This window comes from Cyclobacterium sp. 10D3-21 (assembly GCF_055809755.1).
Genome location: NZ_CM147924.1, coordinates 1,960,829 through 2,076,171, shown reverse-complemented (window position 1 = coordinate 2,076,171; position 115,343 = coordinate 1,960,829). Strand labels below are relative to the sequence as shown.

81 protein-coding genes (2 of these 81 running past the window's edge) are annotated in these 115,343 nt (G+C 39.1%); 37 read left to right on the top strand and 44 right to left on the bottom strand.

Features of this window, described 5'->3' with window-relative positions; translation table 11 throughout:
* The 5 genes from AC0L7T_RS08450 to AC0L7T_RS08430 all read right to left on the bottom strand — a co-directional run.
* On the bottom strand, positions 1 to 101 hold the 5' portion of the coding sequence (locus AC0L7T_RS08450) for a PIG-L deacetylase family protein (protein WP_473342114.1). It extends 667 nt beyond the left edge of the window; 101 of the gene's 768 nt are visible here — the first part of the coding sequence; its start codon is at positions 99 to 101; its stop codon lies beyond the left edge, outside the window.
* 3 nt (positions 102 to 104) lie between these two features.
* A complete protein-coding gene (locus tag AC0L7T_RS08445; RefSeq protein ID WP_473342113.1) occupies positions 105 to 1,127 on the bottom strand; it encodes a Gfo/Idh/MocA family protein in 1,023 nt (340 codons plus the stop codon).
* 37 nt (positions 1,128 to 1,164) lie between these two features.
* Positions 1,165 to 2,184 carry a Gfo/Idh/MocA family protein gene (locus tag AC0L7T_RS08440; protein ID WP_473342111.1) on the bottom strand — a complete coding sequence of 340 codons (1,020 nt, stop codon included), beginning with the start codon at positions 2,182 to 2,184 and terminating at the stop codon, positions 1,165 to 1,167.
* A 155-nt stretch (positions 2,185 to 2,339) separates the two neighbouring features.
* Positions 2,340 to 3,971 (bottom strand): RagB/SusD family nutrient uptake outer membrane protein, encoded by a 1,632-nt coding sequence (locus tag AC0L7T_RS08435; RefSeq protein ID WP_473342109.1) that lies wholly within the window; start codon positions 3,969 to 3,971, stop codon positions 2,340 to 2,342.
* 17 nt (positions 3,972 to 3,988) lie between these two features.
* Positions 3,989 to 7,111, bottom strand: coding sequence for a SusC/RagA family TonB-linked outer membrane protein (locus AC0L7T_RS08430; RefSeq protein WP_473342108.1), 3,123 nt, complete (start codon positions 7,109 to 7,111; stop codon positions 3,989 to 3,991).
* A gap of 977 nt (positions 7,112 to 8,088) precedes the next feature.
* Here AC0L7T_RS08430 and AC0L7T_RS08425 point away from each other — a divergent pair.
* On the top strand, positions 8,089 to 8,967 hold the full coding sequence (locus tag AC0L7T_RS08425) for an AraC family transcriptional regulator (protein ID WP_473342107.1): 879 nt from the start codon (positions 8,089 to 8,091) through the stop codon (positions 8,965 to 8,967).
* A gap of 374 nt (positions 8,968 to 9,341) precedes the next feature.
* On the opposite strand, the gene AC0L7T_RS08420 is transcribed toward AC0L7T_RS08425, so the two are convergent.
* From AC0L7T_RS08420 to AC0L7T_RS08385, 8 genes are all read right to left on the bottom strand, one after another.
* A complete protein-coding gene (locus AC0L7T_RS08420; RefSeq protein ID WP_473342106.1) occupies positions 9,342 to 10,028 on the bottom strand; it encodes a DapH/DapD/GlmU-related protein in 687 nt (228 codons plus the stop codon).
* Between the two features lie 82 nt (positions 10,029 to 10,110).
* Complete coding sequence (locus AC0L7T_RS08415) at positions 10,111 to 11,679, bottom strand: hypothetical protein (RefSeq protein WP_473342105.1); 1,569 nt, start codon at positions 11,677 to 11,679, stop codon at positions 10,111 to 10,113.
* Positions 11,680 to 11,715: 36 nt separating this feature from the next.
* Entirely contained in the window at positions 11,716 to 12,381 is a 666-nt protein-coding gene (locus tag AC0L7T_RS08410) for a fibrobacter succinogenes major paralogous domain-containing protein (RefSeq protein WP_473342104.1), read from the bottom strand.
* Between the two features lie 62 nt (positions 12,382 to 12,443).
* Positions 12,444 to 13,904 carry a hypothetical protein gene (locus AC0L7T_RS08405; protein WP_473342103.1) on the bottom strand — a complete coding sequence of 487 codons (1,461 nt, stop codon included), beginning with the start codon at positions 13,902 to 13,904 and terminating at the stop codon, positions 12,444 to 12,446.
* Positions 13,905 to 13,993: 89 nt separating this feature from the next.
* Complete coding sequence (locus AC0L7T_RS08400) at positions 13,994 to 15,469, bottom strand: glycoside hydrolase family protein (RefSeq protein ID WP_473342102.1); 1,476 nt, start codon at positions 15,467 to 15,469, stop codon at positions 13,994 to 13,996.
* A gap of 94 nt (positions 15,470 to 15,563) precedes the next feature.
* Positions 15,564 to 17,042 carry a RagB/SusD family nutrient uptake outer membrane protein gene (locus AC0L7T_RS08395; RefSeq protein WP_473342101.1) on the bottom strand — a complete coding sequence of 493 codons (1,479 nt, stop codon included), beginning with the start codon at positions 17,040 to 17,042 and terminating at the stop codon, positions 15,564 to 15,566.
* Between the two features lie 26 nt (positions 17,043 to 17,068).
* On the bottom strand, positions 17,069 to 20,287 hold the full coding sequence (locus AC0L7T_RS08390) for a SusC/RagA family TonB-linked outer membrane protein (protein ID WP_473342100.1): 3,219 nt from the start codon (positions 20,285 to 20,287) through the stop codon (positions 17,069 to 17,071).
* 173 nt (positions 20,288 to 20,460) lie between these two features.
* Positions 20,461 to 22,011, bottom strand: coding sequence for a sulfatase family protein (locus tag AC0L7T_RS08385; protein ID WP_473342099.1), 1,551 nt, complete (start codon positions 22,009 to 22,011; stop codon positions 20,461 to 20,463).
* Between the two features lie 831 nt (positions 22,012 to 22,842).
* On the opposite strand from AC0L7T_RS08385, the gene AC0L7T_RS08380 reads away from it, so the two are divergent.
* Positions 22,843 to 23,760 carry a DUF5996 family protein gene (locus AC0L7T_RS08380; protein WP_473342098.1) on the top strand — a complete coding sequence of 306 codons (918 nt, stop codon included), beginning with the start codon at positions 22,843 to 22,845 and terminating at the stop codon, positions 23,758 to 23,760.
* Between the two features lie 786 nt (positions 23,761 to 24,546).
* On the opposite strand, the gene AC0L7T_RS08375 is transcribed toward AC0L7T_RS08380, so the two are convergent.
* The 5 genes from AC0L7T_RS08375 to AC0L7T_RS08355 form a co-directional block, all read right to left on the bottom strand.
* Positions 24,547 to 25,692: an acyltransferase family protein gene (locus AC0L7T_RS08375; protein WP_473342097.1), complete on the bottom strand. Its 1,146-nt coding sequence runs from the start codon at positions 25,690 to 25,692 to the stop codon at positions 24,547 to 24,549.
* A gap of 4 nt (positions 25,693 to 25,696) precedes the next feature.
* Complete coding sequence (locus tag AC0L7T_RS08370) at positions 25,697 to 26,818, bottom strand: family 20 glycosylhydrolase (protein ID WP_473342095.1); 1,122 nt, start codon at positions 26,816 to 26,818, stop codon at positions 25,697 to 25,699.
* A gap of 383 nt (positions 26,819 to 27,201) precedes the next feature.
* Entirely contained in the window at positions 27,202 to 27,714 is a 513-nt protein-coding gene (locus AC0L7T_RS08365; RefSeq protein ID WP_473342094.1) for a cupin domain-containing protein, read from the bottom strand.
* Positions 27,715 to 27,789: 75 nt separating this feature from the next.
* Entirely contained in the window at positions 27,790 to 28,644 is an 855-nt protein-coding gene (locus AC0L7T_RS08360; protein ID WP_473342093.1) for an ROK family protein, read from the bottom strand.
* Positions 28,645 to 28,660: 16 nt separating this feature from the next.
* A complete protein-coding gene (locus AC0L7T_RS08355) occupies positions 28,661 to 30,199 on the bottom strand; it encodes a tetratricopeptide repeat protein (protein WP_473342092.1) in 1,539 nt (512 codons plus the stop codon).
* 69 nt (positions 30,200 to 30,268) lie between these two features.
* On the opposite strand from AC0L7T_RS08355, the gene AC0L7T_RS08350 reads away from it, so the two are divergent.
* Positions 30,269 to 30,487, top strand: coding sequence for a PspC family transcriptional regulator (locus AC0L7T_RS08350; protein ID WP_339922718.1), 219 nt, complete (start codon positions 30,269 to 30,271; stop codon positions 30,485 to 30,487).
* Here the strand turns inward: AC0L7T_RS08350 and AC0L7T_RS08345 are convergent.
* The 3 genes from AC0L7T_RS08345 to hisS all read right to left on the bottom strand — a co-directional run bounded on the left by AC0L7T_RS08345 (position 30,484) and on the right by hisS (position 33,344).
* Positions 30,484 to 31,494: a glycosyltransferase family 2 protein gene (locus AC0L7T_RS08345; RefSeq protein WP_473342091.1), complete on the bottom strand. Its 1,011-nt coding sequence runs from the start codon at positions 31,492 to 31,494 to the stop codon at positions 30,484 to 30,486. The two genes, AC0L7T_RS08350 and AC0L7T_RS08345, sit on opposite strands and share 4 nt — an antisense overlap.
* Positions 31,494 to 31,826, bottom strand: a complete 333-nt coding sequence (locus tag AC0L7T_RS08340) for a YbaB/EbfC family nucleoid-associated protein (protein WP_473342090.1) — start codon at positions 31,824 to 31,826, stop codon at positions 31,494 to 31,496. Before AC0L7T_RS08340 ends, AC0L7T_RS08345 begins: the two co-directional genes overlap by 1 nt.
* Before the next feature lie 147 nt (positions 31,827 to 31,973).
* Complete coding sequence (gene hisS, locus AC0L7T_RS08335) at positions 31,974 to 33,344, bottom strand: histidine--tRNA ligase (RefSeq protein WP_473342089.1); 1,371 nt, start codon at positions 33,342 to 33,344, stop codon at positions 31,974 to 31,976.
* Positions 33,345 to 33,511: 167 nt separating this feature from the next.
* Between hisS and AC0L7T_RS08330 the strand changes: the two genes are divergently transcribed.
* Positions 33,512 to 33,661 (top strand): hypothetical protein, encoded by a 150-nt coding sequence (locus AC0L7T_RS08330; protein ID WP_170235696.1) that lies wholly within the window; start codon positions 33,512 to 33,514, stop codon positions 33,659 to 33,661.
* A gap of 33 nt (positions 33,662 to 33,694) precedes the next feature.
* Here the strand turns inward: AC0L7T_RS08330 and AC0L7T_RS08325 are convergent, their stop codons facing one another.
* The gene (locus tag AC0L7T_RS08325) at positions 33,695 to 34,195 is read right to left on the bottom strand and encodes a metallophosphoesterase family protein (protein WP_473342088.1); all 501 of its coding nucleotides are present in this window, start codon (positions 34,193 to 34,195) and stop codon (positions 33,695 to 33,697) included.
* A 438-nt stretch (positions 34,196 to 34,633) separates the two neighbouring features.
* Between AC0L7T_RS08325 and AC0L7T_RS08320 the strand changes: the two genes are divergently transcribed.
* Entirely contained in the window at positions 34,634 to 35,617 is a 984-nt protein-coding gene (locus AC0L7T_RS08320) for a pyruvate dehydrogenase complex E1 component subunit beta (RefSeq protein WP_473342087.1), read from the top strand.
* A gap of 169 nt (positions 35,618 to 35,786) precedes the next feature.
* On the opposite strand, the gene ffh is transcribed toward AC0L7T_RS08320, so the two are convergent.
* Positions 35,787 to 37,124: a signal recognition particle protein gene (gene ffh, locus AC0L7T_RS08315; protein ID WP_473342086.1), complete on the bottom strand. Its 1,338-nt coding sequence runs from the start codon at positions 37,122 to 37,124 to the stop codon at positions 35,787 to 35,789.
* Between the two features lie 286 nt (positions 37,125 to 37,410).
* Between ffh and AC0L7T_RS08310 the strand changes: the two genes are divergently transcribed.
* The 6 genes from AC0L7T_RS08310 (at position 37,411) to AC0L7T_RS08285 (ending at position 46,295) form a co-directional block, all read left to right on the top strand.
* On the top strand, positions 37,411 to 37,905 hold the full coding sequence (locus AC0L7T_RS08310; protein ID WP_473342085.1) for a DUF6508 domain-containing protein: 495 nt from the start codon (positions 37,411 to 37,413) through the stop codon (positions 37,903 to 37,905).
* A 481-nt stretch (positions 37,906 to 38,386) separates the two neighbouring features.
* The gene (locus AC0L7T_RS08305; RefSeq protein ID WP_473342084.1) at positions 38,387 to 42,748 is read left to right on the top strand and encodes a T9SS type B sorting domain-containing protein; all 4,362 of its coding nucleotides are present in this window, start codon (positions 38,387 to 38,389) and stop codon (positions 42,746 to 42,748) included.
* Between the two features lie 3 nt (positions 42,749 to 42,751).
* On the top strand, positions 42,752 to 43,726 hold the full coding sequence (locus tag AC0L7T_RS08300) for a PorP/SprF family type IX secretion system membrane protein (RefSeq protein WP_473342083.1): 975 nt from the start codon (positions 42,752 to 42,754) through the stop codon (positions 43,724 to 43,726).
* Positions 43,727 to 44,204: 478 nt separating this feature from the next.
* Complete coding sequence (locus tag AC0L7T_RS08295; RefSeq protein WP_473342082.1) at positions 44,205 to 44,996, top strand: glycerophosphodiester phosphodiesterase; 792 nt, start codon at positions 44,205 to 44,207, stop codon at positions 44,994 to 44,996.
* Between the two features lie 214 nt (positions 44,997 to 45,210).
* On the top strand, positions 45,211 to 45,654 hold the full coding sequence (locus AC0L7T_RS08290) for an RNA polymerase sigma factor (protein ID WP_473342080.1): 444 nt from the start codon (positions 45,211 to 45,213) through the stop codon (positions 45,652 to 45,654).
* A gap of 119 nt (positions 45,655 to 45,773) precedes the next feature.
* The gene (locus AC0L7T_RS08285) at positions 45,774 to 46,295 is read left to right on the top strand and encodes a hypothetical protein (protein ID WP_473342079.1); all 522 of its coding nucleotides are present in this window, start codon (positions 45,774 to 45,776) and stop codon (positions 46,293 to 46,295) included.
* Positions 46,296 to 46,394: 99 nt separating this feature from the next.
* On the opposite strand, the gene AC0L7T_RS08280 is transcribed toward AC0L7T_RS08285, so the two are convergent.
* On the bottom strand, positions 46,395 to 46,715 hold the full coding sequence (locus tag AC0L7T_RS08280) for a hypothetical protein (protein WP_473342078.1): 321 nt from the start codon (positions 46,713 to 46,715) through the stop codon (positions 46,395 to 46,397).
* A gap of 423 nt (positions 46,716 to 47,138) precedes the next feature.
* Between AC0L7T_RS08280 and AC0L7T_RS08275 the strand changes: the two genes are divergently transcribed.
* From AC0L7T_RS08275 to AC0L7T_RS08255, 5 genes are all read left to right on the top strand, one after another.
* The gene (locus AC0L7T_RS08275; protein ID WP_473342076.1) at positions 47,139 to 47,828 is read left to right on the top strand and encodes a Rossmann-fold NAD(P)-binding domain-containing protein; all 690 of its coding nucleotides are present in this window, start codon (positions 47,139 to 47,141) and stop codon (positions 47,826 to 47,828) included.
* Positions 47,829 to 48,372: 544 nt separating this feature from the next.
* Positions 48,373 to 50,814, top strand: a complete 2,442-nt coding sequence (locus AC0L7T_RS08270; RefSeq protein WP_473342075.1) for a YfhO family protein — start codon at positions 48,373 to 48,375, stop codon at positions 50,812 to 50,814.
* Positions 50,815 to 50,816: 2 nt separating this feature from the next.
* Positions 50,817 to 51,530: a class I SAM-dependent methyltransferase gene (locus AC0L7T_RS08265; protein ID WP_473342074.1), complete on the top strand. Its 714-nt coding sequence runs from the start codon at positions 50,817 to 50,819 to the stop codon at positions 51,528 to 51,530.
* Positions 51,531 to 51,548: 18 nt separating this feature from the next.
* Positions 51,549 to 52,571: a glycosyltransferase family 4 protein gene (locus AC0L7T_RS08260; RefSeq protein ID WP_473342073.1), complete on the top strand. Its 1,023-nt coding sequence runs from the start codon at positions 51,549 to 51,551 to the stop codon at positions 52,569 to 52,571.
* 70 nt (positions 52,572 to 52,641) lie between these two features.
* Complete coding sequence (locus AC0L7T_RS08255) at positions 52,642 to 54,132, top strand: lipopolysaccharide biosynthesis protein (RefSeq protein WP_473342072.1); 1,491 nt, start codon at positions 52,642 to 52,644, stop codon at positions 54,130 to 54,132.
* An 88-nt stretch (positions 54,133 to 54,220) separates the two neighbouring features.
* Here AC0L7T_RS08255 and AC0L7T_RS08250 read toward each other — a convergent pair whose 3' ends face one another.
* Positions 54,221 to 55,507, bottom strand: coding sequence for a glycosyltransferase (locus AC0L7T_RS08250; RefSeq protein WP_473342071.1), 1,287 nt, complete (start codon positions 55,505 to 55,507; stop codon positions 54,221 to 54,223).
* Positions 55,508 to 55,564: 57 nt separating this feature from the next.
* On the bottom strand, positions 55,565 to 57,031 hold the full coding sequence (locus AC0L7T_RS08245; RefSeq protein ID WP_473342070.1) for an NADP-dependent isocitrate dehydrogenase: 1,467 nt from the start codon (positions 57,029 to 57,031) through the stop codon (positions 55,565 to 55,567).
* Positions 57,032 to 57,443: 412 nt separating this feature from the next.
* On the opposite strand from AC0L7T_RS08245, the gene AC0L7T_RS08240 reads away from it, so the two are divergent.
* The 17 genes from AC0L7T_RS08240 (at position 57,444) to AC0L7T_RS08160 (ending at position 80,580) form a co-directional block, all read left to right on the top strand.
* The gene (locus AC0L7T_RS08240; RefSeq protein ID WP_473342069.1) at positions 57,444 to 58,229 is read left to right on the top strand and encodes an enoyl-CoA hydratase/isomerase family protein; all 786 of its coding nucleotides are present in this window, start codon (positions 57,444 to 57,446) and stop codon (positions 58,227 to 58,229) included.
* A gap of 12 nt (positions 58,230 to 58,241) precedes the next feature.
* Positions 58,242 to 59,759: a lipopolysaccharide biosynthesis protein gene (locus tag AC0L7T_RS08235; protein ID WP_473342067.1), complete on the top strand. Its 1,518-nt coding sequence runs from the start codon at positions 58,242 to 58,244 to the stop codon at positions 59,757 to 59,759.
* Between the two features lies 1 nt (position 59,760).
* A complete protein-coding gene (dut, locus tag AC0L7T_RS08230) occupies positions 59,761 to 60,174 on the top strand; it encodes a dUTP diphosphatase (RefSeq protein ID WP_473342066.1) in 414 nt (137 codons plus the stop codon).
* A 284-nt stretch (positions 60,175 to 60,458) separates the two neighbouring features.
* Positions 60,459 to 62,150 carry a tetratricopeptide repeat protein gene (locus AC0L7T_RS08225; RefSeq protein ID WP_473342065.1) on the top strand — a complete coding sequence of 564 codons (1,692 nt, stop codon included), beginning with the start codon at positions 60,459 to 60,461 and terminating at the stop codon, positions 62,148 to 62,150.
* Positions 62,143 to 62,886, top strand: coding sequence for a lipoprotein insertase outer membrane protein LolB1 (gene lolB1, locus AC0L7T_RS08220; RefSeq protein ID WP_473342064.1), 744 nt, complete (start codon positions 62,143 to 62,145; stop codon positions 62,884 to 62,886). The genes AC0L7T_RS08225 and lolB1 overlap by 8 nt, the downstream gene beginning before the upstream one ends.
* Before the next feature lie 40 nt (positions 62,887 to 62,926).
* A complete protein-coding gene (locus AC0L7T_RS08215) occupies positions 62,927 to 64,141 on the top strand; it encodes a murein hydrolase activator EnvC family protein (RefSeq protein WP_473342063.1) in 1,215 nt (404 codons plus the stop codon).
* 114 nt (positions 64,142 to 64,255) lie between these two features.
* Positions 64,256 to 64,465: a Sec-independent protein translocase subunit TatA/TatB gene (locus AC0L7T_RS08210; RefSeq protein WP_020888834.1), complete on the top strand. Its 210-nt coding sequence runs from the start codon at positions 64,256 to 64,258 to the stop codon at positions 64,463 to 64,465.
* Between the two features lie 4 nt (positions 64,466 to 64,469).
* A complete protein-coding gene (gene gatA, locus AC0L7T_RS08205) occupies positions 64,470 to 65,903 on the top strand; it encodes an Asp-tRNA(Asn)/Glu-tRNA(Gln) amidotransferase subunit GatA (RefSeq protein ID WP_473342062.1) in 1,434 nt (477 codons plus the stop codon).
* A 3-nt stretch (positions 65,904 to 65,906) separates the two neighbouring features.
* Positions 65,907 to 67,298, top strand: coding sequence for a lytic transglycosylase domain-containing protein (locus tag AC0L7T_RS08200; RefSeq protein WP_473342061.1), 1,392 nt, complete (start codon positions 65,907 to 65,909; stop codon positions 67,296 to 67,298).
* A gap of 82 nt (positions 67,299 to 67,380) precedes the next feature.
* Complete coding sequence (locus tag AC0L7T_RS08195) at positions 67,381 to 68,469, top strand: DUF4837 family protein (RefSeq protein ID WP_473342060.1); 1,089 nt, start codon at positions 67,381 to 67,383, stop codon at positions 68,467 to 68,469.
* A gap of 36 nt (positions 68,470 to 68,505) precedes the next feature.
* Complete coding sequence (locus AC0L7T_RS08190; protein WP_473342059.1) at positions 68,506 to 70,770, top strand: NADP-dependent malic enzyme; 2,265 nt, start codon at positions 68,506 to 68,508, stop codon at positions 70,768 to 70,770.
* Positions 70,767 to 71,369, top strand: a complete 603-nt coding sequence (gene ruvA, locus AC0L7T_RS08185; RefSeq protein WP_473342058.1) for a Holliday junction branch migration protein RuvA — start codon at positions 70,767 to 70,769, stop codon at positions 71,367 to 71,369. Before AC0L7T_RS08190 ends, ruvA begins: the two co-directional genes overlap by 4 nt.
* A gap of 101 nt (positions 71,370 to 71,470) precedes the next feature.
* The gene (gene sov, locus AC0L7T_RS08180) at positions 71,471 to 78,559 is read left to right on the top strand and encodes a T9SS outer membrane translocon Sov/SprA (protein WP_473342057.1); all 7,089 of its coding nucleotides are present in this window, start codon (positions 71,471 to 71,473) and stop codon (positions 78,557 to 78,559) included.
* Positions 78,560 to 78,611: 52 nt separating this feature from the next.
* The gene (gcvH, locus tag AC0L7T_RS08175; RefSeq protein WP_473342056.1) at positions 78,612 to 78,989 is read left to right on the top strand and encodes a glycine cleavage system protein GcvH; all 378 of its coding nucleotides are present in this window, start codon (positions 78,612 to 78,614) and stop codon (positions 78,987 to 78,989) included.
* 6 nt (positions 78,990 to 78,995) lie between these two features.
* Complete coding sequence (locus tag AC0L7T_RS08170) at positions 78,996 to 79,376, top strand: VanZ family protein (protein ID WP_473342055.1); 381 nt, start codon at positions 78,996 to 78,998, stop codon at positions 79,374 to 79,376.
* Positions 79,377 to 79,451: 75 nt separating this feature from the next.
* Positions 79,452 to 80,126: an energy transducer TonB gene (locus AC0L7T_RS08165; protein WP_473342054.1), complete on the top strand. Its 675-nt coding sequence runs from the start codon at positions 79,452 to 79,454 to the stop codon at positions 80,124 to 80,126.
* 91 nt (positions 80,127 to 80,217) lie between these two features.
* Entirely contained in the window at positions 80,218 to 80,580 is a 363-nt protein-coding gene (locus AC0L7T_RS08160; protein ID WP_473342053.1) for a DUF2237 family protein, read from the top strand.
* Positions 80,581 to 80,729: 149 nt separating this feature from the next.
* Here the strand turns inward: AC0L7T_RS08160 and AC0L7T_RS08155 are convergent, their stop codons facing one another.
* The 5 genes from AC0L7T_RS08155 to AC0L7T_RS08135 form a co-directional block, all read right to left on the bottom strand.
* Positions 80,730 to 81,158, bottom strand: a complete 429-nt coding sequence (locus AC0L7T_RS08155) for an NUDIX domain-containing protein (protein WP_473342052.1) — start codon at positions 81,156 to 81,158, stop codon at positions 80,730 to 80,732.
* A 231-nt stretch (positions 81,159 to 81,389) separates the two neighbouring features.
* Positions 81,390 to 83,270, bottom strand: coding sequence for a 6-phosphogluconolactonase (locus tag AC0L7T_RS08150; protein ID WP_473342051.1), 1,881 nt, complete (start codon positions 83,268 to 83,270; stop codon positions 81,390 to 81,392).
* Positions 83,271 to 83,280: 10 nt separating this feature from the next.
* Positions 83,281 to 84,747 carry a sodium:solute symporter family protein gene (locus tag AC0L7T_RS08145; protein ID WP_473342050.1) on the bottom strand — a complete coding sequence of 489 codons (1,467 nt, stop codon included), beginning with the start codon at positions 84,745 to 84,747 and terminating at the stop codon, positions 83,281 to 83,283.
* Positions 84,748 to 84,966: 219 nt separating this feature from the next.
* Positions 84,967 to 86,160 carry a Gfo/Idh/MocA family protein gene (locus AC0L7T_RS08140; RefSeq protein ID WP_473342049.1) on the bottom strand — a complete coding sequence of 398 codons (1,194 nt, stop codon included), beginning with the start codon at positions 86,158 to 86,160 and terminating at the stop codon, positions 84,967 to 84,969.
* Positions 86,161 to 86,434: 274 nt separating this feature from the next.
* Positions 86,435 to 87,787 carry a Gfo/Idh/MocA family protein gene (locus tag AC0L7T_RS08135; protein ID WP_473342048.1) on the bottom strand — a complete coding sequence of 451 codons (1,353 nt, stop codon included), beginning with the start codon at positions 87,785 to 87,787 and terminating at the stop codon, positions 86,435 to 86,437.
* Positions 87,788 to 88,536: 749 nt separating this feature from the next.
* Here AC0L7T_RS08135 and AC0L7T_RS08130 point away from each other — a divergent pair.
* The 4 genes from AC0L7T_RS08130 (at position 88,537) to AC0L7T_RS08115 (ending at position 93,740) form a co-directional block, all read left to right on the top strand.
* Positions 88,537 to 89,541, top strand: a complete 1,005-nt coding sequence (locus AC0L7T_RS08130; protein ID WP_473342047.1) for a Gfo/Idh/MocA family oxidoreductase — start codon at positions 88,537 to 88,539, stop codon at positions 89,539 to 89,541.
* 358 nt (positions 89,542 to 89,899) lie between these two features.
* Complete coding sequence (locus tag AC0L7T_RS08125) at positions 89,900 to 90,955, top strand: substrate-binding domain-containing protein (RefSeq protein ID WP_473342046.1); 1,056 nt, start codon at positions 89,900 to 89,902, stop codon at positions 90,953 to 90,955.
* An 826-nt stretch (positions 90,956 to 91,781) separates the two neighbouring features.
* Positions 91,782 to 92,657 (top strand): carbon-nitrogen hydrolase, encoded by an 876-nt coding sequence (locus tag AC0L7T_RS08120; RefSeq protein ID WP_473342045.1) that lies wholly within the window; start codon positions 91,782 to 91,784, stop codon positions 92,655 to 92,657.
* 6 nt (positions 92,658 to 92,663) lie between these two features.
* On the top strand, positions 92,664 to 93,740 hold the full coding sequence (locus AC0L7T_RS08115) for an agmatine deiminase family protein (RefSeq protein ID WP_473342044.1): 1,077 nt from the start codon (positions 92,664 to 92,666) through the stop codon (positions 93,738 to 93,740).
* Between the two features lie 353 nt (positions 93,741 to 94,093).
* On the opposite strand, the gene AC0L7T_RS08110 is transcribed toward AC0L7T_RS08115, so the two are convergent.
* The 13 genes from AC0L7T_RS08110 to AC0L7T_RS08050 all read right to left on the bottom strand — a co-directional run.
* Entirely contained in the window at positions 94,094 to 96,733 is a 2,640-nt protein-coding gene (locus AC0L7T_RS08110) for a PAS domain S-box protein (protein ID WP_473342043.1), read from the bottom strand.
* Between the two features lie 326 nt (positions 96,734 to 97,059).
* Positions 97,060 to 97,620, bottom strand: coding sequence for a DsrE family protein (locus AC0L7T_RS08105; RefSeq protein WP_473342042.1), 561 nt, complete (start codon positions 97,618 to 97,620; stop codon positions 97,060 to 97,062).
* Between the two features lie 305 nt (positions 97,621 to 97,925).
* On the bottom strand, positions 97,926 to 98,417 hold the full coding sequence (locus tag AC0L7T_RS08100; protein WP_473342041.1) for a CIA30 family protein: 492 nt from the start codon (positions 98,415 to 98,417) through the stop codon (positions 97,926 to 97,928).
* Positions 98,418 to 99,200: 783 nt separating this feature from the next.
* On the bottom strand, positions 99,201 to 100,442 hold the full coding sequence (locus tag AC0L7T_RS08095) for a polysaccharide deacetylase family protein (protein WP_473342040.1): 1,242 nt from the start codon (positions 100,440 to 100,442) through the stop codon (positions 99,201 to 99,203).
* 15 nt (positions 100,443 to 100,457) lie between these two features.
* Positions 100,458 to 101,813, bottom strand: a complete 1,356-nt coding sequence (locus AC0L7T_RS08090; RefSeq protein WP_473342039.1) for a neutral/alkaline non-lysosomal ceramidase N-terminal domain-containing protein — start codon at positions 101,811 to 101,813, stop codon at positions 100,458 to 100,460.
* Positions 101,813 to 103,192, bottom strand: coding sequence for a hypothetical protein (locus tag AC0L7T_RS08085; RefSeq protein WP_473342038.1), 1,380 nt, complete (start codon positions 103,190 to 103,192; stop codon positions 101,813 to 101,815). Before AC0L7T_RS08085 ends, AC0L7T_RS08090 begins: the two co-directional genes overlap by 1 nt.
* 133 nt (positions 103,193 to 103,325) lie before the next feature.
* Positions 103,326 to 106,349, bottom strand: a complete 3,024-nt coding sequence (locus AC0L7T_RS08080) for a PVC-type heme-binding CxxCH protein (RefSeq protein WP_473342037.1) — start codon at positions 106,347 to 106,349, stop codon at positions 103,326 to 103,328.
* 47 nt (positions 106,350 to 106,396) lie between these two features.
* Complete coding sequence (locus tag AC0L7T_RS08075) at positions 106,397 to 107,980, bottom strand: SusD/RagB family nutrient-binding outer membrane lipoprotein (protein WP_473342036.1); 1,584 nt, start codon at positions 107,978 to 107,980, stop codon at positions 106,397 to 106,399.
* A gap of 62 nt (positions 107,981 to 108,042) precedes the next feature.
* Positions 108,043 to 111,393 (bottom strand): SusC/RagA family TonB-linked outer membrane protein, encoded by a 3,351-nt coding sequence (locus AC0L7T_RS08070; RefSeq protein WP_473342035.1) that lies wholly within the window; start codon positions 111,391 to 111,393, stop codon positions 108,043 to 108,045.
* 145 nt (positions 111,394 to 111,538) lie between these two features.
* The gene (locus tag AC0L7T_RS08065; RefSeq protein ID WP_473342034.1) at positions 111,539 to 112,531 is read right to left on the bottom strand and encodes a FecR family protein; all 993 of its coding nucleotides are present in this window, start codon (positions 112,529 to 112,531) and stop codon (positions 111,539 to 111,541) included.
* 285 nt (positions 112,532 to 112,816) lie between these two features.
* A complete protein-coding gene (locus AC0L7T_RS08060) occupies positions 112,817 to 113,449 on the bottom strand; it encodes an RNA polymerase sigma factor (protein ID WP_473342033.1) in 633 nt (210 codons plus the stop codon).
* A 297-nt stretch (positions 113,450 to 113,746) separates the two neighbouring features.
* Positions 113,747 to 113,881, bottom strand: a complete 135-nt coding sequence (locus AC0L7T_RS08055; protein ID WP_473342031.1) for a hypothetical protein — start codon at positions 113,879 to 113,881, stop codon at positions 113,747 to 113,749.
* A gap of 9 nt (positions 113,882 to 113,890) precedes the next feature.
* On the bottom strand, positions 113,891 to 115,343 hold the 3' portion of the coding sequence (locus AC0L7T_RS08050) for a sodium:solute symporter family transporter (protein WP_473342030.1). 122 nt of this gene lie beyond the right edge of the window; only the last 1,453 of its 1,575 coding nucleotides appear in the window; its start codon lies off the right edge, out of view — the gene reads right to left on this strand; the stop codon is at positions 113,891 to 113,893.

Sequence of the window (115,343 nt, the reverse complement as noted above, 5' to 3'; positions counted from 1 at the left end):
TGGATTTCATATCCCGCATTTTTTAACAATACCAATGTACCAGCCATCATAAACTCAATATCATCAGGATGCGCTGCAATTGCCATAGCTATTTTATCCATCAATTATAGCTTTACACTTTTCCCAGTAGCGGCAGATTTGTCAGCAGCAAAAATGACTTCATGTGTTTTCATGGCCTCTTTCAATCCTGTTAAAGGCATGTCTGTCCCATTATTTATGGATTGGAAAAAGGAATCAAACTGCAATTGATAAGGATGGTCAGCCACATCGCCAGAATCCAACATTTTCATGGACAGTTCACTCCACCTTGTTTTATCCGACTTTAGTTTATTCGAGTGAAATTTATTGTCTAAAATAGACCCTTCACTTCCAAACAAATGGGTATGGAAATAGTAAGGCTGCAAACAATCTACACTTGCTGCACACTTGGCAATTTTTCCACTATTGAATTTCAGAATGGTTACACTGGTTGTGGTATATTCGTAAGGTTTGAAAATCTCGCTTTTGGTTTTGGTATCATAACTGGTAACCTCTTCAACATCAGAACCCATAAACATTAGAAGGGAATCCAAAGCGTGACATCCTGCTGTTAGCAAAGAGCTTCCTCCACCGGTTTTCTTCGCATTCCATTCAAATTGTCCGTACCAGGGACCTATACCATGCAGGTAATCAATTTCCCCATAATGGATGTCTCCGATCAATCCCTGATCTACTACTTCTTTTGTGGAAATAAACTGGTTGGACCACCTGCATTCAAAGCAAATACAAAATTTCACATCTGCAGCTTTCACCGCTTTTTCAATTTCCTTGCAATCGTCCCAGGACAAAGCCATTGGTTTTTCCAAAATGATATGTTTACCCGCCTTTGCTGCGGCCAATGCATGTTCAGTATGTTGATAGGTGTAACTACATATGGAAACCGCATCAATACTGCTGTCCTTCAACATTTCGTCAAGGTCAGTATAAGACTTAATGTCTGTTCCCCAGGTTTTGCTTAATTCGGCATCGTCATGTTTTCTGGATGAAAAAATAGCAGAAACCTGAGCGAATTCTCCAGCGTTTATCGCATTTATGTGTGCTGTAGCTACCCAACCGTATCCAATAATTCCAACATTCAATTTTTTCATAATTACCTCTTTATTAAATAGTTAAAAGTTCAATTGATTATTTTAAAGCCTTTTGTAATATTTTGTCCAGGGATTTTTTTTTTCCTCCTTTGTTTTTACTTTCCTGAGCCGCTTCCATAAAAGCATAGATTTCAAAGGTTTCTTCTGCTGATACAGGAGCTTTATTTTGAAGGAAAAATTCAACTACTTTGACAACCAGGGATCGATAACCTGTAAATGAACCAAGATCCACAATTTCTTTTTCCTTGAACACCGTACCTCCAAAATCTCGTTTCCCTTCTCTGATGCCTCTAAAAACACCAACCCTGCCATCTTTCCAGTATCCAATTACCAGGTCTTCGGCATCTGAATGTTGCACTTGCTGTACTTCCACACAACCTGGTCCCATTACGGTGAATAAATATTCAATGCCATGAATCCCATACCAAAACAAGTCTGTATGACTCTTTTCCAAAGCCGCAGGACTAAAAGTATGGGCACTTATCACCTCAGAAGGGTTGATGCTCTGAGCGCTTTCCATGTACCGTAATGCTGAGGAGGAAAAAATGGGCACACCATATTTCTCTGCCTCTTTGTAGATGTCCACCACTCCTTGTAAATCCTCTGCAACAGGCTTGTCTACAAATACAGGTTTTCCTGCTTTCAGCGCTGGGAGAACTTCCTTCATATGAGGTCTGCCGTCATTGGTCTCTATCATCACCACGTCCACCATCTCAATTAATTGATCCATGGAATCAACCATGGCAACCCCCATCTCCTCCACATCTTTTTGATAACTGCTAAGTTGTTCTGGAGTGAAGTCAACATCGGGGTTTCCAGGTGGGTGGTACAATGCCACCATTTTACAACCAAAAAGGTCTTTCTTTTTATTTGGGTCGTTTAGTATTTTTGAAAATGCCGCACTATGGACCGATAAGCCTACCAGACCTACCTTTAAGTCTTCCCTTGGAAGGTTTTTGGCTATAGAAAATAAGGGCTGCCCCAATAAGCTTAACCCAACTCCCCCAAAGGATAGCTTTTTAACAAAATTCCTGCGTACTATTTTATTTTCGACCATTTACTCTATTGATTAAATATTACTTCTTTCAGTTCCTGTCTTTAAAATCACCCCCATTGGGAGACGATAAAACCTATTCCATTTTTTTGAAACAAGATCTATGACTCGTCTCCCGCATGTTAGTGGTTTGCTACCTTTATTCAGTACACACAGAATTAATAACCTGGGTTTTGCTCCAATGCCGAATTGATATCAATTTCTGATAAAGGAATTGGAATCAATTCCATGTCTTCTGTTATGCTTCCTGTTTTATCAATTACTTTATAATGACCGCTCATAGGGCCAGACGTTTCCACAGAGTAATCCGTGTAATTGGCAGGGTCATCGGTCAATTTCATACCATAGAATTGTCGGTTCATCACTTCTTCATATATCCCCCACCTACGGATATCCATGTACCTGATTGTTCGTTCGATACAGAACTCAACCCTTCTTTCTCTCCGCAAAATTTCTGTAAGCATTGCAGGGTCAGTTTCTGTAACCATGGGCATCATTACAGCCGCTCTTCCTCTAACCTGGTTAATCGTCAAATCAAGAAGGTCTTGATCAATTTGGTCACCATTTTCAATTTTAGCCTCTAAATAGCTCAACAGCACTTCTGCGTACCTCAACAAAATGATATCGTCTCCTGAATTTCCAAAATCACCTGCATAATCTTCAGTAACATATTTCTTCCACCCATAGCCAGTGGCACCTGGCAAAGCTGCAATGTTGTTGGAAGCCCTATCTGGATGAGCTAAAAACAGCCTTCCTCTAAATTCGGTGTATTCTGGAAGAAAAATACTGGCATAAAGCCTTGGATCCCTGTTGTCAAATGGGTTTTCGGGATCGTACAATGGCGAATCTTCTATAGGAAGACCATCATTCATTAAAAACGCATCTACCATGTCCTGATAGGGATTGACTTCTGAATATCCCCCGTAAAATTCTGGGTGGTGGTTTCTTTGGTTGTGTGTGTTCCCATAAAGACCAGCAATACAATTGGTAGACAGGATAATCTCGCTACTCCCCTCACCTGCTTCTTCAAAAATCGTCTTATACCTGGGGTCTATTTCATGCACCTGCAGCCCAATAATGGCTTCATAAACAGCAATTGCCTCAGCCCATTTTTCATCAATCATCAACAATCTTCCTTTGATACCCAATGAGGCAGCTTTAACTATTCTGCCTTTTTCATTCTCTGGCCTGCTGGCAGGAAGATCTACAGCCGCTGCGGTAAGTTCCTGTATGGCGAAATTCACCACTTCAGTCTTTGAATTTCGGGTTTGCGTATTGGCTTCTTCAATGGTCATTACATTGGTGATCAACGGAACACCTCCGTAAAGCAGTGACATATAGAAATATTCGTAAGCCCTTAAAAATTTAACTTCTGCAATCCACTCAGCCTTTAGTGTCTGATCCATTTCTACCCGCTCAATGTTCTCGAGGAAATAATTGGCTTTGAAGATGGTCCTGTACGCCCTTTGCCAAATGGCCAAAACCACTTGCGTATCAGCCGCTCTTAAGTAGCCACTGTAAATGTTCCCAACAGAACCAAATTTATAGCTGGAGTCATCTGTTGCACTAGATAGAATCAGTAATTCATTTGTATAGGAGTTATTGCCTACATTACTACCATTATAAACACCAGTGAGCGCAAGCATGGCATCACTTTGACTGTTCCAGAAGGACCCTTCTGACAACTGAACCAAGGGTTGTTCATCCAACCAATCCTGGCAACCGGTTTGACCCATCAAGATCAGAATAGACAAAACACTAACTAAGCCTAATTTTTTATATGTTTTCATAATCTGAATATCTTTTATTAAAACCTAACATTTACACCCACCACATAAGACCTGATAAGCGGATAAAACCAATCCGCTCCTCCTGTTTGCATTTCAGGATCCCAACCTTTGTAAAATTTGGTGATCGTGAAAAGGTTTTCACCGGTGACGTACAAGCGCACATTGTCCAGGAAGGTATCTCCAATAAGGCCCTCTGGTAGCGTATAGCCGAGTTGCACGTTTTTCAACCTTACGAATGTGGCATCCCGGTTCCAGAAATCAACTGGATTGGAATTGTAGAAACCAGAAGCGGTAGCGATGATTGTTGGGTAAGCCGCATTGGGATCAGGATTTTCAGGTGTCCATCGGTTTTCATAAAAGTCCCTTTGCACATTACTATTGTTCTCTAATGGAAAGAAGAATTGACCAAGCGTTACAAAAGCATCCCTACCTCCTTCACCTTGAAACATAATGTTAAAGTCAAAATTCTTGTAATCCCCATTCAGTATAAGGGCATAGGTACTAAGTGGCAAAGGCTTGCCTATCACACTTCTGTCATAGGTGGAATTCACCACACCATCTGGAACCCCTTCAGGTCCACTGATGTCCATGTACTTGATTCCTCCAGGAATGGCCAGGTTTGAAAAGGGCTGGGTAGCATAACTCGCAACATCCGCTTCACTTACAAATAGACCATCACTCATAAATCCATACCTGCTCCCGATCGGTTGACCTAAAAACAAGCCTCTGGAGATATCTCTTTCAAGGTTGGCAATTTCCAATACCTGATTCTTTACAACCGAGAAAATAGCCGATGCACCGAAGTTGAATTCTCCAATGGAATTCCTGTAGCTAAGGTCAAAATCCCAACCTTTGTTTTCCACTTTCGCTGCATTGGATTCAGATGGCGTAGCTCCTAACAATCTGGAAACTGACACCGGGTAAAGGATATCGTTTGTGATTTTTACAAAATACTCACCTGAAAAGGATAGTCTGTTCTCAAATAGGGCCAAATCAACCCCTATATTGGTCATGGTGGTTGTCTCCCAGGTGATTTGCTTGTTGGCAATCGTCGTCACAGCACCTCCAGCAGAAAGCGAACCGCCAAATGGATAATTCTGTCCTAAAGCAATAAGGTCCTGATAAGGGTAGTTGGCAATGGATTGGTTACCCAATTTCCCCCAAGAACCTCTGACCTTGAAATCTGCAACCCATGGAAATGCATCCTGAAAAAAGCCTTCTTGTGCTAACCTCCAACCTGCAGAAAAGGATGGAAATAAACCCCATCTACTTTCCTCTGGGAATCTGGAAGAACCATCGTAACGGAAATTTGCTTCCAATAAATATTTGTCCTGGAAGTCATAATTTAGCCTTCCAAAATAGGAAGAAAGGGTATTCCTTGATGCTCCTCCATTATTGGTTGCACGAACGGTTGCTCCTGCATCGATTTCATAAATTTCATTGTTTGGAAAATCATCTCTGAAAGCTCCCAGGTATTTTGAGCTATAAGCTTGAGCAGATCGTCCCAAAAGCACCTGAAAAGAGTGATCATCAATATCCTTATTGTACTCTAGAAACGCTTGAAGCGTCAAAGCTGAACTTTGGTACCATCCTGTCCTTAAACTGTTTCTTTGAATTGCATAAGTAGAAGTGATAGGATAGGTCGAAATAAAAGTTTTACTTTCAGTAAGCCCTTGGGTGTAACCTGCCTGACCTGTAATTTTAAGGTCCTTTGTGATTTGGTAGATCATACTACCATTGGTATAGATATTGGATTCCTCCCCAGACACAAAGGATTGGCTGTTTAAATCTGCTTCTGGATGAGAGGTCTCATTTCGGCCATACAAACCATCAGCTGTAAAGCCTGGTATGGCATTTGAATTCCTCATGGCCCCAGCAATGATATTCCCTATACCTCCATTGCCATAAGGAGCGGATGGTTCATTGGAACTGGTTTTATTTCCGGCCAATTTGACACTGATGCTTAATTTATCACTTAGCTTACTATCCAGGTTAAGGCGCAAATTAACCCGATCAGCATTGTTCTTTTGGATGATACCCTGTTGGTCATAATAGCCTAAAGAGAACATGTATTGCGTTTCAGCAGTACCTCCACTTACGGATAAGTCATGCTTGGTTTCAGTACCTTGACCTGATCCAAATAAATGCCCAATATGATCAAAATTGGGATAATCAGGATTGTTTCCAGACCTAAACAACTCAATTTCATCATCCGTATACCTCCTTTGCTGGCCTAAATTCAGGTTGTTTTCATTGACCGCCAATCCATATTCCCATGAATTCAACATCTCGGGAATCATTGTAGGAGTTTGGCTGCTTACATAAGCATTGTACCTAAATACAGGTGTTCCTGACTTTCCTTTTTTGGTTTCTATAAGGATTACTCCATTTGCTGCCTTCGAACCAAAAATAGCGGCGGATGCGGCATCCTTAAGCACAGAAATGCTTTCAATATCATTGGGATCTACATCATCCAGGGAAGATTCTATCATGTCCACAAGTACCAAAGGACTATTGCCTGCAGAACTAAAAGTCCCCTGTCCCCTTATTAACAAAGAGGCACTGTTTTTACCGGGATTACCCGAACTTTGACGTACAGAGATCCCACTCATCTGTCCTTGTAAGGCAAGGGAGGATTTGGGTACCGATCTTTTCTCCAATGCTTCATTGGTCACTGTAGAAACAGATCCGGTTAAATTCACTTTTTTCTTGGTACCATAACCTACCACCACCACTTCTTCCAATCCCTTAAGGTCTTCGACTAAAGCAATGTCAATAAGGCTTCTTCCCATAATGGGCACTTCCTGGGTAATAAACCCAATAGAAGAAAAAATCAGGACTTCTGATCCATCCGGGACGTTAAGCTTGTAATTGCCCTCGACATCCGTGACAGTTCCACTAGAGGTCCCTTTAATCAAGATATTTACGCCTGGTAATCCAATTCCATCCGTTTGGGAAGTTACTTTCCCTGTTATATTAATGGCTTGTTTAGCAACATTAATGTCCACCTTATACCTATTCATTAAGGGAGCTCCTATCCCATAGGCAAATCCAGAACCAGTGAAAACAACCGGTGCGAAGATCCCCAGGAACAAGAAACTTAATAATCTGGTAAGTGGTCTGTAAATTAATTTTTTCATACTTTCGTGGTTGTAGATTAAACTTAGTTTTTCTGCATTTCCTATTCATCTTAAGATTGCAAATCGATACAAATGAGTAGGATCATTAATTGGCCGGAGATCATCCCCATGATCTTCGGCTTTTTATTTATTATTTTATTATCTGTAGCATTGACAATATCTATTGGAGCTACGATAATATTCTTACCAAATTTAATTATTCCCTTCCCGACAATCCTATACTTTTTCCTAGATCTAAGATACTATCTTATAGAATGGCCACATTTTAATGTTTATGACAAAAAATATCCCTTAACCAATCCGATGTTGCCGTTCTATAATTATTACAGTAATACATGTTCTTTTTGCGTTTTTTAGTACTAATGAGATTTTATACAAGGGAATAGGGCGGTATCAAATTTCCTTCATTTAATATTTGAAGCAGGCTGACTGGCTATTAAGAAAAGGATTACCATTTTTGGTTGGTATCTGACAGTGTAATTCTTACTGGAAGCAACTTAATCCCAAGGGGGATCGACTTTTGGGAAATCAAAAAGGTAATCTTACAATTTTTCCTTACGCTACTAAGCAATGTTAAACCTGTTTAGACAAAAAAGAAATGATTTATCTGATAGTCTTTTACTACTGTAAATCAGAATTTCCTTTTTCACAACTCCAATGAAAATATCTTTTATAATCAGCGATATAAGCTGGACAGGAATCAAAAACTTCCATTTATTCTATAATTTGCTGCTTTTCGATCTAAGCAACTGCAAAAAGATCTAAAAGCGCCAAAAAACTCCATCTTTCCATTTTTACTTATTTATGCCATAATCTTTTAGCCTATTTTATTCTCCTAACGAAAGCAAGAAAGGATTAAAAAAATAAGAAGGAGTATTAATATTTTTTATAATTATGGTGCTATATTTAAGCAGATAAGCCCATCCCTTTTATTTATTCATACTTTAAATTATATTATTAAACAAAAGGAGGAACTTATGAAATCGATCGAAGTAAGACTGCCAAAGGATTTCGATAAATCTTTTATAGTATTTAAAGAAAAAGGGCAATATTTCCCTTGCCCCTGGCATTATCACCCTGAATACGAGTTGGTTTTTGTACTCAAAAGTCAAGGTAGAAGAATGGTAGGTGACCATATTGGATACTTTAATGAAGGTGACCTGGTTTGTATGGGCCCCAACCTACCCCATGTTTGGATTAATGAATCCAGATTCGTAAATGGGCTGGCCTGCTATGATGCCGAGGCTATTGTAATCCATTTTCAGAAGGATTTTTTAGGGGAAAATTTTCTTAATATTCCAGAGATGGAAACTTTGAAGAATTTCTTCCGGCTTACCAAAAGGGGATTGGCATTTCATGGAAAAACCAAAGAACAAATTAATGCCTTAATGAAAGACATGGTTCATATGAATGGTATCCAACGCTTGTCCAGTTTACTTTCTATTTTTGACATATTTTCCCAAACCCAGGAATATGAATTACTTGCCAGCGTGGGTTATTTAAATCAGATTGAACCTCATAGTTCAGACAGACTGGACAAAATAAAAACTTATATTCATGAAAATTTCGACAAAGACATCACATTACCTGAAGTGGCTTCGCTTGCAAATATGGCAGTAACCACTTTTTGTAATTTTTTCAAAGAGAAGTACCGAATTACCTTTGTTGAATACTTGCACATGGTGCGGCTGGGACATGCTTGCAAAATGCTTTCCGAAACAGATAGGTACATTGTAGAAGTTGCCTATGAAAGTGGTTTTAATAGTCTGGCAAATTTTAACAGGCAGTTTAAGAAATATAAAAAAATGACCCCCACCGATTTTCGAAAGATAGTCAACACACAAGAGGTGGCATAGCTGGAATTATGAAAATGGGGGTCTGTGGTCAAGAAACTGATCAAACAGAGTAAGGAGGTAGTTGTAAGGGTGGGCTAGAAAATGTCAAATTAAAAAGGCTACTTTGTCATAAAGACCTACAGGCATTCCCCAGCCAGCAGAAGCTTCCTGTTTATCTAGTTTAGAAAGAATGCCAGTCTCCAGAGGTTTTGCCCATTAATTAAACATCTATAAATAGCTATAACTCTTGCCTAAAATCATTAGGAGATGATTGGCTCAGCTACATCTTTTACACCGTTACTTGCTAAAGGTATTGCCTGAATTTCAACTTCTATGAGCCCAATCAAAATTTCTAATATAAAATAATAGGCTAAAATAAATTTATAAACATTTTATTATCCTGGTGTTTTTCCGAAATATTCTTCTTCCTCCCAGGTACCATCATCACCTGTATTATCCCAAAGATCAAGCCCTGTAAAGATTTGCCTAGGATCATTTCTTTTACCATATTTTTCTGGAAGTGGTTTGAATTTAGCAGGTACGCCATAGGCCAAAGAATTTGGCGGAATATCATTTAAAACCGTACTGCCTGCCCCAATGAAAACATTGTCTCCAATATTTATCCCCGGACCTAATGTTACTCCCCCACCTATAATTACATTGTTGCCTATTTTAGTTTCGGCTACAAGTGGCTCCCTCATAGGGAATTTGGCATTCAAAATATTTACTCCTGGACCAATAAATACCATTTCTCCAATTGTCGTCCTACTTGGAATATATACATTTGCCATAATTTTAACCCCCTTCCCAATTACAATTTTCCCCTCTAAAATACAGCCATGTAATATAACCACCCTGTCTCCAATATCACATTCTGCCCGAATGGTAACATTATGTCCACAGGTAAACCGGTCACCTATTTTTGTGTCTGCATAGATTACCGTACCACTATGTATTCTTGCCCGCTCCCCGAGAACAGCTACTTTTCGCCAACCTTTGTAGACATATCCTAACATTACATTAGGTGAAACTTCACTATCTCCCCCAATCACACAATTTCTCATTTCTGAAATATTTTCCATGGTATTTTTGCCTATTTTTTATTTCGCAATCCGTTTAAATTTATAGCAGTTGCTCCAGTAGCATCAATTTATCATGATTATGTCATCTGGCAAATTCAGCTAATTTTAGGATTGCTACATCTGCACAGGCATCTCCTGCTGGTTCCTTATATGGTGGAATAAATTCTCTTGCTACATACAGCTTATGTGGTAATTGATCTTTTTTATCCTTCCAATCCACAAAGGATCCAAAACTTCCTCTATACCTATAATTCCCGGACATATATTCTCTATCGTCAACACCGGAGGCATCAGGAATATACCCAAAAGAACCATCCGTGTATCCACAGGTAAGAACAAATGGAAGCTGAGAATTGGCCTTAATTTTCAATCCCGTTTCCACAAATGCTTCATAAGGCATTCCTACAAAGCCTACATCCCCAAACCTTGCTACGACAATATCAATTGGCAAATAATCGGGTATATTAACTAAGTTATAAGTCTCATGTTGCTCGAGAGCCCAGACGTACCATGGCCTTACCAATTCAACCAGCCTGGCCCGGTAAGGCGGGGTCAATGCTTTTGGAAAGTTCATACCTATGCATTCCAAAGTGTTTTCATCGCCCTCATTCCCACGCTTGATAAAATCATCCATTTCCATCAAATCCTTTTTCAAACTTTTTTCATCCGGTAATTCAGATAAAGGGATTTTCACCTGTTCTCTGCTCCATTCAAAACCCATTCTTTTTGATGGACTTAAGGATTTAGCTGCAATGATAAAAGATTCCCCCAGATTCTCCCCTAGCTGCCTTGCCTGTTCTATGGTTCCCGTCAACATATGCTTGCCATTAATATTACCCCCACAGCCCTGAACAAATGCAACAGGAACTCCCCCTAAATGTCTGGATAGAATTTCAGAAGCTTCCTGTGGAAACTGACCATAACTAATCATTTTTTCAGGGCTATAAGCAGCAACAGGGTGACCTGTAAAGAAAGATATTGCTGCAACAGGTTTGGCTTCTTCATCCTTGAATACAACAACACCTGCATCTGGATCAATTAGACCATGGTAGCCCTCTCCCTTTAAATTGATTCTATCTTCTTCCCTCATAAAATAAGTAGTACCATCTATGCGAACTCCCTTTCTGTTATAGGTAATCCTGTTTTCCTCTGCGACACCCCACTCCACTGATACTGGAGTAAGCCGGCTAGAAATTTCATCCGCCGCCTTGGAAAATTCACGCATAAACTCCCTTCCCAGCTCCCAGGAAAGAAAATCAGAACTACCCTTTTCCGGCATATCCACCTCCCTGACGTCAGGAAAGGGAATGGTATGATTGTGAGAAGAATTGGTAACAATAGCCTCAACAGGGATACCCAGTTTTTTTGACAGTTCATTTACACAAAAATCATGAAGGGCTCCTCTTTCAATTCCTAGTGGGGAGGTAAAAAGACAAAGTTTATTGTCCCCCTGACGGAAAAAAAGAAGGGTGTTTTTTAAGTCGCCATGAACTTCTTCAATTTTATTGCCTGTTCTTGAATGCCCACTAGGTGTTCCTACCTTTGGCTGTATAGAGAAGGTATAGGCAGCTATTTCCAATTTTTCTACCTGAGCCATACCATTTGTAGAATAAATAATTAATAGTAAGAAAATAAAATTTAGCCTAATCATATGTTTTTTTATTTACCTATATAATTTAATAATTACTTAATCTTTTAAGATGCGAACATAGAGTCCTGCTGTTTTAACAAAACTTACCTTTTCCAATTTTTGATTTTGACCAGAGAGTTTAAAGCACCAGCCATTGTCCACAAGGTATCTGGAAGAACTCCACCATATCCCCATTGAACCGGCACCATAAAATGGACCACCAGCGAAACCAGAGCTTTCGTGGCTTCGGTAGCCACCAGGTAGTCCAGAGAACGCACTTGAATTGTCACCTGAAAATTCTGATTTCCATCCATTACCTGATTTCATTTTTTCTCCTGCATTATCCATTCCTCCAAGATAATCCGCTAATTCAGTCCATTCCTTTTCATTGGGTATATGCCAGCCCTCAGGGATCAGTCCTCGGGGATCCACCAATGCCCACCAATTGTATAATTTCCCGTATTCTTTACCATATTCGGGATTATTGTTGTAATAGCACCAGGCTGGTAAACCTTTAATAGAGGCATTTTCCCACTCCTCAAAAGTATTGGCTTCATATAAAGGGTCTCCATTATTGAAATGGGTAACATCAAGGTTTTTTATTGCCCATTCCTGCTTACCAATAGGTAAGCTTTTAATAGCATCTTTCATTTTTTCCTGAGCATTACCATGAACAGGAAAAATGAAAAGAATAAATAAAAACTTAAATAATGTATTTTTCATGGGTTTGGATGTATGATTATTTATTATCTCCATTGATCCTACAATTTTTTCCCCTCTCCCAATTATTTGAATTGGATGGAATAAAGATTAGCCTCTTTCATAAACAACTTTAACCGAACAGGCTTTGAGGCAAGTAGGCTTACACTTTTACTATTTTTCCAGGATACTGTTCCTGCGATTTGGTTGCCAATTAGTGGCAAAGATTCTTCCTTACTATATTCTGGAATCGGTTGCCCGAATTCATCCTGTATTTCAACCCGAATCTCCCCACCCGCAGAGGTAGAAAAATTAACCTCAAGTTCATCCCCAGAAAAGGTGAAAGTTTTGGTAAGCACTGTTCCACCCTTGTAGGGAGCTTGTAGGGAGGTAAATCCATCCAAACGCATAGAGTATCTGCGCAAATGGCCAGTAGGTTGTGCATAATCCTGATTGACGTAAACCGACATTTCATTCGAACCTGTCTGAACTACATTAAGTGCAGGATAATTGGTCCTCGCAGACCAGTTGTTCATTCCAATCCCCGGTCGAATAAACGACTCCATAAACGTACGGTCATAAGTATTACCACCACGACTGGTCATAAAAAAGGGTTCGGAAAGGCCCTTGTATTGGCTTGGGTCCACATTCAAATCAGAAAGCTGTTCTTCTGTTATAATCTGCCGATGAGGGATAAACCTGGAACCTATAGCCACATAAATATGGGGGGCTCTAAAATAAGGACTTGTTTGTTGTATATAGATATGCTCATACGGAGTATTACCATACGACATTTCTTTGGGCGCTGACCAATTTATAAAATCATTGGAAACAGCCCGACTAACAGATCTATACCCTTTGATACCTCCTCCTGTCCAGGATCGGAAATAGCAAACGTACATTCCCTCACTCTCCGACCAAAAAGAGACATTCTGTGAATCCAACAACCCATCTTTTAATACGCCATCCATTTGTAGCTTTTTCCAATGAATACCGTCTGGAGAGGCATATGGAATAAGGCCAGAAGTAGAACTACCTCCAAAAGCTTTGTATTTTTTTTCAGGATCTACATCTGGGTTTTTATCAATAAAGGGACTGAAATTATGGGTTTCAGGCTCGGTATCCAGAAGGACGTTATTGGCTTTCGACCCGTTTACTTCAATAATTCCCAATGTTGGCTTTATCCAAGTAATTCCATCTTTAGACTCTGCATAACAAGTATTTTGAGTGGTTTTCCCATTGGCTATGTTATGCCTTCCTCTATAATAAGCACGATATAAATCTCCGTCATGGATAATGGTAATGTAGGCAGGTGCAAAACTTTCCCAGGGTTTATCAAAATAAATGACTGGCCCTTCATCTATAGGGATATGTTTAACCAATTTGGCTCCTTCCAGATTTTCGATAAGAAAATTATCAACAAAAATCTCTCTTCTATTCCCTAATTCTATAATTTCCTTGATTGAAAAATTTTCTAATCCTATAAAACTGCATAGAACGATACAGCTACACAGAAATAAAACACCAATGGATTTATGCTTGTTCATATCTATAAATTTGTTGGTTAAGATTAAGGTTTAAGTGGCATAAATAACCCGTTTCAATCTCCCAAAATATTTTGCTTAGCATTCAAATGTTAATTGAATTTTAAGGAATACAGGTCAGCATCTTTCATATAAATATGCAAACGCACTGGTTTGGATGCCAGATCGGTGAGTTTTCTACCCTCTTTCCAAGTAACAATCTTTGCTATTTCATTCCCAATTAATTCTTGTGATTCCTCCATGGTGAACCCAGGAATCGGGATACCATTCTCGTCCTGAATTTCAATCCTGATCTCTCCAACCGCAGCAGTTGAGAAGTTCAACTCAAGCTCATCCCCTTTAAAAATAAATGGTTTTGTAATGACTGTTCCTCCCTTGTAAGTTCCTTGGATAGAAGAAAAACCATCCAAGCGCATGGAATACCTGCGGAGGTGTGCTGTTGGCTGCGTATAATCCTGACTGACATAAACGGACATTTCTTGAGGCCCTGTTTGAACCACATTTAAGGCTGGAAAATTGGTACGGGCTACCCAATTGTTCAATCCTATGCCTGGGCGAATAAATGCCTGCATAAAGGTTCTGTCATATTCATTGCCACCACGGGTGGACATTATATAAGGTTCTGCCAGTCCTTTATGTTGGGTTGGATCTACCTTTAATTCGGTAAGCTGTTGTAGGGTACCAATCTGTCTATTGGGCAATAACCTTGCACCAATGGCAACGTAAAGATGGGGAGCTCTGAAGTAAGGACTCGTCTGCTGGATATAAAGGTGTTCGTAAGGAGCATCTCCATAAGTCATTTCCTGAGGTTCGGACCAATGAATAAAGTCCTTAGAAGTTGACCTACTTATGGATCTGAATCTACCTTCTTTTGTGAAAATACGGAAATAACAAACATACTGTTCTTCACTTTCAGACCAGAAAGCCACATTCTGGGAATCGAATGCACCCTCTTTAATCACACCTTCCTCTTGCAGTTTTTTCCAATTTATCCCATCAGGGGAAGTGTAAGCAATCAGACCAATTGATTCCCTACTTGTTCCACCCAGAGCTTTGTATTTTTGATCAGGCAATGCCTTGGGATTTTTATCAATGAAAGGGCTGAAATTATGGTGAACCGGCGCTTCATTTGCCAACACAATATTATTTTTTCGTGAACCTTCAAATTCAAACAAATCCAGCTCAGGCTTTTCCCAATTTATACCATCTTTGGATTCTGCATAACATGTCCATTCCTCATTGGTATAAGGCTTCCTTTCTCCTCGAATTCCTGACCGGTAGTAGGCCCTGAATAGGTCACCATCTTTTAATATGGTGACATACGCTGGAGAAAAAACCTCCCAAGGCAGGTTATATTTAAAAGCGATTCCTTCATCAACAGGAGTATGTAAAACCAAATTGAGCCCATCCAGCTTATCTATTAGGAAATAGTCTAAAAAGATTTCTCTTTTATTTCCCATTTGAATAATATCCTCAACCAGGTGATTCGGTTTTTTAGCATCCATGAATCCAAAAAAGATTACTGAAACACCCAAAAAAAGCAGTTTGCTCAAATAGTTTTTTTTCATTCTGGTAATATTTTGTAATTCCTATTACTCATTTGCTTTAAACAAGAAATTGAAATCAGGAAATTCATTTACAATTAAAGAAACATTGAATCCATCAATACCCTGGATTCTGTTCCACCAAAGGTTCCAAACTAAGAATATCTTGATCGATGGGGAATAATAGCTGGTGTTCGCTTCCCCCTTCTAGTAGTGGGACTTTTTCGAATGCCTTACCAAACCTGACCAAATCCCACCAACGTTTCCCCTCATGCAACAATTCAAATAATCTCTCCTGAAGAATCGTTTCATCATTTTCCTCCTTGGTGCCATTTATATAAATATGGTCCTCAAAATTATCCCCGTAAGCACGTTTTCTTATTTTATTGATTTCTTCGGAAGGATCCTGACCCAATGCATTTTTTGCTTCGGCTTTCATCAAAACAATATCTCCATATCTGTAGAGAATAAAATCATCAAACATAACCCTCACTCCTCCGGAAATTATACCCGGCCATTTAAGATCAGTGTTGTACATAAAACTGGTCTCTCCATCTCTGGTTTGGTAAACTTGAATAAGATTGCCTTCCTTTCTAGCGTCCACCTCACTAAACTGGTTGGCCACTAAAGGTGCGATCTGCCAATATGGATTCTTCCCTGAAAATGGCGAAACTTTTTCTATGGTTTCCATATCTGTGAAAGGGAATGTAGGGGCTACGAGGGCGGTAATTCCCCCATATATAGTTCTAGTTGGGGATTCTCCCTCCTGGAACCTAACAGCCATGATAATCTCATTATTCCCTTTGTTTTCAAATTCAAAAATGCTAGAATAATCTTCAAGTAGTTCTACATTGCTTGCTTCAATTTGGGAAATAGCGGTTAATGCAGTATTAAAATCTGCTTCACCTCCGTTTAATCTTTTACCAGTCCATAAAAAAACATCTGCTTTGAGTGCATTTACGGCAGGCATTGACCATCTGTTTCTTCCTGTGGGAAAGGCATTATCGGAAAATAGGGATATCGCACTTTCTAGATCCCTTTTGATAAGGCTAAAAACTTCGGATTGAGCTGACCTCTCTCTGTAAATTGCTGCTGGATCAAAACCCTCAGTTGGGTCTTCAATTAATATAAGGTCTCCCCAGATTTTCGTCAAAGTAAAATAAACAAATGCCCTCATGGTATGTGCCTGGGCAAGAATATCGTTTTTTTCAGATTCACTTACAAAATCAATATTTGGTACATATTTCAAGATTAAATTGGCATCATGGATTATAGAATACATGGTTGTCCAATCCGGACCAGCATTGACATTACTTAAATCATTAGTAAAGACGTAGAAATTCACAGACGGATCAAAACCGAAATTCTGAACCCAAATTTCACTTCTCCCTTCCCCCCAAATAAATAGATTGGATGTAGCCTGAGTCCTCATTCTCACATACATTCCGTTTAATGCCCCTTCAGCCTCCTCCGGGGACTGCCAAAAAGAGGAATTTGTAATCTGGCTGATTGGAGTTAAAGTAAGATCCTCGGTACATGCGGTAAATGTTAATAACAAAAAGGAGGAGTATGTCAGATTTCTTAGTAATTCTTTCATATTCAGTCTATTTAATTAATTATTTTTTAGAAGGAAGGAGTAATTTGTAAACCTAAAGTCACATTTCTCGGCATTGGATATCTTCCAGAATCTGTCCCTCCTTCTTCTGGATTCAAACCTGTGAATTTGGTAAAATAGACAAGATTATTTGCAGTGAGATGCAGCCTTACATTGCCTAGCTTTTTAATAAGATCGGTAGGTAAATTATAGGATAGAGAAATCTCACGAAGACATAAAAAATCGCCTGCTTCGTAATATTGGGAATTCCCTCTCCATAAATTCTGCTTTTGGTTTTGATCCGCCCAATAATACCGCGGAATATCAGTGACATCACCCTGATTTTGCCAAGACCGGGTAATGGCGTTGGAAATGGCATTTTGGCCCGAAAAATTCCCTAATACCCTGGCTTTGGTCTCATTGTAAATCATATGTCCCAATGTGTAGTCCATCCGTATGGTCAAACCAAAATTCTTGTACCCAAACCTATTTGTAATGCCTCCAGTCCAATCAGGGAAGGTATTCCCCATAAAAATGCGGTCCTTATCATCAATTATTCCATTGCCATCCGTATCCAACCAGTTAACATCACCACCATGTTTGGTCTTATCAGTCCCGACCACCAACATATCCGTAGGACCAGCCAAGGCAGCTTCATCTGTGGGATAGATACCAAGCTGTTGATAAGCAAAAAGGTCTCCTATTCTACCTCCTTCTTGCAAACCCCCTTGCCAGGAATAATCACCAATACTTTCGTCCCAAATGTTTATTCCCCCAATTCGGTTGTTTTCAATTCCATTATCTGGTAGTTCAAGAATTTTTACCCTCACCAAGCTGGCGTTTAGAGAGGTGGCCCAGGAGAAATTGGAAGTTTCCGGGATTATCAATGCATTCAGTTCCACTTCGAACCCTTTATTTTCAAGGCTTCCTAAATTGGTTAAAATACTTGTAAACCCTGTTGACCTGGGCAAGGCAAGATTGGTAAGTAAATTATCGGTAACTCTGCGGTAAATATCGAAAATGGCATTTACCCTATTGTTAACAATCCCAACATCAAATCCAAAATTGAAAGTTTTGGATCTTTCCCATTGAAGTTCTGCATTTGCCAGAGTGGTATTATAAATAGCAGCATCACCATAATACCTGTCTCCCACCTGATAGGCCCCTTGAGACTGGTAACGGCCAAGTCCGCTTATGTTCCCGTTGATGCCATAACTTGCCCTAAGTTTCAAGGTTAAAAGGTCTTCTGGAAACACGTTCCAAAAATTTTCTCTATGAAGATTCCAGCCTAGGGATACTCCTGGAAAAAACCCCCATTTATAATTTTCCCCTAAATTGGAAGCACCATCATACCTTGCATTGATCGTCATTAAATATTTTTGGCTAAAATCATAGTTAACCCTACCAAAATAGCCATAAAGCAAAAGTTCCGTTTCCGACCCTCCTACACTCCAGGGGGTGGCCGATGCATTAAGAGTAGAAATAATGTCCGTTGCTGCATTTCTTCCTACTGCAGTTACATCCCTTTCCATTGATTTATAATAGGAATAGCCTGCAGTGGCTTTGATATTATGCCCATCCCCAAAAATTGTGGTATAATTCAATACAGCATCTGCCTGATGATCTACTGTATTAATTTGAGAGGATTGTGCCTGACGGTCTTCATTCAACACCAATGGGCCATTCAGGTAAGATTTAAGGAAATTTCTGCTAAAAAAACTATTGTTCACTATAGATAATTGAGGTCTAAATGTCAATCCCGGCAATATATCCCAGTGCGATCCTACTACAAACATATAATTCGCCCTCTCCCTCTTCGAATCATACCTGCTTATGTAATAGGCCGGATTTCCATTGGTAAAAAGCCTTCCCGGGGCCAGAGATCCATCTTCAAATCTATACTTGGAAGTTTGGGCGGTATTGATGTTGTTTTTAAATACCACGCCTACACTTGGCACCTGAGAATCGGATACGTTGGCATAATTCAATCGTGCAAAAAAGTTTAGGTTATCACTTGCCTGTACATCCCCATTTAAATTCAGCGTTATTCTCTCGTATCCGGTATTGATTGCAATTCCAGGATTATTAAGATACCCTAATCCCATATTAAACCTTACCTTTTCAGAACCTCCGGAAACCGAAAAATTATGATCGTGGGTATAGGATTGTCTGAATACGGTTTTTTGAAAATCCAATCCCTTAAAAATCAAATCTTTGGAAGGGTCAAGAGGGTCTGGAATAGTTTCCCAAACTGCTCCCCATTCATCACCTGGAAGATCTAATAAATATTGGTTCTCAGGTGTAAGGTACATGGTGGTAAAGGCAGTGTTATTGGTTAAGTCATTGCCTGTTCCCCCTGCATTGGCCTGGGTAAGAAAATCAAGGACATTTGGAGACTTTATACCACTGGCAGCGATCCCTTTCCTCATAAAGTAAATAAAATCTTTTGGACTTGCCAGGTCATATAGTTGCCCTACATCCGATGAGGTCAGATTATAACTGTAATTAACTTGTGTTTCACCCGATTTGCCTGATTTCGTTTCCACGATAATAACACCGTTTGATGCTCTAGACCCATAAATTGAAGTGGCAGCAGCATCTTTTAAAACCTGTATGGATGCTATATCCCTGGAATTGATATGATCCATGTCATTCCTAATAACGCCATCTATTACATATAATGGAGTAGACCCATTGGGATTGTTAATGGAAGTACCTCCGCGCAAAACTACCCTGGGCCTTTCTCCCGGTTGGCCAGAGGTACTCTGTACTCTTAGTCCAGCAATGTTACCCTGTAATGCTGAAGCAGGATTAGCAAAAGTTAAGTTTTCAAGGACCTTATCGTCCAATTTTGAAACCGAAGTGGTTAAGGTTTCCCTGGATTGCTCCCCATAACCAATTACCACCACTTCTTCCATGTCAGATATGGAAGGCTGCATTGACACATCCACCTGAGTACTATTGCCAATATTTACCTCTTGGGTTCGAAAACCTATAAAGGAAAATACAAGTGTATTACTGTTTTCCGGCAAGCTGACACTATAGGTTCCGTCAATATCAGTAATTGTACCCATTGAGGTTTCTTTAACTAATACATTGACTCCTGGGATGGATTCACCTGCATTGTCTGTTACGGTACCTACGACGGTTTTGGTTTGCTGACTAAAGCTATATTGCAGGAAGCACATACAGACAAACAACATCAAAATTCTTTTCCACATAGGTGGAATGTGTATAACTACATTCATAGGAAAATGATTTTATTGGAATACTTTCATTTATCCTTTCAAAGATACTATAAGTAAAAAATAAAGGCTTCTACTATTTTATGCATATATAGTACAATGTTACGAGCATATTTAGGGTTGAAAATTAAGCTCATACATTATTAATCCAAACAAAAAGATGACTAATATTGAAGTTACTTCATAAGTACTGGAACCGGATGTTCCATTTTACCAGGGTTTCTTTGATTGACTCCTGGCTGACCATTATTTCCCAAATCATTATTGGCAATGGCTGCCAATTCCGTCAACCTTTTTACTATCTCAGGCTTTTCAGCAGCCAAATTATGAGAAGAAGAAATATCATTGACGACATTAAACAAAAGTGGCTGGTTCTCTTCTCCTTCTTTAAAATACGGATGAACCTTAAACTCCTTTAATGGCAGGAATAATTTCCATTGACCGGATCTTATGGCTTGAAGTTGGTCCATATAGTAATAATAAAAAACATCATGAGGGGTTTTTGCATCCTTTTCTCCAAGAATCAAAGGAAGAATGTTTTTACCATCAATAATCCGATCTTGGGGCACCTTGGCACCTGAAAGGTGGGCAAAGGTTGGAAGGAAGTCCATTGTGGTGGCCATCTCCTCGCTAATCGTTCCAGCAGAAACGGTACCCGGCCACCAAAAGATAGTTGGCACTCTAAAAGCGCCCTCAGCAGTAGTATAACCCCGACCTGTCAATGGTAGGTTTGTTCCCCTAACGGTGCTCATTGGATCCTCTGTCATTGGCGCACCATTGTCTGAAGTAAAAACTAGGATTGTATTTTCTTCTATTCCAAGCTCCTCTAACTTGTTCATTATTTGACCAACCGACCAATCCAATTCCTCGACACTGTCTCCCCAAGGGCCACCTTTACTTTTTCCTTTGAAAGCCTCACTGGCAAAAGGCTTGGTAGTACTTCCAGGCATCGCATGGGGCAGGTAAAGGAAAAATGGTGTATTTTGGTTTTCTTCTATAAAACCCAAAGCCTTTTCGGTGTAATCTTTGGTCAATAAATTTCTATCCACTCCTGCCCGAACAACATTCATGTTTTCCATCACAGGCAATGGAGGCCAATTTGACCCATTAAATCTTGTTCCAATCCGTTGACCGACTTCTTGCGTCATGTCATCACTATAAGGGATGCCATAAAAATAATCGAAGCCCTGATTGTTTGGTAAAAATTCAGGTTGGTCTCCTAAATGCCACTTCCCAATTAGCCCCGTCTTATAACCTACCTCTTTCAGTACTTCCGCTATGGTGATCTCTTCTGGATTTAAGCCATAGGGTGAAATAGGACGTAAAACCAGTCCATCTCTAGGATTGACATGCATGCCTACCCGCTGAGAATAGCAACCAGTCATAATGGATGCCCTGGAAGGCGTACAAACGCCTGCTGTAACCAAAAAATGGGTAAACTTGCGACCTTCTTTTACCATCCGGTTTAATGCTGGGGTGCGGATCACCTTGGACCCAAAAGGCTCAATGTCACCATAGCCCAGATTATCGCAGAATATTATAATAAAGTTAGGTGTCTTTTTTATAGTATCGATAGGTACCAGGTTTGTGAGATTGTTTCTTAACCCTGATTTCAACACTTTAGCATTAAGCTGCGCATGGCTAATGAACAATAAGAAAAAACAAGCAAAATAAATGAAAAGGCAATACCCTTTGCTCCTTTGAATTGAATTAGAAAAAGTTTCCATTTTATTAAGCTTTAATTAAGTCGATATATATATTCTATGAAAGATAAAAATATGGCTTTTAAAACATAAATACTTATAATATCTTATACATTACTGGTATTATATCATGAAAACACTTTGTTTAATATCCATTGCCATTTTATATTACACTACAGCACATTGAACCTAAAATAGAGCAGCACACATGGAGAACAGTCAAGAATTTTTATATCCCCCCCAATTTGGCAATGGATCTTTTATTAACTGACCGTGTCGTTCTACAATTAGAATCCCCTATGCATGTGGAAAGACATATTATTAAAAATACCCTTCTAAACTCTAAATTTTGGCTAAAGCCCTACTTTACGTGCTTATTCTTTAAATGGGCTAAAGCCCATTCCCATTAAATTGTTTTATATGAACAATGGGTTCGAGTAAACTTCTGAAATTGAAATCACAAAACCATTTTTTCAATAGCCCCAGCCTTAGCTGGAGATTAATGGGCGACTAGACACCGGTGGCTGAGCCTGTCGAGGCCACTCAATGAAAGTTGAAAACTTTCCGCACTAAAGGTCTAAGTTACGCTTCGCTAAACTTAGACCAGATCGGGTATAATAGCAGCCTGGATGCTAATTAACGAAAGTCGAAAACTTTCAGCATTTTAAGTCGGGTGATAAAGCACTGGCAGGCATATGGTAATAAAGGAATTTTTCGTATTTTAACATCGGTTAAGCTTTGTGTGTCTTTACCTTAACTAAACACAAGCGAGGTTTTGAACCGCCAAAAGAGATAACATATTTAACAATATTGAGTTTTTTTCATTAGCCAGATCAATATTTTAACCCCAAAATAATGAAGACAAAATCCCTAACTACCGAATGGCCGGTCCTCGATTTTGCAGCCATGCAAGGAACCATTGAGACCATCCACCAATGGATACAGATAATTGGTAAGATCCGTTTAAGAACAATGCCTTGGCAAAACCACTCCTGGCACACAACGTTGTACCTCTCTCCAGTGGGATATTCCACGCAGGCCATTTGTTTTAACGGTGGTATTTTTGAAATTGAATTGGATTTTGTCCACCATCAATTGCACATCAGTTCTTCAAATGCTGAAACGCAACACCTACCTCTGAAAACAAGTAGTATCGCAGACTTTTACAATGCACTTTTTGAAAAATTAGCTGCTTCAGGAATTGACATAAAAATTCATGGCAGTCCAAACGAAATGGAACCGGCCATTCCTTTTGCCAGCAATACTGCCATCAGTACATACGATCCTGAAGCTGCCAACCTACTTTGGAAAGCCATGCTCAAGTCAAATGGAGTGTTCAATAAATTCCGAAGTGGATTTATCGGTAAATCCAGCCCTGTACATTTATTCTGGGGTGCCTTTGATTTGGCGGTAACCCGATTTTCTGGAAGACCTGCCCCCTTACATCAGGGAGGAGTACCCAACATGCCGCTGGATGTAATGCAGGAAGCCTATTCTCATGAGGTAAGTAGTGCGGGATTCTGGCCAGGATCCAAAGATTCGCCCATGGCCGTTTATTATGCCTATGCCTATCCCGGTAATGAAGCCTATGCAAAGCAAAAAGTTTTACCCGAACAAGCATTTTACAGCCCTGAAATGGGAGAGTTTTTCCTAAAATATGAAGACGTACAATCCTCCTCTGAGCCGGAAAAAACACTAATGGATTTTTTACAGACCACCTACGAGGCAGCAGCCAATACCTCTAACTGGGACCGAAAGGCTTTGGAAAAGTAAATGGCCCATATTTTAATAGTTCCTTGGTTTTGTAGGTCAGTTAAATCCCCTACCCTTGATTAAGGGGGATTTGCGCCGAAATTAATTTTATGCTGACCGGGTATTAATTTCATCGGGCAAAGAAAGCCAATGGGTATGTCGTATCCGTTAATCCAATCGCTTCCAAATCCCCCTTGAAGGGGGCGCAGGGGGATTTATTGGTAAATTGTAAATATAAAGCAGTATTTAAACACTTATCTGTAAACTTTTTTATCTCAATAGCCCGCAGCTTTATTTGGAGGTAATTGAGTTATTCGGTACCGGTGGCTGAGCCTGTCGAAGGCAACTTGGAGGACTCTACAAATAGACCCCCTATCTATATGGAAAGGCAGACGATTAAAAAACCCTTCTACCCTCTTAATTTTGGCTAAAGCCTGGTTCTAATATCCAATCCTATAAATGGGTTAAAGCCTATTCCTATTGAATGGGCTTTATGGAACAATGGGTTCGGGTAAAATTCTGAAATTGAAATAATAAAGCCATTTGTCAATAGCCCCTAGCTTCAGCTAGGGGATGTCGGAAATTCATTCGTCTCTGGGGCTTTAGCCCAATCATTAACACAGGGTTTTCTCTTTCAAATTAGCCTATAATTGCAGCCATAAACCTAACTCAACGAAAGTTGAAAACTTTCGGCATTTTAGGTCTAAGTTACGCTTCGCTAAACTTGGACCAGGTTAGCAAACTTAGACCAGATACGGGAACCAAAATACCAAATTACAATAGCTTATTGTTCAGGTTTAAATCCCTCTATACCTTTATATACCAGCGGTTCTTATCCATCCACCAACCTATCAGCCATATGAGCAGCATAAAGGATATGGAAAACAATAAACTTGCCCAGCCTTCGGGGAACACTGGTTCAAATAGGGTTTTATAGGCCAGGTTACGAATGGATTGGCCTTGGATTTTAATCATACCTAGGGTTCTTACCAGTACGCCAGATAAGATGTACAAGGCCAAGGGGTTTTTTCCAAAGACTTCGAAAAAGTAAGCCCAGCCTTTGATGGACCGCACTTCCAATACAAACATCAGTACGGCTAAGGTAAGGGTGGAATAACCGACCGTTACGAGAACGAAGGAACTGGTCCAGATCTTTTTATTGATCGGAAACCCATAATCCCATAGGTAACCTGCGACTAGTAAAAGCACTGCAAACATGGCCAACCAAAGCACCGTCTCGATATTCCCTCCTCTTTTTTGGATTTGCAAGCCTACCCAATAGCCCAATAATACATTGACCATGGCAGGAAAAGAGCTCAACAGACCTTCCGGATCAAAGGCAACCCCATCCATTGTGTAGAGGTTGTCAGGGGAAAACAGCCATAAATCCAATCGGCCACTCGCATTGCCTACCAGTGAAAAAGGATCCATGCCCGGAACCCCAAGAAAAAGCATGACTAGCCAATACAAGACCAACACTACGCCACTCGTAATAAGAATTTTTCTCGCACTCAGGAAATAGATCAAGGTTGCCGCAAGGCCATAACACAAAGCTATTCTTTGCAAAACACCTAGAATTCTAATGCTAGTAAAGTCATAAGGTACCATCCCACTATCATTGATTCTAAAGAAAGGGAAAGCCGTAAGCAACAAACCAATAATAAATATCAGGGCGGTTCTTTTAAACACTTTGCCAAAATACTCCTTACTCCCCTTCAGTTTAAATTTACCAAGGCTGAAGCTCATGGCATTGCCTACCACAAATAAAAAGGAGGGAAACACCAAATCTGTAAGGGTTAAACCATGCCAGGAAGCGTGGGTTAAAGGACCAAAACTGGTACTTCCATCTCCGGGAGTATTGACGATCACCATCAATGCCAATGTCAAGCCTCGTAAAACATCCAATGATTGATACCTTTTTGAGGGAGTAGCGTAATCCAATGTATTTGTCATATTCTTACTTTGTTGAAATCTTATCTATCGTGTCAAACATCTGGACGAAAGTCACCCATGGCTGGGATTGTTCTTCCTTGGACTTGTCTTCTGAAGCCAGGTAATTTTCCAGTCCGTCCATAAACCCTGCAGCACCTGACCATACGGTTAATATTACGCCTTGAAATCGGTTTTTCATTGCTTCTGTTTGGTATTCCCTCCACCTAAACATGTCCATGACTTGCTGCACGCCCACCTGAGGGGTCTTCCATGCACAACTTATCACATCAAAACCCTTCATCGCAAACATTACCGGCGTTTGGTCCGGCCTTTCATAATGCCAATCACAAATCACCACATCTTTAGGGATCATGTCAATCGCTCGATGGGTGTTGTTCATGCTTGCTTCCCACATTCCTATGCCGGTGGTTTTACCATCGATCAACCTATCCCCCCAAATCCACAGCTTTTTCCCTTGCGCCTGTAGGTGATTTCTTATTTTGCTGACCTCACCAGCAAAAAGCTCCGCAGCATCTCTACCACTGCACCTGGGGCATTTATCATCCGCAATATAAAACACCTCATCCATGCCTGCATGAAAAGCATCTGTCTCGAACACTTCCACAATCTCATCCATTAAGTCAAAAACCACCTCATGCACACCAGGATGTAAAGGGCAGTAGCTTTTACAATACAAGCCATCTTCATTTGGCCATTTGTAATCAGCTGGAATTTGCACCTGCGGTGTCTCGTCAAATTCAGGATAAACCTTAAGTAAATTCCCAAGTGACCCTGCCCAGGATTGATGTCCGAGAAGATTGATCTGCGGAACCAATTTTATCCCATGCTTCCTTGCAACAGCCACCATTTTCTTGACATCCCCTTCGGACAATGTCACTTTATTTCGGAGCTCGGGATGGCTTTTAAATGCATAATTATAATCTACCCTCAGAATCAGCACATTTACACCTCTTGGAGCCAATACTTCCTCCATAAAGGTGACAAATCGATCGACATCCGCCTTTTGAGGAGCTGCAATGGCAAAACCTCTTACCGGCAAATCTGCCTTATGGATTTCCTGAGTATATGCAGATTGAAACAAAAAGAGCATGCCCAATAGCAATACAATTCTCTTGAATTTTTTCATGTTTTTGCCATTTGGTAAGGGTCAAATTTTCAGGCTAAGGCCTCTTTTTCCAACCAGCCAGTAATTTGAACAATAATTATAGCATAAATTAATGACTTAACAATTCCATTCCCTCCAAATCTCAGAAAATCAGGCAACATTAATCCGCCAAGTGTCAAGGTAGCATAATGAAAATATGGCAACTATAAATAAAAAGGCTGGGAAAATCACATCGGATAATCCCAGCCCATCTACATTTGCTGGCCCATTTAAAAACCATTGAGAAACCGCTTTCAGGGTTCACAAATCAATTTCAAAAATCATAAGAAGCATGGTCACATCCCAAGAAACAGCTTTGGATTGTTTCGGGACTTCTTTTTTACTTCATTGATCCCACTAATTTTTTATTTTCTAGAAAAATCGTCCTGAACACGGACAATGTCCTCCTCATCCGAAGGCTTGGTAGGATCAGTGTGCATCCATATTTCCGCAACAACCCCCCAATTGCCCATTCCAACCAGGCGATGTCGCTCACCTTGTTTCAAACGCTGCACTTCTCCAATTTTCATCGCTTTCAATTCTCCTTCGGTATCATCTTCGCTAGTAATTAGTCCACCTTCACCTGCTACCAATTTCCAAATTTCCGCTCTTCTGTGGTGGTATTGCCATGACAATCTTTTGTCTGGGCCTACCAATAATATTTTAGGGCTCAATTTATTTTTCAACTGCTCCGGAGACAAGTCAACCTCAGGGAAAAACTTTTCCCGAAATTCATTTATTTGATCTTCATTGATAACGAAAAAACCTCCCCAGGGGCGGCTTTCATCCTTGTTTACAATTTGCAATCCGCTGGCGGCCAACCACTCATCGACCGTCTTAAAAATAGCTGCTTTGGATAAATCTTTCTCTATTTTCATTCTTTTCTATAAATTAAACAAAGTATTAAAACTTCCTGCTTTTCTAAAAACTCTCAAAAGATAATAAATAATTATTCAGTTTCCTTCAAATAAACTTGCTGCCCCTATCATCGCAGCCTTTTCTCCTAGCTTGCTTATAAAAATTTCCGGACTTGCCGAATGGGCATGCAATACCTTAATTACTTCGGGCAAAAACAAATCAGCAGCTTTCACCATATTCCCACCAATAACAACCTTTTCAATGGATTTCCCTTCCATTTGCTTAAGCATTAGTTCTGCCAGGTTTTGACCGAATTCTTTGAGGACGGTTATCGTTGCTGCTCTCCTATCAGGCATGGAAAGCAGGGTTTTTAAACCGTCTACTTCAATGTCATGTTTTGCTTTGGCCCATTGCACAAAAAAAGAGGTGCTGATCAAGTCTTCCGCAACGCCTCCTTTAAAAGGAACTGACCAAAAGGCACCATCTTCTGCCATATCACCAAATTTATAAGAACCACCTAAGCCTGTACCTAAGGTAATCCCCATCAATCTCTCGTCATTCCCCCAACCGGTTGCAAAAGCCTCTCCTTGTAAAAAAGCAGCGGCATCATTGATAAATGCTATATTTCCCACAGGTATATTTAGGCGTACTGAAAGTTCTTCCTTGAGGTTGACCTGATAAAGGGAGCGGTATTTCCCCTGGTCAATAATCAAAGAAATCCCCTGCTCATAATTAAATGGAGCTGGCATGGCTATTCCCAGGCAAGCGTCTTCTGTTATCCCCAAGGACAAAATGCATTCCGTCCAGGCATTCAGAATCTCCTCCTTAGAGCCAAGAGAATCGACAGGATACCTTGAAACCTTTTCATCAAGAATACTTAGGCTTTGGTTGTCCAGAAGCCCAGCACTAATATGGGATCCTCCGATGTCTACACCAACGATTTGTTTCATTTTAATCTTTTTTCTTTTATCTAATGACTTCTTTGAAGCTTTCTTTCTTATGAAATGCGGCAAACTCAACGTCATTGGCAGCTCTTTCTCTCAAAAAGTCACTTCGTGTAATCGCTTTTTTAAGGTTTTCATAAAGCTTCGCTTCTTCTCCATTTCTCGCTGCTATTAGTGCCAATCCATAAAAAGGAAACCCATTCCCCATGTTTTGTATGGCACTATTTTCAAACTGAATGGTCGCATTGTAATAATCACCTGCCAAGAAATTGGCTAAACCCTGGTTAAATAGATTAATTGGGTTTTTGTCCGCTTTATTTAAATGGATTACTGCCAATCGATAATCGCCATTGAATATCGAAACAGCACCCAAGGCAGCTTGGTTAACCTTCAAAAGCGCATCTGACTTGGTAAGCGAATTTGCTCTATAAAAGCTATTGTATGCACTAAACTTATCTTCCCACAACCAAAAGACTATTCCGAGATTATATACTGCATAAGGGTTTTCAAAGACCCCATTGGACCTATTGAAAGCGAAAAGGGCATTTTCTAACAACTGGTTTCTTTCTTTGGTATTCTGGGTTCTATTGGCTCTGTTGGTAAAAACCACCCCCAGGTTATTGTAGGAATAAGCACTTGGATAGACTTCTACCATTGCCCTCAAAATCTCCTCTTTTTCAGACCAGCCAGGTTCCATATCCAATGCCCGTATATAGTCCTTCTCCGATAATGTGTCTGCAGGGACTGTTCCCAAGCGAATATTTCTTGACAAGATGGAAAGTTGGAGATTGGAAACCTCATCAAAGCCCTCCATTGATTGGGCATTTATACGTTCGAAACGTTTCAAAACGTCTCGATCCACTTGTCCAAAATGGGCAAGTGCTTTCATCTTATTCTTTTTATAAGTCCCGTCACCGGGTCCCACAATTGTTTCTAAAAATGGAGCTTTTGCTGTAAAGGGAATTCCACTATAAGCAGTGAATGTTTTCCCTAAGTCCTTCCAGCTATTTTCAGAAAGCATCCCCAGGGTTTCGGGCTTGTTTGGTTCCGCCCATAAGCCTAAAACAGGGTATTGCTCTTGTCCCCTGTATTGCCCAATTTGGGAAAGTGAAGCAGTTGTAATTATCCCATGGGAAATAAGGACTTCTTCCGTCTCTTGCTGGGAGACAGATTGATTGTTTACAATTTCTCCTTTGGCAACCAAGGATCCTTTTTCCATACCATCTATAAATGGCATACTGAAACTTACCTTAAGTTTAACTCCTGAATAAACATCCAATGTATCTCCTTTTACCCGCATCTTTTCTTCAAAAGAATACGTTTCATTACCATATTTAAAATAAGGTGTTAAAACGTAAGTTTCGTTCTTCAAAAGCATTGCATTGGGCAAAGTTACAATCAAACTAAAACTTACTGAATCACCAAAACGTTCAAGAACATTTGGCTCCAAATAAATTTTTTGGTTGTCTGCTTTTTTTTTAACTTGTACTACGTTACATGAGTAGCTTATTAGTGTAGCACTTAAAACAAAAAAAGCAATGTTTTTTTTCACCATATTCATAGGTTAACCAATTTATTATCAATAAGTTGTTGTATGTTTGAATTTTAAAACATTAAAATTGTCATGACAATGGAAAATATAAAATTATTCTTCCAAGAAAGGGCCTTCGGTGTTTGCTCAAAATTAGGAGAAAAACTTCATTTCCCTATTGACAGCATTCGATTGTTTTTTATATACAGTTCATTCATTACGTTAGGATCGCCTATTATTGTTTATGTTAGTCTTGGAATGCTAATGAAAATAAGGACTTACTTAAGACGAATGAATAACCCAGTATTATTCGATTAATTTAATTGGGAGTATTTTTTCTTTCCTTTCAAATAATAGGACAGTATTATGGAATAAACTGGGCTCGTTTTGGCTGATTTAAATTCTTTTACTTTTTGAAACTTGCGATAACGCAATGCCTCTCGCTTTGTAAGGAAGTCCGCATAGGCGTTGCCAACAGCCCAACTGTGGGAAAAGCCCTTGGTAAACAGCAAATGCATCATGGCTCCAAAATCCATCACCAACCTCACACAAAAGACTTTTATAAAACTATTAAATTCCAGATTGCTTTTCAGCATGTAAAGACTATTTCTGAAATTGAGGTAGGTTTTAAAGGGGTTGACTTGGTTCAAGGTACCACCTCCTAAATGGTAGACTCTTGATTCTCCACAATATTGAATTTTATACCCTTCGTTTCTCATTCTCCAACATAGGTCTATTTCCTCCATATGTGAAAAATAATAAGGGTTAAATCCCCCTAATTGGTGAAAGATTGATGCATTGACACAAAAACAGGCTCCTGAAGCCCAATCCAATTCAATTGAATCATTGTATTGGCCCCGGTCTTCTTCCAAAACATGAAGCACTCTTCCTCTGCAAAAGGGATATCCCAAATGATCTAAAAACCCTCCCGCTGCTCCAGCATAGTCAAAATACTTTTTATTGACTAGTGAAAGCACCTTGGGTTGACAAGCCGCTACTTCTGGTTTATCAAACAGGTAGTTAACCAAAGTCTCATCCCAATGGGCGGTGACTTCCACATCAGAGTTTAGCAATATATAATAAGAATACTCACCTTGTAATTCTTCTAAACCAAGATTATACCCTTTACTGTAGCCATGATTTTCACTTAGTAAAATCAACCTAATATCAGGAAAATTATTGCTAAGAAATGATAGTGAAGCATCATTGCTCCCATTGTCCACGACTACAATATCAAAAATGCTATTGCTGATCACCTGGGGCAAGTATTGTCTGAGCATGGCTTCCCCATTGTAATTTAAAATAACAATAGCGGCCTCTTTCATTAAACCATATTGCCAAAATCCATACCTGGAATATTGGGCATCATTCCGGCAGTAGCACTACCCATTTTTTCTTTGATCTTGATATCAATGTTTTCAAGGGCCTTATTTGTGGCACCTACAATTAGGTCCTTCATCATGTCCTTGTCTTTTTCATTGACCAAGCTAGGGTCAATTTCTATGTCCAACACTCTGCGTTCGCCGTTCACTACTACCTTTACCATACCGGCTCCTACTTCTCCTTCTGCACGCAAGTGTACCAATTCAGCTTGGGTGGCTTTGATTTTGGCTTGAGCCTCCTTCACCTTATTCATTATATTCATCATGTCAAACATATCCTTCGCTATTTGTTTTTGTTTTTATTAATTAAATTTAGCCATGGAATTGGAAATTAAAGTACCAAACCTTAATAAAGATTGACCCCAATTACCAAACCAATACATCGCAATTGAATTATTTTAACGACAACCATTTACCAATCGTCATTTTATTTTCTCAACAAGCATTTTCAGAGTCAGGCTTTCTTGTTCTCCACTTGTCATGTCTTTAAGGCTAATGGTTTTGTTTTTCAATTCATCCGATCCAAGCACACCTACAAAAGGGATTCCCTTTTTGCCGGCATAGTTGAATTGTTTTTTAATTTTTACCAAATCAGGGTAAATTTCAGCAGCTATTCCCGCTCTTCTCAAAGCAGCAACAATCCCTAGACAGGCATCTCTTTCTTCTTCACCAAAATAAGCCAACATAATTTTAGTCCGCTCCACTTCATCATCAGGAAACCTATTTAATTCTTCCAGAACGTCATAAAGTCTGTCAACGCCAAAGGAAAAACCAACCCCTGAAACTCCAGGAAGACCGAAAACCCCAGTAAGGTCATCATACCTTCCGCCTCCACTAACAGAACCAATGCCTACGCCATTGACCTTCACCTCAAAAATTGCACCAGTATAATACGACAAGCCTCTAGCCAAAACAGGATCAAACACCACATGGTTTTGATTTTCTCCCATCTTGTTTAAGTTATCAAACACTTCTTCAAGTTCAGCTATTCCCTTTAAACCTACCTCACTTTCCGCCAGGTATTTCTTTAAGAACAACAGCCAATCCTCATTTGTGTTCTCATTTTGAGCAATTATGGGTGATAAGACCTCAATTGCTTCTCCGGAAAAACCCCGTTCCTGCAATTCGATTTTCACCTTTTCCCATCCGATTTTATCCAATTTATCAATCGCCACGCATAAATCGGACTCTTTTCCAGAAGCACCAATTACTTCTGCAATTCCAGTAAGGATTTTTCTATTGTTGATTTTAATGTCATAATCGTTAAGCTTAAAATCGGAGAAAACCCTTTTTATCATACAAAGGATTTCCGTTTCACAGATAAGGCTGTCTGTGCCTACAACGTCTGCATCACATTGGTAGAATTCCCTGTACCTCCCCTTCTGCGGGCGATCAGCTCTCCAAACAGGTTGCATTTGAAAACGTTTAAAAGGATACGTTATTTCGTTTTGGTTCATGACCACGTACCGCGCAAAGGGTACAGTAAGGTCATAACGCAAGCCTTTTTCAGAAATTTTCGGCAGCACTTTACTTTCACCTGCATTAAAAGTATCCGTATCTACTTTCTTCAGAAATTCTCCACTGTTGAGGACTTTGAACAAGAGTTGATCCCCCTCATCGCCATATTTGCCCGTCAAAGTGCTGAGATTCTCCATGGTTGGCGTCTCTAACTGCTGGTACCCATATAACTTAAAGGTATCCTGAATGGTATTGAAAATATAGTTTCTGCGCGCCATTTCTTTTGGGCCAAAGTCGCGCATTCCTTTAGGTATACCTGGTTTTTGTTTGCTCATTCTCTGGAATTTTGGCCAAAGTTAAAAAATTAAATAAGTATATGGAGGATATTCTCAGGGCAATTTAAAAGCTAAATTCAACTTCTTTAATTATTTTATGTGATTATTTAATATTTTACTTACCTTTGCCCATCATTTCAAGCGAGAACAATAAAACAAACAATACAATGGCTGTTACTACTTTAAAAAGGAAATTAAGAAGAAAAAGACAGGCACAGAATGCCAGGGTACAAACTATCAAATTATTGAGTGCTCAGCCTGTCCTCAAAAATGTAGATGTTGAAGAAATTAAAAAAGGATTTACTTCAAGTAAATAAATAATAAAGGAACCCGATTTTAATCGGGTTTTTTTATATCCTCCCTCTTTTTCCTAGCTCTATAACTTTTAGATTTTTGATGGTTTTATCCAATTCAAAAGTCAGCATGGTTTTTATTTGATGGAAGCCATGATTTCCAACAGCGCCGGGATTCATATACAAAACATTCAACTCCTTGTCATGCATCACCTTGCAAATATGTGAATGCCCACAGACAAATAGATCCGGTTGATGTAATTTTATTTTAGCTTTTACCCCTTTCGCATATCTTGGTGGCGTACCACCAATATGGATCATAAAGACTTTTACGCCACCACTTTCAAATACAATCTCTTCGGGAATTTCCCTTTGCAGGTTTTGGTCATCAATGTTCCCATAAACTACCCTGAGTAAAGGTTTCTTTGGCAACCAATCCAGCACTTCTGGGTTTCCAACATCTCCCGCATGCCATATTTCGTCAGCCTCTTCTAATGTTTTGATTGCATTTTCAGGGAGACTACTATGTGTATCACTTATGAGGGCTATTTTCACCATAGGAATAAAATGTTTGACTTATTAATGGACAAAACAAATCCAAATGCCCTTGAAAAACAAGGATAGCTACCTAAGGGATTCCATAATAGATAAATTAAACCTATAATTCGTAGTATTCACTACAATCAACATCACTGGCAATAGCTTTACCGGAGCTTTATAAATTCATGTAAAACATAGGAAACCGACTGATTATAAAGTGATTTCATCAGAAAACTTGAGAAATACCGCTAATTACTGTACCCAATAGCGGTTTTTTTCATGGGCATAAGTAAAAGTCTTTCAAATTCTTTTTTAATCCCCCCAAGTTTCGTTAATAACGATAAAGTCTGTTGATCGAGATTTAAAATCACAAGAAAACGACCTTAAAAAGATTGCAAACTTGGTAATTGAAAGATTCCTTTCTATTTTTACGAGGATAGAAAATTTTGTATATAAATGAAAGAAATACAATTCAGAGATGCCATTCGGGATGCTATGACCGAAGAAATGAGACGCGACAAAAATGTGTTTCTTATGGGAGAAGAAGTTGCTGAATACAACGGTGCGTACAAAGCCAGCCAGGGAATGCTGGATGAATTTGGACCTGACCGAGTAATTGACACTCCTATTTCGGAACTTGGATTTTCAGGTCTTGGTGTAGGTGCCGCAATGAATGGTCTGAGGCCCATAATAGAGTTTATGACATTTAACTTCTCATTGGTAGCAATGGATCAATTGGTCAATTCAGCAGCTAAAATGCTGGCCATGTCCGGAGGCCAATACAGTGTTCCCATTGTTTTTCGGGGACCGACAGGGAATGCAGGTCAATTGGGTGCCACCCACTCCTCTAATTTCGAAAACTGGTTTGCCAATACGCCTGGATTAAAGGTAGTTATTCCATCAAACCCATATGATGCCAAAGGCTTGCTAAAGGCTTCTATTCGAGATAACAATCCTGTTATCTTCATGGAGTCGGAAGTGATGTATAGTGATAAAGGTGAGGTTCCTGAAGGGGAGTACTTATTGCCTATAGGCGTTGCAGAGATCAAAAGAAAAGGAGATGATGTCACAATTGTTTCTTTTGGCAAAATGATGAAAGTAGCTTATGCAGCTGCCGATGAATTGGCCAAGGACAATATTCATGCTGAGGTAATTGACCTGAGAACGGTCAAACCAATTGATTACCCAACTGTAATTGAATCTGTAAAGAAAACCAATAGGTGCGTAATTGTCGAAGAGGCCAACCCAGTTGCTGGCTTATCTGCAGACATCGCTTATAACATTCAAAAACAAGCTTTTGATTACCTTGACGCTCCTGTAATAAGGGTAAACTCTATGGATATACCTTTGAGTTATTCACCTACTTATATTGAAGTTACATTGCCTAATGTAAAAAGGACTATTGATGCAGTAAAGTCTGTTACTTATAATAAGAAGTAATTACTAAACTCAGTTATACGATTAAATCAAAGCAGTGCCAATGGCACTGCTTTTTTATTTTCTCCAATTGGATTGATATTTTACTTTGAATATTAATTAAAAAAAGGCTGCAAAATCATTCGTTTTGCAGCCTTTTTTTATGTCAATTTCTGAGTTCTAATTTTCACCCTCAACGTCTTTTCATATTTCCGCCAAGTGCACCCAAAGCTTTTTGGGCTCCTCCCATTTTATTCATTTGCTTCATCATTTTTCTCATGTCAGCAAACTGTTTCATGAGGTTATTGACTTCTTGTATGGTTCTTCCACTACCATTTGCGATTCTTTTCCTTCTGCTACCGTCTATAAGTGAAGGATTTCCTCTTTCCTGTGGAGTCATACTTCTAATGATTGCTTCTATAGGAATAAAAGATTCATCATCAATATCCAGGCCTTTTATGGCTTTTCCCATTCCAGGAATCATTCCCAATAGGTCCTTGATGTTCCCCATCTTCTTAATTTGATCAAGTTGAGATAGGAAGTCATCAAAATCAAATTGGTTTTTCCTTATTTTGGCATTCAGGCGTTTCGCTTCATCTTCATCAAATGATTGCTGTGCTTTTTCTACCAACGAAACCACATCACCCATACCCAAAATCCTTTGAGCCATACGATCGGGATAAAACAGGTCAAGATTTTCCATCTTTTCACCTGTTGAAATAAACTTGATAGGTTTATTTACAACGTGACGTATTGAAATTGCGGCACCACCCCTACTGTCTCCATCTAATTTGGTAAGCACAACTCCATCAAAATCCAACCTTTCATCGAAAGTTTTTGCAGTATTGACTGCATCCTGACCAGTCATCGAATCGACCACGAATAAGGTTTCTGAAGGTTTCAGACTTTCTTTCAAGGCTGAAATCTCATTCATCATCACCTCATCTACTGCCAGACGACCCGCAGTATCTACGATAACCGTCTTTTTGCCTGTTTTCTTGGCATATTCTACAGCATTGGTAGCTATTTCTAATGCGTTTTGATTGCCAGGTTCAGCGTATACTTCAATTCCGATTTGTTCACCAAGCGATTTAAGTTGCTCGATGGCTGCAGGCCGATAAATATCACATGCAACTAGTAGAACTTGACGGCCTTGCTTTTTCAAGTAGGTTCCCAACTTTCCTGAAAAGGTAGTTTTACCAGAACCCTGTAATCCTGAAATTAAAATAATGGAAGGATCTCCTTTTAAGCTAATTTCCTCCTTTGCGCCCCCCATTAACTGGGTCAACTCTTCCTGCGTGATTTTAATTAGTAACTGTCCTGGGGAAACGGCGATCAACACATCCCTTCCCAAGGCTTCCTCCTTGATCTTGTCAGTAACCTCTTTGGCTACCTTATAATTCACGTCAGCGTCGATCAGTGCTCTCCTAATTTCTTTTACCGTGGTAGCTACATTTATTTCTGTAATCTTCCCCGTACCTTTTAAAGTTTTAAAGGCTCTGTCTAATTTAAAACTGAGATTATCGAACATGTCATTTTTGTTTTGAATCAACAAAAATAGCCATTTTTTTTAAGCAAGTCAGTCTAAATCCCCAAAAGAATACGTACATTTTATAAAAGGTTTGTAAAGTACGCAGCAAATTATGGGGCATTTATTTTCTGGATATTAAAGACAAAATGTTGCATTTAGCATATAAAAATACCCTGATCAGGGTATTTTATTGATCAAAAAAATGTCGTTACTTACAAATTCAAATAAAACAGTATCAAATATTTACAATTTAAATTATTATTAGTTAATCAAAAAAACATAAATAATGATGAAAGACCAAATCCCGCTTTTTATTCCTATCGGAAATTTTTCTGACCATTGTAGCAGCCTTGATGGAAGGAAACTAATGCCATTGATCAACCTTATCCAAGAAATGGAATTAAGGTTTTACAAAACAGAAAAATTCCTCGGAATCCATGATTTAAGTGACATCACACTTAATGCTATTGGATTAAATGGAATACATGTTAAATTATTAGACGCTGTATTGAAGCTAAGATTAGTTCCGCTTTTCGATTGGCTGTCATGGAAAACTGAAGCCGAAAGGTATTATCAGAACCCGTCTTTGTTAGCAGGTTTAGATACAGTTACGCTTGGTAAAATCATGACTGTATTGCTTAGATCTCAAACCATCTATGGCCCTACATTTCTTGAATCCAAGATAAAAGACAAATTTGTACTTACTCTTCTTAAAGCCATAGTACAATCTTTGGACCATTCTAGTATTGCAGGCTATATAAACACTGACACAGTAGATTAAACCCAATTAACCACTAACTAATACTATATTACTCAATATAGTATACCATTTTTTATGCTTAACACCCTCTATTTTTTTTATAGTTGGCCTTAAAATTGCAAGGTACCTTAACAATTAATTCAAATTATTTGCCACGAATTGCAATGCGCTTAAAATTAAAGTGGGGTGAGAATTATTTAATCTTTAAGCAAAGTAATCTGATTAAATTTTTTTCCCGTATATATCTGTCTTATGTAAAAGGGTTCGTATTTACCAGTACTGACTTCTCTCATGGCTGGTGCAGTCACACTAAAATTAAGCTGTTTCAATTGTTCAGTGAAGCATTGCAATCACAAAACCTGGCAGCAAAAAAGAAGTTGCTGATTTTAAAGCGATTCCATAAAATCACACAACAGTTTTAAGAATTTCGAGTTAAAATATTAGAAGTAAATCAAATGGATAACTGCCAATCTTTTTGGTATTGTAGGTAAAACCAGTGTTAATGAAAATTCAAAAATTCACCTATTCACATTATATAAAAGTGATTATGGTTTTTTTGAGCCTGATAGGAAATGGTTTTCAATCCAGTTTATCGGCACAATCAAACCCTTCATTGAGCCTTGAAAAGGTAGATCCTTCCTGTTCTGGAAATGGGGTTATCACAGCATTGCTTGAGAACGTAAACAATTCGGGGAATTTAGCCTACAACTTATTTGTGCTTCCTGGAGAAATCCCCCTTTCTACAAACCAAAATGGCGTTTTTGAAGGATTAGAAAAAGGAGCTTATAAAGTTACCGCTAATTATACCGTTGATAACATTCCAAAGGAAGTTTCATCTGAAATAACCCTAAATACAGTTTTCCAACCCTTGTCCTATACAGTGCTTTCCAAAAGCCTGTGTAAAAACGCACTAGGGAGTATTGAAGTGGTAGTAAATTCAGGCAAACCTACCAGTTTTCAATTGCAAGGACCCTCACAAAGGCCTGTACAGGAAAGTCCGGTATTCGAAGACCTTGAAGCAGGACCATATACCATCATCGTTACAGACGAATGTGGAGACCGGCTTTCACAATCCATTGAAATTCAGGAAGATAATTTTGTTATCGATAACGAATTTCAACAGTTTAAAAATGAATTAAAATCTTGTGGTAAAATTAGCGTCGGTCACCTTATTAAATCTATTGGACCTGATATCCCCTACCCCCTTAAGGTGAAATATATGGTTTATACCCCCGGAGGTGCCGTAGAAGAAACCAATATTGAAATACCAAATGGAGATCCCAAGGAAAACATAATCTTTGGTGACATCGCTTTTTTTCACGACCAAGCGTACACCTACGACTTGACTGTTACAGACAATTGTGGACAATCCTCCACATTGACAGGACAATCAATCAACCGGAAATTGACCATCTCCAAAGACCTGTTATGGGGTGCGGGATTGTGCGGAAAAAGGCGACTTTCCGTTACTCCTTCTAATTTTGTGGCCCCGTATACCATTAATTTTACTGACTTTCCCGCAGGATTTGATCCTGTAGCTTTTAATTCACAGTACCCTGGCCCCTACTACGAAGACAATATTTCTATAGGGTCTATTGAAATGCCTATTCCAACTGGAAATTATGCCTTTACCTTGATGGATGCTTGTGGGAATTCTGCAAGTATTTCAAAAACCTATTTGGATAAATTAGGTGGCCCAACATCTACCGTCTTTCCAGGTTGCGGGCCAGGCACGGGCTCCGTTCAATTAAACAGCTATGATTTCTACTTTGAAAAGGTGGAAATGACAAAGGCACCTGCCTCATTCACTGAAACTCTACCTATTGATTTTACAAAAAACATTAGAAATGAGGATCAACGGAGATTTTACATTAATAACCTCCCAGAAGGAGAATATGAATTCACCTCATCTACCAGCTGTAAAACCACACACCTTACCAAGGTGACAATAGATGGAGTTAAAATAACTGAAAATGAAATTGATATAACAGAAAACTGCGGTGCTTTTAACCTTTATTTAAATCATTCAGATAACTTGAATACTCGTCAGCTTCCTCTCTTTGGTATCCAAAAGTTTGACCCATCTACAGGTAATTGGACCCATCCGGGAACAGGAGAAATATACAATCCTGAAGATGAGTTAAGCGATGAGAATGCAGTATTATTGATCAATGGTGCTTCAAATATTAACCTAAATTACACTGGTAAATTGAGGTTGGTAAAGTCTTACAGAATTTGGAAGAATGGGGAAGACATGCTTATAAAACGGTCAGAAATTACTTATTGTTTGGAAACTTTAAAAACATTTGATATCAAAGCAAAAAGTGTTTTCAATAGCATCAATACATTTAAATGCAGTGGTGACAGTTATGAACTGTCGGTAAACGCAGATGGGTATTCCCCAATTACTTATAAAATCGTAGAAAAGGATGGCCTACCATTTGTTATCGACAATGGCGAAAACCCATTGTTTAAAGGATTGGAATCTGGGAGGTATAAACTTCAATTGGAGGATGCCTGTGGAAACCTGACCAACACCACTGTTCAGGTAAGAGGAGAAAATCTTCCTATTATCATTCCTGAAAATCTCTGCGACGGAGAAAATGGTGCCCTTTTAGTTAAAAACCTGGATTTCCTTCAATTTGAATGGTACAAAGATGATGCACCCGACATTATTCTGAGCACTGGCCCTCGACTTGAATTTTCCCCCTTCAATTTGGCCATAAATTCAGGAACCTATTATGTGCGAATTAGCGATTCGAATCCTGAGTCATGTGTCAATAGAACCCTTGAATTTATAATGGACGAGTCAAGCCTTAACCCTAAACCTGGTGAAGGGCAAGAGGTGGATGTTTGTAAAGGGGAATTTGTAAACTTATTTGATTTTTTGGAAGGCCCATATGACAACTATGGAACTTGGAGCGAAACAAGTAACAGTGGTGGGCTGTTTGAGAACACCTGGTCTTCATCCGAAGTGGAACCTGGGGTTTATACTTTTGATTACAAAATCACAGGTATCTGCTCGGGAGAAAGAAGTACCACAGTGACTATAAATCTTGCTCAAGTTCCAGAAGCCCCACAAGGCAGTCCTATTCAAGAATTTTGTAGCCCTGGTGAATACACCTTAAGTGACCTGGAAGTGGAAGGTGTAAATATCCAATGGCACTTGTCTCCATTCGGAGAAGCAATACTCCCTCCAGAGACAAAACTCCAAAATGAGACAACATATTATGCTACTCAGTCCAACGGCACCTGTCTTTCTGATGAAAGATTGGCGGTAAAAGTTTTCATCTATTCAGAAGTAAAAGACAACACCATTTCAGGCGAACAGACTTTGTTCCAAATGGAAACACCGGAAAAAATCACAGGTACTAAGCCACAGGGTGGGTCCAGTAATACTACCTATTTCTGGGAAGTAAAAACAAGTTCTACCGACTGGGAGCTTATCGATGGAGCAGAGGGAGAGAATTATTCCCCTTCACCATTATTAGAAACGACAAGCTTCAGAAGAACTACCTCAGATGCTTTCTGTGGTGATTTCGTAAGTAATGCCGTTACAATCACCGTCCAGGTTGCTCCCATTGTGGCAAATGATGATTTCTTTGGTCCGCTAAAAAATTATGAATCTCTTATATTGCCATCGATATTGTTGAATGACAGCCTTAAAGACAAACCTATCTTACCTGAAAACAGCATTATTAGTGTCCTGTATATCAGAGATAAAGAAGGAAATAGCATCGAACTGGATTACCAATTGGATGAAAACGGCAATCTTTCCCTACCAGGCGATATCGCTCCTGAAACCTATATCATCCGGTACAGCATTTGTCAAAAAGAAGTGCCTGATAATTGCAGTGAAGCAAATATCACCCTTGTTATTGTTGGAATTTCCTTTGAGGCAGAAAAAAAGATTGATAGAACCCAGGCCTTGCCAGGGGATATTGTGAACTATACCTTCAAAATCAAAAACACCAGTATTTTCGCCTTAGAAAACATAATCCTCACAGAAATTCTACCGGAGGAATTGATGGTCTTGTCGGCCAGCCCTGAATTAAGCCCAAACAATACATGGGAAATCGTTGGCCTCGGTCCGGAGGAATCTATTGTGCTACTCTTATCGATTATGCCTACCAGAGACGGAAACTTTACAAATGAAATAAACATCAGTGTTGAAAATTATAACCAAACGATAAGGAGTGAGGAATTGCAGGTAAGGCCCAAAATGATGGACATGAGCATACAAAAGTCTTCCTCTAACGCAGCAGTAAATGATGGCAACACTTATGACTACCAAATAATCGTAGGTAACAATGGCCCAGATCCTGCTGATAACATTAGAATCGTCGATTTTCTACCTCCAGAATTGAAATATGTGAATGCAACACTGACCTCAGATGGGCTGTTTTCATCACCCATTTTCTCACAGGAGGAAGGATTATTGGTTTGGGAAATACCACAATTCGCGGTTGGTGCAACACTCCAAATCACCTTGACCGTAAATCCCGTTGGCGATGGAAGAATCAGCAACAGGGCTGAAGTAAGTGCCGATGGGATAGATGTGAAACCCGAAAACAACACTTCCATTGAAGTCAAAACAATCTTGCCATTGTTTATTCCAAATGTCATCAAACCAGATGGTGATGGAAGAAATGAATCTTTAGTAATCAGAGCATCCCATCGATTTGAGCGAGTGGAATTAATCCTCTATAATCGCTGGGGTGACATCGTGTACGCTTCAAAGGATTACCAGAATGACTGGTATGCAGAAGGTTTATTGGCTGGCACCTATTACTATCAGGTAACAGGGGTTGATGTTGCCAAGAAAGAAAAACAATACAAGGGCTGGATACAGGTGATAAAGTAAATTATGAAGCCAAAAAAATTAAATAGCATTCTTTTTATTTTGGGTGTATTTGTCACATTGACAGGTGCGCATGGCCAACAATTGCCTCAATACAGCCAATATATATTCAATGCAATGCATGTAAACCCTGCTTATGCGGGATATAAAATAGATCCATTTGTGCAGGCCACCTATAGAAGTCAGTTTAGTGGTTTTGAAGGAGCCCCCCAGACTTTTTCAATTTCGGCAGACATGGCCAATTTGGAGCAAAGCATGGGTTTCGGTCTCAATATTAATTCAGACCAGTTTGGGGCCAGTGATATACAATCTCTGTTACTTACCTATTCTTACAATGTCCAGCTCTCCTATGAAAGCTTTTTAGGCTTGGGTGTCAGTTCGGGTTTCACTTCTTATGGCCTTGATGCAAGTCAGTTTCGACCTGATGACCCTAGTGATCCTGGAATCCCTCAAGGCAGGATCAATGCCTTTACGCCCAATTTAAATCTGGGAATATTCTTTCACACGCCTGTCTTTTTCACAGGTTTAAGTGCCTATAATTTAGTCGGACAAAACATTTTAGAGAATAAAAACCTAGCTGTGGCAACCCACAATCCCCACTTTTATTTTCAATTGGGAGCTTTATTCCCTTTTACGAGGGAGGTATACTTTAAACCTTCCATTCTTGTCCGTGAAGATTTAAATGGTCCCACCAGTTATGACATCAATGCAATGTTTTTATTGCAAGAAAACTATTGGATAGGCGCTTCTTTCCGATCAGGATTAACTAAAAACCAGGCAACCATTTCTGAAATATCTGGAAACAGAACTGCCCTTGCTTTGCTATTTGACATCTTTATTACGGATGAACTCCGGATGGGCTATGCCTATGATTTCAATTTAAACAGTAAGAGCAATTATACCAATAACAGCCATGAGATTTCCTTGGGGTACTACCTCAACAACAAATGGCTCAAGCAGCGCGAGCAGAGAAGATTTTAAATTATAGGTAAACAAATATTTTTTACTCCCTTTCTGTCATTCGAAGTCTTACTTTAAAAATAAGTATTTGTTTATGACCACTTCAATGGTTTTTGGCTCATTTACCTCGACCGTTTATCCGCATTTCGAATGAGCAACCAACAAATTCTTTTAAAAACATTAAAATACCACTAGATTAGAAGTTCATTCGAAGCAGAAGTTTTGCTTGCTGTCTTTGTTTCTTTACATGGTCTTAATTTGATTGTGAAGTCCCGAAAATACATACAAACTTACCCAAACAGACTTGATTTATTGTTTTTCTCTAGTTAAAACGCTTATTAAGCTGGAGCTAAGACCGAAATCCCTTAGGAGTAACATGTTAATAAATTAAATAGATCAAATTAACTCTCAAAAACCCAAAAATGCTATCATTTATACAAGCGCTATTGCCTTACTATCTGTTAATGCCTTGAAAAATGGGATAGATTGTTTTTTTATCTTGGCAATAAGCACCTTAGTAAGTTGTGGGGCTTCAAGTGATAGCAATTTCGCACACAATGGTGTCACGGCACACAGAGGCAATTCTGGTGAATACCCGGAGAATACCATTCCTGCTTTCAAGAGTGCAATTTCCCTTGGAGTAGACTGGATCGAGCTTGACCTATTCAAGACAAAGGATGGACAACTAGTAGTTACCCATGATGCAAATACTAGCAGAGTCAGTAACAAGGATCTCCTGATATCGGAGAACAATTATGAAGCCTTGAAATCAATAGATGTAGCCCATGAATTCCGGGTTCGTAAAAACCTCACATTAAATGATTGTCCGCCTGAAAGAATGCCTTTACTTTCAGACATTATCCATTTGGTAATGCAACAAAACAGGACCCGCTTATCGATTCAGCCCAAATCAGATTGTGTCAAGGAAGCCATTGATATAATCAAAAAACTTAAGGCAGAAGCATGGGTTGGTTTTAACGATGGAAGTTTGAGTAAAATGAAAGAGGTAAAGAAAGAAGTAAAAGCAATTCCCGTGTTTTGGGATCGCCCAGCCGACTCGGATATTGATGAAGACATTGAAATTGCACTAAAAGAAGGGTTCGAATCTATTGTAATCAACCATAAAGGAATTACTAAAACAAAGGTGGATAAGGTACATGAAGCCGGTTTTGAAGTCGGGGCATGGACTGTAAATGAACCAAGCACCATGAAAACCCTTTTGGACATAGGCGTTGACAGGATCTACACTGATGATCCAAGAACTCTCTTTAAAATACTAGAGGAAAATTAGACCTTAGTACTGACAACGAAAGTAACGACTTTCTCCCTATCCATTAAACGCCTATTTAATCTAAAAATGGTTAAGGTGAATCAGAGCTATTTTTTAAAAATTCCATGACAGGTTGTTATATTTCCAAAGTATCGCCACTAATAAAGAAAAAGATACTTTGAGCCACACGTTTTATATTTCAAGAATTTTGCCTTATGCAGCCATCATTTCAAAGATGTGCAGACTATACACCAATTCTCAAGCTGACTTTGAGGATTACTATCAGGAGGTTTGCTTACAGATTTGGCGAAGTAGAGACAATTATCAGGGTAAATCTGAGTGGTCAACATGGGTATATAGGTTATCCTTAAACGTCTGCCTCACGCAACTCAAACAAGATCAAAAAACAAGAAAAGTTATTGTTACTGAGGCAGCCCTAAATGAGTCGGCTGAAGATCAACAGGTTTATAGTGACGAAGATTTAAATGAACTATATGCTGCCATAAAAAAGCTTTCCGAAATAGATCGGACGATAATTCTACTTTACCTAGAAAAAAAACCCTACAAAGAAATCGCAACCATATTGGACTCCAATGCTAAAAATATAGCGGTAAGGGTGCAACGTATTAAGTCCCAGTTAAAAAAATTACTGAAAAACAAGATAGAAATACACAAATAACACAAAATCCAACAGCTATGAATCAAACACTTGAAAAAATATGGGAGGACGGATTCTTAAATGAAAAATCATCGTTAACGCCAAAACTAAATGATTTTTACAATCGAAAATCCACCCTCTTGATCGATAAACTTCTGAGGAGTATTAAAGTGGAAGTCTGGATTTTAATTCCTTTGGCATTTGCACAATTCTTTTTTAACCTATGGCTGGACAATGAAAACAGTGCTTTTTGGGGCGTAATGTGTGCACTGCCTTGCCTTCTCTGGTTTTATATTGGTATTAGGCAAATCAAATCATTAAAAACGATTAGTTATGGTGACAGCTGCTATGATTATTTAGTTGCTGTAAGAAAGAAATTGTATGAAATCACCAACTTCAATAAAAACCTAGCAATATCAAGCGTGGCAATAATATTTTTCCCTATGCTAGTGTATACCTATTTTAATAATCAATCAAAGACCATTGGTGAAATATTTGGAATTGATGCGCTAAACTTGCCCAGTCTGACTTTATTTTTACTTTTACCAATGATCGCCCTTCTTGCTTTGGCTATTTTTGAAATTGGTTACAAACAGACAAACTATCGCCGAGACAAAAAAATTAACTTTTTAATAAAAGAGATGGAAGCATTAAGAAGCTGAAAAGTGAATAGGATTGACCTAAATAGCAGGGTCTACAAAGAAAGCATAATAATGAATAAAAAGGTACCTGAAGAACTCAGGTACCTTTTTATAAAAAAATCAATCAGGAATATTATACTCCAGCTTAACTTCTTCGAAACCTAAAAGATCTATATTGGCTATCCTGCTGGCCGAGGCAGGCATGCCGCCAGGTATGAAAACATACATGTAGTCCCATGATTCAGATGGCACCCCTGGATCATCAGTATTGTCTAAATTATAAAAATTTACCATCATGAATCCAATAGCGGCATCAAAGGCCATTACTTGATGAGTACTTATATTTATAGCCCTCGTAAGCGGCAGAGGATAAGCTTGTTTTGGACCTGCATTCCTTATGTAAACCATTATAATACCAGTATTCAAGATATTTTCGGTCAAATCAGCAGCTGATATCCTATACCTCCTTCGGTTTACATTAATATAAGAAATAGGTTGACTCCATAAATTGCTTTTGGATGTTATCCAATCAGAATAAATCACATTGGCCGTGCCGGGATTACCTTGATCACCTTGAACACCCTACTCACCTTCCGGAACCGTTTAGATAAGTTTTAACGGAATAAAACCGTTAAACTTCGATTTGAAGAAATTGATAAGTAAGGTAATGTAGTTAACTTAGGTCGAAGCAAATCTATAAAAATATTATTTTTCACTGACCTTATAGAAATAAGAAAAATGGATTGCTTTGTAATATTCCATTAAGGTTTTTAACCCTAATCATTAAGAGAATTAGTGAACCTCGCCCTAATTGTGTCTGAAGATTGTTTTCCATAATAAAATCAAATTGAATAAAAATACGCGATGACGACAAAACCCAACCAACAATCGATAGTAATGCTAGGTGCCAGTGGTGCCGTTGGCACAGCCGCCTTGAACTCACTTCTCTCTCTCAATAACATTTCGCAATTAACATTGCTTGGGAGAAAAACCATTTTAGGTATTGATGCTAATTTTGTACATCAACACATTATTAGCATCAGTGATGCCCATTCTTACCAGGAATTCTTATCTGATCACAGCAGTGCAATTTGCACTTTAGGTGTAGGTGAACCTTCCAAAATAAGCAAAGAAGAATTTATAAAAATTGATAAAAAGGCTGTTTTAGATTTCGCCATAGCCTGCAAAAAGGCAGGGATTAAACATTTTGAATTATTGGCTTCTGTTGGTATTCATCCAAAATCTAGGTCCTTCTATTTGAGAGTAAAAGGGGAATTGGTCGAAGCCTTAAAAGACTTGAATTTTGATCGATTAAGTATATTTCAACCCTCTATGATTTTAACGCCTACCAATCGATATGGGCTTTCTCAAGCCATTACCTTGAAAGTTTGGCCTCTTCTGAAACCCTTGTTGGTGGGAGGTTTACGGAAATACCGAGGCATTCCAGTAGAAGTGCTAGGGCAAGCAATGGCAAAAAACATTTTTAATAAAGGAAAATCCTACGAAATATTACAATGGGATGAATTTTATTCAATAATTAAACAAAACAATTAAAATATACACAAAGCCCCAACATTTGGATAGGATTTAACCGTGTAGCCAAACTCAAAGGATTAATGATAATAAGCTTGGAAGCAACCTTAGACACTACCAGTACCATTCATGCTACAAAATCAAGGCACACTAAACCTTACTCCTGCTTTCCCTATAAGCTACCCTATATTTTCTACAGAACGATCCAAAGAAATTAAATTTAGAAACATTCATCACACATTGATTAGATTAATTGAATTTAACATCCATCCATCCCAGTCCATCTACGATAATCCGGCGTTTTTTACTAATTTGCAGATTCAATTCGGATTATGTAATAGGGTTCCTGACTTCTCCAACCTGTCCTGACCTTTCTCAGGGAAAGTGGTGAAATCACAAGAGAATCAGGCTATTTGGAGACTGAAGCGCAGCACCGCTTTAGCGGGGCCGAAATCAGCGACGAAGCAGCTGATTTTGTCCACTGCAGTGGATCATCTCGTAATAAACCAACTATTGCACAATCCGAGTTCAATTTAAACCTAACTTAATTCCAGACGATTAGACCATGAAGTTTGATTTGAAAGCAGATGTATTGCCCCATTTTTTAGCGATTTCTTCCTTTTACCTGATCGTTGTTCTCTATTTTTCTCCGATTGTATTTGAGGGGAAAATGATGTTCCAGTCAGACATCCTTCAATGGGAAGGTTCTGCCAAAGAACTGTTAGACTATAGGGAAAACACAGGTGAAGAAGCCCTGTGGACCAACCGTATGTTTGGCGGAATGCCAGCTTACCTAATTCATCTGGCACCTAAAGGAGACATAACCAACACCCTGATTAAAGTATTAACCTTGGGACTTCCCCATCCTATAAGTGCTCTTTTCTTTGGGATGGTCTCCATGTACATTTTACTGCTCTGTTTCAAGGTTCGACCTGTTATTGCGCTGGTAGGCGCCTGGGCATTTGCCTTCAATACCTTTAATTTCCTCAGCCTTGAGGCAGGACACAATGCCAAAATCTGGGCAGTCTGCGTTGTTCCTTTATTATTGGCAGGTGTGCATCTGGCATACAACAATAAAAAGCTACTTGGCGTTTTACTAACGGCATTTGCTGTATTGCTTCAATTAAAATTCAATCACCTGCAAATCACCTATTACACCCTATTATTGGTTATTGTGTATGGAATTGGTCAATTGGTACTAGCTTACAAGCAACAACAGTTGCCAGCTTTTGCCAAAGTTACCGGCATGTTGTTACTGGCTGCCGTAATAGGAGTGATGGGACATACCGCCAGATTAAGTTCGGTTTTGGAATATGGAACCTATTCTATCCGCGGTGAACGTAACCTTCCTGCAATAAATCAAAACGATTCTGGCCTTGACAAAGACTATGCCTTCAATTGGTCCAATGGAAAGCTTGAAACTTTTACCCTGTTAATCCCCAACTATTTTGGAGGTGCTTCCCAAGAAGCTGTTCCTAAAAATTCAGCTTCTGAGAAAGCACTTCGTGCCAATGGGGTTGACAATGCGCAAGTCAATCAATTTATCAATGGTGCACCCACCTATTGGGGTGACCAACCTTTTACTGGTGGCCCGATGTATGGAGGTGCTGTCATGATATTCTTGTTCGTTTTAGGGATAATCTTTGCTCCACCTTTGTACAGAAACGTTTTTCTGTCCATGACCTTATTGACCCTAATGCTTTCCTGGGGAAAAAACCTAGCTTGGTTTAATTATACAATATTTGACTATTTACCTGGTTACAATAAGTTCAGGGCTGTTTCCATGGCATTGGGTATGACACTATTTGTGATCCCTCTATTTGGTGCCATAGGGCTTGAAAATGTTTTGAGTAAAACAAGGGAAAAGAAAACCAAAAAATCCTTCCTTATAGGTACAGGCATTACCCTGGGCTTGATAGTACTCGGGATTACCTTCGCTTCCTGGGCAGGATACCAATCTTCCACTCCTAATTCAGGATATCCTGACTGGCTAATGGCCGCCCTAAAATCCGATCGAAAAAGCATGCTTGTGTCTGACGCGATGCGGTCTGGGATTTTTATTGTGATTTCTGCGGTGCTCATAGGACTTGTCCTTTACAATAAATTAAAAATTACTTATGCTGTTTTAGGCATTGGTGCATTGTTACTGATAGACCTGTGGGGAGTCAATAGCCGATACCTGGACAAGGATAGCTTTACTGAGGATCCTAGCGAACAACATTTTGCAGCAACTCCTGCTGACAATAAAATAAGTGCTGACAAAGATTATTTCCGTGTATTGAACCTACAGAATCCCTTCAATGATGCCCGAACAAGCTATCGATTCAACAGCATAGGGGGTTACCATGGAGCCAAAATGAGTAGGTACAATGACCTGATTGACAGAATCCTTAGTACCGAAATCACCACTTTTGTAAAAAAAGCTCAGGAAGGGAATTTTGATTATGAAGGCATTCAGGCATTGAACATGCTGAACACGAAATACCTTATGGCAGGAAGGGCTGAAAATGCCGTTTTTCTTAACCCTGAGGCAAATGGACCAGCTTGGTTCCCGGAAAGCATAGAAGGGACAAAAACAAATGAGGAGGAGATCGAGGCCCTATCAAAAATAAACACCAAATTGACCGCCACCTTCAATGCTCCAGACAACGCTAATGAAACCATAAGTACTGGAAAAGGCGCTATTTCATTGGACAATTATTCTCCAGATGTTTTGACCTACAATGCTTCGGTAGAAAAATCCGGCCTGGCTGTATTTTCCGAAATTTATTACCCTAAGGGATGGAAAGCTTTTATAGATGGGCAAGAAATACCAATTTTACGTGTCAATTACCTATTGAGAGGCCTTATGCTACCAGCAGGAGAACATCAGGTAGAGATGCGATTTGAACCTACTGCTTATTATCGATGGGAGTTACTATCTGTGGTTGTTCAATACCTTTTAGTCCTATCCTTATTATTTGCTGTTTACAAAAATTTTAATACCAAACGAGATCCGATTGTTTAAAGATGACAAAAGACGTTGCCCAATTTTATGACAAATTTGCCAACCAGCAAATCAAAACTGGTGTAAACTCAAGACACCTTAGCATTATTTCTAAATTGAAAAATGCGGGTTTAAAACCCCACCATAAGGTATTAGAGGTCGGTTGTGGGATCGGTACGGTAAGTCAACTCATTGCCAAAAACACGCCTAAGGGCGAAGTTCTGGCAGTGGACATTAGTCCAGAAAGTATCGCACAGGCAAAAGTAATATGGAAGGGTCTTGACAACCTCCACTTTGAGGTCTCTGACATGAAGAATTTTCAGAAAGCAGACACCTTATTTGATGCCATAGTTTTCCCAGATGTACTGGAGCATATACCTGTGGAGGATCACTTTGCTTTATTTGAGACCATTAAAAAACACAGTCATTCAAGCACTTTTGTTTTTATTCATATCCCTTCCCCTAGATTTCTGGAATGGATGATCGAAAATGAACCGGAAAAACTTCAGGTAATTGATCAACCTTTGGATACCGGAGAACTGGTCAGTAAACTATCGGCTAATGATTTTTATCTTGACAAAATGGAGACCTATGGTCTTTTTTACAAAGAAAAAGATTATCAGTATTTCGTGTTTAAAAAGAAACAGCCCATTCAAAATACCAAACATAGAGACAAGTGGTCCATTTTTAAGGAAAGATTATTGATCAAACTAAAACAAAAATTACCTAGGTTTTAAATTTCAATTGAAGAATAAATGATCCTCTATATCTCTCCTATTCCTACTGCTTTTATCCAAAGGGACATAGAGATGCTAAGCCCTACTTTTCGTATTATCCATCTCAACTTCACTGCAAACCCCTATTTATTACCTTTTTTTTTAGTGATTCAGTTTCTTCAGCTATTGTTATTACTTCCATTCACCAAAAAATATCTTTGCTTTTTTGCTGGCTACCATACCATTATCCCTGTCTGGCTAGGGAAACTGTTCGGCAAAGAAGTTATCATCGAATGCGGAGGTACGGACGCCATGCACCTGCCCAAAATAGATTATGGCAACTACAGGAAAAAATGGCTTAAAAAAGCCACTGTATATAGTTTTAAAAATTGTTCCCTTATCCTTCCCGTTTCTAATTCCCTGGTAAAGTCTACTTATACCTACGATTCTGATTCCCCAAAACAGCAAGGCTTGTTAAACTTGATTCCAGGCCTAAAGACAAAAATACAGGTAGTTTACAATGGCTTTGATGACCAATTTTGGACCGATGATCAAAGAAAAAAAACGCCTTTCTCCTTTGTTACAGTGGCCACCGGGATTTCAAAAAAAAATAGAGCTTTGGTTAAAGGAATAGACCTAGTGATTGAAATGGCAAAAGCTTTCCCAAGCTATTCTTTTACTATCATTGGTGACAAAAATTTTCAAGCGACACTTCCAAATGTCACCGTAATGCCTTCACTTGGCCAAAAAGAAATCAGAGAGGTGTACAGACGCAGTCAGTTTTATTTACAGCTTTCCTACTCGGAGGGTTTCCCAAATGCCCTGGCTGAAGCCATGCTATGTGGATGTGTTCCGATTGGGAGCAATGTGGGTGAAATTGCTAAAATCATTGGGCATACCGGTTTTATTTTACCTCAAAAGGATGTAAAACGTTTGCATGGCTTGGTTTCCGAATTAGAAAAAGTTGATTTAAAAACACTCCGAAAAAATACCGCGCTAAGGATAAAGGGAAATTTCAATTATGCCCTTAGAAAAGAAAAGCTGATTGCTATTTTAAAATAATTTTGACGCCTGAATAAAAAAATAATCTCCAACTTTGAATGAAATATTCAAATAATAAAGTCGACTATTGATGGCAGGTGTTAAGCAAAGTGTACTTACAACCGTTTTTTCCTATCTGGGAGTAATCGTAGGCTATTTCAACTTGCTATGGTTGTTTCCCTACGTACTTAGTCCAGCGCAAATTGGATTGTTTAAAACTGTGCAGGACATTGCTTTGCTTTTGGTGCCATTTGCCCAATTGGGTATTGGTCATGGCATTACCCGCTTTTTCCCCAGATTACGAGGTAAGGAATTTGCCTTCTTTAGTTTTAGCATGTTTATCGCTACCATAGGCTTTTTTTTGGTGGCAATACTATTTATTATTTTCAAAAACCCCATCATAAATGCTTTTGCAGAGAAAGCTCCTGAAGTCAATAACTTCTTGGTTGTTGCACTTTTAATTGCCTTTTTCTCACTTATCAATTCACTTCTGGATGCATTTTGTAGGTCATTTTTAAAGGTAGCCATCCCCTCATTGATTAGGGATGTCCTCCTGAGGATTCTTTTGGCAGTGTTGGTGATCGGTTATTTCTTGTCCTTTTACCCCTTTAGCATCATGATATGGGGCATGGGAGCAGTCTATATGTTGGCCATGCTTTCTATGGTTTTCTACATGAAAAAAGAAAGGATATTAAAAATTGACTTTAATTGGGAAGGGATTACCATGCCTTTTAAGAAGGAATTTTTACAATACAGTTTGATTACCCTCCTGGGTACCGCTGGGGCGCTACTGATCATGAAAATTGACAGCATCATGGTAAGCTCCATGATAGGACTAGACGCCAATGCCATCTACACCATTGGCTTTTCCATAGCTGTGGTAATAGAAATGCCTAGACGGGCGATATCGCAGGTAGCCATGCCTGTTATTTCCGAGATGTTTGCAGAAAATCAACTCGCAGGAATAAATGCGCTCTATAAAAAAATTGCGGTCAACCAGTTGTTAATATGCCTGTTGATTTTCCTGATGATCTGGATCAATATTGAAAACCTCTACCATTTTGTCCCCAATAAGGCCATATATGAACAGGGCAAATGGGTGGTCCTATTGATAGGATTGGGCAAGCTAACTGACGTAATCTTTTCCGTCAATGGAGAAATCATTGTTTTTTCCAGATTCTATACCTTTAATATCACTGCTACCCTTCTAATGAGTGCAGCGGTGATCATTTTTAACCTGGCATTGATTCCACTATACGGAATTGAAGGTGCTGCTTTGGCATCTTTGATTGCTATGCTATGTTATAACCTGATCAAATTCCTCTACATAAAGTTAAGATTGGGGTTCAATCCATTTACACCCGGCGTTTTTCTGATTCTTATCGCAGGTGGAATTAGCTGGGCAGTTTCATACTATTTGATTCCTACCTTTTCAGCAGTTATCCTTGATATTCTGGTTAGAAGCAGTATTGTTACTGTCGTTTACCTATTGCTGGTACACTTATTAAAAGCAGCTCCGGAAACCGAAGCAATGGTTATTCAAAAAGTTAAGGAAGCTATATCAATGATAGTTAACCGCTGAAAACCAACTTAAGGCAAATTAGGTTGAACCTGGGGTGTTAAGAAAGTCTACTCACATCCCCTAAAGAGTAGAATAAATTTCCATCAACTTACTTTTTCGCAATGCCATCAAGTAGAAGCGCCAACTGCTGTGTTATGCTTTTTCTGCTGTACTTTTGAATGCTTGCATTTGACAAACCCGGATCCTTCCCTTTAGCGAAATCGCTAAGAAATTGAATCAGGCCATCTTCATCGTGGTGAGCAAAAACTTTTCCTGCCGCAGATGCTTCAATAATAGAAGCGGCATCCCCCATCGGATCCCCCAGTGCCAATATTTCCCTGCCAGTAGCCATGTATTCAAATAATTTCCCTGGAATATTGCCTTTGGCATTTTTGGTATTGGTAAGGATCAAAAGCAATAATTGGGCTTTTTCGTAATAGGAAAATACTTCTTTATGAGAAACATATCCAGGCAATTCAACATGTGCATTGAACCAACTGTCCTTGGCTACCAGGTTTTTCACACTTTCATTTACCCGCCCTACAAAAGTAAGCCTGATCTTGCCTGAGGTCTCTCCAAAAACAGTTTTTAAGGCCATTAAAAATGGAAAGGGATCTCTTATACCGTCAATCACCCCAGAATAAACAATTTCTAAAACAGAAGCTTGGTGATCCGGAGGGGCAATCGAATCAGGGATATCTGCAGGATCATAACCATTTAATACTACCTGCACATTTCTAGCACCTATCCCCTGCATTTCATTTTTAAAAGTAGGAGAAATAGTGACCAAACTGTCTGCCTCCTCAAATACGCTGGCCTCAAGCTTTTGATGTTTCTTTCTGGCAAACTGGCTTAACTTAAGGGTATCCAGAAACTCCCAGTTTGACCAGGGATCTCGAAAATCCGCAAGCCAGGGAATACCTGTTTTTCTTTTAAGGTTTCGCCCTATTAGGTGCATGCTGTGAGGAGGGCCGGTGGTAATGATCGCTTTAAAATCATTCTGTTCACAAATTTCCTCCAAAAAATGAACTGCAGGTTTGATCCAGAATAGTCGTGGATCTGGAATTAATAAATTCCCACGGAGCCACACGGCAAGTTGGTCGAGTGCCCCTGGGTTTTTATACTCCAGAATGCTTGCAGTATCCTTTGGTTGTTGTTTTTTAAGTGACCTAAACAACTGATAAGGCTCCCAAATAGGAAACTTCAACACCTCAGTATGCTTGTCAATTTCTTTCTCAAGTGAGCTGTCTTGCAACGCAAAATCAGGGTTTTCAGGGGTGAAAATCACTGGTTGCCAACCAAATTCAGGCAGGTATTTGGAAAATTTCAGCCAGCGTTGGACGCCAGATCCAGCACTTGGTGGCCAGTAATAGGTGATGATAAGAACCCTTTTCATACAACAAAAAAAAATTCAAGAAGGAAATGGTAATCCTGCCTGAATGGTACTAAATAATTATTCGCCTTGAGCCAATGAAAAACCTCTTTCACCATCGAAAGTGTATAGGTTCTCTGTTTTGATAAAGTCAAAACCCAGATCTCCTATTTGTTTAAGTATTTCTATGGTCTGCTCATGTGTAATGCTTTTGTCATCTGCATCAAAAAACCTCACCCTCCAGTGATCTGAACAAAATGTTTCTTTCATTCCATCTGGATACACCCTCACTCCTCTGTTGGTAACAAGTTGCATTTTTAATCCATTGGCATTGACCGACCTAAGTTTATCACCCATGACATTAGGATCTCTGTTTCCTTCTCTCCAGTCAATAAAAACATCCAAACCTATCAATACTTTCTCAGCAGGTTTTCTTGGTTTGATGGCCAGTGCTTTCTTTATTTCGGCTTCACTTCGCTCAGCTTTTGCAAAAACCGCTTTTTTCATGCTTTTAGGTTCTTTCCCTAATCTAGCGATTACGGCCTCAGCAAATTCCTGAGTACCCACTCTTTTGGTACTTATTCCGTCTTGATATATATCACCAGTATGAATTCCATCCTCAAGGGTAGCCATCCATGCATTGCTGATCTTTTGAGCCACTTCAGGCTGGCCTATATGTACCAGCATCATGATCGCCCCATTTAACAAACCAGATGGATTGGCAATGTCCATACCTGCGATATCAGGTGCCGACCCATGAATGGCTTCAAACATCGCCACATCTTCTCCTACATTGGCTGATCCACCAAGCCCCACGGAACCAGTCACTTGTGCTGCAACATCAGAGATAATGTCACCATAAAGGTTTAGGGTAACAATCACATCAAATATTTCTGGACTGTCAGCAATAAGTGCGGTTGCTATATCTATAATTTTATGATCTGTTTCGATCTCTGGATACTCTTTGGCCACTTCATTAAACATCTGGTGAAAAATACCATCTGTCATTTTCATGATATTGTCCTTGGTCATACAAGTGACTTTTTTCCGATTGTTCATTCGGGCATATTCAAAAGCATACCTGACAATCTTCTCACTACCTGGCCTTGAAATCAACTTCAGACATTGGTACACTTCATCCGTCTGTCTGTGCTCGATACCGGCATAAAGGTCCTCTTCGTTTTCCCGAATAATAACCAAATCCGTTTTAGGAAAATGCGTATGGATAAATGGAGAATATGCCTTACAAGGCCTCACATTTGCGTAAAGTCCTAAAGTCTTTCGTGTAGTTACATTCAGACTCTTAAAGCCGCCGCCCTGAGGAGTTGTGATAGGAGATTTCAAAAAGACTTTGGTCTCTCTTAGGGAATCCCAAGCACTCGATGCGATCCCCGAACTTATTCCTTTTAAATATACCTGCTCACCTATTTCTATAATATCCGGTTCGATAGCTGCTCCTGCCGCTTCCAAAATTGACAAGGTTGCATTCATTATCTCCGGACCAATACCGTCTCCAAATGCTACTGTAATTTTCTTTTTTTCGGTCATGTGGTAAGTGATTGAATTTTAAATAGTTTTTACCTTCAATGCAAAAATAGAAAATATTGACATACAATCGATTTAACCTGAGAAATATATAGACATTTAGAATCTATAAAAATGCTTCTTCGATCATTATGAATTCATAGACATGAAAGGGTCACTCTGATAGAGGCAAAAAACCGTCTAACAGCGAATAAAATCACTTCCTGAAGACCGTCAGGTAATTCTATTGGCTAATTCAACCTCAAATTATTTTAAACAATAATTCAGTTATTAAATGATTTTAACCTTATCTAAAATACAATTAAGTGAGTACTTTATGAAATACTACTTTTTAACATGTTTATGATTTTTAGCCGAATCTTTTGTGATTGATCAGGCACCTCGTATATTTGGGCCTTAACATTGAAGAATTGGAATGGCTGAACATAAAAATATTCTTTCAGAGACTAAAGACGGAATACTTTACCTTACAATCAGCAGAGAGACAAAGCTCAACGCCTTAAATTTCAGCACCTTAGAAGAGTTGAAAAACATTTTCAACGAGGTGAATGATAACAAATCTATAAGAGGCGTAATCATCACAGGTGCAGGAGAAAAGGCCTTTGTAGCTGGTGCTGATATCAATGAAATTTCAGAGCTCAACGAACTCAATGCGAGAAAGTTTGCTGAATTTGGTCAGGAAGTTTTTGATAATATTGAATCCTGCCATAAACCCGTGATAGCCGTAGTCAATGGTTATGCGTTAGGTGGGGGATGTGAATTGGCTATTGCCTGCCACATGAGAATCGCTACTTCGAATGCCAAATTTGGGCAACCGGAAGTGAATTTAGGGATTATCCCTGGCTATGGAGGCACGCAAAGGCTTACCAACCTTATCGGTAGAACAAAAGCCACAGAAATCCTGATGACTGGCGACATGCTTGATGTCAATGAGGCAAAATCTTTAGGACTCCTGAACCACGTAGAAGCTACCAAAGCAGAGGCGATGGCCAAAGCAGAAGAGATTTTAAGAAAAATAATGAGCAAAGCGCCACTGTCCATCGGAATGATAGTAGACTGTGTCAATGCAGTTTTTGCCAGCGATGAAAACGGGTATCAAATCGAAGCCAATAGTTTTGCGCGCTGCGTCAAATCCGAAGATTATAGGGAAGGAACCAAAGCCTTTCTAGAAAAAAGGAAACCTAATTTTAAAGGGGAATAGTCCCCTTTTTTTATGGGCCTGATAAAAAAATTAGCCGGGCAATCTGCCATATATGGCATCAGTAGTATCCTCGGCAAATCGATCAATTTTTTGCTTATCCCACTGTACACGGGATATCTTCCAAAGGAGGAACTAGGTTCATTCACCATGCTTTATGCAATGATTGCATTTCTGAATGTCATTTTCACATTCGGCATGGAAACTTCGTATTTTAGATTTGCCACGGGAAAGGGATTAAATCCAAAAGTTGTCTTTCAAAATGCCCAATCTTTGGTGGCAGTGGTAGGTATATCACTAGGAGTCCTTGTATTTCTTTTTGCAGAAAATCTCAGTTTACTATTTGAATATGGAGGCAAAGCCCATTTGTTTAAATGGGTGGCCATGCTATTGACTATAGATGCTTTGATGGCACTTCCATTTGCACGCTTGAGACTTGAGGGCAGGTCACTGACCTTCGCACTACTCAAGTTGCTGAACATCTTTCTGAATGTGGGTTTCAATATCCTTTTCATCGTAGTAGCCTATCACATAGTAGAAGGAGATATTCTTCAAATTTTATACCCAATTGTCTCCGAATGGTACAAACCAGATTGGGGCGTAGATTATATTTTACTGGCTAACCTGCTGGCTAACCTGCTAATTTTGCCAGTTTTATGGAAACTGGCCGGCCAATGGAAATTTCAACTTAAGCGAACCATCCTTTTACCCATGTGGAAATACGCACTTCCTTTGTTATTCATGGGACTGGCAGGTGTCACCAATGATGTGTTTTCCAGGGGTTTATTTGAATATGCGCTTCCTGAAGGATTCTATCCTGGACTGACCTCCAGAGAAGCCGGAGGAGTGTTTGGCACCAACTTCAGGTTGGCCATATTAATGAGCCTTATCATACAAGCTTTCAAATATGCAGCTGAACCCTTCTTTTTTCAACAATCTGAAAATAAAAACAACCCGCTATTATTTGCCAGGGTCATGCATTGGTTCATTATCTTTTGCACTTTCCTAATGGTGGTTGTAGCCGTCAATTTAAAATTGATTGGGGCATTGTTTTTTCAGGATGAGGGTTATGATGCAGGCCTAACAATGGTCCCCTTGCTTCTTATGGGCTATTTACTTCTAGGCGTTTATTACAACCTAAGTATTTGGTTTAAAATCACCGACCAAACTCGCTATAGTTTTTATATCACATTAGTCGGTGCAATCGTTACAGTAGTTATCATTTTGACCCTGGTTCCCGTTTTGGGTTATATAGGTGGTGCATTAAGTACTTTGGGAAGTTATTTGGTAATGGTATTGCTGTGTTATTTTATTGGGCAAAAATATTACCCCATCCCCTATCAGACAAAAAAAGACATCAGCTACCTTCTCATTGCTTTCTTCTTGAGTTATGCAGGATTTCTTTTGGATACAGGATCGATGTTTGTGAACTTTATTCTACACTCAGGAATTGTCTTATTGTATGGTGGATTCATTTTCCTGATGGAAAAAAAGGAACTAACTTCATTTTTAAAATCTATTTCTAAAAAGTAGCATGAAAATTAACGTTATCAATAAATCAAAGCACCCATTACCTGCTTACCAAACCAAACTATCAGCAGGTCTTGACCTTACTGCATCTATTTCAGAGCCTATCCTTTTAAAGTCACTTGAGAGGAAGCTAATAGGAACCGGCTTGTACATAGAATTACCGGAGGGTTTTGAAGCGCAAATAAGGCCAAGAAGTGGACTGGCCTTCAAGCATGGAGTCACAGTACTCAACAGCCCAGGAACCATTGACGCTGATTACAGAGGGGAAATAAAAGTTTTGCTGGTGAATAATTCTGATAGTACCTTTACCGTTCAAGATGGAGAAAGAATTGCACAGATGGTCATTGCCAGGTATGAACAAATCGAATGGAATCCACAAGAAGTGCTTTCTGAAACCGAAAGGGGATCTGGCGGCTAGGGAAGCACTGGAAAATAAATTTAAAAATTAAGTCATATCATTTTTGTTTGCGTAAGCTATCAGATGAACCAAAAGCAAGGGTTAATTGTATATTTTAAAGTAATCTGTAAAATATCACTTCTAATGGATGTTCGCAATCCTTTTGGGTATTCACAAAATTGCAAATCACACTTTAGTTAAAATGAAGGTTAAGGTTATTAATTAACTTCAAACCTATAGCATGCATGAAAATGAACAAATTCAATTTAAAATTTTTTATCTGTTTTTTTACTTTAACACTCCTTATGGGAATTTCCCAAGAGGTTGCCTTTGCTCAAAATAAATTAAGCAGAAAAGAACGCAAGGCCAAGGAGAAAGAGCAGATGGCCAGCAGATTGTTTATTGAGGGACAAAAAAACCTCATGCTGGAAGATTATGAGAAAGCCTATTTTTATTTTATGAAGGCCTTGGAATACAATGAAGAAGAAAGTGCCATTCATTTCAAACTATCACAAATGATGGTTCGTGCCAAGCAATTCGATAAGGCATTAAGCTATGGGCAAAGGGCACTTGAGTTAGATCCTGACAATAAATATTACCATTTACAAATAGCTGAAATATACAATAATCAAAACAAAACACGAGAAGCTGCAGGAGTTCTTGAAAACCTGATGGCCAAAGAAGGGAATTACCGCCAATACATTTTAGACCTGGCTTCCATGTATTTAAAACTTCAAGATTTTGACAAAGCCCTGGAAGCATTAAACAAAGCCGAAGAATATTTCGGCGTGGTAGAGCAACTCACAGCGCAAAAACAACGCATTTACTTGAAGGAAAACAACCTGGAAATGGCCATAAAAGAGGGCGAAAAACTTATTGAGGCCCATCCTGGCAATTCAAGGTTTGTACTCTCCCTGGTAGATATTTTATTCAACAATAACAAAGCCAATCAGGCCTTGGATCTGGTCTTATCAACCTTGTCTGTGTACCCCAATCAACCTGATTTAAAAATGGCGGCATACAAACTTTACAAGCAAAGGAGCGAATTCGAAATAGCGAACAATTACTTGAAGGAAGCTTTTTCGAATCCAGACCTGGAAGGGGATGTCAAGGCTGAAGCATTTTCAGCCATTTTATCACAAATCCACAATTCTGCCAGAGACCAATTACTGGATAGCCTATCCAAACCAATGGAAGCTTTTCACCTTAATAACTCAAATATCCTAATCGCTTTGGGGGACTGGAAAACACAGCAAAAAGCATACAATGAAGCCATTAATTATTACACAAGTGCTGTAAAAATTGATCCCACAAACGAAAAGTTGTTTCAGCAATTGATACCTTTGATGTTTGAAAACCAGATTGCGTTTGATGAGATAGCTCTTATTTCCACAATGGCAACGGAGAATTTTCCTGAGTCTTCTGAGTTTTGGTTTTACCTGGGCACTGCCCAATCAGCAAACAAGGAAAATGAAGCTGCCAAAAAATCACTTGAGGAATCTTTAAAACTAAATAATAAAACGAACCCTCAGTTGACTTTAATGGCAAATTCACAATTAGGTGATGTACTATTTGGCTTGGGGGAAAAGGAAAGGGCTTTTGAGTTATATGATGAAGTTTTGGCTCAAAATGACAATAATGAACATATATTGAATAATTATGCCTACTTTCTTTCTTTAGAGAAGAAAGACCTTGAAAAAGCGTATAGCATGTCTCTTAAATTAGTGAAAAAGTTTCCCAACAATGCGACTTATCTGGACACACATGCTTGGGTTTTATTTCAACAGAACAAGTTCGAAGAAGCACGAACATTTATGGAAAAGGCATTAGAAATAGAAACAAAGCCTAGCGGAGTAATGTTTGAACATTATGGTGATATCATGTTCAAAATTGGGGAGAAGAAAGTGGCTATGGACTACTGGAAAAAGGCCCTAACGTTGGAGGATACCTCAGAATTTTTGACACTTAAAATCAAAAATAAATCATACTATGAGTAAAGCTAAAATATTGATCTACTTCCTAGGAGTAGTGATGCTTTGGTCTTGTGCAAGAAAACCCATGTCTTATATTACCGATAAGGCAATGGATGAGTTTCAACCTAATTACCTTAATTTCAACTACCTGTCGGCAAAAGGAAGAATAACGCTGGAAGAACAGGATGGTAAAATTACTAAAGGGGTACTAAACATAAGAGCAAAAAAAGACAGTGTTATTTGGTTTAACATGTCCCCTGGACTTGGAATAGAAGCCCTAAGAGGATTTATCAGTGCCGATAGAATAAAGATTCGAGACCGGATAAATGGTCAAAAAATTGACATGGATTACACTGAATTTCAAAAGAAATATGGGGTTCCTTTGTCCTTCTCTTTATTCCAGAATTTACTTTTCGCTAACTTACCCCATGAATTCAGTTACAGAGATAGGTTAATTAGGGTAGGGAAAACTTTTGTATTGAAACAGGAACGTGAAAACATCACTTACGAAACCTCCATTGACGCCGGGCATGGTAAAGTTACCCAACTAAAGAGTAAAGCTTCACAAACCCGAAGTGGTAGCCTGGAAGCGTCCTATATGGACTTCCGGGATGTATCCCAACAGCCATTCCCATATCAGGCAATTATAAAAATGGTGTTAAGCTTACCGGAAAAGCCAAAAACAAATTTTTTCTTGAACGTAGAGATGATCAAAGTAGAACTAACGGATGACCCACTCAATTTCCCATACAATTTTTAGGCTATTCAGCGGAGCTCGGGTTCTATGCCTGACCTTATTCTTGATTTTAGGTTTGGGCTCAGTTTCTTACCTGACGGCTCAAATTACAGCAGACAGAGCAAAACTAGAGAAGGAGAAATCTGCTATTCAAAAGAGGCTGATGGAATTTGATCTAATATTAAGAAAGACTACAGATGAAAAAAAAGTTTCCGTAAGTGAGCTGAGAGTCGTGAATCAAAAACTTGAGGAAAGGGAAAAATACATTGCTGCCATTAACCAAGAGCTGCAACTTTTAAATAAAGAAATAACGGAAACTTCCACTCATATAAAAAGATTGAGTAATGAGCTAAACGTACTAAAAGAGGAATACGCTCAAATGGTATATACTTCCTACAAATTAAATCAAGGAGTAAATCTCATCACATTTATTTTTTCTTCAGCCACCTTCAAGCAATTTTACATGCGGCTGAAATACCTGAAGCAATACAGTGATGCTCGAAAAAAACAGGTGGAACAAATGGAAAAGGTAAGTCTAGAGTTGGCTGAAAAACAGGAGGCTTTGGAATTACAAAAACAGGAGCAAATAACAGTACTGACCCAAGAGCAGGAACAGAAAAAAGCATTAGATCAGCTCAAGGTTGAGCAGCAAAGAATGGTCAATACATTAAGCCAAAAAGAGGAGGAAGTTAGAAAAGAAATAGCAGCTACAAAAAAACAACAAGCAGAACTCAATAAGCTGATTAAAAATGTAATTGCCGAAGAAATCAGACTTGCGAAAGCTGCAGAAAAAACTACCGTAACACCGAAAGCTGAAAGTCCCAAAACCAAAAAACTTCCAAATGCACCGCAGGTAAAAAAACTATCAGCTTCATTTGCCAGCAATAAGGGAAATATCCCATGGCCAGTTGATAGTGGATTCATCTCCAAAAAATATGGCACCTACCCCCACCCAACCTTAAAAGGGATTTCTGAAACCAATGACGGTGTAGATATTCAAACCACTAATAATGCGCCGGTCAAATCCGTCTTTCCTGGCACAGTAACTAAAATCACCACCGTACCCGGTATGGGAGGCACTATTATCATTAAACATGGGGATTTTTACACCATGTATAGCCGACTCAAAACCATTGATGTAAAATCTGGTGAAGAGGTTCAATCCGCAACGGTCATTGGCCACGTATATTCGGATGATGATGGTTATTCAGAACTTCATTTTCAAACGTGGAAAGGCTTGGAAGTAATGAACCCAAGCATTTGGCTTTCTAGTAAATAATCACTAAATTTTAATATATTTACAAAAATTTAAATACAACATGCTTTAATTCCTTTGCGTTAATAAAGCACAATCATATATTTGTAATAATTTCAAAATCAAAATAATCGAATCATGAATACATTGGGTTTTATACAAAATATCGGAGGAGGATCATTAGTGGTCATCGTGCTGGTAGTTATCCTTCTTTTTGGTGCAAAAAGAATACCTGAATTGGCTAGAGGACTAGGCAGAGGTATTAGAGAATTTAAAGACGCTACCAAAGAGATTCAGGACGATTTGGAAGAAGGACTGAAAGACGACAACAAGAAAGCAAAAAAATAAAAAGTTGGAAAAATTTCGTTCATTCGATGAGATAAGAAAATCGCTAGAAAAAAAGGAAACGGATTGTAAAGCGATTGTCAAATACTACCTAAGCAACATTGAAACGAAGGCGCAACTAAACGCCTTCGTTGAAGTTTATAGCCAATCTGCTCTAGAGCAGGCTGCTGCCATTGACGAAAAAATAGCTTCTGGAAAGGCTGGAAAACTAGCAGGAATGGTAATCGGTATTAAGGATGTTTTGTGCTATAATGAACACGAAGCAAACGCCTCCAGTAAAATCCTGGAAGGTTTTGAATCCCAATTTACCGGTACTGCTGTTCAGCGTTTGATAGATGAGGATGCCATCATTATAGGAAGGCTTAACTGCGATGAATTTGGTATGGGATCCTCCAATGAGAATTCTGTTCATGGGAAAGTCCTTAATGCCATAGACGAAAGTAGAGTACCTGGTGGATCTTCCGGTGGATCGGCGGTGGCTGTACAGGCAAATCTTTGTACCGTTTCTTTAGGAACCGACACAGGTGGATCTGTCAGACAGCCAGCAGCTTTTACTGGTGTAATAGGTATTAAACCTACCTATTCCAGGATTTCCAGGTATGGCTTGATCGCCTATGCATCCTCATTTGACACCATAGGTGTTTTCTCAAACAATATCAAAGACAATGCCTTGGTTTTAGAAACCATGGCTGGACCTGATGATTTTGACAGCACTTCTTCAAGGAAACCTGTTCCCTCTTACAGCAAACTTTTGCATTTCGATAAACCTGCAAAAATTGCTTACCTGAAGGAAACCGTCTACTCTGAAGCATTGCAACCTGAGATAAAAGCCAATACGCTAAATGTTTTGGAAAAGTTAAAAGAGGAAGGTCATGTAGTAGAAGAAGTTAATTTCCCTTTATTGGATTATGTGCTTCCTACTTACTATATTCTTACTACTGCTGAAGCAAGTTCAAACCTCTCCAGATTTGATGGTGTCAAATATGGCTATAGAACGCCAAATGCCCACAACCTGGAAAGCATGTACAAGCTTACGAGATCAGAAGGCTTTGGAGATGAAGTAAAACGGAGAATAATGCTTGGTACTTTTGTTTTGAGCGCCAGTTATTATGATGCTTATTTTACAAAAGCCCAAAAGGTAAGAAGGTTAATTAAGGATTTTACGGAAGACTTATTGACCAAGTATGATTATATTGTTCTTCCAACAACCCCAAGTACGGCGTTTAAATTTGGAGAGCATTCAAATGATCCAGTGGCCATGTATTTAGAGGATATGTTTACCGTTCAGGCATCTGTTTCAGGCGTCCCATCCATTTCCATACCCAATGGTAAGGACAACAATGGGTTACCTATTGGACTTCAAATCATGGCTAATTCTTTCAAAGAAGCTGAGTTATATGCTTTTGCCAATTATCTAACAGCAGCGGCATTTAATAAATAAAATATGAGGTTAAAATCTATCTATATACTAGTAGTGACTTTGGTATTGTCCATTCCAATACGGAATGTGGCAATAGCTCAGGAAAAAGCAATGATTGTCTCAATTAATCCCATAGAGGAAGAGACGGTCATGCCTTACTATGACTACGAACATATACCAGATTTCACCTACGAAGAAGTAGAAAGGCGTATCGCAGAAATGGATACGGATATGCCTTTTGAACTAAATGAAACTATTTTTGCCTTCATTGATTATTTCACGGTAAGAAATAGGGATTATACCCGAATGGTTCTTGAAAGGCAGGACATGTATTTCCCCATGTTTGACACGTATCTTTCAGCGCATAATATGCCTGAAGACATCAAGTACCTATCCATCATTGAATCTGGCCTAAACCCCAAAGCCAAGTCTCGTGTAGGGGCAATGGGACTTTGGCAGTTTATGCCGGCAACAGGGAAAGAATTTAAATTGTATTACAACAGTCATGTAGATGACCGTCTGGATCCTGAACGTTCCACAGAAGCAGCAATTCGCTACCTCAAAGCACTTAATCGCAGGTACGATAATTGGGAATTGGCACTAGCTGCCTATAATTGTGGTCCCGGTAATGTAAATAAGGCCATTCGTCGTTCCGGAGGAAAAAGAACATTTTGGGAAATTTATAAGTATTTGCCTCGTGAAACACGCAGCTATATCCCCCAATTTCAGGCCATCATGTATGTATTGAGGTACGCTGAGGAACACAATCTTATTTTGGAGGAACCTGCTTACCCTGTAGCTTATGAGAAAGTAGACATCGGCAATGGTTATACCCTCGGAAATCTCGCCAAACACACTGGGCTTTGCATTGAGGACCTTGAGTATTTAAATCCTTCTTTACTGAAAAGTAAAGTCCCTGATTTTGGAAAAGCAATTAGCATAAATGTACCCAAATCTGGACATAAATTCATATCCGACAATCAGGAATGGATTATAGATTCATTAAAAATAGAAACGGAAAGATACCTGGCTGAGATGCCCGAAAAAGAACCTGTTAAACCGCTACATAGCGCTACTTATCGGGTTAGAAGTGGAGATGTTTTAGGAAAAATAGCCGGAAGGTATGGGGTTTCAGTAAGCCAACTCAAATCCTGGAATGGATTGTATTCTAACACAATCAAAATAGGTCAGGTACTTCATATCCACCAAGACAAAGCTGCCTTTGAAAAAAATCTGGCCTCAACGCAAACAATCTCCACCAACAGCAATGGAGGTAAATTGTACACCGTACAACCCGGGGATTCCCTTTGGTTAATATCAAAAAAACTGGAAGGAGTGACTATTGATCAGCTTAAAAAATTGAATAACCTGAACAATAATCAAATAAAACCTGGTCAGAAATTAATTATAGGATAATTTTCAAACTAATTCGTTAATTGTTTTTTTAGTTGGGTTAAATATCCCTAAATTAGGCTTGAACAAAAATAAACTAATCATTATGAGTTTAAGATTTTGCATTATAGCCTTATTTTCTTCTTTTATTTTTGCCGGATGTCAAAGCAATAACGGAGAAAATTCAAATAGCAACAAGCCAAAAGCAAGAGGTACTCTAGGAGAAATCATACTAGTAATTGATTCAGCGAAATATGCTGGACCTGTTGGAGATGCACTTAAGGATGTATTCGAATCCAGTATCGAAGGGATCATTAGAGAGGAGTCCATGTTTTACATGAGAAAGGTGGACCCTAGAAAAATGACAAGAATTCTAAAGATGGCCTCTAACATCATATTTGTCACAACATTTGATGACAAAAATGGTGGAAGCAGAACTATAGCGAATCAATTTACTCCTGAATCTATCGAAAAAAGCAAGGCAGATTCTTCACTTTTTATGCTCAGAAATCAAGATGAGTTTGCCGTTGGTCAGGAGGTACTCTATTTATTTGGAGAAAATGAACCCGAGTTAATAAAAAACATAGAAGCCAATAAACAACTATTACAAAATCTCTTTAGCAATAAAGAGAAAGAAATATTAAGCACTGCCCTTTTTAGTCGTAAAAATGGCGAAGTTGCTCAATTGGGAATGCAGAAATTCGGTGTAAAACTTAACTTACCTGCATCCTATCAATTTGTTAAGGAGGATGAGCATTTTATTTGGTGCAGACAGCCTACTCCAAGGGTGGACAAACCAGACATAAGCTTGTTTTTTTATCAAACCGCTTATGAAGACGAATCTCAGGTTTTTCCAGAAAACATTATTAAGTTAAGGGACGAAATCACAAGGACCAGGATTTTTGGAGATCCTGAAAGACCTGAATCCTTTTTGGTCACTGAAAAACAGGAACCGCCAGCTTTTAAAAACATTAGGATTGACGGGCAGTATTCCACTGAAATGCGAGGAGCCTGGAAAACCAATAATTTATCAATGGGTGGCTCATTTTTATCCTATACCGTAGTGGATGAAGAAAACGGAAAAATTATCTATATGGAAGGATTCGTCTATTACCCTAATGAGGCGCATAGGGCTTCCTTAAGAGAGATTGAGACCATTCTTCAAGCTACAAAGTTTAGAATGGAAGCAGAATAAATTTCATAAAAACAGATAATTATTTTCCCTTACACAATGAAGATTAGAAAAGAGGATGCTTTAAATTATCATGAATTTAAGAAACCAGGGAAAATAGAGGTTGTACCCACAAAACCCCTATCCAGTCAACTGGACCTGGCCTTGGCTTATTCTCCAGGGGTGGCTGAACCCTGTACTGCAATTCAGCACAATCCTGAAGACGTTTACAAATACACCGCTAAAGGCAACTTAGTAGCTGTAATATCAAATGGAACAGCTGTTTTGGGATTGGGAAATATAGGCCCTGCAGCTTCGAAACCTGTGATGGAAGGAAAAGGTGTTTTGTTTAAAAAATTCGCTGGAATAGATGTTTTCGATCTGGAAATAGACGAAAATGACCCTGAAAAACTCATTCAAACCATACGCTCTCTGGAGCCGACATTCGGAGGCATCAATCTGGAGGACATCAAAGCTCCTGAATGTTTTATCATTGAGAAAAGGCTGAAGGAATTAATGAAAATTCCTGTAATGCACGATGACCAACATGGTACCGCCATAATTTCAGGAGCTGCATTATTGAATGCTCTGGAAATGATCCAGAAAAAAATTGAAAACATCAAATTGGTCGTCAGTGGTGCAGGTGCAGCAGCTATTTCCTGTGCCAGGTTCTATATAAAGCTTGGCGTAAAGTTGGAAAACGTTGTCATGTGTGACATTGACGGTGTCATAAGAAAAGATAGAGAAAGCCTAACGGATATTCATGGAATGTTTGCCACAGATAGGGACATTTATACTATCACTGAAGCCATGCAGGGAGCGGACGTGTTTTTAGGATTATCCGCTGGAAATATTATTAATCAGGACCAAATTAAAACTATGGCCAATAACCCCATAGTTTTTGCTCTTGCCAATCCAACCCCGGAAATCAGCTACGAGGAGGCAATGGCAGCAAGAAAAGACATCATTATGGCCACAGGTCGTTCCGATTATCCCAACCAGGTAAATAATGTGATAGGCTTTCCTTATATATTCAGAGGAGCCTTAGATGTAAGGGCCACAGGGATAAATGAGGAAATGAAACTGGCAGCTGCTTTGGCAATTGCTAACCTTGCCAAAGAACCAGTGCCAGACATTGTAAACAAAGCTTATGGGGAAGCTAAGTTAGCGTTTGGAAAAACCTACCTTATCCCAAAACCTTTGGATCCAAGGTTGATCACTACAATTGCTCCTGCCGTAGCCAAGGCTGCAATGGAATCAGGTGTGGCCAAAACCCATATCGAAGATTGGCATGCCTATGAATTAGATCTTCAGGAAAGAATAGGCATAGACCAACGCTTAATGTCACGAGTAGTAGCTCGGGCCAAAAAAGATCCTAAACGAGTGGTATTTGCAGAAGCTGATAATCCAAAAATCTTAAAAGCTGCTCAAATAATGCGGGATGAAAAAATAGGCATCCCAATATTACTTGGCAATAAGAGTAAAATAAAAAAACTTATACAAGCCAATGCACTTGATTTGGAGGACATAACAGTCATAGATCCTAATGAAGAAAAAACGAAGTTAAGGCATTATGGTCAATTGTTATATGACAAACGAAAACGCAAAGGCTTAACCTTGTATGAGGCTAAAAAACTCATGAAAGACCGAAATTATTTCGGTGCAATGATGGTAGAAGTAGGTGAAGGTGATGCGCTAATTTCTGGCCTAACCAAGGATTATCCACGTACCATCCTCCCTTCACTGCAAATAATTGGGGTAAAAAAGGGCGTAAATAAGGTGGCTGGAATGTATATCATGAATTCGGATAAAGGCCCACTCTTCTTTGCCGATACCACAGTAAACGAAAACCCAAGTGCGGACGAGCTGGTGGAAATAATCGGGTTAACAGCCAATGGAGTACGGTTTTTTGATATAGAACCCAAAATTGCGATTCTGTCTTATTCCAACTTTGGATCAGCCAAAGGAATGGTACCTTTTAAAACAGCATTGGCCACCGAAAAAGCCAAAGCGCAATACCCTGATTTAGTCATCGAAGGAGAAATGCAGGCCAATGTAGCTCTAGATGAAAGCATCCAAAAAGAAAATTACCCTTTTAGTGCATTAATAAATAACAAGGCAAACACTTTAATATTCCCTGACCTTGCCTCTGGAAATATCGCCTATAAATTAGTGGCAGAAATCGGAAACGCTGAAGCCATCGGGCCTATTCTTTTGGGCATGAACAAATCCGTTCACATTTTACAATTGGGTAGTTCAATCCGAGAAATAGTCAATATGATAGCCATTGCGGTAGTAGATGCCCAAACCATAGAAACTGAATGATTACTTACCTGAAAGGAAGACTAGCGTTTAAGGACCCTACCCATGTTATAATAGACATCCAGGGAATTGGTTATGAGGTTAAAATTTCCTTAAACACCTATGGGAAAATAGCCGAGAAGGAAGAAGTCATGCTCCATACTTACCTCCATATTAAGGAAGATGCACACACTTTATATGGTTTCATTGAAGCATCAGAAAAAAAAGCATTTTTAGATTTAATCTCAATTTCAGGTGTAGGGGCAAATACAGGGTTAATGATTTTGTCCAGTATGTCCGTGCCTGAGCTTGAGCAGGCCATTAGTGAAGGGGATCATCCTACCATACAGCGGGTAAAAGGTATAGGAGCTAAAACTGCCCAAAGAATTGTGTTAGAGCTTAAGGATAAAATTTTAAAAGCGGGTATTTCTACCAGTGATGGAATCGGTCATGGCTTTGTTCAAAACAGCAATAAATTAAAACAAGAGGCGTTACAAGCTTTGATTACGCTAGGCTTCACTAAAGCTCAGGCTGAAAAAAATATCATGACAGTTTTGAAAAAAAGTGGCCCCGATGTTTCCTTAGAAACATTAATTAAAGCATCTTTAAAGTCATCATCATAATTTTAAAAACGTTGGCCTTTACCTTCTCAAATATTTTTTGGAGAAAAAAGTCATTTCAACACTATTACATTTTCCTTTCGGGAGTGTTTTTTTTAGTGTTCATGATGTCTTTATCGGGTGTATATGCCCGCCAAGAGCCTGCGGCTACCCCATCAGACAGCTTACCAAGTCTAATGGACACTTTAAACAAAAGAAGATCCCTGCCCTCCTTTTTGTTGTGGGACAATTTAAATACAAAACCCTTATACCCTTATCAAAATCCTTTTTTAAGAAGAGATTCTCCTTTTCTTTTGCAACCCGAAAAAAACCAACGAGTAGAAGTTGAGGTGGATACGGCTGTGAGTTACCGGATCTATCCCAATCTAGATTCGACATCACTTGATCCTGGATACTCTCTTGATTATGAAAATTATTCAAGAATGCAGGAATATAGGATTAGACAACAATACTGGAGAGACCGTTCCAGAGGATTAGATGGAGAAAGTGCTGTAGGAGGCAGAGGACTAATTCCTCCAATTACAATGAGTCCGACATTTGATCGACTTTTTGGTGGTAGCGAGATAACGATCGTTCCAACAGGAAATGTAAACCTGGATTTTGGTGGTATTTTCAGAAGAATAGACAATCCTTCCATCCCTATCCGCCAACAAAAGACAGGGAATTTTAATTTCAATCAGCAAATCCAGATGAGTGTCAATGGTATGCTGGGCCAAAAAGTGAGCATCGGTGCAAATTTTGACAGCAATAATTCATTTGACTTTGAAAATCAGCTAAAAGTAGAATATGCCGGATTTGAAGAAGACATTCTGAAATCCATAGAAATAGGCAATGTAAGCATGCCCGTTCAAAACAGTTTGATTCAGGGTGCTCAAAACCTATTTGGAGTAAAAACCAAAATGCAATTTGGTAAACTATTCATGACCACTGTCGCATCTACCCAACGGGGTAGAAGAGATGAAATCGTCATTGAAGGAGGAAACCAAGGAAGGCCTTTTGAAGTAAGGGCTTCAGATTATGATGACAACAGACACTTTTTTCTTGGGCATTTCTTTAGAAATAATTATGAGAATTGGCTAAGAGGATTACCTCAGGTGCTATCAGGTGTACAAATTACACGACTGGAAGTGTATATCATGAACAGGGCCAATAATACTGAAACCCTTCGGAATTTTGCTTCTTTCATGGACTTGGGTGAAGGGCAAACAATATACAACCCTACTAACCCTAGCATAGGCACAGGAAACCCACAGGCTCCTGCCTCCAACACAGCAAACGAGCTATTTAACAACCTTAAGAGCAATCCAACTTTCAGAAATTTTGAGACAGCGGCTACAACGATAAGCAATGACCTGGGGCTAGAAAGAGGAGTTGAATTTGAACAAATAAATGGAGCAAGAAAACTTGATGAGAATGAATATACCTTTGACCGTCAATTGGGATATTTTAGTCTTTCCAGGAAACTTCAAAACGATGAAGTAATCGCTGTCTCCTACGAATACACCTATAATGGACAAAGTTTCAAGGTTGGTGAGTTATCTGAAGATTACCAAAACTTGTCTGAGGACAATGTCATTTTCCTGAAAATGCTTCGTCCGGCAAGGATCAATACTTCTATACCTACTTGGGATCTGATGATGAAAAACATCTACAATCTAAATGCCAACCAGATCGAGCAAGAAGGTTTTCAATTACAAATAATATATAGGGACGATCGTACAGGATTGGATAACCCAAGTCTTTTGGAGGGGGCTAATGTAAAAGACATCCCTTTAATCAGACTTTTAAATTTAGACAACCTGAATCCACAAAATGACCCTCAACCTGATGGAAATTTTGACTTTGTCAATGGATTGACCATCAAACCACAACTAGGCTTAGTAATTTTTCCCGTTATAGAGCCATTCGGTAAAACCCTTGAAGGATATTTTTCACCAGCAGAAGTGAACCTTGAAAACAAATATGTTTACGACACTTTGTACCGGACCACTCAAGCGGATGCAGAATTGGTAACCCTGCTGAACAAATACTATCTTAAGGGTAGTTTCACCTCAGGTTCAGCTTCGGAGATCATGCTTCCTGGCCTAAATATCAGCGAGGGTTCAGTAATCATAACAGCAGGAAACATCCCACTTACAGAGGGAGTGGATTACACAGTAGATTATAATATAGGTAGGGTTGTAATTATCAATGAAGGAATACTTCAATCTGGTAAAAAAATCAGCGTCAGCTTTGAGAAAGCTGATTTAGTTTCTTTTCAGACAAGAAGTTTGCTAGGAACACGATTGGACTATTTGATCAATGATAATTTCAATATTGGAGGTACTTTCTTATACTTAAACGAACGACCCAATATTTCAAGAATCGCCACAGGAAATGAAACCTTAAGAAATAGTCTCTGGGGCATTGATGTCAATTATAATGATGAGTCTTTGTTTCTAACCAAACTGGCCGATGCAATGCCTTTTACGGAAACCAAAGAAAAGTCTTTGATTCAGTTTAGTGGTGAATTTGCGCACTTGATCCCTGGGACCTCCAACCAGGTAGATGGAGAAGGTGCATCCTATATTGATGATTTTGAAACAGCAATCATTCCATTTAACCTTGGATCAAGCACTCAAAACTGGAAGATTTCCTCCACTCCTGCTACCGAAGAAAATAAATTTGACCTTAGTCTTCAAACAGAAGACAGACTTGGCAATGCCTATAGAAGAGCCCGTCTATCCTGGTATACAGTGGACAATGTTTTTTATAGATCTTCAGGACCGGGTGTCCCCTCAAATATCTCTACTGAGGACAGAAGAAACCATTATGTAAGAAGAGTACTTCCCCAAGAAATTTTTCAAGGAAGGTACCGCGATAACATTGTTACCAATGAACCTCTATTTGATCTGGCTTATTTCCCACATGAAAGAGGGATGTATAATTTCAATACTGCTCTTAATAGTGACGGGTTACTGACCAATCCCAGAGAAAATTACGGAGGCATAACAAGGGCCATCACCTCTGAAGTAGATTTTGACAGAACGAACATTGAATACATAGAATTCTGGATGATGGACCCCTTCATTAAAGGAGAAAATGGTAGGGTTTTGGACGGTGTTTTCAATGAAAACAACACCACTGGGGGTAAGTTGATCTTTAATCTTGGAGAGATATCTGAAGACGTGATTGTAGACGGGAGGCATGCTTTCGAAAATGGACTTCCCGCAGATGGATCTGAAACCAGTACTTCCACCAACGAATGGGGGAAAATTACAAGCCAGCAGTTTTTGACACCTGCATTTGACAATTCCCCGGAAGCAAGGGAAAACCAAGATGTTGGGCTAAATGGATTGAGTAGTGAACAGGAAGTTGATTTTTATGGGGCAAGATTTATAAACAGGCTTAATGTAAATCAACAAGCCTTGCAGAGAATACAAGTCGATCCAGCAGCTGATAATTTTAAATATTACCTAGACCCGGAATTTGACAATAATGATATAAAAATATTAGAACGCTACAAGCATTTTAATGGTCTGGAAGGAAATACCCCGATCACAGCCAATAGTAACTTGGCCTATACCCCATCAGGTTCAAATATCCCTGACAACGAAGACCTGAACAATGACAATACCATCAATGAGGTGGAGAGTTATTATGAATATGAAATAGACCTGCGTCCCACCGGTTTAGAGGTCGGTGAAAACAATATTGTAGACAGGGTATCTACGGTCGAAAATGGTGAAGAGGTCAATTGGTATCTTTTCCGTATTCCAATTCGTCAACCGAATGCCACCTATGGCAATATTTCGGGTTATAAATCCATTCGATTTATCAGGACCTACTTGACCGATTTCCAACAACCAGTGGTGCTAAGAATGGCTCAGTTTAGATTGGTAGGGAGTCAGTGGAGAATTTTTCAGGAATCCTTATTTGAGAAGGGTTTTTCTGAAATACCTGAACCTGACAATTCCAATTTAACCGTCGGTGTGGTCAATATTGAAGAAAATGGACAAGGAAGTGAAACGCAAAGCCCCTATGTATTGCCACCAGGCATTAACCGAGACAGGGACAATACCTCCACGGTAGAAAGACAACTAAACGAACAATCACTTCGCTTATGTGTCGACAACCTTCAAAGCAGAGACTCAAGAGCGGTATTTAAAAATGTCAATCAAGACCTCGTACAATACGGCCGGCTAAAAATGTTTTTGCATGCCGATAGCCAAGATGCACAAGACGGCGAGTTAATGGCTTTTTTAAGAATGGGTACAGATTACACTGACAACTATTATGAAATAGAGGTACCCTTAAATATCACACCACCTGGAACTAGGGATCCCAGCCAAATCTGGCCTTCAAAAAACGAAATAGACGTTGCCTTTGATGAAATAGTAGGCGTCAAGGCAGAAAGAGACAATAGCCAGCAACCTCAAAACCTCCCCTACTCTGTTATGGTGAGACAATATAAAATTACTGTAGTTGGTAGGCCTGAGTTAAGTTATATTCAAGGAATGATGATAGGCGTCCGAAACCCTGGAGTAGGTGGTGCAAGCAAATCTATTTGCCTATGGGCCAATGAATTGAGAGTTTCAGACTTCAATAAGTCCTCCGGATGGGCTGCTAATGCACGTCTAAATGCTCAAATTGCTGATGTGGCGACCATTTCTTCTTCTATCCGTCACAATACTTTTGGCTTTGGAGGTTTAGAGACCAGGCTTTCTGAAAGGGCTAGAGAATCGACTACCCAATATGACATTTCAGCCAATGTAAATGTGGATAAAATCCTTCCAAAAGGACTAGGAATAAGCATACCTCTTTATGCAAGTGTTGAAAATTCTTCTACAAAACCAGAGTTTGACCCACTCAATCCTGATGTACCCTTTGAAATTGCTATTCAGAAATTTAGAACAAATACCGAAAAACAAGAATACCAGAACCTGGTGATGGATCAATCCAAAAGTCGGAATTTCAGTCTAAATAATGTTAGGAAAGTTAAAAATCCGGAGAAAGAAACCAATCGCATTTATGCATTGGAAAACTTTTCATTTTCCTATGCCTATGGCTCTATTACACAAAGCAACATTCAGCTGGAAAGCTACAATTACGAAACTACGCGAGGAAGTATTGCTTATAATTACCAGCCTGACCCACTTATAATAACCCCTTTCAAAGGGTGGGGTATATTTAACAGTAGTTATTTGCAATTATTTAAAGATTTCAACTTGAATTTTGCTCCAAGTCTCATTTCGGCAAGATTGGATATGGACAGGCGGTTTATGCGGACTCAAAACAGAAATGATCAACTGACCACTGCGGGGGTAGATCCACTTTTCCAAAAGAGTTTCTACTTGAATCGGTTTTATAGTCTCAATTGGGACTTAACAGAAAACCTGTCCTTTGATCTCAATTCCAGTGTCAATGCTGTAGTGGATGAGCCAGCAGGAGACCTGGACACCGAAGCAAAATTGGATTCTTTGAGAAACAATATCAAAAAACTAGGAAGAACAACCAATTATAACCAGCAAGCTGTCGCCAATTATAAGGTTCCATTGGACAAGATCCCGCTTACAGATTGGATAAGTGCTGACCTACGGTATGAAGCCACCTATGGCTGGGTTACTGGAGCCCTGGGCCAAAGAGATACGCTTGGAAATGTCATTCAAAACTCAAGAGACAGGTCAATCTCGGGTAAACTGGACCTGGTACAATTGTACAACAAGAATAAAAGACTTAATGCACTTAATGCCCCCAAGAGGCCAACGATTCCCGGAAGACCTGCTGCAAATGCAACTGAATCTGAATCTGAAGATGGGGAAAAGGAAAAAGTGTTTTCAACAGAAGGCTTTGGTTCAAATCTTTTAAGATTCATGATGATGCTAAAGGACGTAAATTTCAGTTACAGAATTACTCAAGGCACCTACCTACCAGGCTACATGCCCAATACAGGGCTTTTTGGCATGGACAGAAGTTTCATTAATCCAGGATTAGGTTTTATTTTCGGTGAACAAAATAGTAGTATTAGGTATGAAATGGCCAATAGAGGTGCCTTGGCTTCCAGTCCCTCGCTAACGCAGGCCTTTAGCCAGAATGAATCCAGAAACCTTCAACTTACCACTTTGATAGAACCCATTAAAGACTTTAAAATCACACTTGATTTTAGAAAACGAGAAAATGGGAACTATAGCGAAATATTCAGAAGAAATGGACCCGGTGAAGAAGACTTCGCATCTATCAACCCTAACAGGCTAGGAAGTTATAGTATCACTTATAATGTGCTTAAAACTGCATTTAGTAAACAGGATGCTCAAAATAACTCACCATTGTTTTCAGAATTTGAAAATTACAGGGCTGTGATACAAAGCAGGCTTGAAACCGAAAACCCTGGAGGAGCCTACAATATAAATGGTCAAGATGTATTGATTCCTGCCTTTATCGCTGCCTATTCAGGTCAGGCAGCATCAGACATAGCCTTAAATCCTTTCCCTAAAATGCCTTTACCTAACTGGAGAGTCGAATATAGGGGATTGTCAAGGTTGCCTGCATTGAGTGAATACTTCTCAAGGATAGATTTAACACACAATTATACCTCGTTGTATGAAGTAAGTAATTTTTCGAATGCGCTTATTTATCAGGAAGGTCTGGAGTTATACAATACGTTACAGCAACTTCCTATGGCGAGCATGACAGATGAATTTGGTGCCTATATCCCTATTATGATACTTAGTGATGTAGTGATATCGGAAAGGTTTGCACCTTTGATCGGTGTAGACTTGCTTACCAAAGACCGAATGAATATTAGTTTTGAATACAATACAGAGCGAAATATCGGATTGAACTTTTCCAATGCTCAAGTAAACGAACAAAGCAGTCAGGATTTTAGATTTGACCTTGGATATACCAAGGCGGGTGTTAAAGTTCCTTTCAAGATACAGGGAAGACAAGAAGTGCTCAACAATGACCTTACCATCCGAATATCAACAAGAATAGTAGACACCAACACTATTCAAAGAAAAATAGAAGGTGAGAATACACTTACGAACGGTAATCTTAACGTCCAAATAAGACCTAGCGTGGGTTATGTGGTCAACCAGAAACTTAATATTCAATTCTATTTTGATAGAACCATTAATGATCCCAAGGTTTCTACGGCTTACAGAACTAGTTCCACCTCTTTTGGTGGACAATTAACATTTAATTTAAGTCAATAATTTTTTGTACTGTCTAGAAACATCGTATTTTTGACCAGTAAAAATAACAAGCATGAAATTTCCAGAAGATTTAAAATACACCAAAGACCACGAATGGGTCAAAATAGACGGTGAAACTGTTACTGTAGGAATAACTGATTTCGCCCAGAAGGAATTGGGAGACATTGTTTTTGTAGAAGTAGAAACAGTGGGTGACTCCATGGATTCCGGAGAGGTCTTTGGAACAGTGGAAGCAGTAAAAACTGTTTCCGATTTATTTATGCCAATCAAAGGTGAAATTCTGGAGCTAAACAGTCTTCTGGAAGATTCTCCCGAGTTGGTGAATGAAGATCCCTATGGAGAAGGCTGGATGATCAAGGTGAAGTGGGACAAGGAAAATGAAACTGATCTGCTGTCCCCTGAAGAATACAAAACCCTTGTCGGTCAGTAATTTATTTTGGTAGAAAAAGTCATTCTTGCTCTTCTATGGTCATTTGGCATGGCTTATGCTTTATTTAGCCCAGCTAGTAATGTGCCAGATATACCAAAATTCTATGGGTCAGATAAGCTGATTCATTTTGGTATGTTTACAGGCATGGCTTTCTTGTGGAACCGTGTAATCCGTTATAGAGTAGACATAAAGAAGAAAGAAAGTATAAAATTATTCACTAATTATTTAGTTTTGTGGATTTTTATTGCTATATTGACAGAGTATTTACAAAGACTGGTACCAGGAAGGTCATTTGACTATTTTGATATTATCACGAATATTGTAGGCGTTATTATTGGTACAAGTATTTTTATTTATTTAAATAAGAGAGGTAGCGTTCTTGTATAAATAAAAATTATTTGTTATGATTGTTAATTGGAATTATTAAACTGAATCAACAAAAATTAAAAAAGAGTTATAACCATGGAAGCCAAAAAAACACCAAAAGCTGACTTAACCAAAAAGACAGGAATGTTCTTAAATCTTGGTTTAATGGTCAGTGTTGGTCTGGTCCTCTTTGCCTTTGAGTATAAATCATTTGACGATGGTGTACTTTTAGACCTTGGATCGATCGATGATGACTTTGAGGAATTATTAGACATTCCGATTACGGAACAGCCACCACCACCGCCGCCACCAATAGAGCAGCCGGAAATTAAAGAGATCCCTGATGAAGTTGAAATTGAAGAAAAAATTGAAGTAAACTTCGACGTAGATGTTCAGGAAGAAACGGTAATCAAGGAAGTGGTAATCGAAGAAGCTCCTGTTGAAGAAAAAGCAGATGTTATCTTTGACGTTGTGGAAAACATGCCTACCCCTCCGGGTGGAATGGAAGGATGGAATAAGTATTTGTCTAAAAACCTTAAATATCCAACCCAAGCAAGAAGAATGGGTATTGAAGGAACTGTTTACGTGGTATTCGTAGTAAATACGGATGGATCTATCCAAGATGTTGGCATCCTTAGAGGTGTTGGCGGAGGATGTGATGAAGAAGCCGTAAGAGTTGTGAAAAATGCTCCAGCATGGGAACCAGGTAGACAAAGAGGTAGACCAGTTAGGGTAAAAATGAGATTACCTATCAGGTTTAAGTTAAGCTAATCGCTTATTAAAATCTAGATTAATCAAATAGAAATAAAGTGCCATGAATGAAAATTTCATGGCACTTTATTAATTTTATACCTTTATGAATATGGCTAATAATGTATTTGGTGAAGCCCTTATCCCCTGCTGTCTTTCTCCTATAACGGGTTTCTATAGAGATGGCTACTGCAATACAGACGCGCTTGATTCCGCAACACATACAGTGTGTGCCGTAATGACTGAAGACTTTTTGAGTTTTAGCCTTGCAACAGGCAATGACTTAATTACTCCAAGACCAGAGTTTAATTTCCCAGGGCTTAAACCAGGAGACAAATGGTGTATATGCCTTACCAGATGGCTACACGCTTATGAAGAAAAAAAAGCACCAAAAGTGATTCTTGAAGCCACGCATGAAAAAACACTGGAACTTATCCCTCTTGAGGAATTGATTAAATATGCAGTAAAAAATTAATAACCACTTACTCCCTTAGATTCCAACTTGTCATCAGGCTCTCCTAATTGTTCTAGACTCAATCGATTTCCTTCTCCGACTTTTCAACAGGGACATCAAATAAACCTTTATGGCTAGCTACTAACTTGAAAAGAATAGTCCAGCCCATATTAAGAGCTTAACAAGCCTGCACTTTTAATGATATCAAGGTGGTCAAATGCCAATTCCGGCAGTGAGGAAATTGAATACCAGGCTACCTCCTGGCTATCCGACCCAGGTCTTGTCTTCTCCAATAGGGATTTATCAACTATAAAAAGAAAGGCGGCACTTACGGTCCATCCTCTTGGGTCTCTTCCCTCCTCTCCAAATACACCTATCAGTTGACCTCCTGTTAGTCGAAGATCGGTTTCTTCTTCCAGTTCTCTTATGCAGGCCTTTAATGGCAATTCATTTATTTCAATAAAACCACCCGGGAGTGCCCATTGTTGCGCAAAAGGAGGGTTTTTCCTTTGTATTAATAAGATTTTGTGCTCCTCAACACAATACACAACCGCATCTGCTGTAAAAGCGGGCCGGGGGTAATCATACGTATAGGACATTTTTTCTGTAATTTTATTTCAATACAAACAGCAGACTATCTCACTAAAATCATACCTGTTCCTATTCTCACTTACATTTTGTCTAAAACGATCTGTATTCCTACTAAAGGTCGCTTATAATAATACTTTACCAAGTAATACAAAAAAAATAGGGAAGGAAGAATCACCATGGTTATAAACCAGGTAAGACCTCCAACCCTATATGAACACATCAGGAAATTATAAAAAATATTATTTTTCTAGTCTTTGATCGCAGACCAAATCGCCATCTTTATAAACCTTCTGGATGTTGACTACATTGTCTTTCAATTTGAACACCACCCAATCCTTATTTAATACATTGTCCCCTCCCATGTATTTTGCTGGCAGCACTGAAGCTTTCTTCCAGGCTTCAGACAAGGACAACAATTGGCTTTCAAGCAAGTAGTCTATGTTTTCCAATAGATCCTTCCCTGCCCCTGCCAATAGGCCGTTGGCACCTTTCATGGACAACCTTCCACTTTCTTCCAAAACTACCTTTCCTCCAATGGGGGAATCATATTCACCTGGAGCCATGCCTGCAAAACAGGTGGCATCACTTACAAGCAAACATTCGTCACCTTTTGCCCTAAAAACGACCTTTAAAAAGGAAGGAGGTAAATGAAAGCCATCAGCAATCAAACTGGCATTGATTCCTTCTTGCGCCATTAATTCCCATATGATATTGGGATGCCGTTGCAATTTTAAAGGGACACCATTACCTAAATGCGTAGCCAGGGAAGCACCAGCATCTTTTGCCATTTGCACATGCTCTCCAGTGGCCAATGAATGCCCAATAGACACCTTAACACCCCTTTCAGTACAAGTCCGTATAAATTCTTCACTACCTTCCAACTCGGGAGCAAGGGTGATTAAAGCAATAGGCTTCAAAGAGATTTTTTGAAGCTGATCCAAAAATTCTACTGAAGGATTTCTGGTAAATTCCTCAGGATGTGCGCCCTTTGCTCCAGGTTCTGAAGAAATAAAAGGTCCTTCAATATGAAGGCCTGCTACACAGGAGTTCACCAAAGGGTAGGTGCTACAAGCCTTATTGATGGTCTCTACCAGTTGTAAAATGGTATCAAAGCCATTGGTGACAATGGTTGGGTAATAGGTGGTAACCCCTTTAGAAAGCAAATACTCCGTGGCTTCCAGGATCGCATCGGGCTTTGTCAAGGTAGTATTGAAATCTACTCCCTTGATCCCATTGATCTGAATGTCTACCAAACCTTCTCCTACATATTGATCCACCTCAAAACCTGCTGGTAATTGCACCCGGGTATTGCTTTTTGTATTCAAAAGGACAGGTTGGTTGCTCACCACATCCATTGCCGTTAGGTTATAAGCTTCCTCTGCTTTTTGGATCGGGAAGGGATTTGAATCTCCGTCAAAAAACAAATCACAATTTTCTGATTGGCGAAGTATAGATCCAGGACAGCTGGTTGAAATCTCACCAAATAAAGATTGGTATAGAGCAGCTTTTTTGGTAGCTCCGGGCACCACGCAAAACAGAAAACTTCCATTTGTCAAAACAGGGATGGTCAATGTCAAAGCAGTTTCAGGAACTTCAGAAAATTGGCTAAAACAACCATCATTGACCTGTTGCTGCCTGCACGGAGTATCTAATATTACTTTTTTTACAGTCAACGGATCGCTAAAATCGGCAACTGGAGGATCATTAAATGCAATATGTCCATTTTCACCAATAATTAAGCAAACAATGTCAATAGGAGCTTCATTTAGTAATTTTGAATACCTCTTCACTTCGATTTCAGGATCTGCTTCACCATCAAGTAAATGAACTTGGTGAAAAGGAACACAATCGAATAAGTGCCTCCTTAGAAAATTTGAAAAAAGAGCAGGTGAATCCTTGGACAAACCAATATATTCATCCATATGAAAGCCTATAATACGGTCCCATGGGATTCTTTTGCTGGAAGTAAGGTAGTTCAGCATCTCAGACTGTGAAGGTGCTGCTGCAAAGATTATTCTTATGAATTCTTTCTCCTTTAAAAGTTTTTCAATTCTATTCTCCACAGCTTTGGCTGCTGCGATCCCCATCTCATTCCGGGATTGGTATATATGTAAATTCATAATCGGTATTTTATTCTTTCTCAATGGACTGAAGCAAATCAGCTATTTTTTCTACATTCCTGTTGGTTTCAAAAAATCCAACTACAATATAAGTCAAGGTAGACACTATTAATGGCAAACTAATTTCTAAGGCTAAACTTAAAGAATCTATGTTTTTCGTTATCACAAAGGTAATCAATCCGGCCACTATAGAACCTATTGCAGCGATAGGCCCACTTTTCTTAAATGCAGGCAATAAACCAAAAAGCATTGGGATAGCAATCGGTCCTACTAAAGCTCCAAACCAGGAAATAATAAGGCCTAAAACGCCTCCAAAATATTCGTATTGAAATGCGATCAATATAGTGAACATTGTGAAAACGAAAGTCGTCAATCTTGCTACAAATAAGGAAGATTTTCCTTTTTTAACCTTTTTGGTAATATTCGGTAAAATATCTCGTGTTATTACTGCGGATATTGTATTAATATCTGAAGAGGTCATGGACATGGTGTTGGCAAAAAGAGATGCGATTACCAGCCCAACCAAGCCTGATGGCAATAGCAATAGGGTAAGTTCTCCATAGGATTTACTCGGATCTGCCATATCCGGCAATAAAATCGGAGCAGCCCACATGGGAAAGAACAGAATAAGGGGCCATATAAGATACAATATTCCGGAAAGACGAGCTGCTTTGGTAGCAGCTTTTTCATTTGGGGAAGAGATGTATCTGGTAGCCAAATTCCACTGCCCACCATTATAAGCAAGAAAGTTAATAAACAAGAAAGCCAATGCGAAGCCTACTCCATATGGCTCATTGAATAGTTGGCTATTTTGTGGTGGAAGTTTATCCCATAAAGTAAATATCCCTTCAATTCCTCCCAAGTGTTGTAAAACAACCACAAACATGACCAAGCCAGCAAGCAGTTGAACAATGAATTGGGCAAAATCAGTGATGACCACAGCCCATAAACCTCCAAAAGTAATGTATAATAAGGAGATCCCCCCTGAAATGAGTATACCTACAGGAAGGCTTACCCCTGTAAAAACATTAAGAAGAAGTGCAATGGCGGCCCATTTTGCACCTACATCGAATAATTTGAGGACAACTCCACTCCAGGCCATTACTTGTTGTGTCCATAAGTTATAGCGGTGTTCCAGAAACTCCAATGGGGATTGAATATGGTATCTTTTTCTTAGTCTGACCCAATAAACCGGAAACACATGAGCACTAATCAATATCGAAATACCGATGGTTAATGCCCACCAGGTATACACAGAAAATCCATGGGTATAGGCCAATGCAGCATAGGCCACAAAGACGGCACCACTGTATCCAGACACATGATGGGAAATTCCCGAAAGCCACCAAGGTAAATTGCCGCCAGCAACAAAATAGTCATCAGCGTCATTGTTTCTAAAATAAGCATAAACACCTATGACGATCATTAGCAAGAAAAACAGGCCAATCACCACCAGGTCCAATTCATTCAATTTCATTATACTATTTTTGTTTAAAGTTTAAGAGATATTCAATCTCTGGGTTAAATACGCCCCTTTCGATACTTACTCCTATAGAATAAATATTCAGTTAGCATCGAAAGAATAATAGGAATTGAGGGTTAATGCATTTTATCAATAGAGAAAAGTAAGAAAAACTGATCTCCTTCAGATTTCAGTTTTCTATAACTTGCTAAAATAATGGTTAGGAATCCGTTTTTAACTCTCCGACCAATACTGGAATTTTTCTTCTTCCATTGCCTTATTGCCTAAATGCACAGCCACAGCCGTGTCTTTTCCTTTGTTAACATCACAAAAAGGTTGTCGGCCTTCCCTTACACAACCAACAAAATCCATTAATGCATAGGAGGTTGGGTCCAGGTCTTTGCCATCCTTATTTCCAAAGAGAATTGGTTCAGCCTTACCACCTGACCCATTTTTAACTGTTGCTCCTGAAACACCATCTACTGTTCCAAGTTCCAAATGTTTGGGTTCAGCATGGATAAATGCCTTGTCCCTCATAATCTCTATGGTTCCTTCGGTTCCTAAAATATTAATAGAATAGCCTTTGTATGCATTGGTCAATATAGAACTGATACTGGACATGATGCCTTGAGGGTAATAGTAGGTAGCCCTAACGTGATCAAAATTTTCTCTTCCGTCTTTCCAATAATCCAAGGACCCCATTCCTGTTACTTTCTGAGGAGAGGTACCAACAAACCAATTGACAATATCTATCTGGTGGGCACACAGCTCTGTCATCAAACCACCGGAATATTCCTTGTACATCCGCCAGTTGATGTGTTTTTCCATGGCAGGATCTTTTACTGGCTTTCTCCAATCTTGATTGCTATGATACTGACATTCATATTGTGTCACTTGACCACACCAACCTTTATCTATAATTTCCTTTACCTTATGGTAAAGTGCGTAATACCTATATTGGTGTCCAACTTGCAAAATGGTGGAAGAGCCGTTCACCTTTTGTGCCAGTTTTTCCGCTTCCATTATTGAGTAGGTAATGGTTTTTTCCACATATATGTGCTTACCTGCATCAATGGCATCCATGGCCATTGGAAAATGCAAGTACAATGGTGTAGCAATAATTACGGCATCAACATCTGCCTTTTCCAGTAGTTCCCGGTAATCCGCATATCCTTTTGCTCCTTTGTCTGCATGAGAAAGGCCTTTATCAAGGTGTTCTTTAATCGAATCGCAGCAGGCTACTAGGGATATCATGGGTAGTTTTCGCATTAGTGAAGCCAAGCCTTGTCCTCGACTTCCACACCCTATCAATCCTACTTTCAAGGGCGCTACCCTATTCTTGTCATAGGAAAAAGGAGAAAAAGCAGAGAGGCTTAACCCAGAAGCGGCCATGGCACTGGTAAGGATAAATTTTCTTCTAGTGTTCATTGAGCGAGTGATTTTCGTTAACGTTACCGAATTAATGTTTAAAGAAACGAATTTTTTTTAAAAAATCTAAATAACCCAGGGAATTTCCTTATATCAAGTACATTTAGTTCACAAATAAAAATCAATTATTCTCCCATATTTACAAAATATACCCAAACGATGCTGTTGCTTCTAACCGAGTTTATGCAAAAAAAACCAATTTCACCTTAGATTCACTAAGTTGAAATTGGTTTTTTAGTTGGCATTTAAACAAATTCAATACCCTTTTGTAAAATCAAACTTTTGGCTCCCAGCCTTTTTCATATTCTCTACTCCAAAATTTATTGGCAGCTTTATTATTAAGAATATGTCCATTGCTTGGATCAACATGTAATGTCTCTCCACTTAACTGGGCAATATTACCAAGTTGACACAATAAAGTACTGATATGTCCACTTACAATGTCTGAATTTAAAGGAACGCCCTCTCTGATATTGGAAAACAAATTCTGAATGTGTACACTGTCGAGTGCTTGAGCAGGATTGGCGAGGTTTCTTGGATCAATTTTGGTGTCATTCTTGACTTCCTTAACGATATTGTTGTCCAAGTCAAAGATGGTATAAGCATTCCCACCTTCAATTTTCAATACGCCCCTTTCTCCAAAAAACATCACACCTACGCTTGCTCCTTCTATGGTATGTCCATTACAACTCCTACCTTCCCAGGTAATTTGGGTATTGTTGTCAAACTCCATACTAATCATTTGGGTGTCAGGGGTCTCCCAGTCATCGGCATACCTGTATCTTCCACCTGAAGAGTTAACTTTTACAGGGTAGTCCACACCTAAGCCCCAACGGGCAAGATCTATCATGTGCGTACCATTGTTCAAGGCTTCACCTGTTCCCCATTTCCAGAACCAATGCCAGTTATAATGAAGAAAATTATCTTTATAGGCCTCTCTGGGCGCAGGTCCTTGCCACAAGTCATAATTCAACCAATCAGGAACTGATGCCAGGTTACCAACACCTATAGATGGCCTATTATTGGTGTACCAGGTCTTGGCGTAATAAGGTCTTCCAATTACACCAGCTTTCAATTCATTGATTCCTGCAATTACGTTTGGCCAGGACCTCCTTTGGTTACCCATTTGAAGGATTCTGTTGTATTTTTCAGCTACTTTCACTAAAATTTCGCCCTCATTTGGATTGTGACTGGCAGGTTTTTCCAAGTACACATCTTTGCCCGCCTGGCAGGCAAGAATTGCAGCTGGAGCATGCCAGTGATCAGGCGCTGCTACTACCAATACATCCACATCTTTGTCCTCCAGACTTTTTCTAAAGTCAGGCACTGCCTTTGGACTGAATCCTTGCGCTTTATTCACATGTTCAATACATTTTTCGGCAGCACGGGTATCTACATCACAAATATGGATAACATCACAGTTGTCCTGTTTTGCAAAATTACCCGCCAAGGCTTTGCCTCTACTGTTTACTCCCATTACGGATACCTTAATGCGGTCATTGGCACCAAGGATGTTTCCATAACTTTTGGCAGAAAAAGCAGGAAGCATTCCACCAACAGACAATGCTGTAGCGCCAACGAGGGATTGCTTTAAAAATGTTCTTCTCGTATCTTTTATCTTTTTCATAACTTTTAATTTAGCGTTTAATTAATAGCCTGGATTTTGTAGAAAGTCTAACCAATGGTTCAAAATAGATTTAGATTATTGTACCTGCTATAGATTACTGGTTTGTATTTTGACACCTATTATATAGGTTTATTTGATTGATCCACTTTTCAATACCAGGGTCGACCTGTAATTCCCAGAAATTACTTGGACGATGGTTTTTATTCTATCCTCCTATTACTATGGATAAAATTAACTTTTATTGTGTTTACGTTACCGCATATATTGAAATAACAAATCTTTCTCTTTCTCAACAAACAAAGAAATGAAATGTGAATAACGTTTTTTAAATATTGGCAACTTGTATAAAACACTTAACTATAAAACCTAAATAACAAACGAACAAGCTAAAACTAGCCATTTAAGCTAAATAATCCTACTCCTAAGTATAATTCTAAATTATAAGCAAAATAATAAACTAAAATCTATAATTATAAAATTTATCAACTTTTTCTAATATTAATACTCACTATTACCATTATTTATTTGTTTTACATGAGGAAAATACTAGATTTACTATTGGTAAATGTGTACGTTAACGATCTTTTTTTACTTTTATTGAGCATCCCAATTTAAAACCCTTATGGTTATCAATTGATGGCTCATCTTTATAAAAGCTTAATACAAATTGTAAAAATAAAATTCTAAGGACTAAATCCCTTTATTTTCAAACCAATTATCCTAATATCCACATCAATTTAACTCATGACATGAAAAATCCTGAACAATTAAATCGCAGAACATTTTTGAAAAGCTCAGTGGTTGCGGGCGTTGGTTTGACACTTGGACTCCCATCTTACGGAAAACCGTTTGCAGAAGGAAAACGAGTGGGCATCATAGGTTTGGACACTTCACATTGCCTTGCTTTTACCAAGGTTTTAAATGGAAATAAGGACAATGCGAGTTATCATGGATACCATGTAGTAGCCGCCTACCCGTATGGGAGTAAAACCATCGCTTCAAGTGCTGATAGAATTCCAGATTACATAGATAAGATAAAAGAATATGAGGTATCCATTACCAGTTCTATTCAAGAATTATTAGGCAAGGTAGATGTGGTTTTGTTAGAAACCAATGACGGCAGGCTTCACTTAGAGCAAGCCATAGAAGTATTCAAATCAGGCAAAAGAGTATTTATTGACAAACCTGTGGCCGCTTCGTTAGAGGATGCAATAGCCATATACGATGCAGCTAAAGAATACAATGTTCCAGTATTTTCTGCTTCCTCACTTCGATACATCAAAGGAATAGAAAAATTAGAAGGCAAAATAATTGTCGGTGCAGACACCTACAGTCCAGCAAGCCTAGAACCCACGCATCCTGATTTATATTGGTATGGAATCCATGGAGTAGAAACTTTATTTACGGCACTGGGCCCTGGTTGTGTATCTGTAACGCGTATCCACACACCTTTCACTGATATTGTTACGGGCGTTTGGGAAGATGGAAAGGTAGGTACTTTTAGGGGTACCAGGTCTGGTGATTCCGGGTTTGGAGGAACAGTATTTACGGATAAAGGGGCTATTGTACTTGGTCCCTATGGTGGTTATGAACCTTTACTAAAAGAAATTTCCATTTTCTTCGAAACTGGGGTTCCACCTGTAAAGCCAGAAGAAACGCTTGAAATCATGGCCTTTATGACAGCTGCTGATGAAAGTAAAAAGAAAGGTGGTCGGTCCGTAAAATTAGCTGATGTAATGAAAAAGGCCCGTTAACTAAACTAGTAAATCTGGGGTTATTAATTTGAATTATTTGACACGTAATTCAAATACAACTAACTAAAATATTAAGCAACGAGCCCTTATATAAAGCAAAGTTTTGAATTAAAATCACAAGAGGTGCTAGCCGATATTAAAAAATGCAGTAACAGTTGATCATAATAGGTCTATTTAAAGATTGTCATATCAATTACCTAAAGTGAAAAACGAAGCAATTTTGAAAAAATAGGGGTAAAACGAATTATTCTTTTAATTTTGAAGGTCAATTCAATCAGCTACGGATAATTTTAAAATTCTTCACATTATCATCTATTGATTGTTTACCAATATAAAGCTATATAAGGATGGAATGCATATGAAAAAAACAAGTAGTCAAACAGGAGTAAAAGAAATAGCGAAACGGGGAAATGTATCCATTGCAACTGTAGACCGCGTGATTCATAATCGCCCGGGAGTTTCAGCCAAAACAAAAGCAAAAATAGAGGCCATTATTAAGGAATTGAACTACCAGCCCAATGTTTTAGCCAGTAGATTGTCTTCAGGAAAGGTTTTTCATTTCGCAGTAATTATTCCCAGAACCTCCGTTCATTCTGATTTCTGGGAAGCTCCTTTGAAAGGCATTTTAAAAGCGGAATCTGAAATCAAGCAATATGGAGTAACCGTTGAAAGCTACCTTTTTGACCTAACCAACAAGGATTCCTTTATTCAGGCTACCGAGGAAATTAAAGATAAAAATATAGATGGGGTTTTGATGTCCCCTTCGTTCGTAAAAGAGGCAGATGAATTTTTTCTTTATTGCCAAGCCAACAAAATCCCTGTTGTATGTATTGACAGTAATATTGAAGCTCAGGGCAGCCTTTCCTATATTGGACCCCCATTGCTTCAAAGTGGTTATTTAGGGGCAAGCTTATGCAAGCTGGGCATTTCCGAAAACCCTGAAATCCTAATAGTAAACATCGCAAAACAAAAGAAAAGCTTTAATTTGGAAAAGATTGAAGCTGGATTTAAAATGTTTTTTACCGAGCCACCGAACAAGGCAACCTGCATTGATCTAAACATTCAGGATATTGATCAGGAGTCGGTGGAACTTTTCCTTCATAAAGCTTTCATAAAAAATCCTGATATTGAGGCAATTTTTGTCACAAATTCCAGGGTTTTTGCAGTTGCTGAATACTTGGAAAAGAGAGCGCTAAACCATATCATGCTTGTCGGCTATGATTTTCTTAAAGAAAACCAAAAGCACCTACAGAAAGGTACAATTAACTTTTTGATTTGCCATAAACCCGAAGAACAAGGCTATAAAGGAATCATGAGCTTGTACCATTCACTTGCTTTAAACCTCCCAGTGGACAAGGTCTATTACATGCCAATTGACATTGTCACAAAGGAAAACCAGGAATTTTATAGGTGAACCCGAAGTAAAAATACTTCTTTATTATTTGTCATAGCTAAGCATACCTATACCTCCTACGGGTTTGGACCCTTAGGAGGTACCAAAAAGCTAATCATGGTGCCTTGAATGTCATTTCTTTTTCATTTTACTGAAGATTTGTTAGGGACATGAGCGAATTAATGGTTTCTATTAACAATAATAAATTGAGGATTTAAAATTTACAAAATTTGTCATTTTTTTTAATTTTTCTTGAATAAAGAGCCATTCTCTACCAATTTGCTCTAGTTCGAAATTTGAATAGAACGAATAGTGGGTGCTTCCTGACTAAATAAACATCGTCTTTCCGAGAGCTGAATTTGACGAACTCAGGTAACCAAATTCATCACCGTACCAGAAAATTATGGTATGCTTTTACTTCACCAAAATAGCGAAGTAATCTCAACGGCTCCAATACCGTGCTGGCAACGACATTCAACAAAACCTTCACTACCGGCTGTGGAACCATTATCCGTGATTACTTCCGCGTACAAACGCGTAATGAGAGACAGGTTAATGCTATAGGCAAGCATCTTGTCCAATTTTCCCAACAATAAATCAAGCTGATCAAAAAACCACTCTATTCCTGTCTTCATTAAATCAAAAACAAACACTAAGCATCTAATATTCGTTACGATGAATGAATTTGGGTTAAATGTGAAAAACAATAAACCAATCGCATTGTTATGGCCTCTTTAATTAATCGCTTACCAAAAATTAAAAATGCTTGAAAAGGAAATAAAGCATATCATTTTGGGATTGCAACGTTAGGAGGTATCTTTGTTCACGAATTAAAAACGAATTTATTTTGGCAAATAAAACTGTAAAAGTAGGCTTGGTCCAATTGAGCTGCACTGCTGATTTGGAAGAAAATCTTGAAAAAACCATTGCAGGTGTGCGTAGTTCTGCTGACCAAGGGGCTCAGGTAGTCGTTCTTCAGGAGTTGTTCCGATCCCTCTATTTTTGTGATGTAGAAGATTATGAGAATTTCAAATTGGCCGAAGCCATCCCTGGTCCCTCTACAGATATCTTTAGCAACTTGGCCAAAGAACTAGGCGTGGTGATCGTCGCTTCTCTTTTTGAAAAAAGGGCGGAAGGATTGTATCACAATACCACGGCCGTTTTGGATGCTGATGGCACTTACCTAGGCAAATATAGAAAGATGCACATTCCTGATGACCCGGGATATTTTGAGAAGTTTTACTTCACCCCGGGTGATCTGGGTTATAAGGTCTTCCCAACCAAATTCGGGAAAATTGGAGTGCTAATCTGCTGGGATCAATGGTATCCAGAAGCTGCGAGAATCACGGCTTTGAAAGGGGCAGATTTTCTGGTATATCCTACTGCGATTGGCTGGCATAAGGATCAGGATGGACTGACCAATGAAGAGCAATACGGTGCATGGCAAACGATTCAGCGTTCACATGCAGTTGCCAATGGCATACCAGTTGTTTCGGTAAACCGTTGTGGAATAGAAGGCGACATGAAATTCTGGGGTGGCTCTTTTGTTTCCAACCCATTTGGAAGAGTGATTTTCAAAGCCTCTCATGAAGAAGAGCAGATTCATGTGGAAGAGCTTGATTTTGCGAGTTCCGATCAATACAGAACGCACTGGCCATTCCTAAGGGACCGAAGAATTGATTCTTACCAGCCAATTACCAAACGATTTCTTGACGAAGAATAGGCATTCATGACAACCATTTTTGATTTAGCTAATTCAGGGGAAGTTACTCCCGCAGACTTGGGATATTATTTTCCTGCTGAATTCGCACCACATACCGCTACCTGGCTAAGTTGGCCCCATAAAGAAGCATCATGGCCAGGGAAAATTGATACAATTTATCCTGCTTATGCTGCCTTTATCAAGATAGTAGCCAAAGGAGAAAAGGTAAATATCAATGTGAGCAATGAAGGCATGAAAGCCTTTGCATTGACCCACCTGGAAAAAGCGGGAGTGGATCTAAGCCAGATAGAATTTCACTTCTTCCCTACCAATGACGCTTGGTGTCGAGATCATGGGCCTGCATTTTTGATCAATCCTATCGCTGCTGAGACAAAGGTAGTGGTGAAATGGAATTACAATGCTTGGGGAGACAAATACCCTCCTTATGACCTTGACAACCTAATTCCCCATAAAATTGCAGCACATTTAGGAGTGCCCTGTTTCACTCCTAATATCGTTATGGAAGGTGGTTCTGTGGAATTTAATGGCAAAGGAACGCTCTTGACATCCAAGGCTTGTTTGCTAAACAAAAATAGAAATCCGAATTTAAATCAGGCTCAGATCGAGAAATATTTATGTAATTACTATGGGGTTAGCAATATTCTTTGGGTAGGTGATGGAATTTTGGGGGATGATACGGATGGACATATCGATGACATTACACGTTTTGTGAATCAAGATACAGTGCTCACTGTAGTAGAGGAAAATAAGCTCGACGAAAACCATTTACTTTTGGCGGAGAACCTTCAGTTATTAAAGAAAATGCGCTTAGAGGACGGTAAGCAATTGAACGTTGTAGAGTTGCCTATGCCGGGTGTGAAGTATCATGAAGACCAGCGATTGCCAGCATCCTATGCAAATTTCTATATCGCCAACGAAGCTGTAGTAGTACCTACTTTTAGAGATAAAAATGACCAGAAGGCTATGGATATTATTTCAGGAAGTTTCCCTGACCGAAAGGTAGTAGGTGTAGATTCTCTAGATATCATTTGGGGCTTAGGTTCATTTCATTGCCTGAGTCAGCAAGAACCGGCAGTAGTTTAGTGAAAAGGCCCTTAACCAGGTTAGATCACTGCCATCTAAATTAACTGAAGGCTTTCCGACTGGACTTCATACATCTTAATTCCCTTACCCCTCAACTAGATAACCTATGTTGCTTGCTTACAGATCCTCAGAATAAATGGGACATAACTGGATTTTATTATGAAATGAAGGACTTATTTAACTGATTCAAATAGTTTTTAAGATTAAGGTTTCAAAAACCAACTTATCAAAGAATTTACAATTTAACGCAATCAGATGGATCTCGTATTTTGTTTGGTGGAATTGACCGATTGTTCAGCGCACTCGAAAAAGTGATAAATATTCTTTAGGTACAACTAAGCTTTTTTGCCCCTTCATAATGTTTGCTGACTGGTATGAACAATTTTTCTAATAACTTCATCTAATTCAGCAGCTGAAGTAATAATATGATTTATAATATATTTTTTTTCATTTTCATCCAATAAATAGGAATCACCCTTTAGCAATTCCACCAATCCCATTATTCGTGCAAGAGGAGCACGCACTCCATGAGATTGCATCCATGCAATTTTTTTAAATTTCTCATTTTGTGCTTCAATGGCTTGAATATGTTTATTTCGTTGGGTAATGTCTGTTACTAATATTAACTCGGCCTTCTTTCCTTGGTAAGACAAACCATTACTTTGTATTTCAACAATTATTTCTTGCCCACTCTTCTTTTTATGTATGTACTCACCACGGGAATAGTTCTTTTCCTTTTGTAGTAGTTCTTTGATGACCAATTCTAATTTTGGAATTTCTGATTTGGGCCTTATTTCTCTTATAGTCATCTTCATAAACTCCTCATAAGAATACCCATAGTGCCTAATGGCTGCTTTATTGACATTCAGAAATTTTAAAGTGATCATATCATATACCCACATAGGCTGCGGGCTAAGCTGAAACAGATTAGAATAACGTTGTTCGGATTCTTTTAGGTCTTTTTCATGTTGAATTCTGTCGGTAATATCCAGGCCTAAAGATTGCATTTCCGAGGGTTCTCCATCGGCATTTAATACACAAACGAAATCCCAAAGGGTATTAACAACCCCACCAAACCTATTTGGTTTATCGATTTCAATTTTAAATACCTTCCCAGGTTCGGCAACGCATTTGCCAACTAATTCCAGGACCTTTTGATGGTGGTATTCCAGAATGGATAACAAACTATTATTCCCCAAAATTTCTCCCTCTGGGTAAACCCAACCAAATTCTTCAACAAATTTTTTATTTACATAGGTGTAATTACCATTCATATCGGTCCGAAGCACATAATTGGTTTGTGATTCGTAAAGACCACGATAGTAAGCCTCACTCTTTTTTAATTTTTCTTCGGTAAGGATTCGTTCTGTAACATCTTTTGAATTGGCCACGATCCCTCCAATCGTTGGATCCTCTATAAGGTTAGTAAAAATTGTTTCTATCCATCGCCATGAACCATCAGCATGTCTAAACCTAAATGGTTCGATCATGAGTTGTTTTTTATGTTTTAAGCTTAAAATACCCATCAAAACAGCTTCTCTATAATCAGGATGAATGTATTCTAAGGCATTTTTACCAATGAATTCTTCTGGAGTAATCCCCAAAACACTTGTAGAGGTAGGGCTTACATAATGGTAATTGGCTTCTAAGTCAAGAATGGCAATCAAATCAGAGCCATTTTGTATCAGGCCTCTAAATCTTTTTTCACTTTGCACAATCTCTAGTTCAGCCTCTTTTTGAAGTGTATTATCAAGAATAATAGCGTCCCAAATGATACTACCATCATCTAAACGGGAAGGGCTTCCTGAGCCTTTATGCCAGCGAGTTTTCCCATTAGGGTGGTAATATGACCATTCGTGCTCCCAAAAGCTTAAGTCTTCAGCGGATTTTTGAATAGTTAAAAGGAATGCTTCCAGATCATTCTTTTCAAATCTTTCCCAAATTAAATTATTGTTCTGCATAACCTCCTGAGCAGAAAATCCCCAAAGATTTTTGGCGCCATTGCTTAACAATTGCACCTCATCATTGCCATCTGGATAGCGCTTATAGCGAAATACCGCTCCAGGAATATTATTGGTTATTGTTTTAAATTGGGATTCGGTATTTTTGCGCTCCGTGATATCCGTATGCATTCCTGCCATAAGTAGCGGTTGACCATCCGCTGCCCAATTCACAACTTTTCCTATATCATGCACCCAAACAGTAAATCCCTTTTTGTGTACAAAGCGATATTCCCCTTCATAAAAGTCGGTTTTTTTATCAAGACAAGCTGTGGCCTTTTCATTAATATCGGCTAAATCCTTAGGATATAAAAGCGTTTGAAATTTACCAAAGTCAAGTGGTTCAAGTTCCTCTAGGGAATAGCCTAACATTTCTGCCCAGCGTTCATTTATGGTAACCCTTCCACTAGGAATATCCCACTCCCAAGTGCCTACATTTGTGGCACTGATAAGGTTATTTAGTCGCAACGTTTCAACAGAAAGATTTTCACCAATTTGCTTAAGGTCTAACCGGTTTTTGCGAAGCTCAAAAAGATGAACCACCTGATTGGCTAGAGATTTTAAAGCTTCTACTTGTTTTGCCTCCAGCTTACGAGGCTTATTATCCAAAATGCAAAGCGTTCCCAGAGCATTTCCATCTTTACTTAACAATGGCATTCCTGCATAAAAAACAATATGCGGTTTACCCGTTACCAATAGATTATCTTTAAAGCGCTCATCTTTACGAACATCTTCCACAATAAAAATTTTGTGAGGCTCCTTAATCGCCTGAGCACAAAATGATCGCTCAATGGGCGTTTCAGTATTGGCTATTCCATGATGTGATTTAAAAACCAGTCGGGTATTTGTAACAAGAGAAATCAGAGAGATTGGAGTGTCACAGATTAAAGCTGCCAGACTGGTTATATCATCATATTCTTTTTCAGGCAACGAGTCCAAAAGTTGCAATGAATTAAGCTCTTTCAATGTATTATATTCAAACCCGTTTGACATTAGCACCAATTTTTACAGACTTTGAGGCTTGTTTAAAAGTTAAACCTATCCTGCTACAACAGGAAGTCAGCAAAAACTACCGATTTTACCCAAATTATCCTACCACTTCATAATAAAACATAAAACTATGCAAAAAAATCCACATCATCAATGCATTGGTAAGACGATATTTCCTCTCTTGCTTTTGAAAAGCACAGTATTAATCTGCAAATATTTGCATTTAACAAAAAAATGGGATAAATCTCCTATAACTTAATGGTATCACTTTACCTCAGCATGATTGATAACTTTAATCGACGCATTGTATTTTATTTAATGTACTTAGTTCAAAATTTAATCAAGCCATAATTATTGCTTTGGTATACGGTTAACACTGTCATAGCGGATAAACCTACTTTTACCTCTGGCAGTAAATCTTCTTTACTGTATCCTCTAGACATCATTGATTGCCCACAGATATAAATCCCTACCCCCATATCAGAAAGGGTCTTGATCAATTCTTTATTGGGGTTTTCTACATTGTATTTCGCTTTATAGGCCTCGGATGACAATACATCTTTTGTAGATCCCCCATGTACAACAAAAGCCAGGTGTATATTTTCTTTTGGTATTCCGGAACGAACATGCATATTATAATAACGGTGCAAGCTTGAAATAATTGAGTTCTGCTGACTTGGGTCTGTTTGGTCTCTGTCCACATCAAATACCGCTTTGTATTCTTGGGTGGTATCTAGCGGAAAATCCACATTATCTATGGAATAGACAGGCCCAAAATCATTGAAAACAGGTCCAGTTGATGATTTAACATTTTGCCCGAAAGACGGGCACACATAAACAAAAACAATGGCTAAAAGGAATAGCTGACAAGGTTTTAATAGTTTTTTCATAAGGTAATTTAATTCCAATTTTCAATGTATAGCCTCATAGCTATAGCACTAGGTAGCCTATTCCAATAGCCCATCCAAAAAGAGCAGAAAACAGCAATTACAATTAATAGGTGCTTTTCTTTCATTAAAAGATTTTAAGTTATAAAAAAAAGCCAGACTATCAATAAAAAACCAATTATGATTTTAACCAGAAATATCAAGTAGGGAATTTATTCTCTGTTGTACCTTTACTTTTTGAAAAATTAAGGTTGAAAAATTCTCTTTCGTACTAAAACTAAAACTCGGTGTAGGCTCATTGCCAGGTTTTATTTCAACACAATATTATCTACCTGTAGTTTGAAATTTTCTTCCTTTTTATTTCCAATTAAAAAAGTAATCTCTTCGAAAAAATCTTGGCGAAAATTCGACTGATCAAGTCGTCGTCCACGGAAAGACGGGTACATTTCTTCAAGCGGAAAGGTAATTTCCTGCCAGTCTCCTGTGGTGGAAAAAGGCGCGATGTAAGAATAGTAATCTTGAGAATTCGCTTTTATCCTAAATTGATAATTCTTACCATCTCCACGAAGTTTAATAATAACCTTGGAAAATTCCTTAACTGCCAATTTTTGAAATCTGTAACGAACAGCCGAAAACCCTCCATTATTGTCCAAAGAGATACGGCCTTCGAAAACTCCATGACCATCGTCATTCAAAGTAAAAGTTCCAGAGGAATTACCCCCCATTACAACATCATCAACAATTGTCCAGCCCTGAATGTCTGACTTTTTGTTAAAATCAAAGATTATTATCGAGTTCATTGAAACAAATAAGATTATGGTGCAAAAGAAGTATTTCATATTAACAATGCTTCAACCCAAGTAAAGAACTGTTTACTTAAACTAATGTTCGAACCGAGCTTTTGCAGCTTCACTATTGTTGGAGAATCCTAAGGATACGAAAAGGTCTTAAAAAAAGAATACAGCTTGATATTCTTGCGATTGCAACACTTCCCGTAAACACGGGAAATCCTAATACATAATCCGGGTTTAATTTATTATTTTGGCTATTCTCTATTATAAAAATTTATCCTCTCCCCATTTCGCTGGGTTATTTATAATATAGTTTTGAATATTTTTAAACGATTGTGCATCGCGAAGGATATGATCGTAAAAACGGGATTGCCAACCAAATTCAAAACCCAACCGGTTGGCATGTTTGGTTACGGCTGATTTGTAGGATCCCACTATAGATGAAATGGGATTTTTTCCCTGATTTTGAAAATGATTTTGACCTATCGTTTTTTCGGATTCGGATCAGGGTCCAGAAACCGGTTCCGAATCCAAATGTATGGCCAAGGCATGCCTTGGCCATACATTTGGATTCGTGTTTTTATCCCCGTTTGATACCATGTAGGGATTATTCAAAAATAAAATACCATGTAAATGATTTGGCATTAACACAAATTCCCCTAATACGAGGTGCTTTGCATGATTCTTTATTTCATGCCAAAACGCATTTGCTAACACAGCAATTTTGGACAACTTAATTGTCCTGATTTTAAACTGAGGTTTAATCAATGAATAACAAGGGCAAAAACCGATTTACTTTTTAACAGGCACCAGTGTCAAAGCTTTTAAATCCATTAAAGCACCTTCATCAAAAGCCTCTCCCGAAGCCACTATTAGCCGGTTATAATCTTCATCTAATGACAATTCGCCAACTTTTATTTTTTTGAAGGTCTCCCATGATCCAGAAGGTTTTACTATGCCCTTAATGGTTTGCCCACCGGAAGTCAGCATAAAAGGTTTACCAGCTTCCTCATCTGAAACAGACCATTCCATCCAGACTTCATACCTGCCTTTCTTAGGCAGGTCCAGGTCCCATTCTACTCTATCCTTAGCTCTAAACCAACCGAAGGCATTCCACTCAGGCATGTATTGGATATCAGGACCTATACCTCTTGCCTTCTCAGCAGGAAGATAAACCGTTTCATTATCTACCGGCCTGGTAATTCCGGGAATATTTAGGTTTCCCTCCATCTCAGCTCGCTTTTCTTTTACATATTTGGCAACTGTTCCTACCGGTGCAATCCAAATTCCATTGGCAGGGTCATTGGCATATTCACAAAGCTTTCTCAACATACTCAAGTAAGTAGTCTGGTTGCCTTCGGTCCCATTTTCATGACCGGCAAGCACCAACCATTTTCTGTCTTTACCAGCAGCTTCGATAATTGGCAATATCTCTTCAAAGGACATATTGTCCATTTCCATTCCTGTAAGCTGAGCCATATCAGCATAATAAGGATCAACTGGGGCTTCATCTTTCCAACCTCTTCCTGAAAGAAACATCTCAGAAATTAATGGGACATAACTTTTTGTTCCCTCTCCCTTTCCTACAAATGACAAACCGCATGGATAAGCAAAAACCTCTGGTCTCACTCCTAATAATCGCTCTACTTCATCATTAGTATCCATCAATTCTTTTCGCATCCGTTTTAAGGTATAATCTTCCAAAGCTTCACTTCTGGACCATCCGAAATTCCCAGTACAAGGATGATTCAAAGAGTGATTGCCAATCTCATGACCTGTTTCCACCACCATCTTCCAACCTGGAAGATCTCGTTCCATACTTGCAGGCACCACATAAAAGGTAGCTTTTACCCCATACTCATTTAATAGGGTTGCTCCTGGGTCTGGATTGCTCGCCCGTGCATCATCAAAACTTAAACTTATGGCCATTTTTTTTCCATCTGGCCATGGGAAATCCGGATTTTGTGCCCTTGCACTCAGGCCTCCAAAAACTAATAATACTATAATTGCGCTTACTGAAAATATTGACTTCATCTCAGGATTGGTTTATTATTTACTTTTTAATTCACTTTCCAAATAGGACAAAACTACCTCACCGAATCTGGTACCTGCACTTGGAACATATGGAGAAACCGTAGGTTCATAGCCTTTGTATTCCCACTCTTTTTCTGTGAGCATGTATCCTAGCCAACCATTGGTATAGCCATAATAGAAGGTATAAGGAAACGGAGAACGCTCCCTGACTTCATTTGAAATTTCACAGAACAACTCCAAAGGACTTGCCCAAATACCAATCTTATCATTGATATTGAGAAAACGAACAGGCAATTTGATTGTTTTAGCAGCTCCTTTTTCATCTACAATATAGTCATTCAAAGCTTCCGGCCACTTTAACCCTTCCTTCATAGGTGTCAAAAACTCCATCTCCGATGCAGAAAAAGAGACCTGGTCTTCATAGTTCAAAATATCATCATTGGCTGACAGGATTTTATCTCCCAAAAGCCTTCTGAATTGATTCATCCTTCCAGCCCTGGCATTCGGGTATACGCTGTATATCGGAGCTATATTTCCCGCTGCACCATTTATAAACAGCATAGGAGCTCCAGATTTCTCCTCGACATATTTCGATACTACTCCCTGAACATCACCGCTTACTTGCAAATTCTCCCCACCCATTACGGTACCGTGAATGGCATAATTGGCCACAGTAACCATTAATCGATGGTCTTCTTTATGTACAATTTTTAAAACGCCTATTCTCCTGTCCACGGGTCCATCAGGATCCATCCCCAAAAAAGCTTTGTCATCAATGTCCTTGGCCCTTCGATTTATATTGGCGGAGGAATGCCCCCAGCCAACACCCAGACTAGCAGGAGCCAGTTCTTTTATTCCCCTTTCGATTCCAGCCAATAATTTGGTAGTCACCAAATCAGTGTAGTTGGTATCAATAGGATGCGTATATCGCTCTCCCATAAAAGCCTCAGGGAGTCCAGGAGCACCAACTTCAGGTGCGGAATGGGTATGCGTTACTGACCACCAAAAATTATTGCGGGCTATTCCAAACTTTTGCTCCACCAATTTTGCCACCTGGTCATAGGTTGCTGGAGAAAGTACACATATATCTGTGGACACCAGTGCAAAAGTAGACACACCATCATCTAGTATTAGAATTTGATGGAAAATACTATCTAAAATCCCCTCAGATAGCCGCGCACCATATCCTAATAGTTGTTTGGGAACTTTCGGGGTAATATTTTCCTTGACCACGGCAGCCCTAAAATCTCCAGCAAAAGAAGTTGGAATGGAAAGCAGAAGGGCAAAAACAAGAACCGCCAAACAGGACAATGCCCTACTCTTTTGGTCCTGTATAAAAGTCATTGGTCGCTTCAGTTTGGATAAACGCATCACTTACTTGATTTAGGTAAAATTGAATATATACCATTCATGATTTTATCTTCCACATCCTCTGTAAATTTCGAGGGTTTCTCATAACCAATCATGGCTGTTTCTGCTTCATATCCCCCCTCTCTCAGTATTCTGAGGGATGGAATATAACAGGGCATGTCATTTGAATAAGCATTTACCCACACTCTGTCTTCACCCAATTCCTGCTTTAGTCGCAGGGCATAGTCGACCACCACTTCGCCAGCCAAAAATACCATGACCAAATCTTTTCCAAAATCCCAAACCTGAATGGGATAATTGATTTTCTCTGGAATATCACCACTTCTTGCCATTCTACCAAGCAATAATCGTGAATAGTTACTTGTCCTACCTGCCCCTTTAGCATCTTCAGCTAACTTTTTAGGATCAGGCATGTTGGCAAAAGTAAGTTCCACATATTTCATTTTACCTTCAGGCAGTTGACGAATTCCTTTCCAGGTTTCATCGGCAAGCAATCGATTTACCTCATCAGCAATCTGTTTTCCCTGGTCTTTGGCATAAACCAAATCCATCTCAGGATTTTCCCTGTTCATGCGTGGCGAAGAATTCTGATCTGCTCCACAACCAATCACGACCATGGCCATGGCTCCTTCATGCAAGTTCTCCTCCACCTGAATCTGGGCTTCACCTACCCAATCTCCATGGGCCACATTGTTTTTTGGGCCTAAGGTAACCGCATGGCAGGCATAATTTAGCATCACTGCTTTTGTCTTTCCTTCAAGATCCGTAATTCTCATTACCGGCAAAGAATGGTCTGACACCCCATTTGGGTTTATGGACGTCCTCCGGTTGACCGCAAAATTCACCTCTCCTTTGGCATGGGAGACCAAGGAAGGGGCAGCATTCGCTATGGCATCTATTGCCACGCCTTTTAACTTTGGAACCAGTCCCATGGCAAATAGCGAAATCTCTGCTAATTCGTCTGGGTCTAACGGTTTATTAAAATGCGAAACAATATTTCCAATTTGCGGACCACTATGCGTGTGAGAAGCACAAATGGAAAGATTGGCAGGGGATATACCTATCTCTTTTGCAAGTGCATCCTTTACCCTTTCTGTGACCCTATGAGGAATACCCAGCAAGTCTACAGTTATAATTATCCGATACCCTTTTTTTTCATCTCCAAAAGCCATTGCTTTGGCCCATAACTCGTGTTGAACTCCTTCAAACGGAAAGTCCCTACTGGAGTAACCCGTTAAACGAACCGGCGTTTCTGGAGTAATGGACACACGTGCCAAACCTACATTCAATGGTTTTGGAGCAGCTCCAAAACCATTCAGCTGCAAGGCAGCAAAAGCCAACAGCGACAGAATTAATCGTTTAATTTTTATCAATTTCATTTTCTTGGGTTATTTGAGAAATATATTGATCTCGAATTAGGCAAAAGCAATGCTATTATTTGGAAATGTCCTTCCTTACTAATTCCATTACCTAATCCGAGTTAATGCGTATATGATCGTATTCTAAAATCCTTTATTCTGCTTTTCGGATATAAGCCAACAAATCAGCCATTTCCTGGAGCGAAATACTTTGCTCCAGGCCTGTAGGCATGGCCGACATTTCTATTAATTTCAACGCCTTAATATTTGTCCTGGAAATGCTCTTGTTTAATCCTCCTGAATTACTAAGATTGATGGCCGTAGGTGTTTCCGAGGAAATTAGCCCCTGCAGGAGCTCACCATTTTGCAATTCTACTTCCCAAAGGTCATAACCATCCGCTATCGACAAATTGGGGTTAAGAATATCACTCATGATACTGGCAGCACGTCTATTTTTCAGGGAAGAAAGGTCTGGCCCAAAAGCGAGCCCCTGCTCTTCCCCCATTTGGTGGCAAATGGCACAATTCTTCTGAAAAACTAAAGCTCCTGCATCAATGGTACCATTTAGCTCCAGTGCGGGTTGGTAGTTGGCAATGATTTTTTCACTCTCTCCTTCCGGCCGGGTCAAAATGGCCCTGGCTCTCAACCTGAGCGTTTCATCCTTGTTGGCCATTAAGCCCACACTTCTTCTCCAACCAATGCTTGTCTTTTGAACCAAGCCATTTTCGAGTGCTCCCAATAGAACCGCAATTCTTTCCCCATTCATCATCATCGCACTAATGGCAGCATCTCTCAATTCGGGAGTAAAGCTTACCCAGCGGTCGATCACCAATTGGGACAAGGAATTGTCCTCTGATTTACTTAAGGTACGGAAAGCAGCCAATTGAACAGGAAGTGGTTCACTTGCCTCCACCAAACCTACTAGCATGTCCTGGTATTCGGCTGTATTGGCCAAAGCCAAAAACCGAATACCCATACTTCTTTCTTCACCTGACAATGATTTGTTCAAAGCAATTGCTTTTGCCTTAGCCAAATCCTGTTCTTTTCCCACAACATTGTCCAACCCAATACCTTCTAATACCTGAATGGCCGCTCCTTTAACATCTGTTGAAGGATGCTCAAAAACACTTGTTGCCAATAGACCTGCTGCAGCGCCATGCGCTCCTTCCAGGTGTTTACTTTTTATTCCCTGTGCCAAACCACGTAAAAGCGCTGGCTGCCAATTGTATTCGTTTTGTGCATTTTTTCTGGTGGCCCTCTGCACCATGGTAAGAATCGCTTTCTCATCCATACTTGCGCCTACCATGGCCGCCAGTTTCTGCACCAAGCCATTATAAGCTGGTGTGGCAGTATATTGATTCAAAACAGGATCAATTAACCTACTACTTTCAGAAAAAGGTGCTGAAAGCGCTGCCAGTTGTACCCACTTATCGTCAATATCCTTAAACAATAGTTCCTTTCGAGCCTGAAAAGCACTTTCAGTTTCAATGTACCCAAGGGTTTGCATCAGTTGGAACCTAACTTTTGGATCAGGGTCATTTTTCAATGCCAGTAACTGTGGTTCAAGGTCAGCTGAATGCGTTAAGAACAAAGCTGACAATTTCACCGCATTTTCCCGAACGCCTGCAACAGGGTCTTTTAAGGAACTTGCCAGTGTTTCCTGATCCAGTGCTCCAATTCCCTGTAAAGTCCATAAGGCATGGAGCCGACCCATTGGACTTTCTCCAGAGACCGCAAGTTCTTTTAAGGCAGGTATCAGACTTTCCGGATGCTGGTCCACTATCATTCGCTGGGCATTCATTCTCCACCAGGCGTTCTTATGGGACAGCATACTAAGCAAATCCTCCGGAGATGCTGTACCCAAAGACAATTTATCGGTCCAATCTATGGGCGAAGTGCCTTTTGGTGTAATGCGGTAAATTCTACCCTGCTCTGTACCATTGTACAAAGCCCCAGATTCAACCACCTCTTCAGACATCCATTCAGGATGTTCTATAATCTGACGGTAATAATCGAGAATATACAAGGCTCCATCTGGACCGACATAGGCATTAACTGGTCGAAACCAAGCATCCGTAGAAGCCAAGAATTCCTTATCGGGATGCTCTCGAGAGGCTTTATACCCTGTACCATCCTCCTTGACAAAATCCACATGTACTAAATTACTTACTGGTTCTGACACAAAGGTGGCTTGATTGTACCGCTCTGGAAAAGAAGCTCCCAAGTATGCCGTCAATCCGCAAGCAGAGGTCATTACGCCTAAGTCTGTCAACAATTGATGTTGGGGATTGATGGTTATTGGAAAAACTTCAGCACCACTGCCATGATCAGAGGAGGACTGGGTTACTTCTGTAATCACCAGGTAGGGATTTCTGTCCAGGTATTCTGCAGAAAGCACTTCCTGTATAATATGATTGCTATTGTTTAGCAAAAACCTGTGGCCAAATTCATTGGCAGTATGTCCAAACTGGGTTCGACTACTCAGCAGTTCCAAGTCGTAGGTATCCGGTTTAAACCTGACACTTCTACCCCCAGCATTTTGGGACAATCTGTTGACATTTGGTTTTTCAGGATAATAAACATCTGTCCCCCTATCGCCAAGTAAGTCTTCATAAATGGTAGTAGTAACTGCTGGTTCGTGACCCAGATAAATCCAGTTGTCCAGCGCCAGTTTAGGGCTATTAACATTGTGTTGGGGGTTAGAAAGCGCAAACCCTGTTAAGAGGGTTTGCTTGATATCTGCCTTTCCGTCTCCATCACTGTCTTCCAGGTAGTAAACATTGGGCGGATCTGTTACTATAAGGCCTTGTTTCCAGCGCATGATCCCAGTAGGCATCACTAGACTATCTGCAAAAACGACACTTTCATCCATTATACCATCACCATCAGTATCTGACAAGCGTTTCACTTTGCCAGATCCACTGAGGTCCAATGGATAGCCATGCATTTCTACAACATATAGTCTACCATGCTCATCTATTACCATATCCACTGGATCTGCCACAAGTGGTTCACCTGCAATAAGCTCTATCTGAAAATCATCTTCTAAGACAAAGGTCGACAAGGCATTTTCAAGCGATCTATCTTCAGTGGCTGACTTTGGCTGGCAAGCATAAAACACCAGCCCAAGGCCCAATACAAAGGTGGGTATGCGAAGAGGGTAAAATAAGACTTTCATCGCCGGTAAACACAAATTCCTTTTTAGCATATCAAATTTTAATTTGTTCAATCTACATCCCACCACAGAGGTGTATAAATATTATCCTCGCCATTGAGGTACAAACCAACTGCTTCATCCACAGAAGACTGGCTACTATTCGTGATAGAAGTAGGGTAATTTATTCTTTTTATAAATTCTCCTCCTGAGAAGTCACTGTAATTAACAGCAACAGGATAAAGCTTAGGATAACCCGTTCTTCTAAATTCCGACCAGGCCTCTTGACCATCTGGATACATGGCTATCCATTTCTGGGTAATGATTCTTTCAAGCTTCCTCTCAAATATATCATTATCTTCCCATTTTATGGTAATATCAGACAAGGGTTCTATATTATTTAGAGGATTATTTGGATCAACATAGGGCAACTGGGAACCAGTACTATTCTCCAAGTACTCCTCTACTCCTCCAACACCATTTGCACCGAATGATACCCTCACTCCTTCCTCATAGAAATCCTTGGCCGTTCCACCCATATTCCAACCTCTAAGCGCTCCTTCAGCACGAAGGAAAAAGCTTTCGGCTACATCCATAACTTTCACATATGGATTTCCAAAAAAGTTTACTTGAGAAAAACCAAGGTAAGGTTTGGCACCGAAAATAGCTCCAGAACGAACACCTTTAATTTGACCGTTGAGTTCTGGATCAGAGGCAGGCACAGCGTACAAAGGCAATCTAGGATCATTATAACCTCCAAGTATAGTTTCAACTACTGCGTTAATGCGTGTTTCTTGCCAGGCTGAAGTTATTGTTTCCAATGGATGTATGCTACCTGTCGACATTTCAAATGAACCATCAGCAGCTGTCAAAACTCCACCATCTGCCAAGGCACTTTCAGCTTCCAATTTTGCTCTATCAGGGTTAACTTTTGAAATTCTTATCGCCAGCCTTAACCTTAATGTATTCGCTACCCTTACCCACACTGCATAATCGCCTGCATACCTGGATTTGTCGAATTTTGCGTACCTCACCTTGTCTGCATCAGGATTTGCGGCTTCCGCTTCACGTAAAACATCTACGGCCTCCTTTAACTCTTTAAAAAACACATCATAGGCTTCTTCTACTGAATCAAAGCTAACATCACTGGACTCACCATATTTTGAGTAAGGGATTGGGCCAAAAATATCTGCCAATCTGTGGCCTGCAAAAGTTTTAAAAATAACGCCTAAAGCATAAAGATCCGGATAGTCTTGATCAAAACCTCTTTTCTTCATCATCAACCATTGATCCAATACTTTTTGGGAAGGCACCAACCAAATCTGATTGTTCCAGCTATCTACCATGGCATAGGTTCCATTGTTTCTATTGTCAAAAAACGGTGCTGGTAAACTCATGTACCCACCATAATTGTCTGCATTAAGGTTTTGTTGCATTTCAATACGCCAGGTAGTAAGCACATCCATTATGCTTAGCTGCATACCTGGAAGGGATACCCCACCTTCATTTGCATCATGTCTTAATAATTCATCTGTAATAAGTTTTTGATCCTGATTAAGGTCCTGCATGTACTCCACACAGGATATTGATAAAAACAGGAAGCATGCCATAATAATGGCATTTATAGATTTTATATTAGGGATATAATTTTTCATTTTTTTATATTTTAGTTGACATACTCAGGAAAAATCCATTTGAAACGAAAGTTTCCGACGAATTAAAATATAGCTCTTAGACTTACGCCAAATGACCTGGTTTGAGGTTGACTAAAAGAAGAAATACCTTCTGAAGTAGGAGATGTATTTACACTAATCTCAGGGTCAAAAGGGGCTTTTTTATAAAAGAAAAACAAGTTACGTCCAACGAAGGATAAATTTAATTCCTTAATAAATTCATTGGTTAGCGGTAAATTATAGCCTATTTGAAATTCTCTCAACCGAATATTGGTGGCATCGAAAAAATATTCAGATGCGATTGCTGTGGCACCTGCTCCTGTTTGGTTCAGGTAATATTCTTTAGCATCTACCATCTGCCCATTTACCATCACACCTCCATTGTCTCTTGCCTCTCCTGATCTTTCTGAGAGTCCTTTATAATCCAACCATACCTCTGTCCTATTGATTACTCCTCCACCAAATCTGCTGTCAATCAAAAACGATAAAGAAAAATTCTTATAGGCAAAAGAGTTATTTAAACCTGCCAAGAAATTAGGGTTTGCATTGCCAATAAATTGATCTGGATTTGCTGATACTTGAGGAAGTCCATCTTCATCGGTAATAAGGGTCCCATCATCCTCTTTTTCATAAACCCTACCATACATGTCTCCAAAGGAACCGTATTCGCCATCTACCGGTCTGGTTAGATAGATCGATACTAGTCTACTTTGATTAAAACTAGTCAATACAAATCTTTCCGCATCAAGCTTGTCACTCAATTCCCTTATCTGATTTTTATTGTGAGAGAAATTTAGCGAAGAAGCCCATTGGATGTCGCCTACCGATGAATTGTAATTGATTATTCCTTCAATTCCTTTGTTCCGAATAATTCCTCCATTGATCCAGAAATTTGAAGCCCCTGCCCCTGCAGGTGCTTGAATTTGCAAGATTTGATCCGAGGTTGTGGCATTGTAATAGTTTAGGTTAAGACTCAATTTGTTGTTAAGAAACCTAAGTTCAGTACCAAATTCATAAGACTTAGTACGTTCAGGATTAAGACTTAAAGTATCCGTACCATTAAAAAAAGGAAGTGTGCCTCTGGGGTTTAGATTGCCACTATTGTCCAAAGACATGGCTGGTGCTCGGTTGTTAATTCCAAAAGGCAAACTATTCCCCACCTCAGCATAAGATCCTGTTAACTTTGCAAAGGACAAAACATTAGATGCACTGGTGCGGTCGTTTGAACCATCTTTCAAAATATAAGAAAGACCAACAGATGGATAGAAAAAAGATTGAGCAACAGTAGAACTCCATTCATTTCTTGCGGTTATGTCCAGGTATATTTTTTCTTTATATCCCAATGTTGCATTCCCGAAAGCGGCTTGTGTCATCGTTTTCCTAAGACTTTCTCCTTTATTGTATTGGCCATTTAGCGCATAAATAGAGAAGTAATTTGGAAAAACCAGGGAAGTTGGAACTGTAGAGGATAAATTCAACCCTGCGCTGGTGGTTTCACGATTACTAAAACCAAGGGTACCTGCTAGATTGTAATCCCTGCTGATGTTTTTATTCCCTATCAATAGTAAATCCGAGTAAATATTGTCAATTGAGGATTGACCCAATCCATATCCCCCATTAGGGCCCGCTACTGTCCCTTGAGTAGAGGCATAATTTCTAAATTCTGATTTGTCATATATTTTATCATAGGTGACCCTTCCTTGCAGATCCAACCAGCTGTAAAGCTCAAGTTTTGCTGTAAAGGCAGAAATGGTGTGGTCTCTTTGGAAGTCACGCTGATTTCTATTCTGCACCCAATATGGGTTTTGATTAGGGAAAGTTTCATTCCGGATGTATGGCCAATTTTGAACATACATGGCTCTAACTGGATCCCAAACTTCAAAATTATCCTTGTCGTATTTTGAAAAATCATCTCCTACAGGAAACGAATAAATCCCAGGCAAGGCACTGTATCCTCCCGCAGAATTTTGATTAAAAATTTCCTGATTGGTATAATTGATAGAACCATCAATTGATAATTTGTCATTAAAAAACTGAGAGGTTAACCTTACCGTAAAATTATTTTGTTCTAGCTTATTTTTAGGAAGAATTCCACTAGCTGAAGTGTTTGAAAAAGACATATAAAGTTGCCCTATATCACTGCCATTTGAAAAGGAAACTGAGTTGATTCTGGTTTTACCAGTTTCAAAGAATTCTTTCAAATGACTGTCACTACCGTTGTTAATTTTCTCTCCCCAACTGTCATTGAAATTGGGGTCGGTCTGTCCATATGAAGTTTGTAATTTAGGTAAATCCACAGCATTTTCTACAGTAAAGGTTGAAGAAAATTCTACTTTAGAAACGCCATGCTGACCTTTCTTTGTATTAACCAAAATAACTCCATTGGCAGCTTCACTACCATAAAGTGCAGCCGCCGATGCTCCTTTTAATACCTGGATACTTTCGATGTCTTCAGGATTATAATTGGATAGAATGTCTGAGCCACCTATCATTGGCACACCATTCAAAACAAATAATGGCTCACTATTTCCTGTTAAAGATTTATTACCACGTAATAATATTCTGGGTGCACTTCCTGGTCCAAAGTTACCCTTGGTGATGACAGCACCAGCAACCTTACCCGCCAAACTGTTCATGAAATTGGGGTCTTTAACTTTGCTTGCTTCAGCAGGAGACACTTTCTGAGTGCTGTAGGTTATACTTTTAGGGTCTTTTTCAACACCTAAGGCAGTCACCACTACTTCATTCAAACTTTGTACATCTTCCTCTAAAACCAAGTTGATGACTGACCTACCATCAATGCTTACCTCTTGGTCTTTAAACCCTATGGATGAAAACACCAATATGACGCCATTACTACCTGGGATTTCTAATTTGTAATCTCCATCAATGTCAGTAACGGTTCCGATGGTCGTGCCTTTTACCATTATGGTCACACCGGGTAAAGATTCTCCATCTGTATTGCTAACCTTACCCGAAATGATCAACTCATTTAACTTAATAGATATAAGGTTATTATTGATTTTGAAATTTGTGGATTGGTTCAGAATTATTTGCTTTCCCAACGCAAAATATTTGACATTTCTTGAGGAAAAGATTTTATCTAAAATAGCGCCCAATTCTTCATTTACGATGTTCAAAGAAATTGTTTCTTTTGGTCTAACCAAACCTACCGAATAGGCAAATTTCACATCCGCCAATTCTTCGATTTGTCCCAAAACATCCTTTATAGGTTGTTCATCAATCTCTAAGGACAGATTGATTTTCAATACATTCTGAGCGTGTGAGGGGCCAGCTACAGAAGCCCCAGTAACTATCAGTAGAATAATAAGTTGAACCAATGAAATTCTCATTATTTTTATAAATAATGCAGTGTGGTGTATTTGAATTTTCATACATTTGTAAAGTTTTTGTTACATAATAATTTTAGGCAAAAACGTCCCTTTAGGCTATATGCCTTTGCAGAGGGGGAATAATTAGGTCAAAAGTGGCTTCAACACTTTTGGCCTTTTTTCTTTTTATTTCATTCTCATATACCTTTTAATTTAAACATCCTTTTCCATCAATATAAATTTGATCCTCTATTTGGTAATATTTAGCATTCAAAGCCCTGGATATAATCTCAAGGCACACATCCAACTTTTCAAAGGATAAATCGGCCGTAAGGCGGCATGTATTTAACTTTTGATTATTCACACGAATCTTCACTCCATGGGCAAGATTCAATTTTTCTATTATTTCGTTGACAAGAACTGCCTCAAACTTCAACTCCTTGGAAACTTCAGGCAAAACCACTTGTAGATCTTTTTTTAAGACCTCCACACCAGAAGGATCTGTTTTATTATAATTAATCTTTTCCCGAGATTTTAGGATGATACTTTCCTGATTTCCACTCTTATGATTTAAAGAAACCTTAACACTCCCGGTCAATACTTCCACAGCCTTTTCGGTCCCTTCCTTGTAATCTTTAACATTAAAGCTCGTACCTAATACTTTGGTGACCATGTCCTGGGAATGAATAATAAAAGGCCTGTTTTCGTCTCGGAAAATATCAAAAAATGCCTCTCCTTCGAGATGTACCTCTCTACTATTTTGATCAAATTCATCAGGATAGGTTAATTTACTGTCACTCTTCAACCAGACAATACTGCCATCAGACAAATGGATCTCTTTAACTTTTACTTCCAGGCTGGAATATTGCGCACTGTTTATGTTGGACTTATTGAAGACCAATATTGAAACCATAATTATCCCTAGGACAAAAACTGCAGAAATTTTAAGTAGGTACCTGGGATCAAAATGTACTACCTTCTCCTTTTCCGAGAATGTGGCAAAGTCCTGCTCATTTATGTCTATTTTTTTATTGATCTCCTTTAAAATATTTTGACCCAACTTATCAAGTTCTTCCTTGCTTACCTCCTGCTGCTGATTGTTTAATGAAGCATACCATCGGTCTATAATTTGGTTTTCCTTAGGAGACGAACGACCAAATCGATAATTCCTTAATATTTCTTTAATTCTATTTATTCGCAATTCCAGGGAGGTCTATAAATTCATAAATATTATCTACTACTGTATAAAAGTCAGCTTCCCTCCACCATCGTACCATCCAACATTCGAAAAAAAAATGGTGACAGTAGCAAAGAAATGAAGAAACTCAACCCTACAGAATTCAAAAGAAAAATATAATTTCAATTCTAGAACAATTCCATACAGAACAAGCTGTTTACATGGGGATTTTTCAAAAAATCAGTTTATTATTCTTCAAAAATTAAAAGAAAAAAAATATTATTTAAGGGTAAAATAAATGGACAATACTTAAGAAATCATCCAAACGAAAAACCAAAAATAACCATGGTTCAGGTGTGCTTTGAGTATTTTTAATGCTTTTGATATTTGATTTTTAACGGTTTGTTTGGAAACGGCTAGCTTTTCAGCAATCTCATCCAAAGAGAGATTTTCCTCCTTACTTAATTGATAAACGAGCTTCACTTTTGGAGACAATTTATTAACGCCAACCTCAATACTTTTCTCCACTTCTTCCGCCACCAAGGCATTTGAAGTTACATCTTCAAATGCTTCAAGTTCCACTTTAAGCGACTCGAGATGCTTTCTTCTTACCGTTTTATATTCAAAATAATTAATTATTTTATATTTCAAGGCAGTGAACAAATATGCCTTCAATGAAGATTTAATTTCAAAGTCATTTCTTTTCATCCAGATGGATATAAATAGATCCTGAATAAGGTCTTCTGCTTCTTCCTTTTCCCCCAATTTTTTGACGGCACACAGAAACAATTCCTTCCAATACCTTCCATAAATGCTATTAAAGGCATCCCTATCCCCTTTTTTTAACAGGACAATTAAATCTTCATCTGTATGGTTGACTTGATTTTTGATGATTATGCTATAAATAAAATGGTGATTTGCAGATTTCGATAAATTTATCAAAGAATTTATTATTTCCAAAATACATTTATATCAATAGAAATTTTAAGAATACATTGAGTTACAAAATCTACCCTTGCAATATCACAAACAATCAACAATTAGCTAGGGTATACACCTTTCATTTCTTGCATTCGATTGAAATACTGGCAGAGCACCATAAATGATTAGAAGGGGAGTAACCATTCCCCAATAAACCCTGCAACCCGAAACACACACCAACTACAGCAACATTATTACTTGTCGGAATCTATTCAAATTAATCATCCAATAGCTATTTCCATATCACCTAATCTGGGTTCAATAATGGATGAACATTGATTCATCCAATGTATAAAGAATGGCTATTCTTACAGGCCTTAGATTTACGGCAGTGGTTATTATTGTTTGTACATTCAGGCTTACAGCCATCAAATCTGAACCAATGCGTATCATACCTATTAGTTAAGCATATTTGATGTAGAAATACAAAACCATGCCCATCACGATGGCCCACCAGATAAATGGATTCCTCCAGCCTTTTTGCTGTTCTCTTTCACTTTTAGGTAGGGAAAGACTTTCTTTGGTCCAAATCAAACCTTCCAATTCTGCTTCACTCTTTCTTTTGCTGACCAAACTGACCAGTACACACAGCAGCATACATGTCCAGAATACAATTCCTGTCCTGTTAAAAAATGGCATCTCCGGAAAGAAATACTCCACCAATAGCGACAAGGGAATAGTCAAGAGACCCGCTGACATGGCCCCGGCATGGGTGGTCCCTTTCCAGAATATCCCCATTAAAAACATGGTGGCAATACCCGGTGTAAACAAGCCATATGCATTTAACAGGTAAATAAATATGGGTTTTTCGGAATAAAACACAAGGATTCCGGTACACAAAATTCCAATCAAAATAACCAATACTCCAGTTATTCTACCAAAACGAACAGAGGATGCCTCAGAAGCATTGGGACGGAAATACGGCAAATAAACATCTATCGTCAAAATAGTCGTGCAAGAGTTAATGGCTCCTGACAAATGTGACATTACCGCCGCTATAAGTCCTGCCATAACCAAGCCCACCAAGCCTGTGGGGAGTAAATGCTCTACGAGCATGGAAAAAAGCAAGTCTGGCTTATCAAGGTCAGGGAAGATTTTTGGTGCCACGATGGCAGGTATAATGATTAATAGGGGAATTAAAAATTTAAGGTAATCTGCGAAAATCACACCCATTCGCGCATGCCATTCATTCTTTGCTGCCAGGGTTCTCTGCACGATAAACTGATTGGTGGCATTGTAAAAGATACTAATACAAAGTAGTCCTCCTAAATACATCGTCCAGGGAAAATCAGGGTCATTGGCTGGCAACATCAGCTCCCAATCCTTGGAGGATTCTACAATGGCCTCAAAGCCACCAGATGCATCTATGGTATAATAAGACAAAGCAACCATTCCCAAAACCAGCACTGCAAGCTGTAGCATCTCGGTCCATACAACCGCTCTTAAACCTCCTAAAACAGTGTAGACTCCAGTAAATACCGCCAAAAACAGTATACTAGCCAGCATCGGTATTCCCAGCAAAGATTGTAGCGAAATGGCTCCTAAATAAAGCACGGCACTGATTTCTACAAAAATATAGGTCAAAAGCACTAAAATAGAATAGCAGGTCCTGGCTCCTCCACCAAATCTCTTCTGTAGAAACTCCGGCATGGTATAAAACCCATTTCTTATGTAAAAAGGCAAAAACACCCATAACAACACATTAAAACCTACCAAAATTGCTCCCCACTCTATTACAATGGCTACAAAACCTCTTTCATAAGCCACTCCCATCACCCCTACCAGGTGATGACTACTGATATTGGCAGCAATAATACTTCCTCCTATCATCCACCATGGAAGTTTGTCTCCTGCC

What these genes read in the sequence shown, in the direction of transcription:
- AC0L7T_RS08370 (WP_473342095.1), bottom strand. Translation starts at nt 26,818, where the DNA reads ATGAAAAAATTCAAGAGAATTGTATTGCTATTGGGCATGCTCTTTTTG.
- AC0L7T_RS08160 (WP_473342053.1), top strand. Translation starts at nt 80,218, where the DNA reads ATGGCTAATAATGTATTTGGTGAAGCCCTTATCCCCTGCTGTCTTTCT.
- AC0L7T_RS08395 (WP_473342101.1), bottom strand. Translation starts at nt 17,042, where the DNA reads ATGAAAGAATTACTAAGAAATCTGACATACTCCTCCTTTTTGTTATTA.
- AC0L7T_RS08155 (WP_473342052.1), bottom strand. Translation starts at nt 81,158, where the DNA reads ATGTCCTATACGTATGATTACCCCCGGCCCGCTTTTACAGCAGATGCG.
- AC0L7T_RS08350 (WP_339922718.1), top strand. Translation starts at nt 30,269, where the DNA reads ATGGAAAATATAAAATTATTCTTCCAAGAAAGGGCCTTCGGTGTTTGC.
- AC0L7T_RS08265 (WP_473342074.1), top strand. Translation starts at nt 50,817, where the DNA reads ATGACAAAAGACGTTGCCCAATTTTATGACAAATTTGCCAACCAGCAA.
- AC0L7T_RS08090 (WP_473342039.1), bottom strand. Translation starts at nt 101,813, where the DNA reads ATGCGTTTATCCAAACTGAAGCGACCAATGACTTTTATACAGGACCAA.
- AC0L7T_RS08420 (WP_473342106.1), bottom strand. Translation starts at nt 10,028, where the DNA reads ATGGAAAATATTTCAGAAATGAGAAATTGTGTGATTGGGGGAGATAGT.
- AC0L7T_RS08240 (WP_473342069.1), top strand. Translation starts at nt 57,444, where the DNA reads ATGGCTGAACATAAAAATATTCTTTCAGAGACTAAAGACGGAATACTT.
- AC0L7T_RS08410 (WP_473342104.1), bottom strand. Translation starts at nt 12,381, where the DNA reads ATGAAAAATACATTATTTAAGTTTTTATTTATTCTTTTCATTTTTCCT.
- AC0L7T_RS08150 (WP_473342051.1), bottom strand. Translation starts at nt 83,270, where the DNA reads ATGAATTTACATATATACCAATCCCGGAATGAGATGGGGATCGCAGCA.
- AC0L7T_RS08210 (WP_020888834.1), top strand. Translation starts at nt 64,256, where the DNA reads ATGAATACATTGGGTTTTATACAAAATATCGGAGGAGGATCATTAGTG.
- AC0L7T_RS08055 (WP_473342031.1), bottom strand. Translation starts at nt 113,881, where the DNA reads ATGATACGCATTGGTTCAGATTTGATGGCTGTAAGCCTGAATGTACAA.
- AC0L7T_RS08235 (WP_473342067.1), top strand. Translation starts at nt 58,242, where the DNA reads ATGGGCCTGATAAAAAAATTAGCCGGGCAATCTGCCATATATGGCATC.
- AC0L7T_RS08250 (WP_473342071.1), bottom strand. Translation starts at nt 55,507, where the DNA reads ATGAAAAGGGTTCTTATCATCACCTATTACTGGCCACCAAGTGCTGGA.
- AC0L7T_RS08375 (WP_473342097.1), bottom strand. Translation starts at nt 25,692, where the DNA reads ATGACAAATACATTGGATTACGCTACTCCCTCAAAAAGGTATCAATCA.
- AC0L7T_RS08300 (WP_473342083.1), top strand. Translation starts at nt 42,752, where the DNA reads ATGAAGCCAAAAAAATTAAATAGCATTCTTTTTATTTTGGGTGTATTT.
- AC0L7T_RS08360 (WP_473342093.1), bottom strand. Translation starts at nt 28,644, where the DNA reads ATGAAACAAATCGTTGGTGTAGACATCGGAGGATCCCATATTAGTGCT.
- AC0L7T_RS08390 (WP_473342100.1), bottom strand. Translation starts at nt 20,287, where the DNA reads ATGAATGTAGTTATACACATTCCACCTATGTGGAAAAGAATTTTGATG.
- ruvA (WP_473342058.1), top strand. Translation starts at nt 70,767, where the DNA reads ATGATTACTTACCTGAAAGGAAGACTAGCGTTTAAGGACCCTACCCAT.
- AC0L7T_RS08255 (WP_473342072.1), top strand. Translation starts at nt 52,642, where the DNA reads ATGGCAGGTGTTAAGCAAAGTGTACTTACAACCGTTTTTTCCTATCTG.
- AC0L7T_RS08405 (WP_473342103.1), bottom strand. Translation starts at nt 13,904, where the DNA reads ATGAACAAGCATAAATCCATTGGTGTTTTATTTCTGTGTAGCTGTATC.
- AC0L7T_RS08130 (WP_473342047.1), top strand. Translation starts at nt 88,537, where the DNA reads ATGAAAAATCCTGAACAATTAAATCGCAGAACATTTTTGAAAAGCTCA.
- dut (WP_473342066.1), top strand. Translation starts at nt 59,761, where the DNA reads ATGAAAATTAACGTTATCAATAAATCAAAGCACCCATTACCTGCTTAC.
- AC0L7T_RS08260 (WP_473342073.1), top strand. Translation starts at nt 51,549, where the DNA reads ATGATCCTCTATATCTCTCCTATTCCTACTGCTTTTATCCAAAGGGAC.
- AC0L7T_RS08105 (WP_473342042.1), bottom strand. Translation starts at nt 97,620, where the DNA reads ATGAAAAAACTATTAAAACCTTGTCAGCTATTCCTTTTAGCCATTGTT.
- AC0L7T_RS08440 (WP_473342111.1), bottom strand. Translation starts at nt 2,184, where the DNA reads ATGGTCGAAAATAAAATAGTACGCAGGAATTTTGTTAAAAAGCTATCC.
- AC0L7T_RS08165 (WP_473342054.1), top strand. Translation starts at nt 79,452, where the DNA reads ATGGAAGCCAAAAAAACACCAAAAGCTGACTTAACCAAAAAGACAGGA.
- AC0L7T_RS08195 (WP_473342060.1), top strand. Translation starts at nt 67,381, where the DNA reads ATGAGTTTAAGATTTTGCATTATAGCCTTATTTTCTTCTTTTATTTTT.
- hisS (WP_473342089.1), bottom strand. Translation starts at nt 33,344, where the DNA reads ATGAGCAAACAAAAACCAGGTATACCTAAAGGAATGCGCGACTTTGGC.
- sov (WP_473342057.1), top strand. Translation starts at nt 71,471, where the DNA reads ATGATGTCTTTATCGGGTGTATATGCCCGCCAAGAGCCTGCGGCTACC.
- AC0L7T_RS08385 (WP_473342099.1), bottom strand. Translation starts at nt 22,011, where the DNA reads ATGGAAACTTTTTCTAATTCAATTCAAAGGAGCAAAGGGTATTGCCTT.
- AC0L7T_RS08340 (WP_473342090.1), bottom strand. Translation starts at nt 31,826, where the DNA reads ATGTTTGACATGATGAATATAATGAATAAGGTGAAGGAGGCTCAAGCC.
- AC0L7T_RS08080 (WP_473342037.1), bottom strand. Translation starts at nt 106,349, where the DNA reads ATGAAAGTCTTATTTTACCCTCTTCGCATACCCACCTTTGTATTGGGC.
- AC0L7T_RS08380 (WP_473342098.1), top strand. Translation starts at nt 22,843, where the DNA reads ATGAAGACAAAATCCCTAACTACCGAATGGCCGGTCCTCGATTTTGCA.
- AC0L7T_RS08225 (WP_473342065.1), top strand. Translation starts at nt 60,459, where the DNA reads ATGGGAATTTCCCAAGAGGTTGCCTTTGCTCAAAATAAATTAAGCAGA.
- AC0L7T_RS08310 (WP_473342085.1), top strand. Translation starts at nt 37,411, where the DNA reads ATGATGAAAGACCAAATCCCGCTTTTTATTCCTATCGGAAATTTTTCT.
- AC0L7T_RS08115 (WP_473342044.1), top strand. Translation starts at nt 92,664, where the DNA reads ATGACAACCATTTTTGATTTAGCTAATTCAGGGGAAGTTACTCCCGCA.
- AC0L7T_RS08305 (WP_473342084.1), top strand. Translation starts at nt 38,387, where the DNA reads ATGAAAATTCAAAAATTCACCTATTCACATTATATAAAAGTGATTATG.
- AC0L7T_RS08445 (WP_473342113.1), bottom strand. Translation starts at nt 1,127, where the DNA reads ATGAAAAAATTGAATGTTGGAATTATTGGATACGGTTGGGTAGCTACA.
- AC0L7T_RS08245 (WP_473342070.1), bottom strand. Translation starts at nt 57,031, where the DNA reads ATGACCGAAAAAAAGAAAATTACAGTAGCATTTGGAGACGGTATTGGT.
- AC0L7T_RS08110 (WP_473342043.1), bottom strand. Translation starts at nt 96,733, where the DNA reads ATGTCAAACGGGTTTGAATATAATACATTGAAAGAGCTTAATTCATTG.
- AC0L7T_RS08075 (WP_473342036.1), bottom strand. Translation starts at nt 107,980, where the DNA reads ATGAAAAATTATATCCCTAATATAAAATCTATAAATGCCATTATTATG.
- AC0L7T_RS08275 (WP_473342076.1), top strand. Translation starts at nt 47,139, where the DNA reads ATGACGACAAAACCCAACCAACAATCGATAGTAATGCTAGGTGCCAGT.
- lolB1 (WP_473342064.1), top strand. Translation starts at nt 62,143, where the DNA reads ATGAGTAAAGCTAAAATATTGATCTACTTCCTAGGAGTAGTGATGCTT.
- ffh (WP_473342086.1), bottom strand. Translation starts at nt 37,124, where the DNA reads ATGTTCGATAATCTCAGTTTTAAATTAGACAGAGCCTTTAAAACTTTA.
- AC0L7T_RS08200 (WP_473342061.1), top strand. Translation starts at nt 65,907, where the DNA reads ATGAGGTTAAAATCTATCTATATACTAGTAGTGACTTTGGTATTGTCC.
- AC0L7T_RS08365 (WP_473342094.1), bottom strand. Translation starts at nt 27,714, where the DNA reads ATGAAAATAGAGAAAGATTTATCCAAAGCAGCTATTTTTAAGACGGTC.
- AC0L7T_RS08430 (WP_473342108.1), bottom strand. Translation starts at nt 7,111, where the DNA reads ATGAAAAAATTAATTTACAGACCACTTACCAGATTATTAAGTTTCTTG.
- AC0L7T_RS08095 (WP_473342040.1), bottom strand. Translation starts at nt 100,442, where the DNA reads ATGAAGTCAATATTTTCAGTAAGCGCAATTATAGTATTATTAGTTTTT.
- AC0L7T_RS08400 (WP_473342102.1), bottom strand. Translation starts at nt 15,469, where the DNA reads ATGAAAAAAAACTATTTGAGCAAACTGCTTTTTTTGGGTGTTTCAGTA.
- AC0L7T_RS08100 (WP_473342041.1), bottom strand. Translation starts at nt 98,417, where the DNA reads ATGAACTCGATAATAATCTTTGATTTTAACAAAAAGTCAGACATTCAG.
- AC0L7T_RS08325 (WP_473342088.1), bottom strand. Translation starts at nt 34,195, where the DNA reads ATGGTGAAAATAGCCCTCATAAGTGATACACATAGTAGTCTCCCTGAA.
- AC0L7T_RS08425 (WP_473342107.1), top strand. Translation starts at nt 8,089, where the DNA reads ATGAAATCGATCGAAGTAAGACTGCCAAAGGATTTCGATAAATCTTTT.
- AC0L7T_RS08345 (WP_473342091.1), bottom strand. Translation starts at nt 31,494, where the DNA reads ATGAAAGAGGCCGCTATTGTTATTTTAAATTACAATGGGGAAGCCATG.
- AC0L7T_RS08435 (WP_473342109.1), bottom strand. Translation starts at nt 3,971, where the DNA reads ATGAAAACATATAAAAAATTAGGCTTAGTTAGTGTTTTGTCTATTCTG.
- AC0L7T_RS08270 (WP_473342075.1), top strand. Translation starts at nt 48,373, where the DNA reads ATGAAGTTTGATTTGAAAGCAGATGTATTGCCCCATTTTTTAGCGATT.
- AC0L7T_RS08330 (WP_170235696.1), top strand. Translation starts at nt 33,512, where the DNA reads ATGGCTGTTACTACTTTAAAAAGGAAATTAAGAAGAAAAAGACAGGCA.
- AC0L7T_RS08320 (WP_473342087.1), top strand. Translation starts at nt 34,634, where the DNA reads ATGAAAGAAATACAATTCAGAGATGCCATTCGGGATGCTATGACCGAA.
- AC0L7T_RS08125 (WP_473342046.1), top strand. Translation starts at nt 89,900, where the DNA reads ATGAAAAAAACAAGTAGTCAAACAGGAGTAAAAGAAATAGCGAAACGG.
- AC0L7T_RS08290 (WP_473342080.1), top strand. Translation starts at nt 45,211, where the DNA reads ATGTGCAGACTATACACCAATTCTCAAGCTGACTTTGAGGATTACTAT.
- AC0L7T_RS08355 (WP_473342092.1), bottom strand. Translation starts at nt 30,199, where the DNA reads ATGAATATGGTGAAAAAAAACATTGCTTTTTTTGTTTTAAGTGCTACA.
- AC0L7T_RS08145 (WP_473342050.1), bottom strand. Translation starts at nt 84,747, where the DNA reads ATGAAATTGAATGAATTGGACCTGGTGGTGATTGGCCTGTTTTTCTTG.
- gcvH (WP_473342056.1), top strand. Translation starts at nt 78,612, where the DNA reads ATGAAATTTCCAGAAGATTTAAAATACACCAAAGACCACGAATGGGTC.
- AC0L7T_RS08085 (WP_473342038.1), bottom strand. Translation starts at nt 103,192, where the DNA reads ATGAAATTGATAAAAATTAAACGATTAATTCTGTCGCTGTTGGCTTTT.
- AC0L7T_RS08415 (WP_473342105.1), bottom strand. Translation starts at nt 11,679, where the DNA reads ATGATTAGGCTAAATTTTATTTTCTTACTATTAATTATTTATTCTACA.
- AC0L7T_RS08070 (WP_473342035.1), bottom strand. Translation starts at nt 111,393, where the DNA reads ATGAAAATTCAAATACACCACACTGCATTATTTATAAAAATAATGAGA.
- AC0L7T_RS08140 (WP_473342049.1), bottom strand. Translation starts at nt 86,160, where the DNA reads ATGAACACTAGAAGAAAATTTATCCTTACCAGTGCCATGGCCGCTTCT.
- AC0L7T_RS08135 (WP_473342048.1), bottom strand. Translation starts at nt 87,787, where the DNA reads ATGAAAAAGATAAAAGATACGAGAAGAACATTTTTAAAGCAATCCCTC.
- AC0L7T_RS08190 (WP_473342059.1), top strand. Translation starts at nt 68,506, where the DNA reads ATGAAGATTAGAAAAGAGGATGCTTTAAATTATCATGAATTTAAGAAA.